The following is a 110,337-nucleotide window of genomic DNA, read 5'->3' on the forward strand; positions in this document are numbered from 1 at the left end:
CTATGCCGCAGTGCAGCGCAGATGAAAATATTGCTAACGATTGATGCGATTGTTCGGAATTTCATTGCGTGACAACGGCGCGACACAGGCCGCGCCGTCGTCACCTCACCGTCTCAGAAGAAGCCGAGCTTCTTGGGGCTGTAGCTGACCAGTAGATTCTTGGTCTGCTGGTAGTGGTCGAGCATCATCTTGTGGGTCTCGCGGCCGATGCCCGACTGCTTGTAGCCGCCGAACGCCGCATGCGCCGGATAGGCGTGGTAGCAGTTGGTCCATACGCGGCCGGCCTGGATCGCCCGCCCAAACCGGTAGCAGCGGTTGGCATCGCGGCTCCAGACCCCGGCGCCAAGGCCGTAGAGCGTGTCGTTGGCGATGGCGAGCGCCTCGTCATCGGTCTTGAACGTGGTCACGGACACAACCGGGCCGAATATCTCCTCCTGGAAGATCCGCATCCGGTTGTTGCCCTCGAATACGGTGGGCTGAACGTAGAAACCGCCTTCGAGATCGCCGCCAAGCATGGCCCGCGCACCGCCGGCCAGGAGCTTGGCTCCTTCCTTGTTGCCAATATCGATGTAGGAGAGAATTTTCTCGAGCTGCTCGTTCGACGCTTGGGCGCCGATCATGGTGGCGGGATTGCGCGGGTCGCCCTGCTCGATCGCCGCGACGCGCTTCAGCGCCTTCTCCATGAAGCGCTCATAGATCGATTCCTGCACCAACGCCCGGCTCGGACAGGTGCAGACCTCGCCCTGGTTCAGCGCGAACATCACAAAGCCCTCGACCGCCTTGTCGAGGAAATCGTCGTCTTCCGCCGCCACGTCCTTGAAGAAGATGTTCGGCGACTTGCCGCCGAGCTCGAGCGTGACCGGGATCAGGTTATGACTGGCATATTGCATGATCAGCCGGCCTGTCGTGGTTTCACCTGTGAACGCGATCTTGGCGATGCGCGGGCTCGACGCCAGCGGCTTGCCGGCCTCTAACCCGAAGCCGTTGACGATGTTGAGGACGCCGGGTGGCAGCAGGTCGGCAACGAGCTCAATCCACACCATGATCGAGGCCGGAGTCTGCTCGGCGGGCTTCAGCACCACGCAATTGCCGGCGGCAAGCGCAGGCGCGAGCTTCCAGCACGCCATCAGAAGCGGGAAGTTCCACGGGATGATCTGGCCGACCACGCCAAGCGGCTCGTGAAAATGATAGGCCACCGTGTCGTGGTCGATCTCGGCGAGACTCCCCTCCTGCGCGCGTACGACGCCGGCGAAGTAGCGGAAATGGTCGATCGCGAGCCGCTCCAGGTTCTCCTCCATGCGATCGGCGATCCGGTTGAGAATGTTGGCTCGCTCCACGACGCTGGCGCGTCCCCAAGCGTCCTTGGCGGCATGCGCAGCATCGAGCGCGAGCTCGATGTCCTGCGCTTCCGAGCGCGCGATCTTGCAGACCACCTTGCCGGTCACCGGCGAAGGGTTGTCGAAATACTTGCCCGACTGTGGCGCGATCCATTTGCCGCCAATGAAATTGTCATAGCGCTCTGCAAACGGGTTAGTCGATGTCGTGAGGAATTCAGGCTTGTTCATGCTTCACTCCCGCTGTTGTTTGATTGCTGACCGTCGCCGACTTGTTCCGGGCGATGGCGCGAAAAACATGTCGGGCGGAAGCAAGGATGTCAGCGGGGTGACATCAGAACGCGGCGCCGACCTGTCGCAGATTTGCGACACTCACAGCGCAGGACCGCAGCGTTTCTGACCCGAAGCTGACAGCGATGCTGCGATAAGTTGGCCACCGTGGTGATGGCTAGGCAACGACATCCAGCCGGAGTACATCGACAGCGCTGCCTAATCTCAATAGGGAGCCGATGGGACATGGGCTTGATTTGGCCCGGAACCGAAAGGACTAGCAATGGCAAAGAACACGATTTGCCTCTGGTACGATAAGGACGCCGAGGCTGCTGCCCGTTTCTACGCGGAGACCTTCCCCGACAGCGTAGTGGGCGCCGTCCACCGTGCACCTAGTGACTACCCATCCGGCAAAGCCGGTGATGTGCTGACGGTCGAGTTCACGGTTGCCGGCGTTCCCTGTCTCGGCCTCAACGGGGGTCCGGCATTCAAACATAACGAAGCCTTCTCGTTCCAGATCGCCACCGACGATCAGGACGAGACCGACCGCTATTGGAACGCGATCGTCGACAACGGCGGACAGGAAAGCGCGTGCGGCTGGTGCAAAGACAAATGGGGCATCTCCTGGCAAATCACGCCGCGCGTGCTGACCGAGGCGTTAGCGGCTGGCGGTGATGAAGCAAAGCGCGCATTCGAGGCGATGATGGATATGAAGAAGATAGACGTCGCCACGATCAAGGCGGCGCGGCGCGGCTGACGTTGCGCTTTCAGGCACTCCGATTCCCGTAGCGAAGACCCGTGCAGCGGCCGTATCTTGTTCGGATGCCAACTGCGCCAATTAACCTCATGCCTCCGCTGTGTAGGAGCGTCCAGGTTCGAGCGCGTAGATGGTCAGAAAACGGAGCGGGCGTTCCGCGTCACAATTGCGAAAGAGTGTGTGTGGAATATCGGCGCGATCCTGCAAGGTGTCGCCCGCTCGGTACTGTCGTGGATCATCGCTGCCATAAGCTGACTCCGCAACACCTTCGATGATGAAGACCACTCCCCCAACGGGATGTCGGTGAAGCGGAGCTGCGCCGCCGGGTGGATAGGTCACCTCGACCACGACGAGCTCCCGATCATCGCCGAGCAGTGGAAGGCGTTCGAGCACCTTACGTGTGACACCCGCAAACCCGGCTTGTGGGGCGCTTGGCCGACCGTCGATACCTTCACCCATTGGACACTCCTTCCGAGCCTTAGCCGATATGCGAGACAACGAGGCGGACGTTGCCCGCCCTCACTTTCCTCGCAGCATTTCGACGAGCTGAATGAGATTGCCGCAGGTATCATCAAAGACAGCCATTCTGACGGTGCCTGCATCCATCGGCTGTACTGTGAATTCGACACCAAGGTCGCGCAACCTCTCGAATTCCTTTTCGAGATCATCCACTTGGAAGGACGCTGCAGGAATCCCGTCATTCACGAGCGAAGATTTGTATGGCCCAACGGCAGGGTGCTCGCTCGGCTCAAGCAGGAGCTCGGTTCCTTCCGGTGCCTCCTTCGACACAACAGTCAACCAGCGATGAGCCCCAAGCGGGATATCGTGCTTGATGATGAAGCCCAGCTTCTGCGTGTAGAAATCCAAGGCTTTGGCCTGATCGTCAACAAAGACGCTCATGACATAGATCCTCATGCTCCACTCCCTTTTTTCAGATGCTTGTTGAGCCAGGCATCGACTGCCTTCCGCAGTGGCGCAGTGTCGAAGCTATGCATCTTGGTGCGCCCGCTCCAATGCGTCTGGACAAGCCCGGCCCTCTCCAGCATTTCGAGGTGCTGCGAAATCGTTTGTCGCGACAGGCTTCTGCCATCCTCTGCAACCGACGAAGCGCAGATCTCAAACAAGGACTGCCCGGGACGCTTCGCCAAGCGATCAAGGATGCGGCGACGCACGGGATCGCCGAGCGCCTTGAAGACGTTGTCGAGCTGGTCGTCGTCCATCCAAATCAAAATGCAGTAATTTTACTGCATGTCAACGGCGCGTCACCAGGGAGCAGCGCCGCATGCGGCGACCAAAAGCCGCAACGTCCGTTCCCTGCTCGATCTGCTCGCCGCCCGGCGGCTTGTGACGGCCGCCGACGAGCAGCATATTCACTTAGACCCCTGTTGTGATCGTGAAAAGAATGGGGCAACACGTCGGGGATCAATGGATAATTCGAGCGGTGTAGTGAGAAATGAACTCGTACTTTCGTTCGGTCCGTTTCGCCTGATTCCGAACCGCCAGTTGCTCATGCGCAGCGACCGACCCGTCAAACTTGGGGGAAGGTCGTTCGAGTTGCTTCATCTATTGGCGCAACGGAGCGGTCAGTTGGTGAGCAAGGACGAACTGATGGCCGCCGCCTGGCCAGACACGTTCGTTCATGACAGCAATTTGAAGGTCAACATGAGCAGTCTGCGCCGCTCCTTGGGCGACACGCAGACGCCACCGAGCTACGTGGCGACCGTCGCAGGCCGAGGCTATCGGTTCGTGGCACCTGTCGAAATAAGCACCGCTGAGTTCACCGATGGGGGCATTCCTGCGAAGTCCTCGGAGTTGCCCGGACTTCCTCTTCAACGCGACATAGTCGGCCGTGACGTCGAGATCGCGAACATTCTAGCTGGCTTGCGTAACGAACAGCACGTCACTGTGGTCGGCGCCGGCGGGATCGGCAAGACGACCGTGGCTGTCGCCGTGGCCCGAACTTTCAAATCGAATTGTCCGGACGGCGTCTGCTTTGTAGATCTTTCAACGGTTGACGATCCGGCGCAGGTTCCCTTTGCCTTGGCTGGAGCGATGGGAATACGCGGCAATCCCGGCGATACCCTCGCCGCTGTGATCGACTACCTCCGGCAGCGGCGGATGCTCGTCGTCCTTGACAACTGCGAACATGTGTTGCCGGGCGCGGCGATTTTTGCGGACAAGCTTGCGGCCGACAGGGGGAAATCGAGGCTTCTCGCCACGAGCCGCGAACCGCTCGACACATCCGCCGAGCATATTTTCTGGCTCGACTCGCTGGCCTTCCCCGATTCCGGCGAAATTCTGACCGCCACCGAGGCTTTGCGCTTTCCCGCCGCGGAGCTGTTTGCTCGCCGGGCATCGGAGTGGGCTGGGTATGATCTTGTCGATGCCGATTGCGCGGCAATTGTGCAGACATGCCGTTCACTCGACGGATTGCCTCTGGCCATCGAACTGGCCGCCGCCAAGCTGGAACATCACAAAGCACAAGACGTGCTTTCGATGCTGGATCAACATCTAAGCTTTCGAAGTCCACACTCTGGAATTGCGCCGCCACGCCAGGAGACGCTGCTGGCTACGATCGACTGGAGCTTCCAGCTTCTATCGCAGAGCGAGGCCACAGTTTTACGCCTCGTATCGGTGTTTGCCGAGGCGTTCGAACTGGAAGATGTCGTAGCCGTTGCCGCTGCGGCCGAATTGACGCCGGCCAATGTCACCACCGGACTGGGCGGCCTCGTCGCCAAATCCCTTGTGACAGCTCAAGTGAATGGAGCCGGGCTAAGGTACCGGCTTCTCGACAGCACGCGGCGCTACGCGATCAAGAGACGGCAGGAGGATCCGGTCGACACACGGGCGCTGCATTGTCACGCCCACCGGATACTCGACTTGCTCGAACAGTCCGAAGGAGAATGGGACTGGCGCGAGACGAACGATTGGTCGGGCCGATACCGAAGCCGTCTTGCCGACCTGCGAGCCGCTTTGTCATGGGCCTTCGGCGAAGGGGGTGAAACCGAGCTCGGTGTCCGGCTCACGGTGGCAGCCATCCCGCTATGGTCCGAGGTTTCGTTGATAGCGGAGGCGCAGGAACGGGTAGAATTGGCTCTAAGAATGGCCGAAACCATTCCGTGTGATGATCTGCTGAAGGCGAAGTTGGCCTGCTCCCGAGCCTGGAGCCTGTTCTACGCGCGCAAGCTTCTAAACGAGAACGAAGACGCCTGGCTCGCCGCAATCGCATTCGCCGAGCGTGCCGGCAACCTGGACTATCGGCTGCGATCGCTGGTGGGTCTTTCATTCTACCTGCTGCAGATCGGGCAAACAGCGCGGGCGATCAAATGTCTCGAGGAGGTCGGTGAATTATCCAGACGTCACCATTGGTCAGCCGCACCCGAAGGTGATCGCGCGCTGGCCTGGGCAAGGGCCCAAACGGGAGAATTGAGGGAAAGCCGGCAAGTCCTCGATCGCCTTGCGGCGACGTATTCGCGTCCCCATGGGCGGGCGCGCGTGGCAGGCCTTGAGGTCTACCGCTACATCGCTACCCGCTGTTATCTGCCCTTCGTCGCGTGGATGAACGGCCATGTGGATTACGCGGCGGCGGCGGCACAGGACGCGGTTGAGACCGCAGCCAGCGTTGGAAATCTGATCTACCAATCAAATGCGCTAGGATTGGCCGCCCTGCCAGTATCGCTATGGAATGGCGACATGGCTGCGCTTGAGCGCTACACCGCTCGATTGCGGTCCAACCTCCAGCGCGAGAATATCGCGCGCTGGGTCCCGGTTCAGCGCTACTTCGCGGCCGCACTTCGAGATTTGAAGGGCGAGCAAGACGCTGTGCGCGAACTGCGCGCTTCGACCGATGAATTGATCGAATGCCGCTACTTCATGCGCATTGGAATGTATCTCGGGCATCTCGCGAACGTGCTCGCTCTCCGCGGGCGGATCGATGAAGCCAGCGATACGATAGCCATGGCCCTGCACTATCAGACGCAACAGGAAGAACGTTGGTGTCGATCCGAACTGCAGCGGATCGAAGCCTCGATCCTGTATCTTGCCGGTCACCACAGCAGTGCGGAACGCCTGCTCCGGAGTGCGCTGGAGGAGGCACGGGCCATTGGAGCTGCCTCGTTCGAGTTGCGCATCGCCAGCGACCTGGCCGCCCATTACATCAATTCCGATCGCTATGACGACGCGGAGCGGCTGCTTCGGCCGGTCTACCAGAGTTTCAGCGAGGGCTTCACGACGAAAGACCTGGTCACGGCTTCACAACTTCTGCAACGCGCAAACGCTGCCTAGAGCATGATCCGGAAAAGTGGAGACCGGTTTTCCCGCGCGACAAACGCGAAGCGTTTGCGCGGAGATCATGCTCAAACAAGGAGCTGGAGCGGGATGACGATTCGAAGAAAAGTCATCGCGCACTAGCGGATCATCGCGGGTCGAGCAAAGCAGGCGGATTTCATTCCCCTGCCCGCTCGACCCCCAAATCGGGCTCACGCGCTTGCGAACGCGCGGTCCAACGCCTGGACCAACTTGGCTCCGACCAGGTGGTCGGACCGAGGATTCTGGCCGGTGATAAGTTCGCGATCCTCAATCACATGCGGCTCGAAGTCGATCGCCGTGATGGTCACCACACCACCCGCCGTCTGCAATGCGTCGACCACGTGAAAATACATTTCGGCATGGAGGATATTGTCCTCGATCACTTTCTCCTCGCTATTGGAGAAGATCGTCATCTTATATCCGGCATACTGCCATCCCTTCGCCAGCGCCGCCGCTTTCGCCGTGTCCCCGGCGATCAGAGCCGCGCGGAACTCGCGCGCCGCCGGCATAGCTGCTGCAAGCGCAATCGGGCCATGGCAAAGCAAGGCTGTAAGCTTGGCATGAGCGTGAAAGAAACGCAGGATCTCGCCGACGTCAGGGTCCTGCATGAGATCGACCACCGGCGCCTGCCCGCCGGGTACGAAGACCGCGGCGTAATTTTCCAATCCGTCGTCGATCACTGAACGCAGTGTGCGTACCTGGTTCATCGCGGGATCGCCGGCGAAGAATGCCTCCGCGCGATCAAATGCGGCCTGATCGCCGCCGAAATGCTCCGCCGCGCGCGAGGCCTCGTCGATATGCGGCTTGGAACCGTTGGGAGTTGCGAGCACGACATCATAGCCGGCCTCGATGACCGCCAGGACCGGGATGACGGTTTCGTTGAGGTACTGGCCCGTGTTTCCTGTCCCGCCGCCCCGCACTTCAATCTTGGTTGCGTTAGAACCGATCACCAGCACTTTTCCCTTGCTCATGAAGGCCTCCTGTCTTGTCGGCATGCGTGCGCGAACACCCGCGACGGAACGTCGTGGTTGAGCGCTTAGCCGGTTTCTGATCGAGCTTGGTTTTCTTGAGATCGACGATGAAGCCCACCGTCCCGCGTGTTCAATGAAGTTCTACCATACGTCGTGGGAAGTGGCCGGTAAAAAGATGTAAAACAACCGGCCGCTGCGCTGACAAATCCGCTGCGCGGCAAGTTGTCCTCATGCTTGCATGAGTGAACTAGCACACACACCGGTTGCGGATCGTGTAGTAAAAATACACGCGCCGTTTTTCGGCGTACGGCATGGATAACGGTTTGATCATGCCGGTGTGCCCATCGAGGCCGATGACGCAAACACTTGCAACATAGCCATCAGGTGACACGGGAGTGAAATAGACGGTCAAAGAAAGGACGACTGACCGTCTGTCAGATGAAAAAGTTTATTTGGCCCGACGCTCACGCATGATCGGGCCTCACCAGTTCATTTGTGCCGGGGAGTCGTTTTGTGGACAGTACGACGAAGCCGACTCTGCATGATACCTTGAGGCCCAATGTGGCGTCGTCTCGCTCTGAGGGCCGCAAGGTACAGGGCGCTCTGGCTGCATCGGCCAACTACTTTGTTGTGGATCCGGTTTTTCTGGCCACTGCTTCGGTGCAGCCGTATCAACGGGCGCACCACGATCCAATCTGTCGGCCGCTTAGAATCTACACACTCGATCCAACGGCAAGTCGCCTGGATGGTGCGGTGGCGACGATAAATGTCCCATTCGAACAATTGAGCTCGGGCCCGGTGGGCAGCATCCTGGAAGTGGTCGATTGGGACCAAACGACCGGGCAGTTCAATAAGCCGGTGGATTTGGACAATCCTCGCATCCTGATGGAGAGCGGCCGAGTCCCCTCGCCGTCCGACCCCATGTTCCGGCAACAAATGGTCTACGCGGTCTGCGCATCCACCTACTATGCCTTCCGCCGGGCGCTCGGCCGCGATCCGTGCTGGGGCTTCCATGCCAAGCCTGGCCAGGCTTATCCAAAGCTCAGGATTCGACCGCAGGCGTTCTGCGACCGCAACGCCTACTACGATTCATCAGCAGGTGAGCTGAAGTTCGGATACTTCAGTGCCGATGGTGACGTCCAGGGGCGAAACCGCCCCCACGGCCGGGTCTTCACCAGCCTTTCACACGACATCATCGTGCACGAAATGACGCACGCGCTGTTGGATGGCCTCCGGACGCGCTTTCGGCTGCCGACCCACCCGGATGTCCCGGCCTTCCACGAGGGATTTGCCGACCTTGTGGCAATCCTCACGCACTTCTCCCATTCGGATGTCGTTCGTGCCGCGATCGAGCGGTCGGGCGCCAAGCTTGAGACCGATGCGCTGCTCCTGTCACTCGCTTCTCAATTTGGACACACCACGGGTTCCGACGGACCGTTACGATCGGCGATCACTCTCGCCGGTCCCGGGCAGCACGAGGAAGGCAGCATCGAACTGTACGAAACGGCCGGAGACGAGCCGCACAAGCGCGGTTCGCTTCTGGTCACCGCGATGTTCGAAGCATTCGCAACGGTACTGCGGCGGAAGACGAAACGGTACCTTCGCCTGGCGCGTCTGGCTCCCGGCGAAGCTCCCGGTCCGGAGCTCACCCAGATCCTCGCGGATCAGGCGAGCACATTGGCATCGCAGTTTCTTTCAATTTGCATACGCGCCATCGACTACTGCCCGCCGTTCGACCTGCGTCTTGGCGAATATCTGCGAGCCGTGATCACTGCGGATTTCGATCTCGTTCAAGACGATCCCTTCGGCTATCGCGAGGCCATCATCGATGCGTTCGCGCGCCGCCACATCTATGCCGATGACGTGCCGGACCTCGCGGAGGATTCTCTGCTGTGGCGACCGCCGGACAAAAAGATGGAGCCGATCGAAGCCCTGCACTTCAGGGAGATGCAGTTCGCCGGCGATCCGGGACGAGCAGCCGATGAGACCGAGCTGCGACGCCAGGCCGAGGCGCTTGGAGCCTATGTCATGCGGCCGGAATACACGCATGCGTTCGGCTGTGCCTTGCCGGGCGACATCCAGTTGAATGGCGATCACGTCGATCCGGCCGTTGTTGGCTCTGTTCGATCCCTTCGACGTATCGGCCCCGACGGGCAGATCACCTTCGATACAGTCGCCGAGATCACGCAGCGGCGCTGGTGCAAGCAGAGCTCTAAAGGAATAAGTGAAGTTTTCGGCGGCTCTACCGTCATCCTGGGCCCGGATGGGCAGGTTCGCTACGTGATCCGCAAAAGCGTTACGGATCGACGCCGAATACAGGCACAAGCAGACTATCTTGACAGCAAAGGCGGCTCGAAGGGGTGGACGAAACGCGGAATGCGCCGTCACCTGCCACGATCGAGCAAGTGCCATCTCTTCCAGCAGAACGTCGACGACACCAGCAAGCAGCAACGAGGAGGAGGATAATATGTGCGACAGCGACCAGAAACTCCGCCAGGCCTTGACGAAGATCGCGGAGGTGGCTCGGGCGGCCGTGGATGGCGGTCCGTATACGGACGAAGACGATAGCAAACCGCATGGCGAGACGACGCGAGGTTCGCATACCCACGCCCACGCGGGTGGGAAAAACGCGCACTGTTCGATCAAGCAACTGCCCGATCGTCTGGTCGAGAAGGCCGCAAGAACCGCACGATCAATCAATCCCGTGAACGGAGTTGGCTTCGGCCCGATCAGCGCTGTGGCGCGCGGTCTGGTGCTCGATCCGGCAGCGATTTCAGTTCTGGTCAGCAAGTATTGGGGCCCGCAGCAGCGGCAACTCACGGTCAGCTTCCTGGATGGCGGACCAAGTGATCTGCGCCGCCGGATCATTCAGCATATGAATGCCTGGAACCAAACCGCCGGCATCTCGTTCGTGGAGACCCGCGGCGTCGGGAAGGTGCGCATCTCGCGGAATCAGGCTGGATATTGGTCCTATCTCGGCACCGACATCCTGCATATCCCCAATAATCGGCCGACGCTGAACCTTCAGGGTTTCACGATGAACACGAGCGAAAGCGAATTCCATCGTGTGGTTCGTCATGAGGCCGGCCATACGCTCGGCTTCCCGCATGAGCACATGCGCGAGGAGCTGGTTGCCCGCATAGACCCGGAGAAGGCATACGATTTCTTCCTGCGCACACAGGGTTGGTCTCGCCAGATGGTGGACCAGCAGGTGCTGACACCGCTCAGCCAGGATTCGATCATGGGCACCCCGTCGGACGAGGACTCGATCATGTGCTACCAGCTTCCGGGATCGATTACGAAATCCGGCGAGCCGATCCGGGGAGGCATAGACATCAACGCCACGGACTACGCGTTCGCCGGGCGGATCTACCCGAAGGTGTCGGCAGAGCGGGCCCCCTCGATCCAGGTTGAGATGGGCACCGCCGACGAATGGTCGCCGTCGGAAGACGTGGAAGTGGACGAGGAACCGGTGCAGTAACGCTTTGGCGCACCTTGTCGAGATCCAGGCATGCCAGGACCTTCCACCCGTGCTGCACGTGCGGGTGGGAGACATGCTGATGTTCGGGGCAACCGGCGGGCGCGTTCTGGAAGGCGGGACGACCGTCGAACTCATGGGGGTCTTCTCGCCCGGCGTGGTCTCGGATGACGGCCGTGTGCTGAGTCCGGCCGGACCGCCGACCAGCGCGTTGTTTCGCGCGCTCCAATCCGGGCAGGCCCGCATCGAGCTGATCAGAGGGGATCCATGGCAGGGCACGCCAGAAAGGCGCGAGATCGCGATTATCGTCACCGCCTGAGGATCAGCTACCGGGCGGAGCGCTGTCTAAACCCTACCGGCCCCTCGCATCACAGCGACGCAGTGCTGCAACTTGGCTCCGCCGGCAGCTCCTCGGCATTCGGGTCGCCTGGAGCTGTCGCCCAGGCCAGCTCGACGAGTGTCACGATCCTTCGACCTGCACCGTCAAGCTGGCAGACGATGAGGCCCTGATCCTCGATATATGTCAGCAGACGCTGGGCGCGGCGCAACGAGTGTGAGCCATAGGCGCGCGCAATCGCTGCATCGCTGGGGCACGGCCAGCCCTCCTTCGCCGCGCGGGCGATCATCATGAAGACGCCCTGCATGTCCTCCGGCAAAATGGAGGCGCGGAGCGAGACATCCTGCCACGCATCATCCTCTACCAGATCGGAGCCGAGTCCGGCACGGGCGCGCGTCAGCATGCGGCGGAAGTCATTCAGGTCCGGCACCGCCGAACCGAGGCCTTCGATCCGGCAGCGGACCACGAACTCCTGATAGAGAACGCCGATGGCGCGGAACCCCGCATCGGGTTCGGCCAGGACCGCACTGAGGATACGATCCACCTGCTCGCGCCGCTCGGCCAATTCCTCATCGCTGATTGGCAGCTCGATCGCCTCGGGACGGATATCTGGCGCCGCGGATTTCGCCGCCCGGAGTTGCTCGAGAAGATCCGGCGCCGGCCGGCGCTGCGGCCGGCCAGCCTCGGGCGGCGGCGCTGCCAGGATCACGGCGCGCGCGTCTTCCAGCGTCGCTTCCGGCAGCGGCAGCAGGCGCGGCGTTGCATTACGCGCGTGGGTATCTGTTGGACCAATGCGCAGCCCCAGGGGACGGCGGGACAGCGCCGGACCCAGCGCCATGAATTGTCCGCGCTCCAGGTCCCGGAAGGCCTCCGCCTGCCGCCGCTCCATGCCGAGAAGATCGGCGGCGCGCGCCATGTCGATGTCAAGGAAAGTTCGACCCATGAGGAAATTGGACGCCTCGGCCGCGACGTTCTTGGCGAGCTTTGCTAGCCGCTGGGTTGCGATGATCCCGGCAAGCCCACGCTTGCGGCCGCGGCACATCAGGTTCGTCATGGCGCCGAGCGAGAGCTTACGCGCCTCGTCCGAAACCTCCCCGGCGATCGCCGGCGCGAACAGTTGAGCCTCGTCCACCACCACAAGCATCGGGTACCAGTGGTCGCGCTCGACGTCGAAGAGTCCACCGAGGAAGGCGGCGGCGCGGCGCATCTGGTTCTCTGCGTCCAGCCCCTCGAGATTGAGCACGGTGGAGACGCGATGAATGCGCGCCCGCTCGCCGGCAACCTGCAGGCCTCGCTCGGTATGGTCCTCGGCGTCGATCACGAGGTGACCGAAACGATCGGCCAGCGTCACGAAGTCGCCTTCGGGATCGATGATGGCCTGTTGCACCCAGGCGGCACTCTGTTCAAGCAGCCGGCGCAGCAGATGGGATTTTCCGGAGCCCGAATTGCCCTGAACCAGGAGGCGGGTCGCCAGCAATTCCTCGAGGTCCAGAACAGCCGGGGCGCCGGCCGTCGTGTGCCCCATCTCGATCGCAACGGTCATGTCCCGACTCAAACTCTCCTTGCGGAGAGGGGCTTATCAACCTGATCACAGCCCGTCGAGCGCCCCACGGCCAATCAGCCAGTGTTCCACACAGCGTCCACCGCTCAGCCCGAATCGCGTTCCTGCTTAATGCCCCTTGAGGTCGAAGCGCTTCAGTTTTCGGTGCAGGGTGGCGCGGCTGACGCCGAGCGCCTTCGCCGCGGCCGAGACATTGCCCTGCGCACGGGCCAGCGCCCGCTGCAGCGCCGCGCGCTGCGCGTCGCCGAGGTGCTCGCAGCGCCCTTCCCGGCCCTCCAGCAAGTCGGCGGCCGGAAGCGGCCGGAGCACGCGGTCGGGCGGGATACCCAAGGCCAGCCGCGCTGATCGCGTCGCGCCGATCACGAGATCGTCGCTGTCGATCGCCAACAAGCCGCCGCCATGAGCCTCGGTCGGCGGTGTCAGCACGATCCGAGCATTCGCAAAGGCGCTGCGGAACAGCTCGGCCTCGATCCGCCGCGCCGCCTCACCGGCGGCGAGCGCAATCAGGCTGGCGAACGCATCGGTGCGGTCGGCGCGGCACGAGGAGACATCGAGTACGCCGACAAGCCTTGCGTGCTCGTCGTAGATCGGGGCAGCGGTGCAGCTCAGCAGCGTGTTGCGGGTGAAGAAATGCTGTTCGCGGTCAATGGTCAGGACGCGCTGCTCGACCAGGCAGGTGCCGATGCCATTGGTACCCTCATGCTCTTCGTCCCAGAGCGCACCGGTCCACAAGCCCCAGTCCTCGAAGGTGGAATCATCAGCTGCGTGGCCTCGCCGCTCCAGCGGGATACCGTCGTGGTTGGCGAGCAGCACGCAGCAGCCGGCAGCGCCCACCGCCTGGTACAGCCGGTCCATACTGGCTTGCGCCGCGCGCAACAGCGGCGCGACGTGCTCCCGCGCCTGTTGGAACTCGGCCCCGGTCAGCCGTTGCGGCGGCCGCGTTCCGGCGGGATCAAGCTGATGCAATCGGGAAGAGCGTCGCCATGACGCCACAAGCGCTGATCTCGCGGCCTGGCCGGATTCGATCGCGGCCTCGACGCGGGCCGCGTGATGAGCGAGCTTAAGCTCCTTCATCCCGCTGATACTCCCTCCCTTAACCCAATAAATAGGGCATGCGGACCATGGCTTCCTTGACCTTCGTCAAAGTCAGTCACGGTAGGAGCTGGACCGCCATCGCGGGGCTCGCCGGCGTTTGATGCGTTCTTTTTTTGGCCCAATAGGGCTACGGCGCTCGAAACGCTTCTACCCTACGGCAATTGGGACGGCTCGACAATTAATTCGATTTGCTGACCCGGACCAGGTCGCGCGGGTTGGCATAGTCGAGCTGGAAGCGGGCGCGCTCGTCCAGCATGTCGGGGTCGAGGCTCTCGGAGCGGAGCAACGAAACGCGCTTCTCGCCTTCGACGCGTTCCTTCTTCAGCCGCTGCAATTCGGAGGTCAGCGCGATGATCTCCTGGTCGAGCTCCTGTCGCGCGTTCAGGCCGTATTTGCCGGTATAGGCGTTGACGCCGAAATAGCCGATCATCAGGGCCGCCATCGTATAGAGGGCGAGCCCGGTCAGGATCGATTTGAGGCGCGTGCGGGAGACCATATCGCCAGCTTGGGACGCCGCGGTTAATGGACCCCTAAAGCCTTTGTTTTCGCACCTATTCTTTTCGCAAAACTGGCGACCACTTTTGCGGAATAGGCGCTATTTGTTGTGCTTCTCGATGTGAGCCGAGAACGCGTCGATGTACTGCTGCAGCACCTGCCGCAGCGCGTCCTTGGTGACCTCGCCATTGGCGTCGAAGGCGTCGCCGATCCCGGTCAGGTAGATCTCCGGCTGCTGCAGGATCGGACCCGCAATCCCCGGCAGGATGTTCTGCAGGTGCTTGGCAGCCGACACGCCGCCGAGCGGTCCCGGCGAATTGCTGACGATGCCGACCGGCTTGCCATTGAACGAGCTCTTGCCATAGGGGCGCGAGCCGACATCGATGGCGTTCTTCAGGGCGCCGGGGATCGAACGATTGTATTCCGGTGTCACGAACAGGATGCCGTTCGACTGCTGCAGCTTCTCCCGGAACGAGAGCCAGTCGGCCGGCGGGTTGGCCTCGAGGTCCTGGTTGAAGAAGGAAATGCCAGCGGGAGTGATGACGTCGAGCTTCAGCGAGGACGGCGCGAGCTTGGCCAGCGCGCGAGCAACCTTCAGCGAGAAGCTTTCCTTGCGCAGGCTGCCTGCGATGGTGACGACGGTATAGGCCATTTGGTTTCCCTTTGATCGACGAGTTCGACGGGCGACTTAAGCCGCCGCGCTGAAAAGAATGCAAGTGCATGAACCATGCAATTGCGGAAACACAGCGTTCGCGGAAATGAGCCCGGCGGAAAACGGTGGGCGCCCCCTCGCCCGGGTGGAGCGGAACGCGCAACCCGGGACATCTGCATCAATGTCTACGAAGGTCCCGGGTTACGCTGGCGCTTCACCCGGGCTACGGCACTACTTGTTCGGATTGATCAGGAATTTTTCGCCGGTGGCGCGCTTGGCGTAGACCGCGATGTTGGGGAGCGACAGCGCTTCCGGTAGCGACACCACCTGCGTGTAGTGGCTTGCAAAGGTGGTCTTGAGTTCGTCGACCACGCGCTGGCGCAACCTTGCGAAATCCGCCGGCGGCAACTTCTGCAGGAAGTAGGTCAGGAGCCAGCCGCCGACGCCCCAGGCCATACCGAAACTGCGCAGCAGTTCGACCGGACCGGTGTCAAGGCTGCCATAGATATAGACCTGCTTGTGCACGGCCGAGCCGTAGCGGTTGTATTCCTTGGCGGTCTTGTTGATGGCGACTTCCATCGCATTGAGGATCTGGCCGGCGAGCTTGCCGCCGCCGATCGCGTCGAAGGCGATGGTGGCGCCGGTCTCGACCAGCGCATTGGTGAGATCGTCCACGAATGTCGGCGCGGAGGAATCGACGACGTGTTTGGCGCCGATCTTGTGAAGGATGTCGGCCTGCGCCTTGCTGCGCACGATGTTGACCAGGGGAATGCCGTCCTTGAGGCAGATCTTGTTCAGCATCTGGCCGAGATTGGAGGCGGCTGCCGTATGCACCAGCGCCTTGTGGCCCTCGCGCCGCATGGTCTCGGTCATGCCAAGCGCAGTCAGCGGATTGACGAAGCAGGAAGCGCCTTCCGCAGCCGTCGCGCCCTCGGGCAGCACCAGAACGTCCCTCGCCCGCGCCACGCGATACTGCGCATACATCGCGCCGCCGAGCAGCGCGACCGTCTTGCCGAGCAGCGCCTTCGCCGCATCCGACGATCCGGTCTTCACGACGACACCGGCGCCCTCATTGCCGACCGGCATCGATTGATCGAGCCGCGCCGCAAGCCCGACAAGCGCCGCTTGCGGCACCTTGGCGGAGATGACCGGAGCTTCCTTGGTGCCGGAGGCTTTTGCGGTCGAGAGGTCCGCAGGGCCGATCAGAAGCCCGAGGTCGGACGGATTGATAGGCGTGGCCTCGACGCGGACCACGATCTCGTCCGGACCGGGTTCGGGGGTTGGCACCTCTACAAGCGAAATTTCCAGCTCGCCACTCTTCTTGATCAACGAACGGAGCTGAAGCCCAGTCTTGCCGTCGGATGCCATCGTACCCCTCCCTTACTTGTTGTCCGGCCGCCTTCAGTTAGGCGGGCTGGCTGAAACAAACAAGGGCCGAAGCTGCGTAGCCCGGGTGGAGCGCAAGCGTAACCCGGGGCCGCTGGTGAACGTTGAGGCCGCGGTCCCGGGTTGCGCTTCGCTTCACCCGGGCTACGAGACCAAGTCGACGTTCGCGAGCTGCCCTATGCCAGCGCCCTGAATGCCGCGCGGCCGGCGTACTTTGCCTGCTTGCCGAGCTGCTGCTCGATGCGCAGCAACTGGTTGTACTTCGCGGTCCGGTCGGAGCGCGCCAGCGAGCCGGTCTTGATCTGTCCGCAATTGGTGGCGACCGCGAGATCGGCGATCGTGGAGTCTTCCGTCTCGCCGGAACGGTGCGACATCACCGAGGTGTACGCAGCCTTGTTCGCCATCTCGATCGCGGCAAGCGTCTCCGTGAGCGTGCCGATCTGGTTGACCTTGATCAGGATCGAATTGGCGCGACCATTCTTGATGCCGTCGGCAAGGCGCGTCACGTTGGTGACGAACAGATCGTCGCCGACGAGCTGGCACTTGCTGCCGACCAGGTCGGTCAGTTCCTTCCAGCCTTCCATGTCGTCTTCGGACATGCCGTCCTCGATGGTGACGATCGGATAGCGCGAGACCAGATCGGCAAGATATTTCGCCTGCTCGGAGCGCGAGCGCGTCTTGTTCTCCCCGCTGTAGACGTACTTGCCGTCCTTGAAGAATTCGGTCGAGGCGCAGTCGAGGCCAAGCATGACGTCATTGCCAGCCTTGTAGCCGGCCTTGCCGATCGCGTTCATGATGAAGTCGAGTGCGGCGTCCGCAGTCGGCAGGTTCGGCGCGAAGCCGCCCTCGTCGCCGACATTGGTGTTGTGGCCGGCCTTCTTCAGTTCGCTGCGCAGCGTGTGGAAGATTTCCGAGCCGCAGCGCAGCGCTTCGGCGAAGGTTTCGGCGCCGACCGGCAGGATCATGAATTCCTGGAAGTCGATCGGGTTGTCCGCATGCACGCCGCCATTGATGATGTTCATCATCGGCACCGGCAGCGTCCGCGCCGAGGTGCCGCCGACATAGCGATAGAGCGGCATGTCGAAGGATTCGGCGGCCGCCTTGGCGCAGGCGAGCGACACGCCGAGGATGGCGTTGGCGCCGAGCCGGCTCTTGTTCGGCGTGCCGTCGAGGTCGATCATGATCTGGTCGATCCGAACCTGGTCCTCGACCGCATGATCGCTGAGCGCCTCGAAGATCTCGCCGTTGACGGCGCCGACCGCCTTCTGCACGCCCTTGCCGAGATAGCGCGCCTTGTCGCCGTCGCGCAGTTCGACGGCCTCGTGCGCGCCGGTGGAGGCGCCCGACGGCACCGCAGCGCGGCCGATCGCGCCGTCCTCCAGCACCACATCGACCTCAACCGTGGGATTGCCGCGGCTATCGAGAATTTCGCGGCCGATAATGTCGACGATGGCGGTCATGTGTGCACTTCCTCAGGTGTGGTTCTGGTTGGATGCGCTGCGTCATACACGGCATGCAGGCAAATGTGAACGCTGACGCTACGACACGCATCTGACGCGGCAATGTGGTATGTTTATGCTGATCTTCGCGTTCCAACCCATTGTTTCACAAAGCCGGGGTAACGCAATGAATCGTCGCCAGTTTCTCGCTTCGAGCGCCGCCGCAATCTTGGCCGCGCCCAGCGTGTTGCGCAGCGCCCGCGCCCGAGAGGCCCAGGCGGGCGCGTTCCCTGTGAAATATTTCCCGGTAGCCCGCGGCATGGGCTCGCGCGACGTCACGCCGGCCCCTGACGGCAGCATCTGGTTCTGCGGACAGCGCAATGGGAAGCTCGGCCGGCTCGATCCGCGGGACGGCACCTTCAAGCTGATCGACCTCGGACAGGGCGCCGCGCCTCACGGCGTTATCCTTGGCCCGGATGGCGCACCATGGATCACCGAGGGTGGGCAGAACGCGATCGCCCGCGTCGACCCAGGCGATCATAAGGTGAGGTTGTTTCCGCTGCCCGAAAAATTCGCCTACGCCAACCTCAATACCGGCGTGTTCGACAAAAGCGGAATCTACTGGTTCACCGGTCAGTCCGGCTATTACGGCCGGCTCGATCCCAAATCCGGCGAGATGAAAGTATTCGAGGCGCCGAGGGGTGTCGGCCCTTACGGCATCACGGTCACGCCGAAAGGCGATGTCTGGTACGCCTCGCTTGCAGGAAGTCACATCGCCAGGATCGATCTCGCGACGGGGCGAGCGAGCGTGGTCGAGCCGCCCACGCCGAAGCAAGGCGCGCGGCGGATCTGGTCGGATTCACGGAGCCGCCTTTGGATCAGCGAATGGAACAGCGGCCAGGTGTCGATGCACGATCCCGCCGATGGTTCCTGGAAGGCCTGGAAATTGCCGGGCGACAACCCGCGCGCTTACGCGGTTTATGTCGATGACAAGGACAAGGTCTGGCTCACCGACTTCTCGGCCAACGCGATCGTGCGTTTCGATCCGCTGACGCAGGCGTTTCGCTCGTTCCCGAGCGACAAACCCGGCGCGAATGTGCGGCAGCTTGACGGCCGGCCGGGCGAGACCTGGGGCGGCGAATCCGGCAACGATCGCCTCGTCATGATTCAGACGGCGGCGCCGGCATAGGTCCGGTGCCAGCCTGTCCGCGCTCGTCCGCTTGCGCCTTGAAGGTTGACGAACAACCCCGCTTGCGTCCATGTCAGCGATCCCCGAAGGACAGATTTCATGGCGCAAAGACCCCTGCAGCTCGGCCGTGCCGTCAAATGGCCCGACACTCCGGACAAGGCCGTGCTCGACCGTGTACCCAATCCGCAAGCAGGCACCGACTACCTGGTGCGGTTCGCGGTGCCGGAGTTCACCTCGATCTGCCCGGTGACGGGCCAGCCGGACTTCGCGCATCTCGTGATCGACTACGTGCCGGGCCGCTGGCTGCTCGAGTCCAAATCGCTGAAGCTCTACGCCGCCAGCTTCCGCAATCACGGCGCCTTCCACGAGGACTGCACGGTGATGATCGGCAAGCGGATCGCAAGCGAGATCAAGCCGAAATGGCTCCGCATCGGCGGCTATTGGTATCCACGCGGCGGCATTCCGATCGACGTGTTCTTCCAGACCGGCCGCCTGCCCAAAGGCGTTTGGGTCCCCGACCAGGGCGTCGCGCCCTACCGCGGGCGGGGCTGAACCAACTCTCTTCGCGGTCACAACTGAAGTCGTTCCCGGCCCCTCAACTGGAACTGCCATTTGCGGCCGCGCGATCAAGCAGAGAGAGAAGTCCCTGCAGGATCTTGGCGGGCGACGGCGGACAACCGGGAATATGGAGGTCCACGGGAACGACCTGGGAGACTCCCCCGACGACCGCATAGCTGCCGGCAAAGCATCCGCCATCGCGCGCACAATCGCCGACCGCGACGACCCATTTCGGATTGGGCGTCGCATGATAGGTTCGCTCCAATGCCTCGCGCATGTTCTTCGTCACCGGCCCGGTCACCATCAGCACATCCGCGTGGCGTGGCGAGGCGACGAAGCGGATCCCGAAGCGCTCGACGTCGTAATAGGCATTGCTGAGCGCGTGGATCTCGAGCTCGCAGCCGTTGCACGAGCCGGCGTCGATTTCGCGGATCGACAGGCTTCTGCCGAGCCGCTGCCGCGCCGTCCTCTGGAACGCCGCCGCCAGTTCGTCGACGGCGACTTGTTCGGGCGACGGCGGCTGCTCCGCGAGCGGGCTTCGGAACAGACTCTGGAAGAGAAGCTTGCGCATGTCTTCTCCTAAACGTCATGCCCGGAATAGGAGCAGTTGAACGATTTGTTGCAGAGTGGAAAATCCGCGACGATGTTGTTCTCGATGGCTGCTTCCAGCAGTGGCCACTGAAACCAGGATGGGTCGCGGAGATAGCCGCGGTCGATCCGGCCGTCGCTGAGCCGGAGCCACACCATGATGTCGCCCCTGAAGCCTTCGACCAATCCCATGCCCTCTCGGGGCGCGGCTTCCGATGGGACCGGCACGTGCAGCGGGCCTTCGGGAAGGCGGTCCAGGATCTGTCCCGTCAAGGACAGGCTCTGCTCGACTTCGCGAATCCGGATCCAGACGCGGGCGTTCACATCGCCGTCGTCGAGCACCGGCACCTCGAAGCGCAGCACATCATATGGAGCGTAGCCTGGACTGCGACGGGCATCGAACGTGCGTCCGGACGCGCGGCCCACATAGCCGCCCGCAGCATATTGTCTCGCCAGGGCCGCCGTGACGATCCCGGTCGCGACGGTTCGATCCTGAAGCGAGGCCGTGTTGTCATAGAGTTCGATCAATGCCGGAAAACGCCGCCTGATATCGCCGAGCGTCGCGCGGATGGCCGCCCGTCCGCTTGCGTCGAGATCGCGGACGATGCCGCCGGGAACGATGATGTCCCGCATCAGGCGGTGACCGAAGGCAATATCGGCCGCGCGAAGAATCCCTTCGCGCAGCACATTGCAATGGGCTTGCATCAGATTGAACGACGCGTCGTTGCAGATAGCGCCGATGTCGCCGAGATGATTGGCCAAACGCTCGAGCTCCGCGAGCAGCGCACGTAGCCAGACCGCGCGGGACGGCACCTTGAGCCCGAGAGCCGCCTCCACCGCTTGCGAGAACGCGAGCGCATAAGCAACCGTGCTGTCTCCGGAGACACGGCCGGCGAGCCGGACCGCCCGATCGATGTCCGCTCCCGCCATCAACCCATCGATGCCCTTGTGGACGTAGCCCAGACGCTGCTCGAGCCGGACCACGGTTTCCCCGCTTGCACTGAAGCGGAAGTGCCCGGGCTCGATGATGCCGGCATGGACCGGCCCGACCGCGATCTGATGCAGGCCCGGGCCCTCGGCGGAAAGAAACGTGTAGGCTGCCGAGTTGCAAGACGAGGCAACGGAATCGCCGAGCGGATGCCGGACTCCCCACTCGCCATGATCGAGCCATGGACGAACGTCGGGCGAGCCTTCCGCCGCAAGGCCGAACAAATCGGTGATGGTGCGCTCAGGACGAAGTGCCGGCGGGTGATGCCGTCCGATGGACGGAAAACGCCGCTCCGCACATTCGAGGCTGAGGACTGCGATCTCCGCGGCCTCCTCCTCGCGCACCGCCATATGAACCATGGCCTGCTCGCCCCACAGGCCGAGCAGGCTCCATCGGCCGGACGCCAATTCGCCGGCTACGAGAGTCCAGGCTTCGACGTCGACGATCGCTCGGCGCCAGGGAGCATGGTGCTCGGCCGGGCGGCCGGTCAGGACGAGATCAATCAGCGAGGGCATGGCCTGACCTCCTCACTCTATCCCAGAAGCCGCGCCACATGCTGGAACCAGTCGACGAGCGGGCCAGGAAGGTAGATGCCCGCGATCAGCACCAGCGCCAGATGCGCAAACATCGGCAGATAGGAAGCGTCCGCCGGCGCCTTGCTGCCGCGCGGCTCGCCGAATGCGACATTGGTCAGACGAAGGATCAGCGCGCCGAACGCGACCAGGATGCCGAACACGAGCACCAGGGCGAGCAAAGGCTGCCGTGCGAACGTCGAACTCACGACCAGGAATTCGCTCATGAAGATGCCGAGCGGCGGAAGTCCGGCAATCGCCACGACACCCACCACGAGCCCCCACCCGAGCGCCGGATGGGTCACCGTCAATCCCCGTATCCGCGCGATCCGCTGCGTGCCCTTGATCTGCGAAATATGCCCGACCGCAAAGAAGATCGCCGACTTCGTCAGGCTGTGCATCACCATGTGCAGCAGACCGGCAAAATTGGCGAGCGGTCCGCCCATTCCGAATGCGAACACGATGATGCCCATGTGCTCGATCGACGAGTATGCGAACAGGCGCTTGATGTCGCGCCGCCGGTAGAGCATGAACGCTGCGAACACGACGGAAATCAGCCCCATCGTCACCATCAGCGGGCCCGGCGCGATCGCGCCGGGGCTGGCCGCGAGCAGGATCTTGAAGCGCAACAGCGCGTAGAGCGCGACGTTGAGCAGGAGCCCTGACAAAACGGCCGAGATCGGCGTCGGGCCTTCCGCATGCGCATCGGGAAGCCACGCATGCAGCGGCGCCAGGCCCACTTTCGTGCCATAGCCGAGCAGCAGGAAGACGAAGGCAACGTTGAGCAATGCCGGATCGAACTTCGCGGTCTGCCCGACCAATACGGTCCATACCATGGCGTCCGGCCCCTCGCCCACGACCGGTCGCGCCGCCATGTAGACCAGGATCGTCCCGAACAGCGCGAATGCAATCCCGACGCTGCCGAGGATGAAATACTTCCAGGCCGCCTCGAGCGCCGCATGCGTCCGGTAGATGCCGACCATCAGCACCGTCGTCAGCGTCGCCACCTCGACGGCGACCCACATCAGCCCGATATTGTTCGACACGAACGCGAGGTTCATGCCGAGCATCATGGTCTGATACATCGCGTGGTAGAAGCGCAGATAGACCGGCGTCAGCCGCCCGGTTTCAAGTTCATGCCCGATGTAGCCCGCGCTGAAGATACTGGTCGTGAATCCGACGAAGGTGTTGAGGACGATGAAGACGATGTTGAGGTCGTCCACCAGCAGGTACGCCCCGGGCGGCGGACGATCGATCACGAACAGCGACAGCGCCGCAAGGAAGGTCGCCAGACTGGCCGCGATGTTGAGGCGCGCCGTCAGGCGGTAGTCGGGCAACGCCGCGAGCAGCAGCGCTGACGCCGCCGGGATCCACAGCACGGCCGCCGCGGGATCGAACGAGACCCCGGTCATCGCCGCTCTCCCCGGAAGTCGTCGAGCGTGGAGACATCGACGGAATCGAACCGCTCCCGGATCCGGAACAGGAATATCCCGATCACGATGAACGCGATCAGGATCGAGAATGCCACGCTGATCTCGACGACCAGCGGCATGCCCTTGGCGCCGGTGGCGGCCAGCACCAGCCCGTTCTCCAGCGACATGAAGCCGACAACCTGGCTCACGGCGTTGCGGCGCGTCACCATGACCAACAGTCCAAGCAGCACGACCGACAGCGCGAACGCCAGGTCCTCGCGCGCCAGGGGGTCGGCCTCCGGCGTGACCCGCAGCATCAGCACCATCGAGAGCGCCACCAGCCCCATCCCGGCCAGCATGGTCGGACCGATTCCGACCGCGGCCTCGATGTCGCGGTGAATCCCGAGCCGCTGCACGATGCGGTGCAGCGCCACCGGGATGATGATCGCCTTGAAGACCAGCGCGATGGCAGCCGTGACGTAGAGATGCGGCGCATCCTGGATGAAGGCCTGCCAGGCGACCGAAAGCGCGAGCACCACGGCGTGCAGCGCAAACACATTGAGCAGCGAATAGAGCCGGTCCTGGTACAGCATCAGGAAGCTGATCAGGACAAGCCCGCCGGCGAGCGTATGGGAAACGTCGAAGGCGAGACTGTGCAATTGCATCAGAAGCTCCTCGACACGAACAGCAGCAGCGTTCCAAGCAGGCCGAGCATCAGCGCGGCGCCGAGGAACTGCGGAATGCGGAACACCCGCATTTTCGCCGTCGCCGTCTCGAACAGCGCCAGCAGGAAACCTGCGACCGCAAGCTTGACGATATAGGCACCGGTGTCGATCGCGTACGCAACCGGGCCGGAGCCGAACACGGCGATCTTCCACGGCATGAACACGCAGGCGATCAGCGATATATAGAGCAGCAGCTTGAGGAAGGCGCCGAATTCGATCATCGCGAGATGGCGTCCCGAATATTCGAGAACCATCGCCTCATGCACCATGGTCAGTTCGAGATGCGTTGCCGGATTGTCGATCGGGATGCGCCCGTTCTCCGCCAGCGCGACCATGATCAGCGCAATCAGCGCCATTCCAAGCGATACCCGCAATCCGACGTAGGACGAGGCCAGGACGTTTGCGACCGTCGACAGTTGCGTCGAACCGGCCACCAGCGCCAGGCAGAACACCATCAGCAGCATCGCCGGCTCCGCCAGCGCGGCGATCATGACTTCGCGGCTGGAGCCGATGCCGCCGAAGCTGGTACCGACATCCATGCCCGCGAGCGCCAGGAAGAAGCGCGCGCTTCCAAGCAGCGCGACGATGGCGATGAGGTCCGCCGTCCAGTTGAACAGGAGGCCGGTCGCGAACGTCGGCACCAGTGCGGCGGCAACCCAGATCGCGGCAAAGGTCACATAGGGGGTTACGCGGAACAGCCACGAAGCATTGTCGGCGAGCACCACTTCCTTGCGCATCAGCCGCAGCAGGTCGCGATAAGGCTGAAAGACCGAAGCTCCCTCGCGGCGCACCAGGCGAGCCTTGATCTTGCGCACGAAGCCGGTCAGCAGCGGCGCGAGCAGCAGCACCAGCAGCATCTGCGCGCCCTGAATCATGATGTCGGAGATCACGACCATATCGCGAGCACCAGCAGCAGCGTGACGAGCGTTGCGAAAACGAGGCTGAGATAGCGGCGGATGGTCAGGAATTGCAGGCGATTGAGCCACCCGGCGGAAAAGCCGACGGCCTCTGCGATCGGCCGATAGCCTCGCTCCCAGACCAGATCATGCAATTCAATCCTGAGCCGCGCCGGCCTTGTGTCTCCCGGAGGCGGCATCGCGACGTGATCGCGGGCATGGAAGGCGAGCGTGCCGAACACGCGGCGGATCGGCTGGGCGAAGCTTTCGCCGGAATATTGCGCGGCCGGCACGGGATCGGAAAATCCGCAGCCCCAGGCCGGCCCTCGCCTTAGCGCGCGGGAGGCGAAGCGATGGATGAAGAACGCTGCCGACGAGGCGCAGATCGCGATGAACACCATCACCAGCAGTCCGTTATATGAACTGCGGCTGTCCGCGATCGGCACGATCGAAAGCCAGGCTTCGTTGGCCTGGACCGGCATGCGGCCACCGAGGATGTCAATGGTGACGGGCGAAAGCGCGTCGATCACCAGGCCCGGCAGGATGCCGGCGAACAGGCACAAGGCGGCAAGAACGAACATCGCAGTGAGCGAATAGCGGTCGACTTCGCCCGCCGCCTCGGCTGGCGCGCTGCGCGGCCGTCCGAGGAACGCGATGCCGTAAGCCTTGACGAAACAGGCCGCCGCCAGCGCTGCCGCAAGGGCCAGCGCCGCACCGACCGCGGGCACCATGATCTTCAGCGCCCATTGCGGCAGGTCCGGACTTTGCAGCACGGCCTGGAACATCAGCCATTCCGATACGAAGCCGTTGAATGGCGGAAGCGCCGAGATCGCGACGCAGCCGACCAGCATGGCGAAGCTCGTCTTTGGCATGCGGTGGATCAGGCCGCCCAATTTGTCCATGTTCCGCTCGCCGGTCGAGGTCAGCACGGCGCCGGCGCCGAAGAACAACAGGCTCTTGAACAGCGAGTGGTTGAGCACGTGAAACAGCGCCGCGGTGAGCGCAAGCGCGGCCGCCAGGCGGAAGCCGTTGGCCTGAAACGCCAGCGCAAGGCCGAGGCCGACGAAGATCACGCCGACGTTTTCGATGGTGCTGTAGGCGAGCAGGCGTTTCAGGTCCTGCTCCATCATGGCGTAGAGAATCCCCATTACGGCCGTGACGGCGCCGAGGAAAAGAACGATCACGCTCATCCACCAGGTCGGCTGTCCCAACAGATCGAAGACGACACGGATGAAGCCGTAGATCGCGACCTTGGTCATGACGCCGCTCATCAGCGCCGAGACGTGGCTCGGAGCCGCCGGATGCGCCAGCGGCAGCCAGACGTGCAAGGGCACGAGGCCTGCCTTGGAGCCGGCACCGAGCAGCATCAGGATCAGCACCAGTCCGATCGCGCCGGGCGCATGTTGCGTGGCGCGGATGGCAGCAAATCCATAGTCCCCGGCCGGTCCCGCCAGGAGGCCAAAGGCCAGCAGCAATGCCAGCGTGCCGAAGCTTGCCATCACCAGATAGACGTAACCCGCCGCGGCATTTCCGGCTTCGCGGTGATGCGCGAGCACCAGTGCCCATGACGCCAGCGACATGAACTCCCAGCAGAGCAGGAACGAAAACGCATCGTCGGCCAGGATCACGAGGTTCATGCCGGCAAGGAACGCCGGAAAGAACGGAAGCACCCGGTGCGGCTCGGTTTCGTGGTGGCCATAACCGAGACCGTAGAGGCTTGCGGCCGCGCCGCCGAAATTGACGACGACCAGGAAGAAGGAAGCGAGATGATCGAGGCGGAAATGCGCGCCGAGCCATGGCAGTCCGACCGGCAGGACGAGCGCGGACGTTTCCGGCACGCCCCTGATCAACCAGTTCATCGCAACCGCAGTCGCGACGACACAGATGGCCATCGTCATGCCGTAGATAAGGGCGGCGGCGTTCCTTGAGCGGCTCAACACGATCGACAGCACGGCAACCGCCAGGAGCGCCGCGACGCAGGACATCTGGAGAGCGACCGCCGACATCATCAGGGCATCCGACCTCCCGCCACCCTGTCGTTGGAGCGGTCACCTGGCGAGGCATTGTCTGATGCCGCTCGATCCTTCAGCCGCACCCCGCGGCCCTGCCCGCTGCTTGCCGCCCCCTCGTTGATCAGTTCGATCCCGGCTTTCTCGAGCGCGGTAATCAACTTCATCAGCGAATCGACATTGCCGCGAACCACGGTGTCGCTCGCTTCCATGCGTTGGATCGTGGGAACCGACAGTCCGGAGAGATCCGCAAGCTGCCGTTGGTCAATTCCCAACAGACCCCTTGCCGCCCGCATTTGTCCTGCAGTGATCATCAGCCTGGCCGCCGAAGCGCTTCCCAGCGCACATCAAATATCCTGCTTTGATCCTAACAAATGATGTCAGGAAATCAAGAACTGATATCTGAGATATCTTTGTCGCCATGGACGCGCAGATACCGTGAGGGTTCCGTCAGGGTTCGACGTCGGGACGACCGGCGGCGTCCGCCGGGATGCTCTGCTTCAGCAATGTTGCACAGGCCAGTCCCAGCGCGATCATGATTGCGGCCGATGTCAGCAAGGTCGGCAGCTTGCCGGCATGTGCGAGGCCAAAGCCATAGGCGATCGGGCCCACGGTCTGGCCCATGAAGAAGAAGAACGAATGCAGCGACAGCGCGGTGGCGCGCGCCTCCACCGACAGTTCGCTGGCGAACACCTGCAGGCAGCCGTGGATCATATAGAAGCCCCAGCCCATCACCAGGAGGTTCAGCGCCTGGATCTTCCAGCCGGGCCCGAAGGCAACCGCCACAAGCTGCACGCCAACGAGCGTCGCGCCCGCAATCATCATTCCCCTGACGCCGAGCAGTGGGAGAAAGCGCGACACCGTCATGGTGTAGAGCAGGCCGCCCACCGCAAACCCGGCGATGACGATGCCCGCGATCGACAGCGAGGTTTCGCCGAGATCGAACAGGAACGACGCCACGAACGGAAACAGGCCGAGCACGCAGCAGCCTTCGACGAAAACAGCGGAATAGCAGACGGGCGCGTTCGGATTTGTGAGGATGGTGCGGTAGCCATGCTTCAAGGCGGAGAGGCTCGTCTTCGGCGGATGCGCGAGCTTCGCGCCGCGGAAGCCGGCGAGCACTGCAACCGAGGCCAGTACGACCATCGCGCCGAGCACGGCGAGCACGCCGCGCCAGCCGAGGAAATCGCCGATCAGACCGGAGGCCGAAGCGCCCAGGAGGTTGCCGGTCATCGCGCCCGCGAGCGTCCGCCCGATCGCGACCTGGCGCTTGTCGGGCGCCACGAGATCGCTGGTCAGCCCGAGCGCGACAGGAAACACGCCGCCGGAGCCGATGCCGGCGAGGATCCGGCTCGCGAACAGCATCGAGAATGATGTCGACAGCGCGCCAAGAATATTGGCGAGCCCTAGCAGCACCAGACAGATGATCATCAGCCGCGCCTTGCCGAACAGGTCGGCGGCGGCGCCCAGCAGCGGCTGGACGACGGCGAAGGTGAAGGCGAACACGGCGGCAAAGCTTGCGGCGGTGGCGATGCTGACGCTGAACTCGTCGGCAACATGCGGAAGCACCGGATCGAGCGCCCGCGCTGAAAGACTAGCGGCAAAGGTTGCGATCGCAATGATGTTGAGCGCCGGCGGCAGGCGGCCAGTTGCAGTCACGACCTTCGCACCCGCCCCTTAACGCGCCGTCTTCTTGGCCAGCGCGTCGAATTCCATCAGCGTCCTGACGAGCCCTTCGAACTCGCGGAGCGGCACCATATTCGGTCCGTCGGATGGGGCGTGGTCAGGATCGGGATGAGTCTCGATGAAGACGCCGGCAACGCCGACCGCCACGGCCGCGCGCGCCAGAACGGGGACGAATTCGCGCTCGCCGCCCGACGATGCCCCCTTCCCGCCCGGCTGCTGCACCGAATGGGTAGCGTCGAAGATGACGGGCGCGCCGGTGGTGCGCGCCAGGATCGGCAGCGCGCGCATGTCGGACACCAGGGTGTTATAGCCGAAGGACACGCCCCGCTCGGTCACCAGCACGTTCGGATTGTTGGCGCCCGTCAGTTTTGCAACCACATTGGCCATGTCCCACGGCGCCAGGAACTGACCCTTCTTGACGTTGACGACCTTTCCGGTTGCGGCCGCCGCAAGCAGCAGATCGGTCTGCCGGCAAAGGAACGCCGGAATCTGCAGCACGTCGACCGCCGGCGCCACCGCCGCGCATTGCGCGAGCTCGTGCACGTCGGTCAGCACGGGCAGGCCGAGCGAGGACCGGATCTCGGCAAAGATCGGCAGCGCCTGCGCCAGTCCGATGCCGCGCGCGGCGGATGCGCTGGTGCGGTTGGCCTTGTCGAATGACGTCTTGTAGACGAGCCCAACTTTCAGGCGGCCCGCGATCTCCTTCAGCGCGCCGGCCACCTCCAGGGCATGCGCGCGGCTCTCGAGCTGGCACGGCCCGGCGATGATCGAGATCGGCAGATCATTGCCGAACTTGACCGGGCCGACGCTGACGATCGGTGCCGCCGAGAGCTTGGCGTTCAACGGTGTGTCCTTTCAATTTCGCGCGGACCATGCCGGTCCGCGACACCAGGATCAACCCCGGTTATGTCCGGAATATCGGGGGTGCGCCGAACCTCACTTCAGCGCGGAGAATGAGGTCGGCACCAGCAACTGGTTGACGATGTTGCCGACGATCTGGCCATCCTCTTCCGTCTTCGCCCGCGCCGAAATCCATTCCGGATCGGTCTGGAATGCAGTCCATTTCTTCTCGCGATCGGCAAGCGATTCCCAGGCGAGGACGTAGGTCAGATCCTGGTTGGATTCGCCGACCAGCGTCGTGAAGAACCCGACCTGCTTGATGCCGTGCTTCTCCCACAGCTTGAGCGTGATGGTGTCGAAGCGCTTGAGCAGCGCCGGCAGCCGGCCCGGCAGGCAGCGATAGACGCGGGTCTCGTAGATCATTCGGCAGTCCTCCCTATGGTTGCGCAGCGGTTATAGCGATTGCATGGAAGGCTGTCTTGAGTGGAACATCGCATGTCACCCTTGCCGCGACGCCGCACCTGATCGTATATACAAAATGTGAGTGACTTTGATCCGAATAAGGATAAGATCAATCTTGCCAAGCACGGGATATCACTCGAGCGCTGGGTGGATATGGATATCTGGGCGATCGTCAGGGCAGATCCCTTCGACTACGGCGATCCTCGCTACCGAGCGTACGGATTGATCGAAGGGGTTGCCTATTGTCTGGTCTTCACTGTGCGCAACGAACGATACCGGCCCATCAGTCTGCGCCGTGCGCACGCAAAGGAGGTGAGACGCTATGTCCAGGAAAGCTAAGCCACCTGCATTTGACAGTGACAATCCGGAATGGACCAGGGCCGATTTTGCGGCAGCGACGAGGTTTCCGAGCGGCACGCGCTTGAAGGATATGAAACCGAGCGAACTCGATCGATTAATCAGAAAGCGCGGACCGCAGAAGGCACCCACCAAAGTTCCAGTATCGATCCGACTGAGCCCCGAGGTCGTGAAACATTTCAAGGCCAAGGGTCCCGGCTGGCAGGCGCGGATCGACGATGCGCTACGCAAGATCGTCAAAAAAGCAGGCTGAACCGTACCGTTTACACGAGTTGTAAGGTGGGCAAAGCGAAGCGTGCCCACCATTCACGATCGCTGCAAGCGAAGGTGGGCACGCTTCGCTATGCCCAGCCTACGGCCTAAACCAGTCGGCTCTGTGCCATCGCCGCCTGGATGAACGAGGCGAACAGCGGGTGCGGCTCGAAGGGCCGCGATTTCAATTCGGGGTGGAATTGCACGCCGATGAACCAGGGATGGTCCTCGTACTCCACGATCTCGGGCAATATGCCGTCCGGCGACAGTCCCGAGAAGCGCAGGCCGTGCTGCTCGAGCCGGTCCTTGTAGGCGGTATTGACCTCGTAGCGGTGACGGTGGCGCTCGGAGATTTCCGTGGCGCCGCCATAGACTTCGGAGACGCGGCTGCCGCGGTTGAGGACCGCCGGGTACGCGCCGAGCCGCATGGTGCCGCCGAGATCGCCGTGCTGCGTCCGCTTTTCCAGTTCGTTGCCGCGCAGCCATTCCGTCATCAGGCCGACCAGCGGTTCGGGTGTCGGGCCGAATTCGGTGGAATTGGCCTGCTCGATGCCGACCAGATTGCGCGCGGCCTCGATCACCGCCATCTGCATGCCGAAGCAGATGCCGAAATACGGCACGTCGCGCTCGCGGGCGAATTGCGCCGCCTTGATCTTGCCTTCCGCACCGCGCTGGCCGAAGCCGCCGGGCACCAGGATGCCGTTGACGTGCTCGAGGAACGGCGCCGGGTCCTCGTTCTCGAACACCTCGCTCTCGATCCAGTCGAGATTGACCTTCACCTTGTTGGCGATGCCGCCGTGGGAGAGCGCCTCGATCAGCGACTTATAGGCGTCCTTCATCCCGGTATATTTGCCGACGATCGCGATCGTCACCGCGCCCTCGGGGTTGCGGATGCGCTCGTTGATGACGTGCCAGCTTTGCAGCGCCGGCGGAATCTTCGGCGCGAGCCCGAACGCCGCCAGCACCTCGTCGTCGAGGCCGGCGGCGTGATAGGCCTCGGGCACGGCATAGATGTTGTCGACGTCGCGCGCCTCGATGACAGCGCTTTCGCGCACGTTACAGAACAACCCGAGCTTGCGCCGCTCCTCCTTCGGGATCTCGCGGTCAGTGCGGCAGAGCAGGATATCCGGCTGGATGCCGATCGAGCGCAATTCCTTCACCGAATGCTGGGTCGGTTTTGTCTTGAGCTCGCCTGCACTTGGGATGTACGGCAAAAGCGTCAGATGAATGTAGACCGCATGGTCGCGCGGCAATTCATTCTTGAGCTGGCGGATCGCCTCGAAGAACGGCAGGCCCTCGATGTCGCCCACCGTGCCGCCGATCTCGACCAGGACGAAATCATAGCCGTCGTTGCCGTCGAGCACGAATTCCTTGATCGCGTTGGTGACGTGCGGGACCACCTGGATGGTGGCGCCCAGATAATCGCCGCGGCGTTCCTTTGAGATGATGTCCTGGTAGATGCGCCCAGTGGTGATGTTGTCGGCCTTGGTCGCCGGCCGCCCGGTGAAGCGCTCATAATGGCCGAGATCGAGATCGGTCTCGGCGCCATCGTCGGTCACGAACACTTCGCCGTGCTGGTACGGCGACATCGTTCCGGGATCGAGGTTGAGATAGGGATCGAGCTTGCGGAGGCGGACCTTGTACCCGCGTGCCTGCAGCAGGGCACCGAGTGCCGCTGAAGCCAGACCCTTGCCGAGTGAGGAAACCACGCCGCCGGTGATGAATATGTACCGCGCCATGGGGCCTAACCTTTATCTCGACGAGACCGATTCGCCAAAATGATTCGTGTCCTCCCGGCAAACTTATTGCCGGGCTGTGAGTGACGTGAATTTTACTGCTTAGTCAGGGTCTTAATGGCGCTTCCTGACACAGGATTCCAGTCCTGCACCCTGCATAGCCACCCCGCATTATTGCGAGCGTGGCGCCTGCGGCGCGGCCGGAGCCTGCGGAGCGGCGGGAGCCTGCTGGCCCTGCTGCTCGTCGACCTTCTTCAGCGAATCCAAAATACCGCCCGAGGTCGGCGGAGTGATCGGGACGCCGCCGGCAGGCTGCTGGGTCGGCGCCGGCGCGCCGGTGCCGATGATTGAGGTGGGCTGCCTGCTGAGACCGGCATGCCAGGACAGGAACAGGCTGGTCAGAAAGAACAGCGCCGCCAAGACCGACGTGGTCCGCGTCAGCAGGTTGGCCGTGCCGCGGCTCGACATGAAGCCCGCGCCTCCACCCATGCCAAGGCCGCCGCCCTCGGATTTCTGCAGCAGCACTGCGCCGATCATCACGGCGACGATCATGAGATGGATGACGATGACGACAGTCTGCATTGTGACCTTCCGTCGCAAGCGGAGAATCGCCGGGTTCCGGCGGCTCGCGCTATCAGCGGGTTTTCCTGAAGTTGCGCGGTGTTACACGATCGGGACCGGCAACGCCACCCCATAACCGCCGCAGTTTTAGCTAGGGAGCGCCCGCTGCGATCGCAAGGAAATCGGCAGCCTTCAGGCTGGCACCACCGACCAGCGCGCCGTTGACATTGGCAACGCTCAATAGCTCGGCCGCGTTCGAGGGTTTTACGGAGCCGCCGTAGAGAATACGGATATTTGCGCCCTCCCCCTTGAAGCGATCCGTCAAGACACTGCGGATAAACTTATGAACTTGCTCGACATCCTGCGCCGTCGGGGTCAGCCCGGTGCCGATCGCCCAAACCGGCTCGTAGGCGACCACCAGCTTGGCGGCAGTCGAGCCGTCCGGCAACGACCCCTTGATCTGCGCGCCGCAAACATCGAGCGCCTGCCCGGCGTCGCGTTGCCCGCGGGTCTCGCCGATGCAGACGATTGCGGTAAGGCCGGCGCGCCAGGCGGCCTCGGCCTTCTGGCGAACCAACGCATCGGTCTCGCCATGGTCGGCGCGGCGCTCGGAATGGCCCACGATGATGGCGCTGGCGCCGGCATCCGCCAGCATTTCAGCGGAGATATCGCCGGTATGGGCGCCCGACGCCTTGGGATGGCAATCCTGAGCGCCGAGCGCGACCTTCGAGCCGCGCGCCTTTTCGGCAAAGGCGGCAAGCAAGGTCGCCGGCGGGCACACCAGGAGATCGGCCTTGCCGGCCAGCGCGCCGGCACCCGCCAGCATGGCGTCGAATTCGCCTGCGGAAACTTTCAGGCCGTTCATCTTCCAGTTGCCGGCGATCAGCGGCCGGATGGCGTCGGTCATGGCAGGATTCCCGAGAAATGTCAGAGCGCCAGCGCTAGCAGAGCCCGGCCGTCACTTCCAGACCCGCCGATCCGCCGCTACAAATCGCCGCTAAGGTTTGGTTGCGACGGCGCAGTTGCCACTTTATGATGCGTTCCCAACTCGGTGACGCCCTTCAAGGAATCCGATTATCGGACTATCCCCGGGCGCGACCCGGTTCCCCTCCTTTTCAAACAAGTTGGACCCATGCTTCGAGGAATTCGGACAGCCTCATCAAACTGGCTCGGCAAGATTGTCATGGCCGTGGTGATGGGCGTTTTGATTGTCAGTTTCGGAATCTGGGGCATCGCCGACATCTTCAGGGGGTTCGGCCAGTCGACGCTCGCCAAGGTTGGCAGCACCGAAATCTCGACGGAGCAATTCCGCCAGATCTACAGCGACCGGCTGCAGCAGATCGGTCGTCAGTACGGCCGTCCGTTGACGCCGGACCAGGCGCGCGCCTTCGGCTTTGACCGGCAGGTGCTGCAGCAGACGATCGCGGAAGCAGCCCTCGACGAGGAAGCCAGGCGGATGCGGCTCGGCCAGTCCGACGCCGAGACCATGCGCGCGATCTACAACGACCCGAACTTCAAGGGGCTGAACGGCCAGTTCGAGCCGCAGCGATTCCAGTCGGTGATCCGCCAGTTCGGCTACACCGAGCAGCGTTATCTCGCCGAGCAGCGCCGCGTCGGCCTCCGTCGCCAGCTCGCCGGCACGATCGGCGCCGGCATCGAGCCGCCAAAGACATTGATCGAGGCCCTGATCCGCTATCAGAACGAGCAGCGCTCGATCGAGTACATCAAGCTCGACGCCGCGCAGGCCGGCACCATCGACCCGCCCTCGCCCGAGGCGCTGGCCGCCTATTTCGAGGATCACAAAGCCCAGTTCCGCGCACCCGAATACCGCAAGATCGCATTCGTCGTCGTGACGCCCGAGGAGATCGGCAAGTGGACCGAGGTCTCCGACGAGGATGCGAAGAAAATATTCGAACAGCGCCGTGAGCGGCTCGGCACGCCGGAGAAGCGCGAGATATCGCAGATCGTGTTTCCGAACATGGAAGAAGCCACTGCCGCACGTGCGCGGCTGACTTCGACCACCTCGTTCGATGACCTCGCCAAGGAGCGCAACCTCAATTTGGCCGACGTCGATCTCGGCATGGTCGCGAAGTCGGCGATTCTTGATCCGGCCGTGGCGGATGCGGCCTTCTCCCTGCCCTCGGGCGAAGTCAGCCAGCCGGTGCAGGGCCGCTTTGGCGTGGCGCTGGTCAAGGTCGGCAAGATCGAGCCCGGCACGACGCCGACCTATGAAAGCATGGCGGGCGAGATCAAAAAGCAGATCGCAGCCGAGCGCGCCCGCGAGAAGGTCGCCGATCTCCACAACAAGATGGAGGACGAGCGCGGCGGTGGCGCCAACCTCGCCGAGGCGGCACAGAAGCTTGGGCTCGCCGCCGTCACCATCGACGCTGTCGACCGTTCGGGACGCATGCCGAACGGCCAGCCTGTGGCGAATATTCCGACCGGGCTGGATGTGGTTTCGCAGGCCTTTGGCAGCGACGTCGGCGTCGACAATGAGCCGATCCAGTTCCGCGGCGGCTATGTCTGGTACGACGTGCTCGGCGTGACGCCGTCGCGCGAGCGCAGCCTCGACGAGGTGCGCGACCAGGTCGAGGCGAAATGGCGCGAGGACCAGATCGCGACCAAGCTGCGCGAAAAGGCGACCGAGATCGTCAAGAAGGTCGAGGCCGGCGGCAAGCTCGCCGAGGAAGCCTCCGCGCTCGGCGTGAAGCTCGATACATCGGATAAATTCCGCCGCGACGCCGCTCTGCCGGGCCTGCCCGAGAGCGTGGTCTCGGCCGCGTTCCGCACTGCCAAGGATGGCGTCGGCCAGGCCACGGGGACCGGCGGAGAACGCATTGTCTTCCGCGTCACCGACATCATCGTGCCGCCGGTCGATCTTGCCTCCGACGAGGTCAAGAAGCTGAAAGAAGCGCTGCAGCGCGGAATGACCGACGAGCAGGTCGCGCAATACGTCAACAAGATCGAAAAAGACATCGGAACCACAATCAATCAGGCCGCCTTCGCTCAGGTGACGGGCGCGAATAACAACGAGTGAGCATGATCCGGAAAAGCGGGAACCGGTTTTCCGATCAGATCATGCGTCATTGAATATCCATGAGCGGGCGATGGACGACCTGAAATCGATACTTGGAAAAGTCGCCACCGGCGCGACATTGTCGCGTGACGAAGCGGCAAGCGCCTTCGACAGCATGATGTCGGGCGAAGCCACGCCCTCGCAGATGGGCGGCCTCCTGATGGCCTTGCGCGTGCGCGGCGAGACCGTGGAGGAGATCACCGGCGCGGTGTCGGCGATGCGCAGCAAGATGCTGCGGGTGACGGCGCCTGCAGAAGCGGTCGACGTGGTCGGCACCGGCGGCGACGGCTCCGGCTCAGTGAACGTCTCGACCTGCGCCTCCTTCATTGTGGCCGGCGTCGGCGTACCGGTTGCAAAACATGGCAACCGCGCGCTGTCGTCGCGCTCGGGGGCGGCCGACGTGCTCGCCTCGCTTGGCGTGAAGATCGATCTTACGCCGGCCCAGGTCGGCCAGTGCGTCCAGGAAGCCGGGATCGGCTTCATGTTCGCCCCCGCCCATCACCCGGCCATGAAGAATGTCGGCCCGACCCGGGTCGAGCTTGCGACCCGCACTATCTTCAACCTGCTCGGCCCGCTCTCCAATCCCGCTGGCGTGAAGCGGCAGATGGTCGGGGTGTTCTCGCGGCAATGGGTGCAGCCGCTGGCGCAGGTCCTGAAGAACCTCGGCTCGGAAGCGGCCTGGGTGGTGCACGGCTCGGACGGGCTGGACGAGATCACCCTCACCGGCCCGACCTTTGTGGCGGCGCTGGAAGGCGGCGAGATCAGAACCTTCGAAGTTTCCCCTGACGACGCCGGCTTCGGCCGCGTCGGCAGCGAGGCGCTGAAGGGCGGCGATGCCGATGCCAATGCGGTAGCGCTGCTCAGCGTGCTCAATGGCAAGCCGAGCGCCTATCGGGATGTCGCGCTGCTCAACGCCGCCGCAGCGCTGATCGTCGCCGGTCGTGCCAAAGATTTGAAGGAAGGCGTCGCGCTGGGGACCAATTCGTTGGATAGCGGTGCTGCGGCCGCGAAGCTCAAACATTTGATCGCGGTTTCCAACAGCTAGAGCATGGTCCGGAAAAGTGGAGACCGGTTTTCCGAAAAGATCATGCTCCAAACAAAGAGCATGGTCCGGATCATGCTCAGATAGAGACGTTAGGATCCGCGATGTCCGATATCCTGAAGAAGATCGAAGCCTACAAGCGCGAAGAGATCGCCGCCGCCAAGCGCGCGCATCCGCGTTCCGAGATCGAGGCCCGCGCCAAGGCGGCATCGCCGCCGCGCGGATTCGTGCGCGCCATCAAGGAGAAGCACCGCCACGGCGATTACGCGCTGATCGCCGAGATCAAGAAGGCCTCGCCATCGAAGGGCCTCATCCGCGCCGACTTCGATCCGCCTGTTCTGGCCAAGGCCTATGAGGCCGGGGGCGCGGCCTGCCTGTCGGTGCTGACGGATACGCCCTCGTTCCAGGGCCATCTCGACTTCATGGTCGCGGCGCGCGCGGCAACCACTCTGCCGGTGCTGCGCAAGGATTTCATGTTCGACACCTACCAGGTGGTCGAAGCCCGCGCCCATGGCGCCGACTGCATCCTGATCATCATGGCCGCGCTCGACGACGCCGCCGCCAAGGACATCGAGGATGCCGCGCTCGCGCTTCAGATGGATGTGCTGATCGAAATCCACGAGCGCGCAGAGCTCGACCGCGGGTTAAAACTCCGCTCGCCGATGATCGGCGTCAACAACCGCAATCTCCGCACTTTCGAGACCACGCTCGCCACCAGCGAAGCGCTGGCGCCGCTGATCCCGAAGGAGCGGCTGATGGTCGGCGAAAGCGGCATCTTCACGCCGGACGATCTGGCCAGGCTCGAACGCGTGGGCATGTCGACCTTCCTGGTCGGCGAGAGCCTGATGCGCCAGGCCGACGTGACCGCGGCAACCCGCGCGCTGCTGACGCGCCAAAGCGCGCCGCGCGCCACCGGAACGCGCTAGAGCGATGGCGGAGAAGTCCAAGGGCGGCCCTGCCCTCACCCATATCGATGCCAGCGGCGAGGCACGGATGGTCGACGTCTCCGCCAAGCCCGCCACCGAACGCACCGCGGTCGCCGAGGGTCGCGTCGTCATGAGCAAGGCGACGCTCGAGCTGATCGTCTCGGGCAACGCCAAGAAGGGCGACGTGCTCGGCACCGCGCGCATTGCCGGCATCATGGCGGCGAAGCGGACCTCGGAACTGATCCCGCTCTGCCATCCGCTGGCGCTGTCGAAGGTCACGGTCGATATCGAGCCTGACGAGAAGCTGCCGGGCTGCATCGTGCAGGCGACGGTGAAGGTCACCGGCCCGACCGGGGTCGAGATGGAGGCGCTGACCGCGGTCTCGGTCGCCTGCCTCACCATCTACGACATGATCAAGGCGGTGGAGCGCGGCGTCCGCATCGAAGGAATCCACCTCGTCGAGAAGCAGGGCGGCAAGTCCGGCCACTACCGCGCCGTCGATCGCTGACGCAGCCTTGTCACGCGGCTGTGACCCGGCGGCTCGGAGTGCGTCGCCACTTGCGGTGTTACATTTGGCGTGACCTCCCGCGAAGGAGCAACGCAATGTCGTCCTTCAAGCTTCTTGGTGCCGCCGTAGCGCTCTGCGTCGTCAGCGCGCCGGCCTTGGCACAGCAGGTGATTTCGGAGCCCGGCTATTGCGCGCAATTCTACCCCAACGCCAATTGCCAGAACAAAGGTCCGGGCAACCCCTATACAGGCGGCTATCAGCGCTACATCGACCAGAGTAACGGGATGTGGGCTCAGGATCCACCGACCCGGTCGGTCGGCAAGCGGCCACGGACCCATCGTTCCGATTCATCCGCCATCCGCGCGCGCTGAACTCGACTGGATGCAGCCGAAGAAGAGGTTGTCGCTCTCAATCGGCCCGGAGCCGGGCACGATAATTGCGCGTCTTGATCCGGTTGCCGCACAAGGTCGACATGCACCAGCGCCGCGTCGCCGGTTTTGAGCGATCGAAGAAGACCCGCCGGCACTCGTCGGATGCGCACATCTTGAGCCGATCCAGCGTTCCGTTTCTGGAACCGTCGTAGAGCTGCGCCACCACTAACGAAAGCCCCGCCAACGCATCCTCGCGCACGGCGCCGAGCCCCATGGTGCCGCCGCTGCGCGCCTCGATCGTCAACGGAAACAGCCTCAGCGCCTCGTTCAGCGATCGAACGGCATCCTTGTTCCTGGCCCCCTCGGCAGGATCGCGCTGCAGGTAGTCGCGGAGGCAGGCGCGGAGCCGCAGCGCCGCCTCGAACGTTGCGCCCGTGACTTTGGCGCCGGCCGCGAGCAGCCCGCGCTGCGACATCCACGCGCCGAGCCCGGCCGCATCAGCCAGTTCATCTCCCTGCGGATGCACCACGCCGTGATGGGTGAAATGCCTGAGATCGAGCGTGTTGGCGAAATCATAGAGATCCGCCAGCTCGTCCGGAACCTTGAAGCGTCGCGACTCCTCCGACATAGACACCAGTAAAGCACATTTACTGGTTGACAGCAATAGACACCAGTATAACGATAATACTGGTGTCAATCGGATCGACGGAGCACGCCATGAATCGCGAAGCGACGCTGCCCTCTCCCGGCATTTTCTACGGTTGGTTCGTGGTGACAGCGGCATTCGCCGTGACTTTTGTCGGCTTCGGTTCGGCCTACACCTTCAGCGCCTTTGTCGAATCGCTGCAGCGGGATTTCGGCGCCTCGCGTGGCTCGGTCTCGCTGGTGTTTTCGCTGGCCGGGTTCCTGTATTTCGGGCTCGGCATCGTCAGCGGTCCGCTGGCTGACCGCTTCGGCTCACGTCCGCTCGCGGTCATCGGCATGGTGCTGACCGGTCTCGGTCTTGCCGCCGCGGGCGCGGCGCGCAACCTGATCGAAGTCTACGCCGCCTATGGGCTGGGCGTCGGCCTCGGCGTCGGTTGCGCCTATGTGCCCGCGGTCGGCGCGGTGCAGCGCTGGTTCGTGCGGCGGCGCGGCTTCGCCTCCGGGCTTGCGGTGAGCGGGATCGGCGTCGGCACGCTGGTGATGCCGCCGCTGGCCACGCTCCTCATCGAGGCCTTGGGCTGGCGCGGCGCCTATCTTGCGCTCGGCGCGTCCGCGGCCATTGCCGGCGGCGCGATGGCGCTCCTGATCGAGAACGATCCGCGCGACCGGAATCTCGGGCCCGACGGCGATCCGCCGCCGCGAGGAACGATATCGGCGCGGGCCGAAGGCTCATCCCTCAGCGAGGCGATCCGCTCGAAGCGCTTCATTGCGCTTTACGCCGCCTGCCTGATCTGCTCCTTCGGCGTGTTCGTGCCCTTCGTGCATCTCGTCCCCTATGCCGGCGATCATGGAGTGGCGCCGTCGATCGCCGTGCTGCTGCTCGGCGTGATCGGCGTCGGCAGCACTACCGGACGCTTCTTCCTCGGCGGCCTCGCCGACCGGGTCGGCCGGCAGTCCTCGCTGCTATTGATGTTCGTCGGCATGGCGGCCGCGCTCGCGATCTGGCTGGTGTCCGAGAACGCCTGGCAACTCGCCTTGTTCGCCTTTGTCTACGGCGTGTTCTATGGCGGCTGGGTTGCCGTGCTGCCGGCCGTGGTGATGGATTATTTCGGCGGCCGCAATGTCAGCGGCATCATCGGCATGCTCTACACCAGCGTCGCCTTCGGCACGCTCATCGGCCCGAGCGCCGCAGGGTTCGCGTTCGACCTCACCCACGCCTACACGCTGCCGATCCTCGCCAGCGTCGCAGCCAATATCGCTGCCGCGGCCATCGTCGTGACCGCGCTGCGAACCGCACCGGCGTCGCGATCGAAGCAAGCGTTATCGAGCGAAGTGGATGCCGGTTCGCGTGAAGAATACGCGCCAAAATGAGAATCGCGAGCTTCGGTTCTGACTCAATCAGAGCCGAAGCTCCAGCGCAGCGCTGCGGTTGCTCCCGCCAACCGGCACCACCGCGGCAAGGATTTGTTAACCAGGATTGCTAACGTCGGCTCCACCTCGCTGGTGTACCAGTGCCGTCGGCCGGGGATGCGCCAAACTGCTTCCAGGCGCGTTCCTGGTAGTGATCCCCGTGTGATGATCCCAAACGGTGTCTCATTCAAGCTCACCTCAGTCCTGCGGGGCGGACCGATCCGCTGGCTGATCCTGGGTGGCATCCTGTTGATCGTCTCGATCGCGATCGGCGCCACCGTCATGGCCAAGAACTTCCGCGAACGCGCCCTGCGCAACAGCGCGCGCGAGCTGGAAAACGCTACGCTCTTGCTGGCCCGCCATTTCGATCAGCAATTGCAGGACTTCGAGGTCGTGCAGCAGGACGTGATCCGGTTCATGCGGTCGAGCGGGATTGCCACCACCCGCGAGAATTTCAGAGCGCGGATGTCGAGCCAGGACATCCACCTGACGCTCAAGTCCAAGATCGACGCGATGTCCTATGTCGGCGGCATCAACGTGTTCGACGCCGACGGCGTGCTGATCAACTCGTCTTCGAGCTGGCCGGTGCCGTCGGTGAGCATCGCTGACCGATCCTATTTCCGGACCTTCAAGTCCGACCCGCAGTCGCCCGAGCGGTTGCTCGAACCCGTCCACAGCCGGATCACCGGCGCCTGGACCGCCTTGCTCGCCCGCAAGGTCACTGGAACCAACGGCGAATTCCTCGGCGTCGTCGGCCGCGGCATCGAGCCGCTCAACTTCGAGAAATTCTTCGCCACCGTCGCGCTCGCGCCGGGAGCGTCGATCTCCATGCATCACCGCGACGGCACCCTGCTCGCCCGGCACCCGCATGTCACGGAGCTGATCGGCCAGAACTTCAACACCGGTCCTGCGGCTCAGCAGCGGGTCTTTGAGCTCGACCACAGCACGTCGCGCTTGACGAGCCCGGTCGACGGCCAGGATCGGCTGGTCGCCTCGCAGGCGTTGACCAGGTTCCCGCTCGTCATCGTCGCCACCACGACCACCTCGGCGGCGCTGGCGGACTGGCGCGAACAGACCACGATGCTGATTACGGTGACCGCCGCCTCCGTGCTTGCGATCGCCGCGCTGCTGTTCCTCGTCGTGCGAAAACTGTCACAGCAACACCGGCTGCAGCAGCAGCGTCTGACGCTGGAAAAGCTGCGCCTCGACACCGCCGTCAACAACATGACCCAGGGTCTGCTGCTGTTTGATGCGTCGCAACGGCTCGTCGTCTGCAATAAGCGCTATATCGAGATCTATGGGTTGTCGGCCGATGTGATCAAGCCCGGCTGCACGTTCCACGACGTCATCGCCCATCGCAAGGCGACGGGATCGTTCGACGGCGATGTCGATCGCTATGTTGCGCTGGTGCTGCGCGATATCGGGCTGCGCAACATCATGGTGATCACCACCTCCGACGGCCGCTCGATCCAGGTCGTCAACGAACCACTCGCCGACGGCGGCTGGGTCGCAACCCATGAAGATATTACCGAGCGGCACCGCGCCGAGGAGCGCATCACCCACCTCGCCCACTACGACGCGCTGACCGACCTGCCGAACCGCGCGCTGTTCCGCGAGCAGCTCAAGCGCGAGTTGCCGCATGCCACACCGGCGAAACAGCTGGCGGTGCTCTATATCGACATCGACGAGTTCAAGGGCGTCAACGACTCGCTCGGCCACATGGTCGGCGACGAGCTACTGAAATCGGTGGCGAGAAGCCTCGCCGGCTGCGTCAAGGACAGCGATTTCGTCGCGCGCCTGGGAGGCGACGAATTCGCGATCGTCCAGTTCGGCCTCGCCAGCGAGGCCGACGTCATCGATCTCGTCAACCGCATTCACGAGGCGATCCGCAATCCCTATGAATGCCTCGGCCATCAGGTGACCACCGACGCCAGCATCGGGATTGCGCTGTCGCCGCAGCATGGCTCGGATATCGATGAGATCCTGAAGAACGCGGACCTTGCGATGTATGCGGCGAAATCCGCCGGACGACGCACCGCGCGCTTCTTCAAGCCGGAGATGGACGCGGAGGTACGCGCCCGCCGCGCCCTCGAAATGGATTTACGGCAGGCGATCGCCGGGGAAACCGGGCTGGAAGTGCATTATCAGCCCTGCCTCGACCTGCAGAACGACCGCATCACCGGCTGCGAAGCCTTGGTGCGCTGGCGCCATGCGGAACGCGGCATGGTCTCGCCGGCCGAATTCGTGCCGATTGCCGAGGAGACCGGCCTGATCAACCAACTCGGCGAATGGGTGCTGACCACCGCCTGCAAGGAAGCGGCCGCCTGGCCGGACAGCTTCCGCCTCGCCGTCAATGTCTCGCCGGTCCAGTTCAAGAGCGGCACGCTGGCGCTGAAGGTCATCGCCGCGCTGACGGCATCAAGTCTGCCGGCCAGCCGCCTCGAGCTTGAGATCACCGAGGCCGTGCTGATCCGCGACGACGAAGCGGCGCTTGCGATCCTGCACCAGCTCCGCACCATCGGCGTGCGGATCGCGCTCGATGATTTCGGCACCGGCTATTCGTCGCTGAGCTATCTCAAGCGCTTCCCGTTCGACAAGATCAAGATCGACCGCTGCTTCATCACCGACCTCGCCGAGCCGGAAGGATCATCCGGCATCGTGCAGGCTGTGGTGGACATTGCCGCCGAGCGGCGGATGACGACGACGGCCGAAGGCGTCGAGACCGTCGAGCAGCAGGAGATCCTGCGCGAGCTCGGCTGCTCGGAGATGCAGGGCTATCTTTTCAGCGCACCCAAGCCCGCCGAGGAGATCCGCGCCCTGCTGCGCGCCCATCACGCAAACCCGGCCGCGACTGCCCCACGCCGCAAGCGCAGGCCGGTCGCACGTAGGGCTTGATTGACTGCATCCACATCGCGTGCCGCACTCCCTCTTCCGCTTGCGGGAGAGGGTCGGGGTGAGGATGCCTCTGCGATGGGACGTTCCGTGGAGGAGAGAGCTCTCACCCGCTGCGCTTCGCGCAACGACTTCCCCCGCAAACGGGGGAGGTGAAGCCCCAAACTCGCCTCTCTATCGAAACCCTCAGTTCGGAACCGTCCGCTTCGGCGGCGCGTTCTTGGCGTCGGCATTGACGGTGACGCCGCGCAAGAGGTTGTAGGCGGCGTTGAGCGCCTTGTCGTTCTTCTCGTCGGGCGGGACGAAGGATTGCGAGCCGGTCTGCTCGGTGCCTTCGGCGGCCAGGTGTCCGCGCATCGAGGCTTCACCCTTGATTTCGGCGCGGGTCTTCAATTCGTCCGGCACATCCTGCAGGATCTCGATATCGGGCGCGATGCCCTGCGCCTGGATCGAACGGCCCGACGGCGTGAAATAACGGGCGGTGGTCAGCGCCAGCGCGCCATTGCCGGTCCCGAGCGGAATGATGGTTTGCACCGAGCCCTTGCCGAAGGTGCGGGTGCCGATCAGGGTTGCACGCTTATGGTCGTGCAGCGCACCGGCCACGATCTCGGAGGCAGACGCCGAGCCGCCGTTGATCAGGACCACCAGCGGCTTACCCTTGGTCATGTCGCCGCCGCGCGCGGTGAAGCGCTGCGTCTCTTCCGGCAGCCGGCCGCGGGTTGAGACCACTTCGCCGCGCGCCATCAGCGAACTCACCACCGACACCGCCTGGTCGAGCAGGCCGCCGGGATTGTTGCGCAGGTCGATCACATAGCCGGCAAGCTTGTCCTGCGGGATCTCCTTGGAGATATCGGCGATCGCCTTGTGCAGGCCTTCGGTGGTCTGCTCGTTGAACGAGTTGATCCTGATATAGCCGATATTGCCGCCGTCGGTGTGGAAGCGCACCGGGCGCACGCGGATGATCTCGCGGGTGATGGAAACGTCGATCGGCTTGTCGGCATCCTTGCGGATGATCTTCAGCTTCGTCTGGCTGTTGGGCGGGCCCTTCATCTTGTTGACGGCCTGATCCAGCGTCATGCCCTGGATCTGTTCGTCATCGATCTGGGTGATGATGTCGCCCGACATGATGCCGGCGCGCGAAGCCGGCGTATCATCAATGGGCGCGACGACCTTGATGAAGCCATCTTCCATCGTGACCTCGATGCCGAGGCCGCCGAACTCGCCATGGGTGGTCTCCTGCATGTCGGTCCAGCCCTTCTCGTTCATGTAACGAGAATGCGGATCGAGCGAAGAGATCATGCCATTGATGGCGCCCTCGATCAGCTTGGAGTCGTCGGGCTTCTCGACATAGTCGGTCCGGACGCGCTCGAACACGTCGCCGAACAGATTGAGCTGGGAATAGGTGTCGGAGCGGACCGCGGCCTTGGCGACCGCAACCAGATTGGCGCCCTGCGGGGCGGTGACGAGAAGGGTGAGACCAGCGCCCGTGACCGTACCGAGGAGAAAGCCAAAATTCCTACGCATTGCCTGCGATCCTTCCCGCTGTAGCAGCCACCACTGTGTTGAATCGCCGTTTCTCGCCCGGCGCGCGCAAACACACAATGTCTTTTTGGTCGGATCAAGGCCAATTGTACCGGAGAAATACCGTCGCTCACGACATCGTGCGTTGCTCGTCGCTGCTATGGAAGTCGCTCTTGCAGCCCGCTCTGCCAGGTCGACGGATTTGTTCCAAAGCCGCGCTTGGCGCGGGTGCCCAGCCAATAGCCGAACTGCGGCGGAACATTACGGAACGGCCCTTCCACGCCAAGCTTCAGCGCGGCGTCCATCGGCCAGTTCGGGTTGTTGAGGATCTCGCGCCCAACCGCGATCAGATCTGCCTGTTTTTCGCGCAGGATCTGTTCGGCCTGGTCACCATGGATGATGAGCCCGACGGCCATGGTGAGGATATCGGCGTGACGGCGGATCTGTTCCGATAGCGGCACCTGGTAGTTGTATTTGATTTCCTTGCCGAGGATCGGCGCCATGTCGGTGATGCCGCCGGACGAGCAGTCGATGACATCGACGCCTTTCACCTTGAGGATTTTGGCGAGACGCACGCTATGCTCCGGACCCCAGCCGGCATTGTCTTCCACGGACAGCCGCACGAAGAGCGGCTTGTGATCGGGCCAGTAGGTGCGCACCGCTTCGGTCACCTCGATGATGAAGCGCATGCGGTTCTCTTCCGAGCCGCCATATTCATCGGTGCGCTGGTTCGCACGCTCCGACAAGAACTCATGCACGAGATAGCCGTGCGCGCCATGCAATTCGAGCACATCGAAGCCGGCCTCATTGGCACGGCGCGCGGCTTGGCCCCACGCCAGCACGAGGTCCTTCACCTCGCTGCGCTCGAGCGCCCGCGGCACCGGCCAGCGCGCGCTATGCGCGATCGCGCTCGGCGCGACCGGGGTCCAGTCGTCCCAATCCTCGATATCAGGCGACCGCTGCAGCGGCCCGTCGCCCTCCCACGGTCGCGTCGCGCGCGCCTTGCGGCCGGAATGGCCGAGCTGGATACCGGCAAGCGCGTTCTGCTGCTTGATGAAGGCGACGAGCCGATTGAGCGGCGCGATGAACTTGTCATCCCAGATGCCAAGATCGCCCACCGTGCCGCAGCCGCGCCGCTCGACCTTGGTTGACTCGACGATGACCAGCCCCGCCCCACCGGCAGCGAACTTGCCCGCATTCATCAAGTGCCAATCGGTCGGAAATCCCTTCACCGCCGAATATTGATGCATCGGCGGCACCACGATCCGGTTCTTCAGCGTGATCCCGCGGATCGTCATCGGTGAGAACAGGAGCGTGTCGGCCATGGTTTTCCTCGCATTATCTTTGGACATCGTTATCCCGGCATTTCGGCGGGATCGGTCTCTTGCTGCGAACGATATATGCGCCCTCGATCACGGCAAAGCCGAAATGCGGGTGGCTTCCATGCCCAATCGGCGATTGCCAAAGGGCGAGCCTCGCGCTCGTCCATGACAGTTGTGCCTCGCTCGTTGCCAACGACCGCGGTCATTCCGAGGCGCCCCACCGGGTCCGCAAAGCGCGGCCCGATGACAAGCTCCACGCGAGCTATGATGTGCAATTGCCCATCAAAGAATCTATTCGGCGGCTGACTCTGCGGTTGAATGGATTCCGGGCTCGATGCTGACGCATCGCCCCGGAATGATAACCTCCGTCATTGCGAGCGTAGCGACTTGTCCGCCGTAGCTCAACGAGCGAAGGCGGAAGCAATCCATGCCTCCGCTTGCGGCGCTACGGATTACTTCGCTGCGCTCGCAATGACGATGTGGCTGCTTCGGGTGCGACCAATCAACCCGACGGGCAAATCACCAAAAGTCTGTCCAGCCCTCGCGGAAAAAACATTCCGCTTCCGTCGTCGGGCAAATCAGTGATTTAACTCCGCGCGTCTCACGGCGGATGAGGGGCGGCTCGCGATCGTCACGAACGTTGCGGTGAGATGCGGTGGACGCGATGCGTGCGACTGACGAGCGCATGTAACGCGGACGGCGAAGTCGTGTGGTCCTGGCGCCCCGACGCTGGCGCTAAGTTCGTAGAAGCAAGCTTCTACAGATGACGGTGGCAAAAGAGCCCGGTCACCGGGGAGAGCACGAAGGAAACCGTAAAACCATCGCGCAGGGAAAGCCGGAATGCTTCGGTTGAACCTGTGGTCCTACCCCCGTGCTTTTTGTTGCACGGGACCCACGGGTGCAACCAGCACCCGGCTTTCCCTGCGCCCTCTGATCTCGAAGAGGGTGGAAAGTGAAGCAAACCTCGGGCGTAGTGCGCCGCGAGAATGCGAACTCACATCCGCCGTCTGAATCCGACGTAGGATGGGTAGAGCGAAGCGAAACCCATCATTCGACCCGCTTGCTCCATCGTGATGGGTTTCGCTTCGCTCCACCCATCCTACGGGCCCGCGAACGAAGACATTGCCGCCCCCTTGGGATTTTCGTACACAACCGTCGCTATGACCCAACCGTCCCTCTCCCCCGGCTCCGCCGACGTCCTGTTGTTCGACCTCGGCCGCGTCGTGCTCGATATCGATCTCGGCAAGGCGATGACAACCTGGGCCGGCCATGCCGGCTGCGAGCCTGCCGAGCTCGCCACCCGTTTTGTCATCGACGAGAGTTACAGACATCACGAGGTCGGCAAGATCGATGATGCCGCCTTCTTCGCAAGCCTGCGGCACTCGCTCGGCATCAGCATCTCCGACGCCCAGTTCCTGGAAGGCTGGAACGCGATCTTCGCCGGCGAGATGCCGGGAATCGCCGCGCACCTGATGCGCGCCAAGACGCGCCTGCCGCTCTATGCCTTCTCGAACACCAATCCGCCCCATATCGAGCATTTCTCGGCAGCCTATTCGGACGTGCTCGGCCATTTCCGCGAGATCTTCTTTTCGTCGACGATCGGGCTACGGAAACCCGACGCGGAAGCCTATCATTACGTGGTGAAGGCGATCGGCGTGCCGGCCTCACGCATCGTGTTCTTCGACGATTCCGCCGAGAACATCCGCGGCGCACGGGCGGCCGGCCTCGCAGCCATTCACGTCACATCATCAGATGATGTGACGAACGCGCTTCTCGCGCTCGGAATTTAGGAGTTGCCCGTGGCCCTGATGCCGGTCGCCGATGCGCTAGCCGCGGTTCTCGCCGGCGCGGAACCATTGCCGGAAGAGATGGTCGCGCTCGATGCCGCCTATCACCGCACCCTTGCCCATGACGTCGCGGCAAAGCGCACGCAGCCGCCACAGGCGATGTCGGCGATGGATGGCTATGCGGTGCGATCTTCAGATGCCGCCGATCTCAGCGTGCGGCTGAAGGTGATCGGCGAAGTCGCCGCCGGCCGGCCATTCGATCGGGAACTTGGTCCGCGCGAAGCGGCGCGGATCTTCACCGGCGGTGTCATTCCCGCCGGTGCCGATGCCGTCGTGATCCAGGAGGACACCCGGATCGACGGCGATCACATTACCATCACCGAGGCTGCCGTCGCCGGGCGGCATATCCGCCCCGCCGGCGTCGATTTCCGCGAGGGCGACGTGCTGCTCAGGCACGGAAGCCGGCTGACCGACCGCGCGCTGTCGCTGGCGGCGTCGATGAACTATCCGGAACTCGCCGTGCGGCGCCGGCCAAAGGTAGCTGTGCTCGCGACCGGCGACGAACTGGTGATGCCGGGCACCTCTCCGGGTCCGGGCCAGATCGTCTATTCCAACGGCTATGCGCTGCGGGCGCTGGCGCACGCGGAAGGCGCCGAAACCATCGATCTCGGGGTCGCCGCCGACACGGTTGCCGCCACCACCGAAGGCATCCGCCGCGCGCACGCCGCGGGCGCCGACATCCTGATCACCACCGGCGGCGCCTCGGTCGGCGACCATGACCTCGTCAAGCCGTCGCTCGAGGCCGAGGGCGTCACCATGGCGTTCTGGAAGATCGCGATGCGGCCGGGCAAGCCGATGATGCATGGGCGGCTCGGCGCGATGCGCGTGATCGGCCTGCCCGGCAATCCGGTGTCGTCCTATGTCTGCGCCTACCTGTTCCTGGTGCCTTTGATTCGGGCCCTGCTCGGCAGCTCGGCGATTCATCATGTCAGGGAAAGCGCCCTGCTCGGCCGCGACCTCGCCGCCAATGATCAGCGCGAGGATTATCTTCGCGCGCTGCTCGAAGAGCGCGACGACGGTACGCTGATCGCAACGCCGGTGACCAAGCAGGACAGTTCGCTGCTTGGGAATCTCACTGCGGCGCAGGCACTTGTGATCCGTCCGCCATTTGCGCCGGCAGCGTCGAAAGGCGCGCCTTGCGACATTCTCCGATTGCCCGAATGAAGCTGCGACCAGCACGTGCCGGAGCATTTCTGATCGCGTTCACCTGAAATTAAGTGGTTGCGGAACACATATCGAACATATAGTGTCCGTTCATGATTTGTTTCGAAACTCGCTGTCTACGAATGGGAGTGCGTTACTCCCGAGATCAGCCCTTCTCAAGTCTCGGATCGAACGACGCTACCAACCGGGGGAATGCTCGCGATGCTTACGCGCAAACAATATGAACTTCTGCGTTTCATCAACGAACGGCTGAAGGAGGCTGGCGTGCCTCCTTCCTTCGACGAGATGAAGGACGCACTCGACCTGCGCTCGAAGTCCGGCATCCACCGCCTGATCACGGCGCTGGAGGAACGCGGCTTTATCCGCCGCCTGCCAAACCGCGCCCGCGCGATCGAGGTGATCAAGCTGCCCGAGCTCTCGGCCGCCGGCAACGGCCGCCGCGGCTTCACGCCAAGTGTCATTGAAGGCACGCTCGGCAAGCGCACGACCAGCGCGGCTGTGGTCGAGGACGATGGCAACCGTCCCGTCGCTGTTCCCGTGATGGGCCGGATCGCGGCGGGTACGCCGATCGAGGCGCTGCAGACCCGCAGCCACACCATCAGCGTGCCGCCCGACATGCTCGGCTCCGGCGAGCACTATGCGCTCGAGGTGCGCGGCGATTCCATGGTGGAGGCCGGCATCCTCGATGGCGACATGGCCCTGATCCAGCGCAACGAGACCGCCAACACCGGCGATATCGTGGTTGCGCTGATCGATGAGGAGGAAGCGACGCTGAAGCGCTTCCGTCGCCGCGGCGCTTCGATCGCGCTTGAGCCTGCCAATGCTGCCTACGAAGTCCGCATCCTGCCGCCGAACCGGGTGCGGATCCAGGGCAAGCTGATCGGACTTTATCGCAAGTACTGAGTCACCACCGGCGCAGCGAGCCGTCTGGTACGTGGGTGCGGTACTTTGGTCTGCAAGGACGCTGACAAGAGCGACCTAGAGTGATTAGAATAGCAGCTCCGGTCGTCGGCCGGGGCTGTTCTGCGCAAGGAGATGCGCGGCAGCGCTTCGCTATCGTGTTTGTGAACGGACCAAAGGCGTGGGCCGTACAAATGCCAAGAACGAAGCAGAGGCTTATAAGTTATCGTCCACTCTGATAGAGGCCTGCGCCTCTTCCAGGCCCGGGTCGGCTATCTCGAATGAGGAGCAATCCGATGTGTGACTATAGCCTGCATGCTGTGGCGACGCGTCCCGCCCAGGTTGGAGAGACGCTCATCACCACCACCTTCCGCGGCACCTCGACCCGCGGCTTCGCTTCTGAAAGCGATCCGACGGTCGCGGTCTGCATGCTTCCCGGGACCGAGCTCGCGTTCGCCGATAACGTCCGTTATGACAATCGCTGGATCTGGACCAAGACGACCGGCTTCCGCGTCGGCAAGTTCAACCAGATCGATCCGCATATTCGGGATCGTCATCACGACGCGATCGAATTCCCCGATGGCAGCCATGTGCTGGTGACCCAGCTCTGCGAAGGGCAGCGGGCGACCGTGCTGCAATTGCCAGTGACGCATCACGTTGCCGAGCCGGCGCAGAAGGAGGTCGAGCGGCGACCCGCGCCGAATCCGCTGTTCATCGGCTGACGGCCTCGGCAGCGTACGCCGCCGGTTTCGACCGGCGGAACGTTGCCGCGAGCGACTAGCAAAATGTTTTGAGCGGCCCCGGAGGCCATCCAGGGGCGCACGTGATTTTGTGTTGAACGAAAGCTTTATCGCCAAGGGGGGCGTGATCAGTGGTCACCAAGATCACATGGCAAAATGCCGGACGAGTGGCTGAGCCCGGCCGGTACATGTTCAGGTTCGGCTGGCTCACCGTCGCGGCGGAAGATCTCGCCATCTGGGAACGCTTTCCGGATGCGACCTTCACGCTTGTGCAGATACCGTCTTGTTCAGGCGGCTCGGACGAGTTTCGGCTCGGCGCCTTCGAGCTGCCGGCCAACGCCGGCGGAGATTGACGCCGGCGTTCAGTCTTCCGACTGCAGGTCGGATTCGGACGGGGTGGCATCGATGGCGCGCGGCGCGGGTCCCCCCTGGATCCGGATGGTGGTCTCGGGTTCGCCTTCGCCTGAAATCGCAGGCGACCACGGCCGGTCGAGGCCGGCGGGCTTGACTGCGTCGATGACGAAGCCGTTCTTGTTCCGCCGCAGCGCCAGGGAGCCCTGCCGTCGCAGGCGCTCGGCATCGATGACCGCCGCCGCGCAGCCTTGCGACACCGGCCTTGCGGTCACGACCAGCGCCGCCCGCTCGCAATCATCCGCAAGCGCCTCGGGCCGCTGCGTGAGCGCGATGAACGCGCCGCCGGCCGCAGGGGTCACGCAGCCGCCCTCGTCGCACGAGACGCCCTCCGCGAGCGAGGGATCGCTCGCGGCCCGGGCATCGGCGTCCGCGGACAGCCACTCCTTGGCGAGGAACGCGTCCTTGGCGATCCGCATCAGGTGCAGCCGCCCGTCACCACCGCGGACCGCGACATTGCGGCCATCCCCGGAAATCAGGATGTCCGGCTGCGGCGCCCTCATTGCCCACACCACCGCAATGAGAAGCACGGCCGCACCGACGAAGCGGAGCGGCGTGCGCAACAGTCCGAGCAGGATGATACCCAGGCTCGCGGCAATCAGCGGACCGATCCCGAATGCACCGATGCGGCCGACCGCGCCCGGCAGCGCGGCGACCCATTGCGCAACCACGATCATCCAATCGATGCCAGTGCCCATGATCGCCCAGAACACGCCGTCGAAACCGAACGGCATCGCCAACAGCCCGAGCAGCCCGGCCGGCATCACCAGCGCCGACACCACCGGCATCGCCGCGAGATTGGCGAGTGCTCCAAAGGGCGCCAGCCGGTGGAAGTGAAACGCGGCATAGGGCGTGGTCGCGAGCCCCGCTACCAGCGACGCGAGCAGCAGCATCGCAATCTCTCGCCCGCCCCACAACGCGATCCGCGCGGTCGTAGAATGGTCGGGCGCGGCAAACAGATGCGGCATGCCGATCTGCACCAGCGCGACCAGCCCGAGGGTCGCCGCAAACGACATCTGGAAGCTTGGTGGCTGATTCTGATATCTCTTTTGCATTCAACATCTTAGATTACCTTGCGTGCCTTACTCCGGGATTTGTTCCGGGACTCCGCGAGTTGCTGAACGGCAGCGGCAACGTCTTCGTCCAGCACATGCGCATAGCGAAGCGTGCTCTTGATGTCGCGATGGTTCAGCGCCTTCTGGACAACCTTCAGGTTCCGGCTGTCCCGCAACAGCTTGGTCCCGAAGTCGTGGCGGAAGTCGTGAAAGCGGAAGTCGATCAGGCCAGCGTTGGCGCGCATGCGCTGCCAGGCCGTCTTGGCTCCGTTATACGTTAGACGGTAGCGCTCTCCCCTGACCAGCCCCAGCCGTTTATTGCCGTATACGGCGACATAGGTGAACACGAATTCCAGGTGCTGGCCTTGCAGCGGGAATATGATCTCCCGCACCGCTGGAGTGATCGGAAACACCACGCGGCGGCCGCCCTTACCAGTCCGAACGATCTGTCGAGCGCCGAAGTCCACCTCCGACCACCGCAGCGTCACGCATTCCTTGAGCCGCATGCCGCTGGCTCGGACGAAATCGAAAAACGGCTCATAATCGCCGCGCATCGCTTCGTCGATCGCGTCTGCCTCCTGCGTCTTCAATTCGCGGACCCGCTCCTCGGGCTCGGGCAGAAGCAGTTCCTTCCATTTCGGTTCATGCTCGAATACTGCGCCTTCAGCCTTCGCGAAGGTGAAGAGCCTTTGCAGCACCTTGGTGGACGATCGGTTGACAGTAGCGTTGGAGATCAGCGGTAGCGCCTCCCTCTGCTGCTTCGTCAGCTTGCCGCGCCGTGAGACGCGGTGACCGCGGCGCCACGCTACGAGCTTCTTTGCCTCGTTGTGGCCGATATCGGTGAGCAACTTCGCCTTGCCGAAATGGTCTATGAGGCGCGCGAGGTTGGTCTCGGTGGCCTTCGAGTCCGTGTCGTATTGCGCCTGATCGTTCCAAAGCCGATCCGCGACGTCATCGATCGCGAGCGACGCCTTGGCGCGCTTCATCGCCTTTACGAGGGCCTTGGCCCTCTCTAGCTCTGCGGCCTCGAATTTTTCGGCAGATTTCCGATCCGTGCATTTCGTCGATCCATGAAACCGATGACCGGCGTGCTGGAAGTCAAATTGATAGAATGGCGATCTCTTGTCACGATAGACGGACACGATGCTTCCCTCCTCCGCCGTCGCTCTAGAAATTCCCTGATATCTTCTTCGCTGTATCGCCGGCGCGGCCGTTTGCCGTTGTGCGGCTCGATGTGGTCGCAGGCGAATGCCGGTTCGATGATGCCGGCGACCAGGCAATAGGCGCAGAGCGGGTGCTCCTGGAGTTGCTTCGCGCGGATGCGCTTCCAGCGAGCAAGGCCATACCAGGCGCGCCATTGCTCTGCTTGAGCGCTTCGCTGATCTGATTTCGCTTTCATGCTTCGACCATATCCGGATCTAGGAGAGTACGCGGAAACGTTTCCGGTCATGCTGTGAGGTCTCCCAGATCGAGATCATCAGCCGCGACCTTCCGAAGCACAGCCGCGGTGATCGCACCGATGTCGTCCTCCTGGTCATAGCGGAGGAGACCTTGCCGGATCAGCACATCGGCCAAAGCGGCCATGTTAGGCACCGGCAATGAACCGGGATCACTGCCCGCAGGCGCCAGTTTGGCCTTGTGGGCTCTCACGCGGCATGTCGACGAGCAGAACAGCGCATTGGATTTCAGGCCGCTGATGTCAGCGCCACAGTCTGGTCCGTGGCAGGAGCGCGGAGCAGCCTTCATCGCGCCAGCACCGCGTGCGTGAAATCCGCCAGGACGGCCGCCGCTGCGTCTGCGGCGTCCTGCGACGGTATTCGCGGCGACAGCCAGCACAAATCCCCGCCAGATGAGTGCCACGTCACGGTATAGGCCACGTCCTCATCGGCCATTCGTTGCCTGACCGGCGTAACCCTCACCGTGCCGCCCAAATGCGGAACGCGACGCAGTTGCTGCTGAAGGCGACGCGATCTCATCCGACCACCCTCCTCAGTCCGCTCGCCGCTATGCCGTGCTTTTCCAGGAGATGCTGAGGCGCTCGACAATCCGGAGAATCCGGAGCCGGCCCAAAATGGGTTACGTGCTTCGTCCATCTGCCGAGCTTGCTGTAGGTCGACAGGACGTCGTCCCACTCGGAATCCGCGATTGCGCGTGATGGCCCATTGAGAGCTGCAAGCTGTCGGTCAATGGCAGCAATGATGCTGCCCGGTCTGGAGCGCTGGTCGCCCAGCTTGCGGGCATCGTCGTCGATCCAGTTGCAGGCCTTGGCTTGCCAATCTCGGGATTTCGCCTGTGGACCGTCGACCTGCCGGTAGTGGTTTACAAATCGCTCGACTGATCTGCGAACTGCGTGATCGCTATCCAGGCGAACCAGGGCCCAGAGATAGTTTTCCTCTGAAAGCCTAAAATCATCAGGGATGAGGGTCGCGCGCGCGCCCTCTCTCCGGGATTCAACAAGGGATAAAGAAAGGGAAGTTTGTGCGCATGGCGGTGCGCATTTAGGTGCCTCTACGTGCGCATTTTGTTGCCCATCCGTGCGCATTTCTGGTTCTGGAAATGCGCATACAGGTGCGCGTTTCCACACCTCGGCGATTGCTTTCTCCGGGATAGAGTAAGCATTGGCATTGAAGGCACCCCGGCTGATCTCGACCGCGATATATCCTCTCTCGCGGAGCCGATCGATGCTCTGTTGGACGCCCCGACGCTTGGCTCCGACCGCGTCGGCAATGACGTCGTGTTTCCGGCGCGCTATGCCAGAACGCCGATCAAGCGCGCTATAGAGGTAATATAGAACCCGGAAATCGAGATGCGTCAGGCCGTTAGGCCGGTCGCTGACGGCCCTGTCGAGCAAGGCCAACTTCGCGGCCGTGAACTTGTCGCCTGCCATCAGCGCACCCCCCGCGGTGCCATAACGGCGTCCCAGATGGCTTGTCGGACGGCGCTCTCGAGTGCGATCCTCTCTTTGGCAATAAGATCTTCGGCGATGCCCTTGCGGCGCATGACAGTCGCCTGCAGGTCAAGCGACCGCCTAATATGCTGCTCGCCGGCCGCGGCGTTCATCCGCAAAGCCGAGCGCACGATTTTTCCGATGAGTTCCCGGCGCCGGAACGCGGGAAATGGGAGAATGGTGGCGGTCATGACCGCGTCGCCTTCCGGGCAATGGCGCGAGCCAGAGCTGCGGCAAGAGCTGTTTGTCCGTGAACGCCACGCGAACTTGCGGAAACAGTCCGGGACTTTTTCCGGGACTCTTTGCTGCCGATTTCCGATTTCTGGGGATTTTCGGGCGGTTTTTGTTCACGATGGGTCGCTTCGGCACGCCGCTCAACTGCTTGATATTCAATGTTATTTTTGGCGATTTCCAGCGCTAAGCCGGTGGCGCGCTCAGGCTCTGGAAGCTTGGATGCACCAGCGCTTCCGGCGCGATCACGAGCACGATCATGGCCGCGACCGCGAGCGTCCGGAACGTCACCGCGCGGCGGTCGACGATGACGGCGATCAGCACCACCGCGGTCATGAAGAACGAGCGCTGCGTCGCGACCTCCGCACCCGACAGCAGAAGATAGAAGGCGGCCGCAACGAGCGCCGCGGCCGCCGCCCATTTCTTGATCGGGTAGCTCACCGTGAGCGTCGGGAACAGCGCGAGCAGCGCCCGGACCGCAAAGAACACCACACCCGCGACCACGGCCATGTGGTAGCCCGAGATCGACAATACGTGGCCGAGCCCCGAGACGAACATCGCATCATTCACCGGTTCGGAGATCGCATCGCGCCGGCCGGTCAGGAGTGCGGTCGCGATCGCGCGATTGTCGCCTTCGAGCACGTTGCGGATGCGCGCATCGATCGCATCGCGCGTGCCCTGCATGAACGCCGCATAGCGTAGCGCAAATCCGCGGCTTTCAGGCGGTGCTGTCGCCTTGATCGCGCCGAGTACGAAACCGGAGGCACCGATGCCTTGGAAATACAGATCGCGGCTAAAATCGTAGCTGCCGGGCCGCAAAGGAGCGAGTGGCGGCTGCAGCCGCGCCTTCAATTCGATGAAGCTGCCGACTTCAGGAGCAGTGCCCTTCTTCACCGACAGCCTGACACGCTCGAGCTTCGGCGCGCCCCGCTGGCTTTCGATGCTCGCGACGCGCAGCACGAAGCGGTCGGTGCGCTCGCGGATGTCGCGCGTCTCGACAAATCCGGTGAGCGACACCGAAAACATCGGCCGCGCCAGCACGCCATGCGCGACCCGCGCGGTTCGCCAGGTGGCAACCGCAAAGCCCGCAGCCACGGCGGCAATGATGACGACGGCCGCAAATGCCTGCCGCCGCCTGAGCAGAAACGCGAGAGCGCAGAGCGCGATCGCGACGATCACCGCGATCGATAGCACTGGCTCATGGTCGGCGGCGAAGTTGAACGCGATGCCGCTGCCGAACGCGACCGGCACCCAGGGCAGAAGCCGTCCGGCGCCCGCTTCGGCACGGGCCCACTGACGCAATGTCTCGACGATTGGCGGCCAGGCGCCGACGCTGATCGGGGCGTACCCACCCGCCGGCGCCACCGCCTCGCGGGGCGGCCAGGTGCCGGCATAGCCGCGCCTGCTGCCCGGCGTCCTGCCCTCGTCCGACATCCTGCGCCCTGGAGTATCCCTGTTCCCGCAAAGCTACCGGAAGCAGCTATCCGCGGGATAGCGGAACAGATGCGGAATACGGAGGAAAGAACGGCCTTCAGGCCGATTGCGCCGAAAGTCTCATAAGGCAGCAATGCCATTGAGGATTAGACTATCGGTGCGCCTCCGCCCGGACAGACGGGAGAGAGGCAGTGGTGGCTCGCGGTTTGAAGACCGCTGGAGCCCTTCTCAGGTGGTTCAAGGCTTCCCTGAGACCGGCGTTGCGGACGCAACTCGCAAATCAGGCCTGTAGCGTCGCGCATCACGCGTACTCCGCGAGCGAACAGAGCGCTGAAAAACGCGAGGAGAAGCCTTTGAACCAAAGGAGCAACACATGGCAATTCAAGTACCGAGCGATTTTCGCCGCGTGATTGTTGCCGCGTCGGTCGGAAACATCATCGAATGGTATGACTTCTATATCTTTGGCAGCCTGGCCGCCGTTCTGTCGGTCAAATTCTTCGAACAATCCCACCCCGTCGCAGCTCTGCTGAGCACGATCGCCCTGTTCACCGCAGGCTTCCTGATCCGTCCGCTGGGAGCATTCCTCTTTGGATGGATGGGCGACCGGGTAGGCCGCAAATACACGTTCCTGATTACGCTCACCGGAATGGGACTGGGGACGGGTGCGATCGGCCTGATCCCGACCTACCAGTCGATCGGTCTCACCGCCGCGTTCGTGCTGTTCGGACTGCGCATGATCCAGGGCCTGTGCCTGGGTGGCGAATATGGCGGCGCCATCACCTATGTTGCCGAGCATGTGCCCGACGACAGACGAGGCTACTATACCGGCTGGCTCCAGACCTCGCCGACGCTCGGGATCGTGGTCTCGCTGGCGGTGATCATCCTCACTCGGATCTATTTCGGCGATCAGGCCTTCAATGAATGGGCATGGCGCGTTCCGTTCCTGCTTTCGTTCCTGCTGGTGGCCATCGCCATCTACATCCGCCTCCAGCTCCAGGAGACGCCGATCTTCCAGGAGATCAAGGCCCGCGGGCAGATGACCAGGAACCCATGGAAGGAAGCGTTCCTCAGCGCGAACATCAAATACATCGGAATCGCCATCATCGTCCTGATTGGACAGGGCGTGGTCTGGTACAGCGGACAGTTCTGGGCGCTTTACTTCCTGCAGCAGGTCTCCAAGGTCGACGCGCTTACCTCGGCCTATATCGTCGGAGCTGCGCTGCTACTTGCGACGCCAAGCCTGATCTTCTTTGGCTGGCTGTCGGACCTGATCGGCCGCAAGCCGGTGATCCTGGGAGGCATGCTGCTTGCCGCGATCACCTACTATCCGCTGTATCTGTGGCTGGGAACGGTCACGCAGCCCGGGAACATCAATTATCCGATCGCAATCTTCATCATCTTCATCCTCGTCTGCTACGTCGGGATGGTGTACGGGCCGGTCGGCGCTTTCCTGGCGGAATTCTTCCCCAGCAGGATCCGTTACACATCGGTGTCGGTGCCGTATCACATCGGCAACGGCTGGGGCGGCGGCCTGGTGCCGTTCATCACTTCGGCGGCTTTCGCCGCTACCGGCAGCGTCGGCTACGCGCTGATCTATCCGATCCTGGTTCCTGCGATCTGTTTTGTGCTCGCCGTTTTCCTGATGCCGGAGACGCGCAAGATCAGCATCTGGGAGCCGGTCGAACCGAGAACCGCATCGTGACGGAAAGGCCTCGCCGCGGGGCTACCATGCCCTGCGGCAAGCCCGGCCACATTTTTTGCGAGACAACACCCGTCCCCCGGCCGCTACCGCGTAGCGGTCGGGCAAATGGCTCGGCCAACCTGCCTTCTCAGCCGGCGCGGTGATGCCAGCGATCGTGCCACCAGGTGGTGAAATCACGATCCGTCAGCAACTCCCAGCCGGCCAGGAGGATCACCAGTATGCCCGACAGCACGCTGCTTACCGTCGCCGAGGTCTGCTCGTAGCCGACCGTCCAAGGTGCCAGCAACAGAGCCAGTCCCAGGAGCATCTCTCCCCATTCCTCCAGATAGGATGGAATGACAAATGCCTCGACGGCAAACAGGATGACAGCCAGCCCAAGCGCGATGGTGATCCAGACGGCCGCCCCGGTGAAGTCCAGGGCAAAGGGCGACACGACCAGCCACACACCCACCAACAGACTGGCAACGTCCTGCCAGTGTTGAATGCGCATGACGCTCACCTCCCCTCTCCCATGGATATGGTGGGGAGCCCCAAAAAAGATATCCGTCCGACCTGCGTTGTGTTGCCGCTGCCGTGTTCCGGAGCCGCTCTCCAGTCGCGGCGACCGATCGCCCGGAAGGCACCCTTGCAAGTGCGCCGCAGCAGGATGCACACTGCTGCGTTCAAGGTGTCAATGTCTATGGCTCTCGGCCCGACTGGAATTCACGGTTGCGCCCAGAACGAGAGGAGCATGGCGCCATGCGAGAAATCGAAATCCACGATTATGCGCGGCAGCTGTTGGAAGCACATGGCGCCAAGGCCATTGCGGAGGCTGCCCAGAACGCCATCGAGCTCGAGGCAAAGGGCGACGTCGAACTCGCCAAGACCTGGCGGCATATCGAAGAGGCCATGAAGCTGATGCGCGGACCGCACCAAAGCTGAAGGTGCCAGTGCGGCGACCGAGAAGCAGAATTCGTCGCAAACCGTTCCTGGTCGCGGCGCAGCGACAACGTGATCGCTAATGACCGGCCCTCCATGACGGGAGCGAAGCCATGTTTCCCAAATGTGCGACAGCCGAAGATCTCGTGAACGCGATCAAGGATGAGAAAGTGCAGATGATCGACCTGCGCTTCACCGACTTGCCGGGCGTGTGGCAACATTTTTCCGTCCCGCCGAGCGCAGCGAGCATCGATGCGCTCAGCGAGGGCATTGGATTCGACGGCTCATCGATCCGCGGCTTTCAGGAGATCCAGGAAAGCGACATGCTTGTTGTCGCGGACCCGACCACGGCCTTCCTCGACCCGTATTCTCCGGCATCGACCCTGGTCCTGATCTGCAACATCCGCGACCCCGTCACCGGTCAATCCTACAGCCGCGATGCCCGCTACATCGCGCAGAAGGCCGAGACCCATCTGACTGGCACCGGGCGCGCCGATACGAGCTACTTCGGTCCGGAGGCGGAGTTCTTCGTGTTCGACGACGTCCGGTACGGACAGGGCATCAATTACGCCTTCCACGAAATCGATTCCAGCGAAGGAAGCTGGAACACGGGCAAGGAGGAAACGCCGAATCTGGGCCACAAGCCGCGCCCGAAAGAAGGATACTTTCCCGTTCCCCCAACCGACAGCCTGCAGGATCTCCGCACCGACATGGTGCTGACGATGGAAGAGCTCGGCATCCAGATCGAAGCCCATCACCATGAAGTCGCGACCGGCGGCCAGAACGAGATCGACATGCGCTTCACCACGCTCACGCGCATGGCGGACAATTTGATGATCTACAAATACGTGGTGAAGAACACCGCCAAGCAGCATGGCATGACCGCGACCTTCATGCCCAAACCGCTGTTCGAGGACAACGCTTCAGGGATGCACGTTCACCAGTCGCTGTGGAAGGGCGAGACCAATCTGTTCTACGACAGGGGCGACTATGCCGAGCTGAGCCAGCTTGCCCGTTACTATATAGGCGGTCTGCTGACCCATGCCTGGGCGCTGTGCGGGCTTTGCGCCCCTACCACGAACTCCTATCGGCGCCTGGTGCCGGGCTACGAGGCTCCGATCAACCTGGTCTACTCCCAGCGCAACCGCTCGGCCTGCTGCCGCATTCCGATGTATTCGCCGAACCCGAAGGCCAAGCGCGTCGAGTTCCGTTCGCCGGATCCTTCCTGCAATCCCTATCTGGCCTTCTCCGCGATGCTGATGGCCGGCCTTGACGGCATCAACAACCGGATCGACCCGGGGAGCCCGATCGACAAGAATCTCTATGACCTGCCGCCCGCCGAGGCAAAGGATGTGAAGTCGACGCCCGGTTCGCTGGATCAAGCCCTCGACGCACTTGAGCGCGATCACGCCTTCCTGCTCCGTGGCGACGTCTTCACCGCCGACGTGATCGAAACCTGGCTCGACTACAAGCGGAAGAAAGAGATCGATCCCATCCGGCTACGCCCCCATCCTTACGAGTTCCACCTGTATTACGACATCTAGCGACGACTGCGCTGACGGGGTGACCGACCTACTGCTCGATCAGCGGCGCTTTCGACGAGACGTGATGGCTGGCGATTTTCCAGTCGCCGTCTTCGCGGACGATGACCCAGGTGATCTTGACCGAGAGCGGCCGTTCGCCGTCATCCAGGAAGAATGACGCCGTACCGGCCATGTTGATCGCGTCCGGACTGACATGCGCTGCGCGCACATCAGAAAACTGAACGGTCGGAGAGCGCCATCGCGGCAGGCCGTTGAAGTAGGCCGCAACCCCTTCCCTGCCACGATAGAGCGTCGGATTGGAGCCGAAGAAGAACGCGCCCTTTGAATAGAGCGAAGCGAGCGCCGCGGCATCCAGGCTGGTAAAGCCGGCGGACCATTTTGCCATGATGGCGGAAACGATCTCGTCGGCTTCGCCCTGCATCTCGCCCACCTCTAGCCCTTGCCGCCGACTTCCTTGGCGAAGGTGTCGCGGAGCCCGATGGTGCGGTTGAACACGAGCTTGTCCGCCGTCGAGTCGATGTCGCGAACGAAATAGCCCTGGCGCTCGAACTGCATCACCTCGCTCGAATTGCTCTCGGCGATCGCCGGCTCGATGCGCGCGTCCGTCAGGACTTCCAGCGACTGCGGATTGAGATCGGCGGCAAAGTTGCCGGCGTCCGGATTGGGCGTCGCGAAGAGCTGGTTGTAGATGCGGATCTCGGCCGGTTTCGACTGCGCCGCCGGCAGCCAGTGCATGGTCGCCTTCACCTTGCGGCCGTCGGGCGCATTGCCGCCCTTGGTCGCAGGATCATAGGTGCAGCGCAGCTCGATGACCTCGCCGGCGTCGTTCTTGATGACGCCGGTGCACTTGATGAAATAGGCGTAGCGCAGCCGCACTTCAGTGCCCGGAGAGAGGCGGAAGAATTTCTTCGGCGGATTCTCCATGAAGTCATCGCGCTCGATATAGAGCTCGCGGCCGAAGGCGATTTTGCGGGTACCGGCCGCGGGATCGTCGGGGTGGTTGATCGCCTCGATCTCCTCGACCTGCCCTTCGGGATAGTTCTCGATCACGACCTTGAGCGGCCGCAGCACCGCCATGCGACGGAGCGCGGTGCGGTTCAGCTCCTCGCGGATGCAGAACTCCAGCATGCCGACGTCGACGACGCTGTTGGACTTGGCCACCCCGATGCGCTTGATGAATTCGCGGATCGCCGCCGGCGGCACGCCACGTCGCTTCAAGCCTGCAATCGTCGGCATGCGCGGATCATCCCAGGCGGCGACATGGCCCTCACGCACGAGCTGGGTCAGCACGCGCTTGGAGAGCAGCGTGTAGGTCAGGTTCAGGCGCGCGAATTCGTACTGCCTGGGCTTGGATGGCACCGGCAGCTTGTCGAGCAGCCATTCATAGAGCGGCCGATGATCCTCGAACTCGAGGGTGCAGAGCGAGTGCGTGATGCCCTCCATCGCGTCCGACTGGCCGTGGGCATAGTCGTAGCTCGGATAGATCGACCACTTGTCGCCGGTGCGCGGATGGTGCGCGTGCAGGATCCGGTACAGCACCGGGTCGCGCATGTTGATGTTGCCCGAGGCCATGTCGATCTTGGCTCGCAGCACGCGCGCGCCGTTCGGGAACTCGCCGGCCTTCATGCGACGGAACAGGTCGAGGTTCTCTTCCACCGTGCGGTCGCGATAGGGCGAATTCTTGCCCGGATCGGTCAGCGTGCCGCGCGACAGGCGAATCTCTTCCTGGCTCTGGTCGTCGACATAGGCGTCGCCCTGCCTGATGAGGCTTTCGGCCCATTCGTAGAGGCGCTCGAAATAGTCGGAGGCAAAGTAGAGATTGTCGCCCCAATCGTAGCCGAGCCAGCGCACGTCGGCCTGGATCGCGTCGATATATTCCTGCTCTTCCTTGGTCGGATTGGTGTCGTCGAAGCGCAGGTTGCAGTGGCCGGGAAACTCCTGCGCGATGCCGAAGTTGAGTGCGATCGACTTGGCGTGGCCGATATGCAGGTAGCCGTTCGGCTCCGGCGGGAAGCGCGTCACGACATGGCTGTGCTTCTTTGAAGCAAGGTCGGCTTGGACGATGTCGCGAATGAAATCGCGTCCGGTCTCCGCCGCCATCGTTTCTGCCGCCACTGGTTCTGTCGTCATCGAGGGTTCCTATGCATGATCCGGAAAACTGGAAGCCGCATTTCCGAAGGAGCATGCCTAAATAAGGGATCAGCCGCCCTTCTGCCAAATTCATCCCGGCCAGCCAAGCCCGCTTTCGAGGCTGCCTTGGGACGGTCCAAGTGGACAGCCCAAGGCTTTGGTAAGGCCGAGGCTTTAGTTATGCGTTGTTCCTGCTATACACCAGCGCCGTTCAAGCCCGAGCCCGCATCCGGTCATGTCTGATACCGTCGTCACACGCTTCGCCCCCTCGCCGACCGGCTTCCTCCATATCGGGGGAGCCCGCACTGCGCTGTTCAACTGGCTCTATGCCCGGAAGCACGGCGGCAAGATGCTGCTCCGTATCGAGGATACCGACCGTGAGCGCTCCACCAAGGAGGCGATCGACGCCATCCTGGACGGCCTGACCTGGCTCGAGCTCAATTGGGACGGCGAGGTCATCTACCAGTTCAGCCGCGCCGCGCGCCACCGCGAGATCGCCGAGCAGCTGCTCGCGGCCGGACGGGCCTATCGGTGCTACGCCACGTCAGAGGAACTGGCCGCCATGCGCGAGAAGGCGCGCGCCGAGGGCCGCACCCGCCTCTACGACGGAATGTGGCGCGACCGTGATCCGGCCGACGCGCCATCCGGCTTGAAACCCACGATCCGGCTGAAGGCGCCGGAGACGGGTGAGACTGTGATCGAGGACCAGGTCCAGGGCCGCGTGGTCTGGCAGAACGAGAACCTCGACGACCTCGTCCTGCTCCGTGGCGACGGCACGCCGACTTACATGCTCGCGGTCGTGGTCGACGACCACGACATGGGCGTCACCCACGTGATCCGTGGCGACGACCACCTGATCAACGCCGCGCGCCAGAAGCAGATCTACGATGCGCTGGAATGGAACATCCCAAGCATGTCCCACATCCCGCTCATCCATGGCCCCGACGGCTCAAAGCTCTCCAAGCGCCACGGCGCGCTCGGCGTCGATGCCTATCGCGCGATGGGCTACCTGCCGGCGGCGCTGCGCAACTACCTGGTCCGGCTCGGCTGGAGCCACGGCGACCAGGAGATCTTCTCCACGCAGGAAATGATCGAGGCGTTCGACCTGCCGGCGATCGGTCGTTCGGCGGCGCGGTTCGACTTCGCCAAGCTGGAGAACCTCAATGGCCACTATATCCGGCACAGCGACGATCAAGCTCTCGTGACGCAGTTCGAGAACGTCCTGAACTACGTTCCCGACGGCGCCGCCATCAAGGCCAAGCTCAACGACAAGACGCGCGCACAATTGCTGCGGGCGATGCCGAGCCTGAAGGAGCGCGCCAAGACGCTGATCGAATTGATTGCGGGCGCCTCTTTCATTTTCGCCGACCGGCCGATCGAAATCGAACCAAAGGCCGCCGCGCTGCTTACGCCGGAAACGCGCGCGCTGATCGGAAAGCTTCGCGCGGCACTCGAAACCGTCACCGACTGGAAGCTCGAGACCACGGAAGCCGCCATGCGGAATTTCGCCGAGCAGAACAATCTCAAGCTCGGCGCTGTCGCCCAGCCGCTCCGGGTGGCATTGACGGGACGCACCACCTCGCCGGGCATTTTCGATGTCCTGGCGGTATTGGGGCGGGAGGAAAGTCTCGCCAGACTGGGCGATCAGGCGGCTGCGTAATCCCTGCCATGCCCCTCCGAGGGTCCACCTTGCAGCGCATAGGGCAATAAGCTACGCATCTGGCGAGGCCTTCTAGACAATCCGGCTTGTCCCGACATCCGCCGTAGAATGGCAACTCGGGCAGGTTCGATTTTCGCAACAAATTCATCGGGGACTACACGATGGACGCACAATCCAGCAGCAAAACAGCTACCCTCACGATCGGAAACAAGAACTACGATTTCCCGATCCTGAGTGGCACCGTCGGCCCCGATGTCATCGACATCGGCAAGCTGTACAGCCAGGCCGGCGTGTTCACCTACGACCCGGGCTTCACCTCGACGGGGAGCTGCCAGTCCAAGATCACCTATATCGACGGCGACGCCGGTATTCTCGAATACCGCGGCTATCCGATCGAGCAGCTCGCCGAGCACGGGGACTTTCTGGAGACCTGCTATCTCCTGCTCTACGGGGAGCTTCCGACTCCGGCGCAGAAGAAGGATTTCGACTACCGCGTCACCCATCATACGATGGTGCACGAACAGATGGCGCGCTTCTTCCAGGGCTTCCGCCGCGACGCCCATCCGATGGCGATCATGGTCGCAGCCGTCGGCGCACTCGCCGCTTTCTACCACGACTCCACCGACATCAATGATCCGCAGCAGCGCATGATCGCTTCCATGCGCATGATCGCGAAGATCCCGACGCTGGCGGCGATGGCCTACAAATACACCATCGGCCAGCCCTTCATGTATCCGAAGAACTCGCTGAAGTTCGCCGAGAACTTCCTCAATATGTGCTTCGGCGTGCCTTGCGAAGAGTACAAGATCAATCCGGTGCTGGCGGACGCGCTGGAGAAGATCTTCATCCTGCACGCCGACCACGAGCAGAATGCGTCGACCTCCACGGTGCGCATCGCCGGCTCCTCCGGCGCCAACCCGTTTGCCTGCATTGCGGCCGGCATCGCCTGCCTGTGGGGCCCGGCACATGGCGGCGCCAATGAAGCCGCGCTGAACATGCTCTACGGCATCGGCAAGGTCGAAAACATTCCGGACTTCATCGCCAAGGTGAAGGACAAGAACAGCGAAGTCCGCCTCATGGGCTTTGGCCACCGCGTCTACAAGAACTACGATCCGCGCGCCAAGATCATGCAGAAGATGTGCCATGCCGTGCTGAAGGAGACCGGGCACGGCGACGACCCGATGCTGAAGGTCGCGCTGGAGCTGGAGAAGATCGCGCTCAGCGACCAGTACTTCATCGAGCGCAAGCTCTATCCGAACGTAGACTTCTACTCGGGCATCACGCTGAAGGCGATGGGCTTCCCGGTCTCGATGTTCACCGTGCTGTTCGCGGTCGCCCGCACCGTCGGCTGGATCAGCCAGTGGAGCGAGATGATCGAAGATCCGCAGCAGAAGATCGGCCGCCCGCGCCAGCTCTACACCGGCGTCGCCAGCCGCGAGTACGTCCCGATCGATAAGCGGAAGTAAGCTTCAAGCTTCGCGAATTCGAGACGGCGCCATCGTTTCTGATGGCGCCGTTTTTGTTTGCCGCAGGGCGCCGCGCAAAACCGGCGCCACTTTTCCGGAGCATGCTCTCTAATACGCGATCGTGCTGCGGACGCCGATCAGCGCTCCGCTCTTCACCGGCGAACTTGGCAAGATCGGATCCGGAACGTGTCCGCCGGGATGGACGACGTATTCAAAGACCGGCTGAAGCGTCCAGCCCGGTTTGATCTGAGCCTGATAGGAGAGCTCGAACGTGAGCTCGAAATCCCTGAGCGGCTGATGGATTCCAGTCATATCGATCATGTCGCGATCGAGCGCGCGCGCCCGATCGGAGATATGCGCGCAGATCAATGAAGCACCGAGCTTGTCCTCGGGTCTGCCGGGCAGCAGTCCCGAAAAAACAATTCCGGTATCGAGGAAGAAGTCGATCAGGTTGCGATCCGATGGAGTGCCCGAGATCCGGCTGAACACGGCGATGCCGCTTGCGGCGTCCCCGCCCTCGGGGCGATAGATTTGCTGATCGATGATGCCGTAGATGCCGCTCGAACCGCGAAACAGACGGGCGTACCCGCTGCTGAACGGGCTCGCCTGCGAAAGACCGGCGTCGTCGAACCTCATGTCCGCGAACATCCCGAAATGGTGCCATCCACCGAGCCGCAACATGCCGGCCAGCCCGTGCGAGTGCTTGTCCTGATTGTAGCGATACTGCAGTTCTCCCATTAGCAGGGGCGGATCGTTCACGCGGAAATTGGTGCCGGTGCGATTGACGGTTGCTTGGCCACCCGGATCGCCGTTGAACAATCCGACCAGGGCCGTCCAGCTCGGGCTGGGATCGAATTTCAGTCGGATGCCTGGCGTGGCAAGAGGATAGGCCGGTCCGCCGCTCGGCAAGTTGCCACCGGCGATTGTCGGCCAGTCGCTGCTGATGAGCGTCTTGCTGTAGTCGCTGACGAAGAATTCGGTGTCCGCCGCAAGCTGGCCGATGCGGATGCTGAAGCGGTCGTCGAACAGCTTCTGCTCGAGCCATAACTCGGACAGCCGTGTCGACGGCACAGCCTCGATGTTGCTGATCGTGATCAGGCTCTCGAAATGCTGGTCGCGCAGCCCGGCCGTATGATGGATCTGGAAGGCGTTGCCGAAGAAGCCCAACCCCCGCCAACCCGCGAGCTTCTCCAGGTCCGCCGCGATGAAACCCTCGAGCTTGCCCTCATAGAGTCCCCCTCGCCGAACGCCTCCGGACAGGTTGCGCAGCGCTTCGCCGGTGTAGATCAGCCCAAGAGTGATCCCGCGTTCTGCGAGCCATCTTCGCGCGCCCGTGGGATCGCCGTCATCCGGCAGGCTGGTCGCGATTGATGACGGTGGGATGCCGTTCAGCGAGGCCGCGTCGCCAGCGACGGCGGGCACGGAAACAAGAGAGGCAGCCACCAGGCCCGCCACCATTGAGGTTCGCGGTCGACGACGAAACCCAAGGTGCAATTGCGACGCATTCGCAGTTCGACTGCAGACCTCTCCGAAATTGTCGATCCGACGCCTCACCCTCACGGTCGCCCCACCCCAGTTGCGAATTACTCGCAATCAGGATTGACACAGGCAGTTCCGCTAGGCAAGCTTCATGCAACTAAGTCGCAACTGCAACAGGCTAGGGAGCTTTCTCTTCAGCGAAGTATGGCTCAAGCGGGCCGATGGAGATCTGACCGCCAGTCCAAGGCTGAATGAAGCCGGGCCCGATGCGCGCGGCGTGACGGCTAGTTCGTCCGCCGGCCGTTCCGCATCGTCGCCAGCACGATGTCGGCGGCGCGAACGCTCGGCGGCTGGTCACCGGTCGACATGATCGCGTCCATCGTGGCGAAGGCCTCGACCTGGCTCCTGCGCAGCGCGGAATCCGCGAGCACCTCGCCGAGCGCCTGCGACAGCTTTTCGGGCGTCGCGTTCTCCTGCAGAAACTCGGGGATGACTTCCTCGCCGATCACGAGATTGGCGAGGATCACCGACGGCACACGGATCGCACGGCGCAGGATGAAAGCTTCGACGGCGCCGACGCGATAGGCCGTCACCATGGGAACGCCTGACAGCGCCAGCTCCAGCGTCACGGTGCCGGATTTGGCGAACGCGGCATGTGCGATCCTGAACGCGGCGCGCTTCTCGCTCTCGCCGACCACGATTTGCGGCGTGACCTGCCAGCCCTGCACGCCCTCGCGGATCACAGCTTCCAGATGCGGCATGGTCGGCAGCACCGGCTCGAATGCAACGCCGCTTGCGCGCAATCGCCCCAGCGTTTCGCCGAACAGCGCGAGGTGATGCCTGATCTCGCTGCGCCGGCTCCCGGGCAGCACCAGCAGGACCGGCGGCTGCGCATCGCGCCGCTTAGCTTCCTCGGCATTCGGACGCAGCGAGGCAAACTGCTCGGTCAGGGGATGGCCGACATAGCTGCAGGGCGGACCGCGGAGCTTGCGATATTCTTCCGGCTCGAACGGCAACAGCGCCAGCACGTGGTCGACATAACCGAGCATCGCGCGCGCCCTGCCCGGCCGCCAGGCCCAGACCGACGGCGACACATAGTCGACGATCGGAATGGCGGGATTGCGCGAGCGAACGCGGCGGGCGACGCGATGGGTGAAATCGGGGCTATCGATGATGACGAGCACATCAGGTGCCGCATCGATCACGGCATCAGTGGCGCGCTGAATCAATCGCAGGATTTTCGGCAACTGCTGCACCACCGCGGCAAGGCCGACGATCGAGAGTTCTTCGATCGGAAACAGCGACGCGAGGCCCTCGCGCGCCATCATGCGGCCGCCGACACCGGCAAATTGCACGGCATCGCCGAGCCGCTGGCGCAACACCTTCATCAGCGCAGCCCCGAGGCGATCACCGGATTCCTCCGTCGCGATCAGGAAGATCTTGCGCGTGATGTCTGGGGCGCGGCCGTGCATCAGCTTGGCAAACCGACGACGAAAAGCCGTCCTGCGTCCGCAGCCTCGATCATGGCCTGCGGTTCGGCGGCAAGCGTGTTGCCGGCAATGACGGCAATCCCGGCAAGGCCCGCTTTCGCGGCGCCCTCGACCGTGCGCGGCCCGATGGTCGGCAGATCGTAGCGCAGGTCCTGGCTGCTCTTCGGCGCCTTCACTAGCACGCCGCGGCCGCTCGGCGCACGGATGCGACCGTCGGCACGCAGCCGCGCCACGCGCGCCAGGAGCCCGTCGGTGCCCTCGATGTCCTCAACCGCCACCACGTGACCGTCGATCACGACCGCGGCCTGGCCGATGTCGAACGGGCCGAGCGCGGCAAGCACCTCGCGTCCCCGCACAATGTCGGCACTGGCATTGGCGGCCGGCGTCGCGCGCGTGATACAGCCTTCGGGCATCAATAGATCCGGGGCGACATCCTTGATCCCGACCATGCGAAATCCATCCTGTTCGAGAATGCGGCCGACGCCGGATAGCAGATGATCGTCACCGCCTCGAAACGCGCGAATGACGTTTCCGAGAACGCGGAGCGTCTTCAGATCCAGCCGGATTTCGGAGAGCGCCGGCCGCATCAAGGTACCGATGAAGATCAGGTCGCGGCAGCCCTCTTCGCGAAACAATTTGGTGGCCCGCCCGAGCTGACCGACGGAAATCCAGCGATGGCGGAAGCCCTCGACACGGACGGGATCACACGCGCCGCGCAGCGCGAACAGCACCGGCGCGATGCCGCGTTTGGCAAGCGACTCCGCGACCGCAAACGGCATGGTGCCACCGCCTGCGATGACGCCAACCGGAGAGGAAATCGCTGGAGCCGCTGACGTCATGGCTCGGGCGCCCCTCGCATCAGTGCGTGCCGTCAACAGCCGGAAGACAGAGCGGCCGCTTGCCCTTGCCGATGAAGGCGAGGATCTCGGCGATCGCCGGATCCTCGGCCGCCAGCGGCTGCACCGCGGCCAATCGCTCGGCGAAGACGCCTTCCCCGTGGAACAGCTTTTGGTAGAAGGCGCGAACGGTCACCAGCCGCTCCCTGGTGAACTTGCGGCGCTTCATGCCGATAATGTTAAGGCCTTCGAGCACGGCATACTGGCCGTTGGCGAGGCCGAACGGGATGATGTCGTCGCGCACGCCGCAGACGCCGCCGACCATCACCTGCCGCCCGATCCGCGTGAACTGGTGCACGGCCGAGAGCCCGCCGATATAGACGAAATCTCCGATCTCGCAGTGACCGCCAAGCGTGGCTGACGTGGCGAAGATCACATCATTGCCGACCGTGCAGTCATGACCGACATGGCTGTTGTTCATGAAATAGCCGCGGTCGCCGACGCGCGTCAGCCCACCGCCTTTCATCGTGCCGATGTTCATCGTCACGCCTTCGCGAATGGTGCAGCCGGTGCCGATCTCAAGTCGCGTCGGCTCTCCGCGGTAGCTCAGATCCTGCGGCGGCCCGCCAAGCACCGCAAACGGCGAAATCACGCATTCTGCGCCGATCGACGTGTGGCCGGAGACCGTCACATGCGCAACGAGCTTGCAGTTCTCGCCGATCACGACGTTGGGGCCGATAACGCAATAGGGGCCGATCGAGGTGCCCTCGCCGATCACGGCGCCATCCGCAATCCGCGCGGTGGGATCGATCATGCTCATTCCAAAGGGCCCGCTACTGGTTGATGCGCAAGCGCGCTAAACAATCGAATTTTCCGGTGGTTAGCGCGACATCGCCCGGCATGTCCAGTGACGTATCATGACGGCCTGTTGCAGGCGTCGTACACGGATCGCGTCCGGAGATCGAGGGCGTGCCGAGCCGATCAGTCCGTCAGCATCGCGCCGACATCGGCTTCGGCGACGATCTGACCGTTGACCTTGGCATCGCCGTGAAACCACCACATGGTCTTGCGGCGGCCGATCGAACGCATGTGGTACTCAATGGTGTCGCCGGGCATCACGGGCTTACGGAATTTGCACTTGTCGATGGTGAGGAAGTAGACGGCGCGCGGCTTCTCGGTGCCCTCCACCGACTTGATGCCGATCACGCCGGCGGTCTGCGCCATGGCTTCGATCATCATCACGCCGGGATAGACCGGGCGTTCAGGAAAATGCCCAAGGAACGATGGCTCGTTGTACGTGACGTTCTTGACGCCGATGCCGCTATGGTCGGCGCGGATGTTGATGACCCGGTCGATCAACAGCATCGGATAGCGGTGCGGCAGCGTCTTGAGGATGTCGTTGATATCCACAAGCTCGAACCTGACCGGTGACTCCTCCATCACTCCCTTTCCTCGCCTTTCGAATCCGGCGCACCGTCGCGCACCAGGCGCTCCACCGCAAGGATCTCCCTAAACCACTGTTTGGTCGGTTTGGCAAAGTGACCACCCCAGCGGCCCTTGGCTGGAATGTCGTCCTTCACGGCGCTCATCGCCGTGACCTGGGCGCCATCGCCAATCTTCAGGTGGTTGTTGATGCCCACCTTGGCGCCCAGCGCGACATTGTCGCCGATCGTCAGGCTGCCCGCGAGCCCGATCTGGGCTGCGAGCAGGCAGTGCCTGCCGATGGTCACGTTGTGGCCGATCTGGACCTGGTTGTCGATTTTGGTGCCCTCGCCGATCACGGTGTCGCGCAGGCTACCGCGGTCGATCGTGGAACCGGCGCCGACCTCGACATCGTTCTGGATCAGGACCCGCCCGGTCTGCGGTACCTTGAGGTGGCCGTCGGGCCCGAAGAAGATGAAGCCGTAGCCGTCCTGGCCGATATTGCAGCCGGGATGGATCAGCACGTTGTTGCCGATCAGGGCGTTCTGGATCGTCGTCTTGGCGCCGACATTGCAGTCGCGCCCGATCTTGACGTCGGCCGCGATCACCGCGCCCGCCCCGACGATGGTGCCGGACCCGATCTCGACCCTGGCCCCGATCACCGCCAGCGGGTCGACGATCACGCCGTCCTCCAGATGCGCCGAGGGGTCGATGATCGCCGACGGCGCGATGCCCTCGACGCCGAACCATGAGCCGGGCCTCAGCGCGTCGCTATGCCATTGCCGGGCCAGCTGCACGAAGGCGTGGAAGGGCTTCGCCGCGCGCAGCACAGCCACGTGAGCGGGAACCTCGGCCTCGAAGCGCGGGCTGACCAGGCAGGCGCCGGCCTTGGTGGAGGCAAGCTGGTCGACATATTTGAGGTTGTCAAAAAAAGTCAGATGCATGGGACCGGCCTCGTCGAGCGAGGCAAGCCCCCTGATCACGTGGCCGCCCCTGGAGGGGTCGACCAAATGCGCCTTCGTCAACGCGGCGATCTCAGCCAGCGTCGACGAAGGAGGACTCTTAAAGAAGATCGGCTGCGCCATTCCATCCGTCGCAGTGCGGCCGACGATCGCGGTTAGAACGACGTTCCGCCGCCAAACTTGAATTCCTGCACGCGATCGAACTGACCCTTGGTAAGCGGAACCGCATAGTCGAAGCGCAGCGGACCAAACGGCGAGGCCCAGATCAAGCCGACACCGACCGACGTGCGCACGACGTTACCATTATCATACTGCAGTCCGAGGCAGGTTCCAGGATTGGACGGGACCACCCCGTTGCCGATGGTTGGCGGAATGCAGCCCGGCAAGTTGACTTCGCCCGTCTCCGCCCACGACGTCGGTCCCTTATAGTCATACAGACCACCGGCGTCGGCATAGATCGACCCCTTGAGCCCGACTTCCTTCGGCAGGAACCAGAATGGCATCTGCAGTTCCGCCGACACGCCCCAGTACTTGGTACCGCCGAGCGCATCCATCGTACCGAACGGGTTGATGTCGCGCGGACCGATGCCGTTCGGAGCGAAACCGCGGACCAGGTTCGGGCCCATCTGGAAGTGATCGAGCATACGGAGCTGATCGTTGCCGATCTGGTTGAGAATGCCGCCCTGAGCATGGATCAGGCCGACGATATCGGCAACCAGCGGGGTGTAGTACTTCACGTCGATCGCGGTCTTGATGTAGCTGACGTCGCCACCGACGCCGGCAAAGTCCTGCTTGAAGTCGACCAGGAGGCCGTCGGTCGGGTTCTTGTTGTTGTCGAGCGTGTTGTAGTTGAGCGAGTAGCCGAGCGCCGACGTGAGCGTCTTGCCGCCCTGCAGCTCCTTGCGGACCGGCAGCGAAGCTTCGCCGTCGCTGTAGCACCACAGGCCGAGGCCGGAGGCGTCGACCGCGCCCAGCGCGTTCGCAGCAGCAGCTCCGTTCGCCTCAACCCAGGCCGGCGACGGGTTGAAGGCAAGCAGGCCGTTGTTGGGATTGTTGTTACAGTTCGCGAGCTGGAACGGCAGGCTGATCTTCTGCTGATAGATCGAGTAGCGGAGCTGCAACGCGAGGTCTTCACGCAGGCTGAAGCCTAGCCGCGGGCTGAAGCCGAGCGTTTCGGTACCGTACGAAATATAGCTGTTTGCGAGTTGCTGGCGCTGATACAGGTCGAGGCCGAGCGCCACGCGATAGTCGAGCAGGTACGGCTCGACAAACGACAGCGAGTAGCCGCGCGCATATTGTCCGTAGGTCACGGACGCCTTCGCGAACAGGCCCCGCCCCAGGAAGTTGCGCTCCGAGATACTGACTTCGGCGAGCGCACCGTCCGTGGTCGAATAGCCGCCCGAGACCGAGAAGTCGCCGGTCGACTTCTCCTCGAGATCGACGACCAGGATCACGCGGTCGCTGGAGGAGCCAGGCTCGGTGGTGATCTTCACGCTCTTGAAGAAGTCGAGGTTCTTGAGCCGCCGCTCGGCGCGGTCGACCAGGGCGCGGTTGTAGGCGTCACCCTCGGAAAGATCGAACTCGCGGCGGATCACGTAGTCGCGGGTGCGGGTATTGCCGCGAATATTGATGCGCTCGATATAGGTCCGCGGGCCTTCGTCCACAGCGAACACGATCGAGACCGTGTGATTCTCGAAATTGCGATCGCCGCGCGGCCGCACCACGGCGAAGGCGTAGCCGCGCCGCGAGGCTTCGATCTGCATTTCCTCAACCGATTTCTCCAGCGCCTCGGCGTTGTACAGCGAGCCGACATCGACGCGCGAGAACGATCTCAGCGAGTTCGGATCCAGCGTCGCGATCGAGGACTGGTAGCTGACGGATGCCACCCGATATTGCTGCCCCTCCTCGATCTTGAAGGTGACGAGGAAGCCCTTCTTATCGGGATCGTATTCAGTCAGCGCGGCCACCACCTGCACGTCGGCGAAGCCATGCTTGAGGTAGAAGCGGCGAATCAGGTCGCGGTCGGCCTCGACACGATCGGGATCGTAAGTGTCGGCGCCGCCGAGGAAGCTCAGCAGGTTTGATTCGCGAGTCTTGATGACGTCGCGCAGGCGATAAGCGGAATAGTAGTTGTTGCCGATGAATTCGATCGACCGGACACCGGTCTTCTGGCCTTCGGTGATGGTGAAGATCAGGTCGACGCGATTATTCGGCTGCTCGATGATTTCCGGGTTGACGCGCACGTCATAGCGGCCCGAGCGACGGTAGATTTCGGCGATGCGCTGCGCATCGGACTGCACCATCGGACGCGAGAAGGTGCCGCGCGGCTTGGACTGGATTTCCGCCGAAAGCTGATCGTCCTTGACCTTCTTGTTACCCTCGAAGGCGATGCGGCCGATCACGGGGTTTTCCACCACGGTGACGATGACGCGGCCGCCCGCCGTGCGGATTTGGACGTCCTGGAACAGACCGGTCTCGATCAGCGCCTTCAGGCCGTCATCCATGTCGGCCTGACTCAGGCGCCCACCCGCGCTGGGCTTGAAATAGGAGCGGATGGTCTCGATCTCGACACGGCGGTTCCCCTCCACCGTGATCGAATCCACCGTCTGGGCAGCAGCAGGCGCAGACACAAGCATAGCCGCCAGCGAGGCAGCCACTGGCACAGCGAACATGATCAGAGCGGCAAGCAAGCCCCCCCGCACTCGCATTCCAACAATCATGCGCACCGCGCCCTTATCATTCCACGGCCAGCCCGTTCCCCAACGGACCGGCAGATTCCCAACCTTGCTGCACAGCTTGTAGCCAATTTTGTTACGTCGGCAACCGACTGACGGCTGTGCAATTCCATTTTCATTCCAAGACGTTGCCGTTAGGCAACGCCACAAAAAAGCCGTTTCACGATGCCGCGAGATGCAAGATGTCGTTGTAGGTCGCGAACACCATCAGCATTAGCACTAGAGCCAGCCCGATTCGGAACCCCACTTCTTGCGCGCGTTCCGATAAAGGCCGGCCACGGATCGCCTCGACCGCATAGAACAAAAGGTGGCCGCCATCGAGCAGCGGTACCGGGAACAGGTTGAGGAGGCCGATCGAGATCGAGAGCACGGCGGCAAGGTGAATCAGCGCGGCGATGCCGATGCTGGCGACCTGACCCGAGATTCGCGCAATCCCGAGCGGTCCGCCGACCTGGTTGGCCGCCTCGCGGCCAGTGAAGACACCGCCGATGTAGGACAGCGTCCGGTCGACCACGAACCAGGTCTCCTTCACTCCAAGCCAGAGCGCGGTGGCGGGATCGACCCGCTCGGTCACGGCCTCACCCGGCGCGGTGGCGCGGGTGATTCCCAGAATGCCCTGCCGGTGGCTGTTCCCGAACGGATCCTTGACGTCGCGAATCTCAGGCGTCGCCTGCAACTGGATCGTGGAACCGCTGCGCTTGATGGTGAAGGTGAGCCGGTCGCCGCCATGGATGCTGACGATGCGCTGCATGTCGGAGAAGCTGTCGATCGCGGTACCGTCGATCGCCGTGATGACGTCGCCGACCTGGAAACCGGCGGTCGCCGCGGCACTCGCCGGCTCGATCTTATCGACCTGGGCCGTGGTGCTCGGCTTGCCGAAGAAGGTGAACAGACAGGTGAAGATCACGATCGCCAGGATGAAATTGGCGATCGGTCCGGCGGCGACGATGGCCGCGCGCGGCGCGACCTTCTTGTGGTGGAAGCTGCCCTTGCGCTCGTCGGCGGTCATGGCCGAGAGGCTCTCGGTCGAAGGCGTCGAAGCTTCGCTGTCGTCGCCGAAAAATTTCACATAGCCGCCGAGCGGGATGGCGGAAACCTTCCAGCGCGTGCCATGGCGGTCGTTGAAGCCGAACAGTTCCGGACCGAAGCCGAGCGAGAAGGTCAGCACTTTGACGCCGACCCAGCGAGCCACCAGGAAATGGCCCAGTTCGTGAAAGAAAACGACAATGGTCAGGACGAACAGGAAGGGAACCACATAACCAAGAATCCCGTGGCTCAACGCATTGAAACTATGTAGGAAAAACTCGGTCATTCAGGTCCCCTCGACCAGGGCCAAAGGCCCGGTTCCAACCCTCTAAGATGCCTTTCGGGCAATTTGAGGCAATAGGGAGGCAGCCCTATTTCTCGCGTTATGGTCAACGGAAATCGCATCATCCGCCGACGTCAGAGGCGCCAGATTGCCGGACCTGATCCAGTCGTTCAAGGTCGCCTCCACCAGCCGCGCGATCGCGCCGAACCTGATTTTGCCGGCAATGAAGGCGGCAACAGCCACCTCATTTGCTGCATTATATACCGTGGTCGCGCCCCGACCGGTCCTTAAGGATTCGTAAGCCAGCCGGAGCCCCGGAAACCGTTCGAAATCCGGCGCCTCGAAGGTCAATTGGCCGATCTTGGCCAGGTCGAGCTTTGCCGACGGCCCGACGATGCGATCAGGCCAGCCGAGGCAATGCGCGATCGGGATTCGCATGTCGGGCGTGCCGAGTTGAGCGACCACCGAGCGGTCCGAGAATTCCACCATGCCATGGATGATCGACTGCGGATGCACGAGCACGTCGATCTGGTCCGGCGTCAGCGCGAACAGATAGGAGGCCTCGATCACTTCGAGCCCCTTGTTCATCATCGAGGCCGAGTCGATCGTGATCTTCTGGCCCATGCTCCAGTTCGGATGCTTCAGCGCCTGCTCCAGAGTAGCCTGCTCGATGTCAGCAGGAGCCCAGGTGCGGAACGGACCGCCGGAAGCGGTGATGATCACCCGCACAAGTTCCTCGCGGTTGCCGGAGCTCAGCGCCTGAAACAGCGCGTTATGCTCGGAATCAGCCGGCAAGATGCGGGCGCCTGCCGTTTGCGCGCGCTGCATGAAGAAATCGCCGGCGCAGACCAGACACTCCTTGTTGGCGAGCGCGACCGATGCGCCGCGATCGACCGCCGCGAGCGCCGGCTTCAAGCCCGCCGCGCCACTGACCGCCGCCATGACCCAATCGGCCGGCCGGGCAGCCGCCTCGATGATCGCGCTTTCGCCAGCGGCGCATTCGATCCGGGTGCCCGCCAGCGCCTCCTTCAGTTCCGACAGCTTGCTGGGGTCGGCCACGGCCGCGAAGCGCGCGTTGAACTCCCGGGCGAGCTTGGCCAGCGCCTGCGCATTGCCATTGGCGGTCAGCGCCTCGACCCGGAAACGATCGCGCGCACCGCGCAGCAGGTCCATGGTGCTATCGCCGATCGAGCCGGTGGCGCCCAGCACGGTCACGGTGCGGATCGCAGATGCCGCGGCCTTGTTATTTCGCAATGGGACAGCGCTCATTTGCTCACCAAACCATAAGACCGCGGCCGACGCCATCCGCGCCGCCCCGCAAGAAGCCGAAAATTGCAGCAAGAGCAACCGCGGCGACGAAGCCGTCCAGCCGGTCCATCAGCCCGCCATGGCCGGGAATGAGATGGCTGGAATCCTTCACGCCGAACCGCCGCTTCACCGCGGACTCGAAGAGATCGCCGAACTGGGAAACCACTGACAGCACCGCGCCCAAAATAAGCAGCGGCACAACTGCGCCGAGGTCGAACACCGCGAAACCCGCCGCGACGACGAGACTACCGACGAAGCTGCCGACCGCGCCCGCCCAGGTCTTCTTCGGGCTGACCCGCGGCCAGAGTTTGGGGCCGCCGATGCTGCGGCCGGCGAAATAGCCGCCGATGTCGGTCGCCCACACGACCAACAGTACGAACATCAGCGCCACGAAGCCTTCTTCCGGATCCTGCCGCAACAGGACCGAGGCAACTTCCGCGACGGCGGCATAGCAAAATCCGGCCATCGTCCAGGGACGTTGCTCGGGTGAACTCACCGCGACCACGATCAGCCCGATCGCCAGCACCAATAGTGCGGCGTCAAGCCTCCCTGCCCCGAGACAGAGTCCTGCCGCCGCCAGCGCAAGTGCACCGGCCACGATCACGCGCAGCCTGCTGCCGACGCCGATGATCATCAGCCATTCGACATAGAGGCCGATCGCGGCGAGCATGACCAGGACATTCCAGAGAAAACCGCCGGCGTAGGCGATCGCAATCGCAACCGGCGCCAATACCAGCGCCGCGACGACGCGCATCAGCAGATTACGCGATGGTGGCTCACTCGTTGCCGCCGGTGCGGCTTTATCTTGGGTCACGATGCGGTTTTCGCAGCCAGACCGCCGAAGCGGCGCTCGCGCCTGGCGTATTCGGCGATCGCGCTTTCCAGCGCCGCCTTGTCGAAATCCGGCCAGTGGATCGGCACGAACACCAGCTCGCTATAGGCCGCCTGCCACATCAGGAAATTCGACAGCCGCTGCTCGCCGCTGGTGCGGATGATCAGATCGGGATCGGGAATGTCGGGGGCGTTGAGATATTGCCCGAGCGTGTCGGCATCGATCGATGCGGGATCGCGCTTTCCTTCCGCGACCTCCTGCGCCAGCCGCCGCGCGGCGCCGGCGATCTCCTGGCGCGAGCCATAGTTGAAGGCGACGACGAGATTGAGCTTGGTGTTTTCCTTCGTGAGCTCTTCGGCTTCGTTGAGCAACGCGCAGATATCCGGCTCCAGTCCTTCGCGCTCGCCGATGACCCGCACCCTCACCCCGTCCCGGTGCAGCGTCGCCAGATCATTGCGGATGAAGCGGCGCAAGAGGCCGAACAGATCGCCGATCTCGGTCGCCGGACGCGACCAGTTCTCCGACGAGAACGAGAAGATGGTGAGATAGAGGATGCCAAGTTCGTGGGAGGCGCGCACCACCCGGCGCAGCGCTTCCACGCCGCGCCGATGTCCCTCCGCGCGCGGCAGGCCGCGTGCCGCCGCCCAGCGTCCGTTGCCGTCCATGATGATGGCCACATGCAGCGGACTGCCGGTTCGATCCGGTCCGGCAGTTGCAGGTGCGGGGGCGTTCGACATCGGCGCTGTCCAAGTCAAACGGTCAGGATTTCCTTTTCCTTGGCCGCCAGCAACTGATCGATCTCGGCGATCATGCCATCGGTCGCTTTCTGCACTTCGGTGGCGAGCCGCTCCTGATCGTCCTCGGAGATCTCGTGGTTCTTCTCGAGCTTCTTGACGACATCGAGCCCGTCGCGGCGGACGTGGCGGACCGCCACCTTGGCCGCTTCGGCATATTTGTGCGCGACCTTGACGAGCTCCTTGCGACGCTCCGCGTTGAGTTCGGGAATGCGCAGCCGTAGCACCTGGCCTTCCGTCGCAGGCGAGAGACCGAGATTGGAATCGACGATCGCCTTCTCCACCGCCTTGACCATCGACTTGTCCCAGACCTGCACCGAGAGCAGCCTCGGTTCGGGCACCGTGACAGTGGCGAGCTGGTTGAGCGGCATGTGCGAGCCATAGGCCTCGACCTGCACCGGCTCCAGCATCGAAGCCGCGGCACGGCCGGTACGCAGACCGCCCAATTCGTGCTTGAGGGACTGGGTCGCACCTTGCATGCGGCGCTTCAATTCGTTGATGTCAAAACCAGGCGTGGGCATGACGCTCTCCCTTCCTCTGGATCATTGTCCGACCAGGTCGGATCACGATCTCATCTCTTCGCTTTGGCATGATCTGTCGGAAAACCGGTTTCCACTTTTCCGGATCATGCTCGATAAACCAACCGCCGTGCCGCAACGCCCAAGCGTCAGCCGGCGACGACCGTACCGTGGCCCGTGCCGCGCAGGATGGCGCCGATCGAGCCAGGCTCGGCGATCGAAAACACGATGATAGGCAGCGACGTCTCGCGGGCAAGCGCGAATGCGGTCGCATCCATGACCTTGTAGCCGCCTTCGATGGCCTGCGAATGCGTCAGGCGATCGAAACGTTTGGCCGACGGGTCCTTCTTGGGATCGGCGCTGTAGACGCCGTCGACATTGGTGGCCTTCAGGACCGCATTCGCGCCGATCTCGGCCGCGCGCAGCACCGCGGTGGTATCCGTGGTGAAGAACGGATTGCCGGTTCCGCCGCCGAGCAGGATGATCTTGCCCTCGGCGAGGTATTTGTGCGCCGCACTGCGGGTGAACAATTCGGAGATTTCCGGCATCACGAAGGCCGAGAGGGTCCGCGCCGGCGTACCCTTGCGCTCGATCGCCGATTCCAGCGCGAGGCAGTTCATCACGGTCGCCAGCATGCCCATGGTGTCGCCGGTGGTACGGGATACGCCCTGGGACGACACCTGCACGCCGCGCACCATGTTGCCGCCACCGACCACGACGGCGACCTCGGTGCCGAGATGGCGCGCCGCGATGAGGTCGTCGGCGATGCGGTCGATGGTGGGCTGGTCGATGCCGAAGGATTGGCTGCCGGCGAGGTATTCGCCTGAAAGCTTGATCACCACGCGACGATAGACCGGCTCAGCCATGATCGCTTCCTCAAATCCCCGCGCAAGCAGGTTCCGGCACGCTGGCGCCGGAACCGTCCAATCCCCGCGGTTACTTCTTGCCGCTGGCCGCCGCGACTTCGGCTGCGAAATCGGATTCCTGCTTCTCGATTCCCTCGCCGAGAGCATAGCGCACAAAACCAGCGATCTTCACCGGCGCGCCGACCTTACCCTCAGCTTCCTTGAGCGCCTGCGCCACGGACTTTCCGCTATCGTGGATGAAGGCCTGCTCCAAGAGGCAGACTTCCTTGTAGAAGGTCTTCAGGCCGGACTCGACGATCTTCTCGATCACATTCTCCGGCTTGCCCTGCTGACGGTATTTGTCAGCCAGCACGTCCTTCTCGCGCCTGACGACGTCGGGATCGAGCCCGGCGGGATCGATGGCCTGCGGGTTGGCGGCAGCGACGTGCATGGCGAGCTGGCGGCCGAGCACGGCGAGTTCGTCGGTCTTGCCGGCCGATTCCAGCGCCACGATCACGCCCATCTTGCCGGCGCCCTCGGTGACGGCGTTGTGGACGTAGCTCGACACCACGCCCTTGCCGACCTCGAGCGAAGCTGCGCGGCGCAGCGTCATGTTCTCGCCGATGGTCGCGATCGCGTCGTTGATCGCAGCCTCGACCGTGACGTCGCCGACCTTGGCCGCCTTGATCTTCTCGACATCGGCGCCGACCTCGAGCGCGACCTGGGCGACCATCTTGACCAGGCCCTGGAATTGATCGTTGCGCGCAACGAAGTCGGTCTCGGAATTGACCTCGACCACGACGCCCTTGGTGTTCTTGGTCAGGGCGCCGATGAGACCTTCGGCGGCAACGCGGCCGGCCTTCTTGGCGGCCTTGGACAGCCCCTTCTTGCGCAGCCAGTCCTGCGCGGCCCGCATGTCGCCGGCGCTCTCGGTCAGCGCTGCCTTGCAATCCATCATTCCCGCGCCGGTCGACTCGCGCAGGTCCTTGACCATCGCTGCTGTGATCGTTGCCATCATTGAATTCCTTCTTGCCTGTGAAGCGCGGCGGCGCCTTTGGGGCGCCGCCGTCAGCGACAGGGAATGCCTTGATCTGGGAATTGAAGCGCTGGCCGGAAAGGTCCGGCCAGGCGGCCGTTTGCGTTATTCCGCTTCCGCGGTGAGCGCCTTGGCCTGAGCGACCCAGGCGTCGGCACGGCTCGGCAGACCGACTTCTTCGCCGATCTTGTGCGCAGTATCGTGATCGAGCTCGGCGAGCTGCCAGTAGTGGAAGATGCCGAGATCGTTGAGCTTCTTCTCGATCGCACCCGACACGCCGGTGAGCTTCTTGAGGTTGTCGGCAGTGCCGCGCGGCCCCGGCAGCCCCTGGAAGCCGGTCGCCGCCGACGGCGCCGGGAGCTCTTCCTGTTGCGGCTGGACGGAGGCGCCGACATCGATGCCGGAATCGCCCTGCGCGCGCGAGATGCCGTCGATCGCAGCCCGCGCGACCAGGTCGCAATAGAGCGAAATCGCCCGACCCGCGTCGTCATTGCCCGGCACCACATAGGTGATGCCCTTGGGGTCCGAATTGGTGTCGACGATCGCGGCGACCGGGATGTTGAGCCGCTGCGCTTCCTGGATCGCGATGTCTTCCTTGTTGGTGTCGATCACGAAGATCATGTCGGGCAGGCCGCCCATGTCCTTGATGCCGCCGAGCGAACGATCGAGCTTGTCGCGCTCGCGCTGCAGCGTCAGCCGTTCCTTCTTGGTGTAGGAATTGGCTTCGCCGGACGAGAGCACCTCGTCCAGGTGCCGCAGCCGCTTGATCGAGGCCGAGATCGTCTTCCAGTTGGTCAGCGTGCCGCCGAGCCAGCGCGAATTGACGAAATACTGCGCCGAGCGCTTGGCCGCTTCCGCGACCCCGTCCTGCGCCTGCCGCTTGGTGCCGACGAACAGGATGCGGCCGCCCTTGGCGACGGTATCGCTGACAGCCAGCAACGCACGATGCAGCATCGGCACGGTCTGGGCGAGATCGATGATATGGATGTTGTTGCGGGCGCCGAAAATGTACTCTGCCATTTTCGGGTTCCAGCGGTGGGCCTGGTGGCCAAAGTGCACGCCAGCTTCCAAAAGCTGACGCATGGTGAAATCGGGTAGCGCCATAGTTCTGATTCTCCGGTTGGTTCCTCCGGAAACGTGTGAGCAAACGGACCTTCTCGGCCCGGCTGCCACCGGACGGCCTTCTAGAGCCATGTTTCCGTGTGAGATGGCGCGCTATATACCGCGATTTCCGCCAGAAGCAAGGAAATATAGGCGGTTTTGGGGGACTTGGCCCCCTAAAGGGTCTCGGGCCACCGCCGAGCGCCATGAAATACGCGTAAGACCTGGACGGTCTGGCCCGCCACACGATAGGGCACGATATACGGCGTCTTCGGAATCACCAGTTCTCGCGTTCCCGGAACCCGGCCGGGCCTTCCCATTTCGGGATTATCGGATAGCAGCATCTCCACATTGTGCATGACGTGGAGCACGATACGCTTGGCCGCCGCGGGGCTGCTCTGCTCAATATAGGCTCGTATCGCGATCAGGTCCTCGACAGCTTCAGGAGACCAAACGGCGCTCATGTCCGCTTGGGGAACGGTTTTTCTTTGCCGCTACCCCACGATGTCACCCAGTCTTTGACCTCTTCGTGCGAAATTCCCTCGCCACGATCGAGTGAGGCGATCGCGCGCTTTATACCCGCAATCTGCCATTCGTTGACGTCGAGGTACTCGTTGATCGCCTCGGCGGCGAGAAAGGAACGGCTGCGCCCGGTGCTCTTGGCCAGCTTTTCCAGCCGTTTCTTTGCCGCGGAATCTACGCGCACTGAGAATGTGGTGGAGGCCATATCTCACCCAATGTACCAATCTGTGTACAAATAAGCACAGCCCGCCTGATCCGCAATCCGGCGCTCATAGCGTCTCCACCATCTCGACGCCGCTGACTGCCTTGATCGCCCCGGCGATCTGCGGGGACACCTGGAAGCGGCCTTCGAGCTTGAATTCGACCTCGGTCTCCAGATCGAGGCGCAGCACCAGCGCGATATCGCCGCCGGTGCCATTGCCGGGCTGAAGCCGTTTGGCGATCGAGTCCAGCGGCTTGGTGTCGCGCAGGAAGATGCGCAGGCCCTTTTGCGTCTTGGCCGCGGCGGCATCGAGCGGCTCGGCGTGCAGCACGCGGGCGCGGACGTCCTCGCCCTGCAGCTCGGCGCCGAGCTGCAGGAGCACGGCGGCGCCCGGCTCCAGCACGTCACGGTATTGCGCCAATCCTTCCGAGAACAGCACGGCCTCGAAATGGCCGGTGGGATCGGACAGGCCCATGATGCCCATCTTGTTGCCGGTCTTGGTGCGCCGCTCCATGCGCGACACCACGGTTGCCGCGACCTTGCCGGCGGTCGCGCCTGTCTTCACCGCTCGCGAGAACTCGGCCCAGGACTGCACGCGTAGCCGTTTCAAGGCTGTGGCGTAGTCGTCGAGCGGGTGGCCCGACAGGAAGAAGCCGATGGCGTCATATTCGCGTCGCAGCCGATCCGCCGGCAGCCACGGCTCGATCTGAGGCAGAACGATGCTCGGCGCGTCCGAAAGCCCGCCGAACATATCGTTCTGGCCCGATGTCGCAGCCTCATGGCTGCGCTGGCAGGCGGCGAGGATCGCGTCCGCACCGGCGAAGACGCGGGTCCGATTCGGCTCGAGCCTGTCAAAGGCACCGGCGGCGGCGAGGCTTTCGATGATGCGCTTGTTGATCGCGCGCGGGCTCACGCGCGCCGCGAAGTCGGCCAGCGAGGTGAAGGCGGTCTTGCGCCGCTCCTCCACGATCTGCTCGACCGCCTGCAGACCGACGCCTTTCAGCGCGGCCAATGCGTAATAGATGGTGTTTTCGCCGACTTCGAAGGTTGCGCCGGAGCGGTTGATGTCGGGCGGCTCGACCTTGATGCCGAGCCGCTGCGCCTCGGAACGGAATTCGGAGAGCTTATCCGTGTTGTTGAGTTCGAGCGTCATCGACGCTGCCAGGAACTCCACCGGGTAATGCGCCTTCATGTAGGCGGTCTGATAGGACACCAGCGCATAGGCCGCAGCGTGGCTCTTGTTGAAGCCGTAGTCGGCGAACTTGGCGAGCAATTCGAAGATCGTGTCCGCCTGCCCTTTCGGCACGCCATTCTTGACCGCGCCGGCGACGAAGACCTCGCGCTGCTTCTCCATCTCGGCGCGGATCTTCTTGCCCATCGCGCGGCGCAGCAGGTCGGCTTGGCCGAGCGTGTAGCCCGCCATCTGCTGCGCGATCTGCATCACCTGCTCCTGGTAGATGATGACGCCGAACGTCTCCTTCAGGATCGGCTCCAGGATCGGATGCAGATATTCCGGCTCTTCATCGCCGTGCTTGCGCGCGCAGTAGGTCGGGATGTTGGCCATCGGGCCGGGGCGATAGAGCGCGACCAGTGCGATGATGTCCTCGAAACGGTCCGGCCGCATGTCGATCAGCGCCCGCCGCATGCCCTGGCTTTCAACCTGGAACACGCCGACCACATCGCCTCGCGCCAGCATCTGATAGCTGTCGGCATCGTCGATCGGCAGCGTCGCCAGATCGACATGCACATCGCGCTGCTTGAGCAGCCTCACGGCGACGTCGAGTACCGTCAGCGTCTTCAGGCCGAGGAAGTCGAACTTCACGAGCCCCGCCGGCTCGACCCATTTCATGTTGAACTGGGTCACCGGCATGTCGGATTTGGGGTCGCGGTAGAGCGGCACGAGCTCGCTCAACGGGCGGTCGCCGATCACGATGCCGGCGGCATGGGTCGAAGCGTGGCGCGTCAAACCTTCCAGGCGTTGCGCAATGTCGAAGGCGCGCGCGATCACCGGATCCTCGTCGCGGAAAGCCTGCAGCTTGGGCTCGCCCTCGATCGCCTGCGCCAGCGTCACGGGCGCGGCCGGGTTCTGCGGCACCAGCTTGGTCAGCTTGTCGACCTGGCCATAGGGCATCTGCAGCACGCGGCCGACGTCGCGCAGCACGCCGCGCGCCTGCAGCGTACCGAAGGTGATGATCTGCGCCACCTGATCGCGGCCGTAGCGTTCCTGCACATAGGAGATCACCTCGCCGCGGCGATCCTGGCAGAAGTCGATGTCGAAGTCCGGCATCGAGACGCGTTCCGGATTGAGGAAGCGCTCGAACAGCAGCCCGAACCGGATCGGATCGAGATCGGTAATAGTCAGCGCCCAGGCAACCAGCGAGCCTGCACCGGAACCACGGCCCGGCCCGACCGGAATGTCGTGGGCCTTCGCCCATTTGATGAAGTCGGAAACGATCAGGAAGTAGCCCGCATAGTTCATGCGGTTGATGACATCGATCTCGAAGGCGAGACGCTTCTGATAGTCCTCGTCCGTGATGCCCGGCGACAGACCATGGATTTGAAGACGCCTCGCGAGCCCCTGCTCGGCCTGACGCTTCAGCTCCGCGGCCTCCTCGCTCACCGCATCGGAGGCCGATCCGGCACCGACCGTGAAACGCGGCAGGATCGGCTTGCGCGTCTTCGGCCGGAACGAGCAGCGCTCGGCGATCTCGACCGTCGACGCCAGGGCTTCCGGAATATCCGCGAACAGCACCGCCATCTCGGCGCGCGTCTTGAAGCGGTGGTCGGGCGTGAGCTGCTCCCGATCCGTCTCCGCGATCAGCCGGCCGCCGGCAATGCACAGCAGCGCATCGTGGGCCTCGTAGTCGTCGGTGCTCGCGAAATAGGGCTCGTTGGTCGCGACCAGCGGCAACCCCTTCGCATAGGCAAGATCGATCAGGCCGGCCTCGGTGCGGCGCTCCTTGTCGATGCCGTGGCGCTGCAGCTCGATGTAGAGGCGGTCACCGAACAGGCTTGCCAGGCGGTCGCAACGCGTGGCGGCAAGGCTCGCGTGATCGGCCGCGAACGCAAGCGCGATCGGTCCGTCCGGGCCGCCGGTCAGTGCGATCAGGTCCTCGGCATCGTCCTTCAGCCAGTCGAACTTGATATGCGGCAACTGATGGACGGGCGTCTCCAGGAACGCCCGCGAGTTCAACCGCATCAGGCTGCGATAGCCGCGCTCGCGCGCGGCGAGCAGCACCATTCGGGTTGGAGCGCCGGCCAGCACGCTGCGCGAATTCGGATCGACGTCGCCGAAATCGACCGCGAGCTCACAGCCGACGATCGGCTGGATGCCATAGCCGGCCATCTTGTCGGAGAATTCCAACGCACCGAACATGTTGTCGGTGTCGGTTAGCGCGAGCGCCGGCTGGCGGTCCGCCTTGGCGAGCTCGCCAAGCTTGGCGATCTTGATCGAACCCTTCAGCAGCGAATAGGCCGAATGAACGTGAAGATGAACGAATCCGGCACTGGGCATGGGTGCTTCGAAGGGCCTTGGTTTCGCGGAGGGACGGAGCCGCCGGGTTCGGGCACAAGGCCGCCAATCCCGACTCGCCGCTCAATGGTGATGCCTCCGGTCCCCGAAGTCCACGCCGAACGCGGCATCGTGATGCGACGTCCGGCTTTTCCCCAGGGATGGCGGCCGACGAAATCGGCACGCCCCTCCTGCCCGCTCAGAACTGCGGAATCAGCTGCGCCCAGATCGCGATCATTCCAATGAACAGCGTGATCGATGCCAGCGCCGCCGCCTCTTCGACGAAAATCTTCAACATCGCCTGTCTCCTTGATATGAGAACATACAAGGAACACTGTTCCTCATTTGTTCATGAGTCAAGGCCGAGCGCCGGGCCCGCTCGGAGAATCGAAGTCGAATGAAGGGAGTGGTTAATGCGCGGCCGCAGCCGGCGAGGTCATCCGAATACTTTTTCAGGCTGGACCGTCAGCCTGTGAGCGACGTAGGGCGTCCCGGTGTAGCGCTCGAGGATTTCGTTGCAGACCAGGCAGCGGAATTCCCCCGGCTGGCCGGGAAGCGAATCGACCTGGATACGCCGATAGCCGGCTTCGCATCTCGGACATTGCACGTCGGATTTCAGCATGGCGCTGACGATGGGCCGCGATCGCGGCAATTTCGCGCCGATCGGGGACAATGACCGGGGCCGACCAACAAAAAGCCCCGGGCAAACTGCCCGGGGCTGATTGTGCCGCGTTAGTTCTCGCGAAGATCAGTACTTCGCGACGAGCGGAAGGCCGCCGAAGCCGAACTTGTAGTTCAGGCGAACGGTGACGAGGTCGGCGTCCTGCTTGATGTCGTCGATACGCGTCACGCCGAGAATCGGGCTGGTGAAGGTGTGGCTCTCGGTGTCGAGGAACAGATGGTTGTATTCGACGCCAGCCGACCAGCCGGGAGCGAAGGCGAATTCGACGCCAGCGCCGACGGTGCCACCCCAACGGGTCTTTTCGACGCTATCAAGGGTCACGCCGAGGATCTGGCCCTCGTACTTGCTGTCGGTGACCGCAGCACCGCCCTTCACGTAGACCAGCACGGTGTTCCAGGCGTAGCCGACCTGGCCGGTGATCAGGCCGAAGGCGTCGATCTTGGAGCGGTTGCTGACAGCAGGTGCAATGAGGCTGACGTTCGAGCCGCTGAAGTCTGCCCAGTTGCCTTGGCCTTCAACGCCGAACACCCAGTTGCCGGCCTGCCAGCGATAGCCGAGCTGACCACCGACCGTGCCGCCGGTCGCGTCGTGGGAACCTTCACCGACGCCGAAACCGAAGACCGACGTGTTGGTCCAGGTGTTGTGGCTCGAGCCCCAGCCGCCGTTGACGCCGATGTAGAAGCCGCTCCAGTCATAGATGGTGGCGACCATCGGCGGAGCCTTGGTGTATGGACGCGCAGCGAGATCCGCAGCGACCGCCGGCGCAGCGGCGCCCAGGGCGACCAAGCTCGCCGTAACAAGCAAAACCTTCTTCATTTTTATTTCCCGTTCCAGATGTGATGACCCCAAGGTCGTCGGGCGCCTCAGTAAACAGGGTTCCTCAAAATTGCTGTAACTTGGCTGCAACAGCCGAGGCGAAACGACTATGACGAAAACGTGAGTTAATGTTGTATTACTTATACTTAGCCCCGAAGATCCCACCGTTCCCGCGCCACAAATAATTCACACTTCGGTGTTCGCCACACTCCTCGTGTTGCATATTTGTTTGACGTCCCCTCGGTTGTAGGTCTTGGATCGTGTGACCAGCGACGAGCTGCGATCAAGGAGAAGAGATGCGTAACGTGATCCTGGTTTTGTCCGCGGCCGCCGCGATCGGCATCCTTGGAACCGCGCCGGCCGCAGCGGTCGGTACGCGCTATCCTTTCTGCATTCAGGGAAATGAACAGCCCGGGCTCAGCAACTGCACCTTCACCAGCTATGAGCAGTGCCAGGCCACGGCGTCCGGACGCTTCCTGTGGTGCATTCCCAATCCCTTCTATGCCGGCAATGGCAATGGTCCGCGGGCTTCGCGCCGGCCCCCTCCGCCTCAGCCCTCGATCCCCTTCTTCGAGCCTTTCAACGATTGAGTCGGAACACGCCCTATGCTGCGCGAGACGAAGTGATCGGCGCAGGAACGTGACTTGACGGTCACGCGCGCGAATACTCTGTTGAGGGCGGGGTTAGCGATTGGAGGACCGAACAGTCGTCCGAACGCGGGAGGAACTGATGCGCATTCCGATGTTGGCGATCATAGCGCTTGCCACGGTCGCGGCGGGATCATCCGCCCGAGCGCAGACTTACGATCCGAATTATCCGGTCTGTCTGCACGTCTACGGCCCCGTCACTTATTACGATTGCGGCTACACCTCGCTGCCCCAATGCGCGATGTCTGCATCCGGCCGGGCGGCTCAGTGTGTGGTTAATCCTTACGCCGCCAACTTCTACCCTTACGCGGCCAACGCTTATGCCGACCCGTCACCGCGGCGTCACAGACGATATCGCCAGATCTACTGAGAATTAATCAAGCTCGACCACCTGCCCGTTCGCCAGCGACACGCGGCGGTCCATCCGGGCGGCCAAGTCCATGTTGTGGGTTGCGATCAGCATCGCGACCCGCGTTGCCTTCACCAATTGCATCAGCGCGTTGAAGACATGGTCAGCAGTCTGCGGATCGAGGTTGCCGGTCGGCTCGTCGGCCAATAGCGCCCGTGGCGCGTTCGCGACCGCGCGCGCAATCGCGACCCGCTGCTGCTCACCGCCGGAGAGTTCGGCCGGCCGATGCTTGATGCGGTCGCTGAGGCCGAGATAGGACAGGATCTCGGTCGAGCGTTTCACAGTCTCAGAACGTTTGAGGCCACGGATCATCTGCGGCAGCATCACGTTCTCCAGCGCGGAGAATTCCGGCAACAGCCGGTGCGACTGATAGACGAAACCGATATCGGTGCGGCGGATCTGGGTGCGGTCGATATCCGACATTTGCGAGGTCGCCGTGCCCCCGACATAGACCTCGCCGTCGTCGGGCGTCTCGAGCAGGCCTGCGATGTGCAGGAGCGTCGATTTGCCCGAGCCGGACGGGGCCACCAGCGCAACCGATTGTCCCGGCCACAGCGCGAGCTTGGCGCCGTCCAGAATCGTCAGCGTCGCCTCGCCCTGCCGGTACTGGCGCTTGATTTCGTGGAGATAGATGACCGGCACATCTTGCGCCCCCTCCGCCATCTCAGCCCTCACTCGTACCGCAGCGCGTCGACGGGATCGAGCCGCGCGGCTCGCCACGACGGATAAAGAGTCGCCAAAAACGACAGCGTCAGCGCCATGATGACGACGGCCGTGGTTTCGCCGAAATCGATCTCGGCCGGCAGCTTCGACAGGAAATAGAGCGTCGGGTCGAACAATTCGGTGTTGGTGAGCCAGGACAGGAACTGCCGGATCGATTCGATGTTCACGCAGATCAGCATGCCCACGAGAAAGCCGACGATGGTGCCGACGACGCCGATCGAGGCGCCCGTGATCAGGAAGATGCGCATGATCGATCCTTGCGAGGCCCCCATCGTGCGCAGGATCGCGATGTCCTGCCCCTTGTCCTTCACCAGCATGATCAGGCCGGACACGATGTTGAGCGCCGCGACCAGCACGATCATGGTCAGGATCAGGAACATCACGTTGCGCTCGACCTGGAGCGCGTTGAAGAAGGTCGAGTTGCGCTGGCGCCAGTCGACCAGAAACACGGGCCGTCCCGCGGCTTCCGTCACGGTCTTGCGGAACGTGTCGATGCGATCGGGATTGGTGGTGAATATCTCGATCGCGGTGACGTCATTGTTGCGGTTGAAATAGGCCTGCGATTCCGCAAGCGGCATGAACACGAAACCCGAGTCATATTCGGACATGCCGATCTCGAACACCGCCGCGATCTTGTAAGGCTTGATGCGCGGCGTCGTTCCCATCGGCGTCACCGCACCACGCGGAGCCACCAGAGTGATGCTGTCACCGGCATGCAGCGACAATTGATCGGCAAGGCGGCGGCCGATCGCGACCCCCTGCCCTTCGTCGAAATTCTCGAGACTGCCCTGCTTGATGTTCCGCGCGATCGAGAACAGGTTGTTCAGGTCTTCCGCCCGCATGCCACGCACGAGCACGCCGGAGGCATTGAAGGCGGAGGACGCCAGCGCCTGGCCGTCCACCACCGGCGCCGCAAGCCGGACGCCCTGCACCTGGCTGATGCGCTCGGCGACATCCTTCCAGTCGGTCAATGGCGATTCCAGCGGCTGCACCAGGAGGTGGCCATTGAGGCCGAGGATCTTGTCGAGCAATTCCTTGCGGAAGCCGTTCATCACAGCCATCACCACGATCAGCGTGGCGACGCCGAGCATGATGCCGAGAAAGGAAAAGCCGGCGATGACGGAAATGAAACCTTCCCTGCGACGCGCCCGCAGGTAACGTCCGGACAGCAGCCATTCGAAGGGCGCAAAAGGCGGGGTGCGGACTTTGTCGGTCATGGCCTCATCCATGTGTCGATAATCCCATGATTCGGGCCAAATGTGGCCGGACTGGCCAACCGCACGTCGGTGCGGTGGATAAACGCTATCCCGCGATCCTCACAAGCGCATCGTCGAGCGCGAAGTTTTCGCGCGTGCCGTCGCTGCGCCGCTTGATCTCGACCTTGCCTTCGGCAAGCCCTTTCGGTCCGACCAGGATCTGCCAGGGGATGCCGATCAGGTCGGCTGCAGCAAATTTCGCGCCGGCGCGCTGGTCGGTATCGTCATAGACCACGTCGACGCCCTTGGCTTTCAGATCCGCGTAGAGCTTTTCGCAGGCTGCATCGACGGCGGCATCGCCCTGCTTCAGGTTCAGGATCGCCGCCTTGAACGGCGCAACCGCTTCCGGCCATTTGATGCCGGCATCATCGTGGCAGGCCTCGATGATGGCGCCGACCAGCCGCGAGACGCCGACGCCATAGGAGCCGCCATGGATCGGCACTTCCGCGCCATCGGGACCTGCGACCAGCGCCTTCATCGCATCGGAATATTTGGTGCCGAAATAGAAGATCTGGCCGACCTCGATGCCGCGGGTGTTCACCCGCTTGTCATCAGGCACCTCGCGCTCGAAACGCGCGGCGTCATGGACGTCCTCGGTCGCGGCATAGAGCGAGGTCCACTGCTTGATGATCGGAGTAAGATCGCCGTCGTAGTCGACGTCATCGGGCGGAATCGGCAAATCGAGCACGTCTCTGTTGCAGAAGACGCCGGACTCGCCGGTTTCCGCCAGCACGATGAATTCGTGGCTCAAGTCGCCGCCGATCGGCCCGGTCTCGGCGCGCATCGGGATCGCCTTCAGTCCCATCCGCGCGAACGTGCGCAGGTAAGCGACGAACATCTTGTTGTAGGCACGTCGCGCGCCGGCCTCGTCGAGATCGAAGGAATAGGCATCCTTCATCAGGAATTCGCGGCCGCGCATCACGCCGAAGCGCGGACGCTGCTCGTCGCGGAACTTCCACTGGATGTGGTAGAGATTGAGCGGCAGGCTTTTGTACGATTTCACATAGGCACGGAAGATTTCCGTGATCATTTCCTCGTTGGTCGGCCCGTACAGCAGCTCGCGCTTGTGGCGGTCGGTGATGCGCAGCATTTCCGGGCCATAGGCATCGTAGCGGCCGCTCTCGCGCCAGAGGTCGGCGAGTTGCAGGGTCGGCATCATGAGTTCCAGCGCTCCGGCGCGGTCCTGCTCCTCGCGCACGATCTGCTCGATCTTCTGCAGCACCTTGAAGCCGAGCGGCAGCCAAGCATAGATGCCCGCGGCCTCCTGCCGGATCATGCCGGCGCGCAGCATCAGGCGATGCGAGACGATCTCCGCCTCTTTCGGGTTTTCTTTCAGGATCGGCAGGAAAAACCGCGACAATCGCATGGGCGCACTCAGGAATCAGTTGAGGAAGCAAGAGGAACGCAGTGAAACCGGATCGGATGCGAAAACACAAGGCCGACAATTGCGAAAAAGCCGCCAAATAAGCCGATTTGCGGGCATTGCGCAGATTTGTAACGAGATCACCGGGGATGGGCAAAGCAAACCTTACCGGCCTGTCACGTCAGCTTGCTGTTTGAGCCCTATAGGGTGGGAAAAGCGGAGCGTGCCTACCTCACAACGTATCAGCGGACGTCAAAATCATCCTCCAGCGTCACTTTCTGGAAATCGCTGACCAGCGCGTCGATCCGCATGTGCCAGCGGCCGGGAAGCGGAAGCGGCACGTCGCGCAGGTGCCAATAGCCGTCAGGTCCGAGCGTACCGTTGCGCTCGATCGGCTCGATGCCGCGCTCGGGCAGGCTCAGCGTCAGCGTCGCCTCCTTTGCAGCAAGGGGGCTCGCATCGCCTTTCATCAGTTGCAACACGAAATCGTCCGTTCCTGCGCGGCCGGGCGAGATCAGGACCTGGAACATCGCGGCATCGCTATGGATGTGAACCGCGAGCGGCGCCTCAATTGCGGCTGCGAGCGCACGGGGCGGCGGCGTGAAGCGCCAGCCGGCTACGACCGCCAGGATGCCGATGACCAGTGCGCCTTCGGCCAGGATCGAGCGCAGCAGCGGCCGCGTATCCCCGTGATCGCCGACGACGGCCGGCGTCAGGCGGAATTTGTTCAGCGCGGCCAACGCCATCAGGCCGGCCACGAGCATGAGTTTCACAGAAAGGATGATGCCGTACCTGGTTTCGATCAGCGCCCTGAAGCTCTCGAGCTGGATGATGGCGAGCACCAGTCCTGCCAGCGCCAGCATTCCGACGACCCACACGGCCGCCGACGAGAAGCCCTTCAAGGCGTGCGGCAGCCCGTCGTTTCGCTGCCACGCCATCGCCGCAAGCGGCATCAACGCGCCGGCCCAGAACGCCACGCCGACGCCGTGCAGGAACAGCGACGGCCGCGTCAACCATTGCGGCGACGCCGTGGCGGCATGCCCGCTTGTCGCCAGCGATAGTCCGACGCCCGCCATCGCGAGGCCCGTGAGCACGCGCGCGACGGTCGGCGGCAGCCCCCGCCAGGCGAACCGCGCGACCATCATCGCCGCGATCGCGATCAGGAGCGACGGCCCAAGGCTCGTCGACAGCGCGCTCGTCCATGGAGCGGCGGTCACAATGCCGCTCAACGGCAAACCAAGAAGATCCAGCCCTTGCAGGCCAAGCGATGCCGCTGCGCTCACCAGCCCGATATAAAGCGCGGCAAGGATCGCCGTTGCGCCGCCCGGCCCCCGCCCGATCCAGATGGCAAAGAACACGCCGCCGACGCCTGCGAACAAGCCGATGTAGACACCGATCCGCGCCAGCCAGATCAGTGGCGAGACCAGGCTGTCGTTCGAAGGCGTCGCTGCACCGGTGACGGCGCCGATCGAAAACACCAGGGATCCGCCGATCGGATGTCCGTCCTGAGAGACAACGCGATAGCTCACCACCTGCGTGCCGCGCGGCAAATCGTCCGGCAGCGTGATGACGAGTGACTGATCGACAGCGGCAACGGTCAGGCCGCGCACCCTGCCGTTGGCATCGATCAGTTTCACCAGGGCGGGCGCGACAGGTTCGCTGAAGCGCAACTGTGCCGTCTTGGGCGGCTGCGCCACCACGCTGCCGTCACCGGGCTCGGTCCCGATCAGAGAGGCGTGAGCGAACGCCGCGGTCGCAAGGCAGAGAGCCAGCAATAACGCAACGAGGCCTGCGAGCAGGCGCCCCATCGCCTAGCCTTGAGGCTTTGCAATCAGTTTGACGCCGGGCGCCGGAGACTTGCTGCCATGGTCCTGGCCATCCGGGCCACCGGCCGGAATGTCGATCCAGCGGCTCACGCCCTGCTCGCATTCCTGCACCAGGGGAAAATACAGCGTGGTGTTTGGCTGCAACGTATCCGTGAGGAAGGTGCTGATGACGAACTCATCGTAATTGTGGTCCAGCAGCTTCCCGCCGCTCCACACCACTTCCTTCGCGCCCTCCGCGACCTTGGTGCCCTGATAGTCGTACTCCCTGGCGTATTTGCCCTTGATCACCTCGACGTTCCAGCCGGCTTTCGGCATCGGTTTCGCCGCCAGTACACCTTCAGGGATCTGCACCCGGATCTTCGTCGTCGCCGAGCCGGCACAGCCGTGCGGCACGGCGAAGACCGCCTTGTAGTACGAGCCGACTGCCGCCTGCTTGCTCTCCAGCGTCACATGCGCGCTCGCCGGCCCGGCGATGGAGGCCGCAAGCGCAACGACTGGAAGCAGCCTCCTCATGCCCGGCCTCACATCTTGCCGCCGGAATGATCAGGCGACTTCTTCATCTCCATGTGACCTCCATGATCGCCACCCGGCGCCTGGGCTCCGACGGCCTGCACGTCAAGCGACAGCGTCACCTTGCCAGCCTTCTCGAATTCGAGCGTGACCGGCACCTTGTCGCCCTGCTTCAATGGATTCTTCAGGTCGAACATCATCAGATGATAACCGCCGGGCGCGAGCTTGACAGTCTTGCCGGGCTCGATCACGAGGCCCTGCTCCAGTGAGCGCATTTTCATCACGCCGTTCTCTGTCGTCATCTCATGCACCTCGAGCTTTCCGGCGACGTCGCCGGAGCCACCGACCAGCCGGTCTGGCGACGAGCCCTTGTTCTCGATCGTGAGATAGCCGCCAGCGACCTTCGCGCCGCTTGGCGTCGCCCGGCTCCAGGCCTGGCTGATGACGAGATCGCCGGCCTTGATGTCTTCGGCCTGCGCCGGGACTGCAAACAAGGCGATCAGCAAAGGTGCGAACGTAATGATGGAGGAGAGTTTCTTCATGTTATTCTTCCCTGTATTCCAGATTGACTTGTTATCTTGATCCCGTCGTCCCGGCCTGTCCCTGTGCCCATTTGTCGAGCTCCGACATCTCGGCCGATCCTTCGACCGTAGTGACTGCGCCGTCGCGCGCGACCAGCATCGTGCGCGGAATGTCGCCCTGCCATGCCGGATCGATTTCAAACCGCAGCCGATCGGCAAAGCCATCGCTGAACATCCAGTTCTCGGCCGAAGCGAGCCCCGCTTTCTGCAGCATCGATTGCGTCGCCTCGGGGAGATTGGGCACCAGGTCCGCGCTGATCGTGACTATATCGATTCCAGGATGGTCCTTCATGAACTTGCCGAGTTGGGGTAACTCGACCTTGCACGGACCACAGGTCACGCCCCAGAAGTGAACCAGGGTAGGACGACCGGCGTGTGAACGCAGAATCTGCTGCCAGCTTCCGCGTTCGAATGGCCTCAGCTCGGCATCCTCGGCGGCGGCTGCGACGGACAGCGTCCCCAACAGAAATACTGCGGCAAGCAGTTCGCGTTTCATGGCTCACCCTCGATTGGTTGGAAGCGGTATCCATCGGCTTTCGTCATCCAGGAGAGATAGACTCGCCGGCTGTCCGAGACGAGCAGTGGATGGTCGGAATTATCCGCCGTGCTGGCGATGGCCCTCGGTGTCGACCAGGTCGCTCCATCATCCTGTGACGTCATCAGCTTCACCTCGGTCTTCTCGCCGTCGAACTCCTTCCAGACCATCACAAGCCCACTCGGTCCGGCGATGACCTGGGGCCGCGACGGGCTTCGGCCAGGCTCGCCGATCGGCAGTGGATCCGAGAAGGTTTTTCCGCCATCGCTCGAGCGCGCATAGAACAACCCCTTACGCGCCTTGCCGTTCGTGTACCAGGCGACATGATAGGTTCCGTTCGGCGAGATAGATAGGCTCGGTCCGTGGTGCGGGCAGGCCGCGATCTGCCAGTCGTCCCGGCTGACGCGGTGGATTTCCCCTGGCGATGCAGCATCCGTGAAGGTGACGACGGCATGATCGCGGACGCCGCCCTCGAAGATGTTTCTGAACACGACGACCGGGCGGCCGCTGCCATCGAGGGCCAGGCCGAGGCGACAGCATTCGCAGGTGTTGTCGGCCACGAGCTGCGCGTCGGAGTAAGTCGAGCCGCCATCCTTCGATGTCGCGAAGAACAGGCCCGCGCCATCGTAGGGCTTGCCGTTCTGCCGCGCCGGCACGCGGTTGCGCTTGTCGAGCCAGGCCGCGAACACGGTGCCGTCAGGTTCGAACGCGATGGCCTCGAAGCGCTGGCTCTCGTTATCAGCAGTGATCGGGCGCAACGGAGCAAAGCTCTTGCCGCCATCGGTCGATTGCGTCGTGAGCACCTGACCGTTGAAGGCCTTGTCCCTGAAGATCGAGAACGCCAGCGCCATCCGCCCCTTGCCATCGATGGCGATCTTCGGACGCGCGTCCGGTCCCCAGTCCAGATTCAGGTCCTCGCGCGTGACCCGCACCGGCGAAGAGAAGGTCTTTCCTTCGTCCTTCGAACTTGCAACGGATATCTGACCGCCGGCCATCCACGCCAGCCAAAGCGTGCCGTCGGGACCGAACGCCGGCGTGACCTTGCTCGCGCAGCGCAGGACCGTCTCCTCGCACGCGGCTTCCGACGCATGCTGATGGTTCATCTGCGCGAATGCGCCGCAGTGCCAAAGCGAGAAGACGGTCGCCATGGCGGCGGCACCGAGAATAGATCTGAGGTCCCTCATGACAATGCACCTCATTTGAACGCGAGTTTCATTCCGGCCACAAACGTTCTTGGCGCTCCGGCATAGATCGAGCCGGTGGTGTTCGCCAGCACGCTCGCGGGGTTTTGAATGCCCGCCGCCGTCACCGTGTCCGCAATGTTGTTGGCGGAAGCCACATACGTCCGGTCAAAGACGTTCCGGACCTCGAAATAAAGGTTGATCGCCTTGAAGTAGTCCGAGGCCAGTTCGGTGCCGTAGTGGACATTGAGATTGACCAACTCATAGCCCGGCGCCTTCAGGAGGTTGGCGTTGTCCATGTAGAAGGAATCCTTCCACTGAACTTCCACGAAAGCGCCGAGACCGCGAAGCGGCCCGGACAACTGGTCGTAGGAAACGCGTGCAGTCAATTCGTTCGGCGAGATGCCGGGGATCTTGTTGCCCGCACGGTTGAAGCCGAACACCGCACCATTGGTGATGTTCTCGATGTATTCGGTATAGATCTCGTCGAGATAGGTGTAGGCGGCTGTCAGCCGCCAGCCCGGGGAGAACCGCCAGTCGGTGGCAAGCTCCATGCCGCGATGCTCGGATCGCGGCGCATTGAATGTATAGCTCGTATTGGGCGCTCCGACCGGCGTGGCCTGCGTCACCAGCTCGTCCTTGAAGAACTCGTAGAAGCCGGTAGCGCTCAGCCTGAGCGCGCTGTTCGGCGTCCAGTCGAAGCCCAGATCATAGCCAAGGTTTTTCTGCGCTTGCAGTTGCGTATTGTTGCCGTTCTGGCCGTTTGAAAGCACGAAGAGGTTGCTGACCTGCGGCGTCCCGTACCCGGTAGCCACCCTGCCGCGGAATTGCCACTCGCTGTTCAGCCTGTAGAGAAGCGCAAGCTCCGGCGCGGTGTTCTGGAACTGCCGATCGGCGGTCGTCACCGTCGTCGTCGTGACTGGCGTCGGCCCCGTATAGGTGAACGCCGTGTTCCGTCCCTTGAGGTTGGTTGTTTCCCAGCCGATGCCCGCAATCGCTGTGAGCCACGGGTTGAGCTTGAGTTCCTCGCGCGCGCGAACGCCGTAATTTGATGTGTCGCTAAACAGATTGCTGGATAGCGCTCCGAGCGTGGCGTTGCCGCCCGGCATGACATTACGCGTGTCGCTGGAGGCGACGAGCGTGTTGTACCAGCCGCCGAAATAGGTGGTCGAGTCCATCCCGAGGATCTCGCCGCGGCGCGTGATATCGCTCATGTAGTTGTAGGACGGGAAGTCGCCGATCGCGCTGGTCGCTCCGGTGGGCTGGTTGATGTCGCGGTCGTCGAACACGAACTGGTTGCGCCAGGTGGTCTGGTTGTCGAAATCATGCTCCCAGCGGCCGCCGACGATGGTGCGACGATCGTTGCGACCGAGCCCCGCCTGCAGCGCGGTTTCCCTGTCGATTCCCGCCGCTGCGTTGAAGCCGTTGTTGAACAGCGGCACCGTCGCGCAGCCGAGCGCCGCGGTGGCGCCGGTCACGCAGCCGCTCTGGAACGGGTTCTGGTTGTACTGGTTCAGCGACAGGCGGATCGGCAGCCGCGCGCTCAGGTCATTGTTGATGAACTTGACGGTGAAGCGGTCATCGGGCGTGGCCTGCAACGTGCCGAGGAAATTCACCGTCTGGGTGTTGAACCAGCTATTGCTGATATAACCATCGCCCCGCACATCGCTCGCGAACAACGAGCCCTCGAAATTGCCGACCTTCTTGCCTGCGGCCAGATAGTTGTTCAGGTAACCGAAGCTGCCGCCGTCGACCCCGTATTCGACACCGTCGATCGTGCGGCCCGGCCGCGTCCGGAAATTCAGCGCACCGCCGGTCGCGTAGTTTCCATAGAGCGCCGAGGACGGGCCGCGGATCACATCGATGGCGCCATAGGCATGCGGATCGATCAGGTCGCTGCGCGACAGTCCGTCCGGCTGGGTGACCGGAAAACCGTCCTCGAAGATGACGAGGTTGCGAATCCCGAAGCCGTTGCGGGCGTTCGATCCTCGGATCGAAATGCCGACGTCGCGCGGCCCGTTGCCCTGCTTGATCGAGATGCCGGGGCTCTCCCTCAGCACGTCTCCGACCGAAAACGCCGGCCGATTGTCGAACTGGCTGCGGTCGACGGTGGTCTGGGTTTGGCCACTGGGAGCCTGGTTGAGCCCGTCGCGCAGAACCGAAGGCGTGACGTCGCGCTGCATGACGACGGTCGGGATCGTGGTGGTCCTCGGCGGCGTCACCCGCGGCCGGGCCGCCAGCGTGCGTCCCGCGGGCTTCGGTTTCGCCGGCTTGGCGCGGGCTTCGCGCGGCGCATCCACGGTGACCGGCGGCAAAGCGGTTTGGGCTGTTGCCGGGGGTGGATCGGTGGCGAGCATGGCACCAAGCACCAGTGTGCCGGCACCGCTCAGGAAAGCGAGGCGTAACATTGAAATTCCTGACACCGGCTCTGCGGCCGGCTTGATCGAAGACGTCAACCGGCGCAGCCAAGGCGCACCGGCAGCGAACGGCTGTCAGGAAATCGACGGAGGGGCGCGCGCCTGCGCGTGGAAGCGTGCCCGCACATCCTCCAGGCGGGACACGAAATCGAGCCATGCCACCTGTTCGGGCGACCGCTCGATCATGCCGGCAATCATCTCGGGCGGATCCACCGGAGCGCCGGCCTGCAGCACATTGCAGACCGAGCAGCAGCCGTCTCGGACGTGCGGCCCGCTTTGGTCCGTTTCGCCGGAACCGGCGGTGTTGTCATGGCAGATGACGGCGGCGGCCAGCGGATCGGAAGCGGCGATTCCGGCCGCCCAGCAGGCTGCGATCGGCGCAAAGATTTGCACCAGCAGCGCAATCAGGAAAACGGGCAGAAAATTCTTCAGCCGCCGGCGCATCGCAAAACCCATCCGATGCCGGAACTAATCACTGCGTCCGGCCGGAGTCGAGAGCGGAAACGCCGCCTTTTTGTTCCCGCGCAAGGAATAATCCGTTCGGATCAATGCATCCATCGCGCCCTACCCCTTTACCCCGCGGCGGGTCCTGATCGCGTCTCTACAACCGATAGCGGCGAAATCCCAATCATTTCGCAAATTGCTCGAATTTTGAACAATCGTTGCCGAAATTGATGACAAAACAAAAAAGATAGTCTACCAATTCGGGCTCAGGCCAGCCACAGGGCGGACGGTCTGGTGGTCCAAGTCTCGGGAGGAGCCCGGCGCGCACAAGCAGCGTCACCCCATCAAGCAAGATCAAATCCGAATTTTTGGGGAAATAGGGTCGACACAATTTCTCGAGCAGGGCTTGGTGCCCTGCTCTTTTTTCTTTGGGCCATAGCGGTCGCTGATCATGTCATCGGCAAATCCGATCGAGCGCAGCTTCGAACTTGCCGCAGCGCGCTGTGATGATCTGACGCCGCTGGTCTATCGCCGGTTGTTCGAAGCGCATCCCGAAGCCGCTGCAATGTTTCGCACCGAAGGCAGCGCGCTCATCAAAGGCTCGATGCTCGCACTGACGATCGAAGCGATTCTCGATTTCGCCAGCGAGCGACGCGGCAACTTCCGCATGATCGAATGCGAGGTCGCTTCGCACGATGCTTATGGCACCTCGCGAGATTTGTTCGTCGCATTCTTCACCGTCATTGCAGGCACGCTCCACGAAATTCTCGGCGCGGAGTGGACATTCGAGATCGATGCTGCGTGGCAAAAATTGCTGCGCGACATCGAGCATATCGTCATGCGGGATGGCGGCTAGCGCAACCGCGGAATCGGAACCGTTGGCATGAACGCTCCGATTGTGACAGACTTTCCCTGATCCGCGGCGCGCGCAACAGACGCCGACGGCGCCAAGAACAGACATCAGGGAGCGTGCGATGCCAGGGAAGGACACATCCTCAAGGACCAGGCGCGATCTTCTTCAGACAGCGGCCGCCGGCGGCGCAGCAGCCGCGCTGCTCGGCGGGATCGGCGTGAGCCCCGCGCTCGCGGCCGAAGTCGGACGTTCCGAAAAACCGCTGAAGGCTGCGTTCTCCAACGCAGGTCTGCAAGCCACCTGGTGCGCGCAAGGCAAACAGGCGGCTGAATATTGGGGCAAGCTCTTCAACGTCGACGTCACCTGGTTCGACGGCCAGCTCGATGCTGTGAAGCAGCGCGCCGCGATCGACAACATGGCATCGCAGAAATGGGACTTCGTCGCCATCCAGGCGTTCGGCATCGGCACGCTGACCCAGCCGGTGCAGAAGATGATCGACGCCGGCATTCCGGTCATCGACATGGATACGCTGATCGCTCCGCTCGATCAGATCAACGTCCATTCCTTCCTCGCCCCCGACAACGAATTCATGGGCTCCTCGGTGACGCAGGCGCTCGTCAACGCGATGGGCGGCAAGGGCAAGATCATCATGACGCAAGGCGCGCTCGGCCACACCGGGGCACAGGGCCGCGCCAAGGGCTTCAATGCGGTGGTGAAGCAGTATCCGAACATCGAGGTGCTCGACACCCAGCCGGCCGATTGGGATGTCTCCAAGACCGCGCGTCTGTGGGAGACCTATCTCACCAAATATCCGCAGATCGACGCCGCGTTCTTCCACAATGACGACATGGCGCTCGCCGCCTACAACATCATGAAGGCGCGCAACCGCACCAACATCCTGATCGGCGGGGTCGACGCCATGCCGCCGGCGATCCAGGCGGTGAGCGAAGGCCGCATGTTCGCAACCGTCCGCAATCCATCCTGCCGCATCCACGGCGGCGCCATCATCGCCGGCGTCGCCGCGGTGACCGCGGGCGAGAAGAGCGGACAGGGCATTCCAAAGAGCGTGGTGACCGACGGCCCTGTCGTAACCAAGGCCAACGCCGCGGGCATGCAATGGATGGAGGATCATTTCCTGATCTGAGCCGCCCGCATGCCACAGGGACGCTCACCCATCCTCGAGTTGAACGATATCACGAAGGCTTTCGGCGGGGTCGAAGCGCTTCGGGGGGTCGACTTCGCGCTCTACGCCGGCGAGATCCACGGTCTCGTCGGCGAGAACGGCGCGGGGAAAAGCACGCTGATGAAGATCATCGCCGGCGTGCATCCGGAATTCTCCGGCCGCTTCGCAATCGACGGGCGCGAGACCCGTTTCCGCTCGGCGCGCGATGCGCATGCGGCTGGTGTCGCCATGGTGCATCAGGAACTCAGCGTCGCGCCCGATCTTTCCGTCGCCGAAAACGTCTTTCTCGGGGCACAGCCGACCAACCGCTTCGGCCTGGTTCAGTGGCGGCGAATGGCGCGCGAAGCGGGCGAGCAGCTTGCGCGCTTCGGCATCGACGTCGATCCGATGACGCGGCTCGGCGATCTGCCGATCGGCCTGCAGCAGCTGATCGAGATCGCCCGCGTGCTGTTTTCCGGCGCCCGCATCATCATCCTGGACGAGCCGACCTCCGCGCTCTCCCCGCCCGAAGTCGAGCGGTTGTTCGCAACCTTGCGACAGCTGCGCGACGAGGGCACCGGCATCGTCTTCATCTCCCATTTCATCGAGGACATCCTGCGCATCTCCGACACCGTCACCGTGTTCCGCAACGGACGGAAGGTCCACGAAACGGACGCCGCCGCAACCAGCAAGGCCGCCCTGATCGAGGCGATGATCGGCAAGGGCCGCGAGGCGCTGGAAGAGACCTATGCGCACGACATCAGGCTGCCGACGCGCGGTGACCGCCCCGTGGTCCTGAAGGCGGACGCGCTGTCGCTCGCCCGCAGTGTTCAGGACGTCTCGTTCGAGGTGCGCGCTGGCGAAGTGCTCGGCATCTACGGCTTCATGGGATGCGGCCAGTTGGAACTGGCGCGAGTCCTGTTCGGCAAGATCAAGCCCGACAGCGGCACGGTGGTGATCGACGGCGACCCCAAAGCCTTCTCCAGCACGGCCGCGGCCCGGCGCGCCGGGGTAGCCTTCGTCCCCGAGAGCCGACGCGCGATGCTGTTCCACCAGGAGCCGGTCTACAAGAACATCTCGATCAGCGTGCTCGATCGGATATCCGCGCTTCTGCTGAAGCCGTCGCGTGAGCGGTCGATTGCCGTCCGCCAGGTCGATCAATTGCAGATCCGCCCGGCGGCGGTCGAGCTCGATCTCGGCATGCTCTCGGGCGGCAATCAGCAGAAGGTCGCGCTCGCCAAATGGCTGAGCTATCCGCCACGGGTGCTGGTGCTGTGCGAGCCGACCCGCGGCATGGATGTCGGCGCCAAGAACGATGTCATCAACATCGTCCGCGAACTGAGCGCCAAAGGGCTCGCCATCATCGTGCTCTCGACCGAACCTGAGACGGTGTTGTCGCTTTCCGACCGCATCATCGTCATGAAGCGTGGCGCGGTGGTACGCGAATTTGCGGGTGAGGTGGTCAGCAAGGACCGGCTGCTCGAGGCGGCCTGACGGAGAATGGCATGGCGACCAGTGAAGGGGTGACTGCAACAGTGCATCGCGGTGGACAGCGCAGCGCGGCCGCGATCCTGCGCTCGCAGATGCGCAACATAGCGCCATTCCTGACGCTGATCTGCCTGAGCGGATTCTTCGCGATCGCGAGCCCCTCCTTCGCCACCCTCGACAATCTCGGCAACATCCTGACGCAAGTCTCCGTCACCGGCATCATCGCCGTCGGCCTGACCTTCGTGATCCTGTGTGCGGAGATTGATCTCTCAATTGCAGCGATCGCCAACGTCACCGGCATCGCCGTTGCCTATTTCACGCTGCAAGAGTCGTATGTGAACATCGCCAATGTCCCGCTGCCGGGCTGGGCCGCGATCCTGTTGTCATTAGCGCTCTGCGCGCTGCTCGGCCTCGTCAACGCGCTGGGGCTCACGGTGATCGGCATCCCCTCCTTCATCATGACGCTGGCGATGATGCAGATCGCGGCCGGCATCTCGGCGCTGCTGGTGCGCGGCCAGATCGCCTACAAGGTGCCCGACCTAGTCACGACGCTCGGTTCCGGCTCGATCGGCGGCATTCCGTGGATCGTGATCGTCGCCGCGGTGATGCTGCTCGCCGGCCACCTGGTGCTCACCTACACCCGCTTCGGCCGCTACGTCTACATGGTCGGCGGCAATCGCGAAGCCGCGGAATATTCCGGGCTCAACGTCAAGCTGATCCTTGGCAGCGTGATGGTGATCTCCGCAGTCTGCTCCGGCATCGCCGGCATGCTCGGCGTGGCGCATTTCGGCAGCGCGCAGCAGAATGAGTTCGATACCTACCTGCTCGATTCGATTGCCGCTGTCGTGGTCGGCGGCACCAGCCTGTTCGGTGGCCGCGGCGGCATCGGCAACACCATTGTCGGACTGTTCGTGCTGGGCGTACTCAACAACGGCCTCGACCACGTCAATATCGACAGTTTCCTGAAGATCCTGATCCGCGGCCTGATCCTGCTCGCCGCGCTCGTCATCAACGTCTATGCGCAGCGGCTGCGGGCACGGGCGGCGGAGTAGCCCCTGTATCCTTGAAAGGAGACAGATAGGGCGGCAGCGGCGACCGCTCCGCCTTCGAGAAAATCTCGAAGCGCTCGAGCCAGCGTGTCGCCGCCGAGCCCAGGTGCTCGCGCAGCGAACTGGCGGCCTTGCGAACATTGTCCCGACGAAGCTGCTCGATGATCGCGAGATGCTCTTCGAGGGCGTCGTGCATGGTCCCCTGCGGAACGCTCAGGCTGGAGTCGAGCAGATAGAGGCTCGGCACAAACAGGATATGCGTCCTCTGCAGCGCCTTGACGATCTCGCGGTTGGGACAATGGTCCAGCAGATTGATATGCAGATCAGTTTCGAGCTGTCCGACCGGTCCGATTTCGACCGGACCATTTGATATCGCGCGCCGCAGCTCCGCATGCATGCGCTCGATCTCCGCGGCGGGCGCTAGCGGCGCGGCGCGCACCAGCGCCTCCGGCTCGAGGATCGCGCGCATCTCGAACAGTTCGCGGATCTTGTCCGCCGACACGTGCGGCGCAATCCAATGGCCGAGCCCGTCCTTGCCGACCATCCCCACGCTGTGCATGCGCGCCAGGACGTCACGGGCGACGGTGCGGCTGACATTGAAGTATTCCGCCAGTGCAGCCTCGGTGATCCTGAGCGATCCGAACAGCACGCGAATCCAGAGTTCCTGCTCGACCTTCTTGTAAACCCGTTCCCATTGCGGCAACGGAGCGATCCGCAATTCGCCAAGCGAGGCGATCTGCCCGACATGCTCGGCTTTCGGACGGCCGGCGACCTGATAGCCCCGCCCCTCCAATGGGCGGACGATCTTCGCCTCGCACAGCGCCCGCAGCGCATGTCGGGCCGGCGAACGGCTGATGCCGAACGCCTTCGCGACCTGCACTTCGAGCAATTTCTCACCGGGCCTGATCCGCCCCTGTTCGATCATGTCCTTGAGCAACAGAAACGCGTCCCGTTGCATCGACGTCTTCTCGAACGCTTCGGCAGCAGTGGCGGCTTGCGGTGACGCTTTCATTTTCCCAACGTCTGGTTGCACGATTCGACGGAACTTAGCCCGCGAACAATCCATCGCGAAGATATACCTTCATCGCAGGAAGGCAGCTATCCGGCGGTTCAGCTCGGAAGCGGCGGCCGGATCCGTTGCGCTCGCGACCTGGTGGCCGGCATCCGACAACAGCTCGACCAATTCGCAATCGGCGATGTGCTGCGCTGCCCAGCGTCCGGCCTCCGCCGGATTGTAGAGGTCGAGCGGCGGGATCGCGATCAGCGTCCGTGCCCGGATCGATTGCAGCGCCGCGATCGTATCGCCCTGAAAGCCGGGCGTATCGCCGACATCGTGCCCGTCATACGCCCAGGACTGATAGATCCAATCAAGGGGATCGAACCCCTGCTCCAGCCAAAGCCGTGTACGATCCGACAACCAGCGCCTGATCTCGTCCGGACCGTTGAACTGCCTGTCGATATGCTGCGGCGTCCGCGCACCGAGAAGCTGCATGATCGCGCTCCAGCTTTCCCAGCGGTTCGGAAGCTGGTCCGGATATGTGTTCGGATCGGCCGCATGGCTTTGCAGGGCAAGCCGCGCGGCATGATTGATGGCGCCCGACCACGCAGTCGTCTTCGCCATCGGCGTCATGGCCACGACGCGCCGCACAATATCCGGATGGGAAACCGCCCATTGCAGCGCCTGCATGCCCCCCATCGATGCGCCGATCACGAGATCGACGGTTTCGATGCCGAGATGCTGCATCAGCAGTTTCTGGCTGTTCACCATGTCGCGGATGGTGAAGCGGGGAAAGCTCAGCCGAGGCTGCCGGCGCAACAGCGATGGTGAACTGCTCAGGCCGTTGCCGATCGCATCGATCGCAAATATCCTGAAACGGCCAGGATCGAGCGCCCGGCCCTCCCCGATCAGGAAATCAAGCCGATGGTGGCTGCTTCCGATGGCGCAGAGGGCCACGACCACCGGAAGCGAGCGATCATCGATGTCGCCATGGACGGCATAGGAGAGCTCGAAGTCCTCGATCGCTTCGCCGCTCTCCAGCACAAGACGCGACAGGTTCAGCCGGCCATGCGGCGCATCGATCCAGCCGGGCTGCATCGGAGGGTGCATGTTCTTCAGTGATCGTTGCCTGAGCGCCGCCTCTATGCCGGCACCTTTACGCCCTTATAGAGGATCTTTACCGAACGTTCGTGCTGCTTGCGATGAAACTCGACGGCCACCGGATCCATGTCGCGGCTTGGAATCGGCTCATGCTCGAAAGTCCGATAGGTATCGACGCCCCGCACCAGTGAGGCGCTGTCGTCCCCTTCAAGCTGGCGCACCGATGTCGGCATGTAGCGGATCGCAAAGCCGATGCGGCGGCGCTTCGAGGGATTGGGCGCCGAGCCATGGATCAGGCGTACGTGGTGCAACGACATTTCGCCCGGTTCCAGTTCGAGCATGACGGCCGATTTCGGATCGACCTCCACCGCGACCTCCTGTCCGCGTGTCAGCATGTTGTTCTTGGAGAATGTATCGCGATGCGGAATCTGATCCTGCAGATGTGTGCCGGGCACGACTTCCAGGGCGCCGTTCGCCTTGTTGCTCTCCGACAGCGCAACCCATGCGGTGACGACATCCGGGCTCGACAGGCCCCAATAGGTGGAATCCTGGTGCCATGAGACGAATGACGGGTCTTCCGCTTCCTTGATGAAGAAGCTGCTGGCCCAGCACAGGATGTTCTCGCCGTAGAGATCCTCGATCGCGTCGACGACCCGCTCCTCGCGGATCAGGTCGTTGAGCCAGGTGAACAGCAGATGGCTCCGCCCGCGCAGCGAGCCGCTGAGCGGACCACCGATGGTTCGCTCGAACGCTTCCAGCTTTGCCCGGATCGAAGCCGCTTGCTCGGTCGATATCGCGCGGACGGGAGCGACATATCCATCCTTCCAGAAGCCCTCGATTTGCGCAGGCGACAACACCTTCGGCATCTTCTTCTCCCTTATCGTTCTTATGATGTACATTGCATTCAATGTACATTGATGGCAGGATACTGCGTCAGGTTCGGACCGGTCAACCCTCCAGCATGGCGGTCCGGCCGGACCGATCCAATGAGGCCGCGCAAAGAAAGCGGCCCGCACAAGCTAGGGAGAGTTCCAATGTCATTCGGCCATACTGTCCGGCGGGTGTTCTTGGCGGCCGTCGCTATTTTTGCCGCAACCTGCACGGCCTCGGCGCAGAAGAAATACGACGTCGGCGCCACCGATACCGAGATCAAGATCGGCAACATCATGCCTTATAGCGGGCCGCTGTCCGCCTATGGCGTCATCGGCGAGACCGAGGCGGCGTACTTCAGGATGATCAACGAGCAGGGCGGCATCAACGGCCGCAAGATCAATTTCATCTCATACGACGACGCCTACTCACCGCCGAAGACGGTCGAGCAGGCCCGCAAGCTGGTCGAGAGCGACGAGGTGCTCCTGATCTTCCACGCACTGGGAACGCCGACCAACAGCGCCATCCACAAATACATGAACATGAAGAAGGTGCCCCATCTCTTCGTTTCCAGCGGCGCCACCAAGTGGAATGACCCGAAGCACTTCCCGTGGACCACGGGCTGGCAGCCGAATTACCAGAGCGAAGCCCGCATCTTCGCGAAATACGTTCTGCAAGAGAAGCCCGACGCCAGGATCGGCGTCTTCTACCAGAACGATGACTCCGGCGTCGACTTCATGAAAGGCTTCAGGGATGGGCTGGGCGACAAGGCTCGCTCCATGATCGTCGCCGAGGAGAGCTACGAGACGTCGGAGCCGACGATCGACTCGCACATCGTGAAGATGAAGTCGGCCAATGTCGACGTCATCGTCAACTTCGCAACGCCGAAGTTCGCAGCGCAGGCCATCAAGAAGATTGCGGAAATCGGCTGGAAGCCCATGCATGTCATGACCAGCGTCTCGATTTCAGTGGCGAGCGTGATGAAGCCGGCCGGCCTGGAGAATGGCCAGGGCATCGTATCCGCCACCTATCTGAAGGATGCGACCGACGCCCAGTGGAAGGACGATCCCGGCATCCAGCGGTTCGACGCGTTTCTCGCGAAGTACTACCCGAGGGGCAATCGCGCCGACGTGCTGGTGCTGACGGGATATTCGGCCGCCCAATCGCTGGTCCACGTCCTGAAAGCCTGCGGCGACAACCTGACACGCGAGAACGTCATGAAGCAGGCGGCGTCGATGAAGGACGTCGAGCTTGACGGGCTGCTGCCGGGTATCAAGATGAACACAAGCGCCAACGATTTCGGCCCGATCCAGGACCTGCAGCTCATCCGCTTCAAGGGCGAAAGCTGGGAGCGGTTCGGCGACGTCATCTCCGGACGCCGCTCCGCGAGCGAGACGAACTAGGCTGTGTGGACTCTTGGGATTCTCAAATCAGATGGAACGTGATTCAAGGCTTTCTTTTAGGAGGAAGCCTTGGGCGTTACGGATCGGCTCGTTCTGAGCGACAGGCAATGGGACCGTATCTCCGGCTTGATCATCGGTCGGCCGGACCAGCGTGGTTCGACAGGCCGCGACAACCGGATGTTTGTCGAGGGCGTGTTATGGATCGTGCGAACCGGTTCGCCGTGGCGTGATCTGCCCGAAGCGTTCGGCGAATGGAACAGCGTCTTCCGACGTTTCAGCCGGTGGAGCGCCAAGGGGGTCTGGCTAGGTATGTTCGAAGCGCTGGCGGATGATCCGGACTTCGAAT

The 110,337-nt window shown here is 63.2% G+C and carries 105 protein-coding genes and 2 pseudogenes (1 of these 107 running past the window's edge); 35 read left to right on the forward strand and 72 right to left on the reverse strand.

Annotated elements, in window-relative coordinates:
* On the forward strand, nt 1–72 hold the 3' portion of the coding sequence (locus K288_RS53555) for a hypothetical protein (protein ID WP_160168950.1). 90 nt of this gene lie to the left of the window's left edge; 72 of the gene's 162 nt are visible here — the last part of the coding sequence; its start codon lies beyond the left edge, outside the window; the stop codon is at nt 70–72.
* Between the two features lie 41 nt (nt 73–113).
* Here the strand turns inward: K288_RS53555 and adh are convergent, their stop codons facing one another.
* Nucleotides 114–1,565 carry an aldehyde dehydrogenase gene (gene adh / locus K288_RS0108255; RefSeq protein WP_027579105.1) on the reverse strand — a complete coding sequence of 484 codons (1,452 nt, stop codon included), beginning with the start codon at nt 1,563–1,565 and terminating at the stop codon, nt 114–116.
* A gap of 322 nt (nt 1,566–1,887) precedes the next feature.
* Here adh and K288_RS0108260 point away from each other — a divergent pair, with 322 nt between their 5' ends.
* Complete coding sequence (locus K288_RS0108260) at nt 1,888–2,361, forward strand: VOC family protein (protein ID WP_027579106.1); 474 nt, start codon at nt 1,888–1,890, stop codon at nt 2,359–2,361.
* Between the two features lie 87 nt (nt 2,362–2,448).
* Here K288_RS0108260 and K288_RS0108265 read toward each other — a convergent pair whose 3' ends face one another.
* The 4 genes from K288_RS0108265 to K288_RS55505 are packed head-to-tail and all read right to left on the reverse strand — an operon-like array spanning nt 2,449 to nt 3,735.
* On the reverse strand, nt 2,449–2,820 hold the full coding sequence (locus K288_RS0108265) for a cupin domain-containing protein (RefSeq protein WP_027579107.1): 372 nt from the start codon (nt 2,818–2,820) through the stop codon (nt 2,449–2,451).
* Nucleotides 2,821–2,880: 60 nt separating this feature from the next.
* Nucleotides 2,881–3,276 (reverse strand): VOC family protein, encoded by a 396-nt coding sequence (locus K288_RS0108270; RefSeq protein WP_027579108.1) that lies wholly within the window; start codon nt 3,274–3,276, stop codon nt 2,881–2,883.
* Nucleotides 3,273–3,581 carry a helix-turn-helix domain-containing protein gene (locus K288_RS0108275; protein ID WP_027579109.1) on the reverse strand — a complete coding sequence of 103 codons (309 nt, stop codon included), beginning with the start codon at nt 3,579–3,581 and terminating at the stop codon, nt 3,273–3,275. The genes K288_RS0108270 and K288_RS0108275 overlap by 4 nt, the downstream gene beginning before the upstream one ends.
* 31 nt (nt 3,582–3,612) lie before the next feature.
* A complete protein-coding gene (locus tag K288_RS55505) occupies nt 3,613–3,735 on the reverse strand; it encodes a hypothetical protein (RefSeq protein ID WP_256378816.1) in 123 nt (40 codons plus the stop codon).
* 51 nt (nt 3,736–3,786) lie between these two features.
* Between K288_RS55505 and K288_RS0108285 the strand changes: the two genes are divergently transcribed.
* Nucleotides 3,787–6,645 carry a winged helix-turn-helix domain-containing protein gene (locus tag K288_RS0108285; protein ID WP_027579110.1) on the forward strand — a complete coding sequence of 953 codons (2,859 nt, stop codon included), beginning with the start codon at nt 3,787–3,789 and terminating at the stop codon, nt 6,643–6,645.
* A gap of 194 nt (nt 6,646–6,839) precedes the next feature.
* Here K288_RS0108285 and K288_RS0108290 read toward each other — a convergent pair whose 3' ends face one another.
* Nucleotides 6,840–7,640 carry a type 1 glutamine amidotransferase domain-containing protein gene (locus tag K288_RS0108290; protein WP_027579111.1) on the reverse strand — a complete coding sequence of 267 codons (801 nt, stop codon included), beginning with the start codon at nt 7,638–7,640 and terminating at the stop codon, nt 6,840–6,842.
* 513 nt (nt 7,641–8,153) lie between these two features.
* On the opposite strand from K288_RS0108290, the gene K288_RS45025 reads away from it, so the two are divergent.
* Genes K288_RS45025 through K288_RS0108305 form a run of 3 tightly spaced genes read left to right on the forward strand, consistent with a single transcriptional unit; the run spans nt 8,154 to nt 11,437 of the window.
* Nucleotides 8,154–10,106: a peptidase M4 gene (locus K288_RS45025; RefSeq protein ID WP_152535436.1), complete on the forward strand. Its 1,953-nt coding sequence runs from the start codon at nt 8,154–8,156 to the stop codon at nt 10,104–10,106.
* Nucleotide 10,107: 1 nt separating this feature from the next.
* On the forward strand, nt 10,108–11,121 hold the full coding sequence (locus tag K288_RS0108300; protein WP_027579112.1) for a M12 family metallopeptidase: 1,014 nt from the start codon (nt 10,108–10,110) through the stop codon (nt 11,119–11,121).
* A gap of 4 nt (nt 11,122–11,125) precedes the next feature.
* The gene (locus tag K288_RS0108305) at nt 11,126–11,437 is read left to right on the forward strand and encodes a hypothetical protein (protein ID WP_027579113.1); all 312 of its coding nucleotides are present in this window, start codon (nt 11,126–11,128) and stop codon (nt 11,435–11,437) included.
* A gap of 49 nt (nt 11,438–11,486) precedes the next feature.
* Here K288_RS0108305 and K288_RS0108310 read toward each other — a convergent pair whose 3' ends face one another.
* The 6 genes from K288_RS0108310 to eno all read right to left on the reverse strand — a co-directional run bounded on the left by K288_RS0108310 (nt 11,487) and on the right by eno (nt 18,104).
* A complete protein-coding gene (locus K288_RS0108310; RefSeq protein WP_027579114.1) occupies nt 11,487–12,998 on the reverse strand; it encodes an ATP-binding protein in 1,512 nt (503 codons plus the stop codon).
* 126 nt (nt 12,999–13,124) lie between these two features.
* Nucleotides 13,125–14,090, reverse strand: a complete 966-nt coding sequence (locus tag K288_RS0108315) for a GAF domain-containing protein (protein ID WP_027579115.1) — start codon at nt 14,088–14,090, stop codon at nt 13,125–13,127.
* Nucleotides 14,091–14,289: 199 nt separating this feature from the next.
* The gene (locus K288_RS0108320) at nt 14,290–14,607 is read right to left on the reverse strand and encodes a septum formation initiator family protein (protein WP_027579116.1); all 318 of its coding nucleotides are present in this window, start codon (nt 14,605–14,607) and stop codon (nt 14,290–14,292) included.
* Nucleotides 14,608–14,706: 99 nt separating this feature from the next.
* Nucleotides 14,707–15,258, reverse strand: a complete 552-nt coding sequence (locus tag K288_RS0108325) for an NADPH-dependent FMN reductase (RefSeq protein WP_027579117.1) — start codon at nt 15,256–15,258, stop codon at nt 14,707–14,709.
* Nucleotides 15,259–15,489: 231 nt separating this feature from the next.
* A complete protein-coding gene (locus K288_RS0108330; protein ID WP_027579118.1) occupies nt 15,490–16,626 on the reverse strand; it encodes a zinc-binding dehydrogenase in 1,137 nt (378 codons plus the stop codon).
* Between the two features lie 194 nt (nt 16,627–16,820).
* Nucleotides 16,821–18,104 carry a phosphopyruvate hydratase gene (gene eno / locus K288_RS0108335; protein WP_027579119.1) on the reverse strand — a complete coding sequence of 428 codons (1,284 nt, stop codon included), beginning with the start codon at nt 18,102–18,104 and terminating at the stop codon, nt 16,821–16,823.
* A gap of 166 nt (nt 18,105–18,270) precedes the next feature.
* On the opposite strand from eno, the gene K288_RS0108340 reads away from it, so the two are divergent.
* Both K288_RS0108340 and queF read left to right on the forward strand, forming a co-directional pair.
* Nucleotides 18,271–19,272: a lyase gene (locus tag K288_RS0108340; RefSeq protein ID WP_027579120.1), complete on the forward strand. Its 1,002-nt coding sequence runs from the start codon at nt 18,271–18,273 to the stop codon at nt 19,270–19,272.
* Between the two features lie 99 nt (nt 19,273–19,371).
* Complete coding sequence (gene queF, locus K288_RS0108345) at nt 19,372–19,824, forward strand: preQ(1) synthase (protein WP_027579121.1); 453 nt, start codon at nt 19,372–19,374, stop codon at nt 19,822–19,824.
* Between the two features lie 43 nt (nt 19,825–19,867).
* On the opposite strand, the gene K288_RS0108350 is transcribed toward queF, so the two are convergent.
* The 10 genes from K288_RS0108350 to K288_RS0108395 form a co-directional block, all read right to left on the reverse strand.
* Nucleotides 19,868–20,401 (reverse strand): NADH-quinone oxidoreductase subunit B family protein, encoded by a 534-nt coding sequence (locus K288_RS0108350; protein ID WP_027579122.1) that lies wholly within the window; start codon nt 20,399–20,401, stop codon nt 19,868–19,870.
* An 8-nt stretch (nt 20,402–20,409) separates the two neighbouring features.
* The gene (locus K288_RS0108355; protein WP_027579123.1) at nt 20,410–21,921 is read right to left on the reverse strand and encodes an NADH-quinone oxidoreductase subunit C; all 1,512 of its coding nucleotides are present in this window, start codon (nt 21,919–21,921) and stop codon (nt 20,410–20,412) included.
* 17 nt (nt 21,922–21,938) lie between these two features.
* Nucleotides 21,939–23,390, reverse strand: coding sequence for a hydrogenase 4 subunit F (locus K288_RS0108360; RefSeq protein WP_027579124.1), 1,452 nt, complete (start codon nt 23,388–23,390; stop codon nt 21,939–21,941).
* On the reverse strand, nt 23,387–24,055 hold the full coding sequence (locus K288_RS0108365; protein ID WP_130580437.1) for a hydrogenase-4 component E: 669 nt from the start codon (nt 24,053–24,055) through the stop codon (nt 23,387–23,389). Before K288_RS0108365 ends, K288_RS0108360 begins: the two co-directional genes overlap by 4 nt.
* On the reverse strand, nt 24,055–25,011 hold the full coding sequence (locus tag K288_RS0108370; RefSeq protein WP_027579126.1) for an NADH-quinone oxidoreductase subunit H: 957 nt from the start codon (nt 25,009–25,011) through the stop codon (nt 24,055–24,057). The genes K288_RS0108365 and K288_RS0108370 overlap by 1 nt, the downstream gene beginning before the upstream one ends.
* Complete coding sequence (gene hyfB, locus K288_RS0108375; RefSeq protein ID WP_027579127.1) at nt 25,002–27,017, reverse strand: hydrogenase 4 subunit B; 2,016 nt, start codon at nt 27,015–27,017, stop codon at nt 25,002–25,004. Before hyfB ends, K288_RS0108370 begins: the two co-directional genes overlap by 10 nt.
* A gap of 2 nt (nt 27,018–27,019) precedes the next feature.
* Nucleotides 27,020–27,334, reverse strand: coding sequence for a helix-turn-helix transcriptional regulator (locus tag K288_RS0108380; RefSeq protein ID WP_027579128.1), 315 nt, complete (start codon nt 27,332–27,334; stop codon nt 27,020–27,022).
* A 136-nt stretch (nt 27,335–27,470) separates the two neighbouring features.
* A complete protein-coding gene (locus tag K288_RS0108385; RefSeq protein WP_027579129.1) occupies nt 27,471–28,679 on the reverse strand; it encodes an MFS transporter in 1,209 nt (402 codons plus the stop codon).
* Between the two features lie 18 nt (nt 28,680–28,697).
* Nucleotides 28,698–29,549 carry a 3-deoxy-8-phosphooctulonate synthase gene (gene kdsA / locus K288_RS0108390; RefSeq protein WP_027579130.1) on the reverse strand — a complete coding sequence of 284 codons (852 nt, stop codon included), beginning with the start codon at nt 29,547–29,549 and terminating at the stop codon, nt 28,698–28,700.
* A 93-nt stretch (nt 29,550–29,642) separates the two neighbouring features.
* Nucleotides 29,643–29,969: an NIPSNAP family protein gene (locus tag K288_RS0108395; RefSeq protein WP_027579131.1), complete on the reverse strand. Its 327-nt coding sequence runs from the start codon at nt 29,967–29,969 to the stop codon at nt 29,643–29,645.
* A gap of 117 nt (nt 29,970–30,086) precedes the next feature.
* Between K288_RS0108395 and K288_RS0108400 the strand changes: the two genes are divergently transcribed.
* The gene (locus tag K288_RS0108400; protein ID WP_027579132.1) at nt 30,087–30,347 is read left to right on the forward strand and encodes a BrnT family toxin; all 261 of its coding nucleotides are present in this window, start codon (nt 30,087–30,089) and stop codon (nt 30,345–30,347) included.
* Nucleotides 30,331–30,618, forward strand: coding sequence for a BrnA antitoxin family protein (locus K288_RS0108405; protein WP_027579133.1), 288 nt, complete (start codon nt 30,331–30,333; stop codon nt 30,616–30,618). The genes K288_RS0108400 and K288_RS0108405 overlap by 17 nt, the downstream gene beginning before the upstream one ends.
* Nucleotides 30,619–30,724: 106 nt before the next feature.
* Here K288_RS0108405 and K288_RS0108410 read toward each other — a convergent pair whose 3' ends face one another.
* The 3 genes from K288_RS0108410 to tpiA form a co-directional block, all read right to left on the reverse strand.
* Complete coding sequence (locus tag K288_RS0108410) at nt 30,725–32,356, reverse strand: CTP synthase (RefSeq protein ID WP_027579134.1); 1,632 nt, start codon at nt 32,354–32,356, stop codon at nt 30,725–30,727.
* A 168-nt stretch (nt 32,357–32,524) separates the two neighbouring features.
* Nucleotides 32,525–32,935, reverse strand: coding sequence for a preprotein translocase subunit SecG (secG, locus tag K288_RS0108415; RefSeq protein WP_027579135.1), 411 nt, complete (start codon nt 32,933–32,935; stop codon nt 32,525–32,527).
* A 130-nt stretch (nt 32,936–33,065) separates the two neighbouring features.
* Entirely contained in the window at nt 33,066–33,821 is a 756-nt protein-coding gene (gene tpiA, locus K288_RS0108420; protein WP_027579136.1) for a triose-phosphate isomerase, read from the reverse strand.
* 225 nt (nt 33,822–34,046) lie between these two features.
* Here tpiA and K288_RS0108425 point away from each other — a divergent pair, with 225 nt between their 5' ends.
* From K288_RS0108425 to K288_RS45030, 5 genes are all read left to right on the forward strand, one after another.
* Nucleotides 34,047–35,951, forward strand: a complete 1,905-nt coding sequence (locus K288_RS0108425) for a peptidylprolyl isomerase (RefSeq protein ID WP_027579137.1) — start codon at nt 34,047–34,049, stop codon at nt 35,949–35,951.
* 70 nt (nt 35,952–36,021) lie between these two features.
* Nucleotides 36,022–37,035, forward strand: coding sequence for an anthranilate phosphoribosyltransferase (trpD, locus tag K288_RS0108430; RefSeq protein ID WP_027579138.1), 1,014 nt, complete (start codon nt 36,022–36,024; stop codon nt 37,033–37,035).
* A gap of 101 nt (nt 37,036–37,136) precedes the next feature.
* Entirely contained in the window at nt 37,137–37,958 is an 822-nt protein-coding gene (gene trpC, locus K288_RS0108435) for an indole-3-glycerol phosphate synthase TrpC (protein WP_027579139.1), read from the forward strand.
* 4 nt (nt 37,959–37,962) lie between these two features.
* Nucleotides 37,963–38,466 carry a cyclic pyranopterin monophosphate synthase MoaC gene (gene moaC / locus K288_RS0108440; RefSeq protein ID WP_027579140.1) on the forward strand — a complete coding sequence of 168 codons (504 nt, stop codon included), beginning with the start codon at nt 37,963–37,965 and terminating at the stop codon, nt 38,464–38,466.
* Between the two features lie 95 nt (nt 38,467–38,561).
* Entirely contained in the window at nt 38,562–38,837 is a 276-nt protein-coding gene (locus tag K288_RS45030) for a hypothetical protein (RefSeq protein ID WP_051334433.1), read from the forward strand.
* Between the two features lie 37 nt (nt 38,838–38,874).
* On the opposite strand, the gene K288_RS0108450 is transcribed toward K288_RS45030, so the two are convergent.
* Nucleotides 38,875–39,465 (reverse strand): CGNR zinc finger domain-containing protein, encoded by a 591-nt coding sequence (locus K288_RS0108450; protein WP_027579141.1) that lies wholly within the window; start codon nt 39,463–39,465, stop codon nt 38,875–38,877.
* Nucleotides 39,466–39,554: 89 nt separating this feature from the next.
* Between K288_RS0108450 and K288_RS45035 the strand changes: the two genes are divergently transcribed.
* Complete coding sequence (locus K288_RS45035; protein ID WP_051334434.1) at nt 39,555–40,853, forward strand: MFS transporter; 1,299 nt, start codon at nt 39,555–39,557, stop codon at nt 40,851–40,853.
* Nucleotides 40,854–41,057: 204 nt separating this feature from the next.
* Entirely contained in the window at nt 41,058–43,787 is a 2,730-nt protein-coding gene (locus K288_RS0108460) for an EAL domain-containing protein (RefSeq protein ID WP_027579142.1), read from the forward strand.
* Between the two features lie 183 nt (nt 43,788–43,970).
* On the opposite strand, the gene K288_RS0108465 is transcribed toward K288_RS0108460, so the two are convergent.
* Complete coding sequence (locus K288_RS0108465) at nt 43,971–45,308, reverse strand: S41 family peptidase (protein WP_027579143.1); 1,338 nt, start codon at nt 45,306–45,308, stop codon at nt 43,971–43,973.
* Between the two features lie 155 nt (nt 45,309–45,463).
* Entirely contained in the window at nt 45,464–46,630 is a 1,167-nt protein-coding gene (locus K288_RS0108470) for an NADH:flavin oxidoreductase/NADH oxidase (protein ID WP_027579144.1), read from the reverse strand.
* 1,157 nt (nt 46,631–47,787) lie between these two features.
* On the opposite strand from K288_RS0108470, the gene K288_RS0108475 reads away from it, so the two are divergent.
* From K288_RS0108475 to K288_RS0108495, 5 genes are all read left to right on the forward strand, one after another.
* On the forward strand, nt 47,788–48,417 hold the full coding sequence (locus tag K288_RS0108475; protein WP_027579145.1) for an HAD-IA family hydrolase: 630 nt from the start codon (nt 47,788–47,790) through the stop codon (nt 48,415–48,417).
* Nucleotides 48,418–48,426: 9 nt separating this feature from the next.
* Nucleotides 48,427–49,638: a gephyrin-like molybdotransferase Glp gene (gene glp, locus K288_RS0108480; RefSeq protein ID WP_027579146.1), complete on the forward strand. Its 1,212-nt coding sequence runs from the start codon at nt 48,427–48,429 to the stop codon at nt 49,636–49,638.
* Nucleotides 49,639–49,839: 201 nt separating this feature from the next.
* The gene (gene lexA / locus K288_RS0108485; protein ID WP_027579147.1) at nt 49,840–50,541 is read left to right on the forward strand and encodes a transcriptional repressor LexA; all 702 of its coding nucleotides are present in this window, start codon (nt 49,840–49,842) and stop codon (nt 50,539–50,541) included.
* Between the two features lie 293 nt (nt 50,542–50,834).
* On the forward strand, nt 50,835–51,260 hold the full coding sequence (locus K288_RS0108490; RefSeq protein ID WP_027579148.1) for a hypothetical protein: 426 nt from the start codon (nt 50,835–50,837) through the stop codon (nt 51,258–51,260).
* A gap of 149 nt (nt 51,261–51,409) precedes the next feature.
* On the forward strand, nt 51,410–51,631 hold the full coding sequence (locus tag K288_RS0108495; protein ID WP_027579149.1) for a hypothetical protein: 222 nt from the start codon (nt 51,410–51,412) through the stop codon (nt 51,629–51,631).
* A gap of 9 nt (nt 51,632–51,640) precedes the next feature.
* Here the strand turns inward: K288_RS0108495 and K288_RS45045 are convergent.
* The 8 genes and pseudogenes from K288_RS45045 to K288_RS45055 all read right to left on the reverse strand — a co-directional run.
* Nucleotides 51,641–52,717, reverse strand: a pseudogene (locus K288_RS45045) (ComEC/Rec2 family competence protein); the annotation flags it as partial.
* A gap of 35 nt (nt 52,718–52,752) precedes the next feature.
* Entirely contained in the window at nt 52,753–53,730 is a 978-nt protein-coding gene (locus K288_RS0108505) for a site-specific integrase (protein WP_244443104.1), read from the reverse strand.
* A 26-nt stretch (nt 53,731–53,756) separates the two neighbouring features.
* Nucleotides 53,757–54,143 carry a hypothetical protein gene (locus tag K288_RS54650; RefSeq protein WP_244443105.1) on the reverse strand — a complete coding sequence of 129 codons (387 nt, stop codon included), beginning with the start codon at nt 54,141–54,143 and terminating at the stop codon, nt 53,757–53,759.
* Nucleotides 54,144–54,190: 47 nt separating this feature from the next.
* The gene (locus K288_RS54485) at nt 54,191–54,490 is read right to left on the reverse strand and encodes a hypothetical protein (RefSeq protein WP_027579151.1); all 300 of its coding nucleotides are present in this window, start codon (nt 54,488–54,490) and stop codon (nt 54,191–54,193) included.
* Nucleotides 54,487–54,720 (reverse strand): hypothetical protein, encoded by a 234-nt coding sequence (locus tag K288_RS52220; RefSeq protein ID WP_152535437.1) that lies wholly within the window; start codon nt 54,718–54,720, stop codon nt 54,487–54,489. Before K288_RS52220 ends, K288_RS54485 begins: the two co-directional genes overlap by 4 nt.
* Nucleotides 54,717–55,631, reverse strand: a complete 915-nt coding sequence (locus tag K288_RS0108520) for a MarR family transcriptional regulator (RefSeq protein ID WP_027579152.1) — start codon at nt 55,629–55,631, stop codon at nt 54,717–54,719. Before K288_RS0108520 ends, K288_RS52220 begins: the two co-directional genes overlap by 4 nt.
* Entirely contained in the window at nt 55,631–55,882 is a 252-nt protein-coding gene (locus K288_RS0108525; RefSeq protein ID WP_027579153.1) for a DUF6074 family protein, read from the reverse strand. Before K288_RS0108525 ends, K288_RS0108520 begins: the two co-directional genes overlap by 1 nt.
* A 250-nt stretch (nt 55,883–56,132) precedes the next feature.
* A pseudogene (locus K288_RS45055) lies at nt 56,133–57,356 on the reverse strand (ComEC family competence protein); the annotation flags it as partial.
* Nucleotides 57,357–57,729: 373 nt separating this feature from the next.
* On the opposite strand from K288_RS45055, the gene K288_RS0108535 reads away from it, so the two are divergent.
* A complete protein-coding gene (locus tag K288_RS0108535) occupies nt 57,730–59,058 on the forward strand; it encodes an MFS transporter (protein ID WP_027579154.1) in 1,329 nt (442 codons plus the stop codon).
* 127 nt (nt 59,059–59,185) lie between these two features.
* Here K288_RS0108535 and K288_RS0108540 read toward each other — a convergent pair whose 3' ends face one another.
* Nucleotides 59,186–59,548: an SPW repeat protein gene (locus K288_RS0108540; protein WP_043159507.1), complete on the reverse strand. Its 363-nt coding sequence runs from the start codon at nt 59,546–59,548 to the stop codon at nt 59,186–59,188.
* Nucleotides 59,549–59,796: 248 nt separating this feature from the next.
* Between K288_RS0108540 and K288_RS0108545 the strand changes: the two genes are divergently transcribed.
* Together K288_RS0108545 and glnA are read left to right on the forward strand one after the other, a co-directional pair.
* Nucleotides 59,797–59,979, forward strand: a complete 183-nt coding sequence (locus K288_RS0108545; RefSeq protein ID WP_027579156.1) for a hypothetical protein — start codon at nt 59,797–59,799, stop codon at nt 59,977–59,979.
* Between the two features lie 110 nt (nt 59,980–60,089).
* Nucleotides 60,090–61,520, forward strand: coding sequence for a type I glutamate--ammonia ligase (gene glnA / locus K288_RS0108550; protein WP_027579157.1), 1,431 nt, complete (start codon nt 60,090–60,092; stop codon nt 61,518–61,520).
* A gap of 28 nt (nt 61,521–61,548) precedes the next feature.
* Here the strand turns inward: glnA and K288_RS0108555 are convergent, their stop codons facing one another.
* Complete coding sequence (locus K288_RS0108555; protein ID WP_027579158.1) at nt 61,549–61,941, reverse strand: SgcJ/EcaC family oxidoreductase; 393 nt, start codon at nt 61,939–61,941, stop codon at nt 61,549–61,551.
* Nucleotides 61,942–61,952: 11 nt separating this feature from the next.
* On the reverse strand, nt 61,953–63,620 hold the full coding sequence (locus tag K288_RS0108560) for a glutamine--tRNA ligase/YqeY domain fusion protein (protein ID WP_152535442.1): 1,668 nt from the start codon (nt 63,618–63,620) through the stop codon (nt 61,953–61,955).
* 265 nt (nt 63,621–63,885) lie between these two features.
* Between K288_RS0108560 and gltX the strand changes: the two genes are divergently transcribed.
* Nucleotides 63,886–65,310 carry a glutamate--tRNA ligase gene (gene gltX / locus K288_RS0108565; protein ID WP_027579160.1) on the forward strand — a complete coding sequence of 475 codons (1,425 nt, stop codon included), beginning with the start codon at nt 63,886–63,888 and terminating at the stop codon, nt 65,308–65,310.
* 161 nt (nt 65,311–65,471) lie between these two features.
* The gene (gene gltA, locus K288_RS0108570; RefSeq protein ID WP_027579161.1) at nt 65,472–66,776 is read left to right on the forward strand and encodes a citrate synthase; all 1,305 of its coding nucleotides are present in this window, start codon (nt 65,472–65,474) and stop codon (nt 66,774–66,776) included.
* A 108-nt stretch (nt 66,777–66,884) separates the two neighbouring features.
* Here the strand turns inward: gltA and K288_RS0108575 are convergent, their stop codons facing one another.
* From K288_RS0108575 to K288_RS0108675, 20 genes are all read right to left on the reverse strand, one after another.
* The gene (locus tag K288_RS0108575; protein WP_244443106.1) at nt 66,885–68,219 is read right to left on the reverse strand and encodes a carbohydrate porin; all 1,335 of its coding nucleotides are present in this window, start codon (nt 68,217–68,219) and stop codon (nt 66,885–66,887) included.
* A 320-nt stretch (nt 68,220–68,539) separates the two neighbouring features.
* A complete protein-coding gene (lpxB, locus tag K288_RS0108580) occupies nt 68,540–69,730 on the reverse strand; it encodes a lipid-A-disaccharide synthase (protein WP_152535439.1) in 1,191 nt (396 codons plus the stop codon).
* On the reverse strand, nt 69,727–70,584 hold the full coding sequence (gene lpxI, locus K288_RS0108585; RefSeq protein ID WP_027579164.1) for a UDP-2,3-diacylglucosamine diphosphatase LpxI: 858 nt from the start codon (nt 70,582–70,584) through the stop codon (nt 69,727–69,729). The genes lpxB and lpxI overlap by 4 nt, the downstream gene beginning before the upstream one ends.
* 19 nt (nt 70,585–70,603) lie before the next feature.
* Nucleotides 70,604–71,401, reverse strand: coding sequence for an acyl-ACP--UDP-N-acetylglucosamine O-acyltransferase (gene lpxA, locus K288_RS0108590; protein WP_027579165.1), 798 nt, complete (start codon nt 71,399–71,401; stop codon nt 70,604–70,606).
* 161 nt (nt 71,402–71,562) lie between these two features.
* Nucleotides 71,563–72,021: a 3-hydroxyacyl-ACP dehydratase FabZ gene (gene fabZ, locus K288_RS0108595; protein ID WP_027579166.1), complete on the reverse strand. Its 459-nt coding sequence runs from the start codon at nt 72,019–72,021 to the stop codon at nt 71,563–71,565.
* Nucleotides 72,021–73,088, reverse strand: coding sequence for a UDP-3-O-(3-hydroxymyristoyl)glucosamine N-acyltransferase (gene lpxD / locus K288_RS0108600; protein WP_027579167.1), 1,068 nt, complete (start codon nt 73,086–73,088; stop codon nt 72,021–72,023). The genes fabZ and lpxD overlap by 1 nt, the downstream gene beginning before the upstream one ends.
* A gap of 32 nt (nt 73,089–73,120) precedes the next feature.
* A complete protein-coding gene (gene bamA, locus K288_RS0108605; protein WP_027579168.1) occupies nt 73,121–75,685 on the reverse strand; it encodes an outer membrane protein assembly factor BamA in 2,565 nt (854 codons plus the stop codon).
* 175 nt (nt 75,686–75,860) lie between these two features.
* Complete coding sequence (gene rseP, locus K288_RS0108610; protein WP_027579169.1) at nt 75,861–77,012, reverse strand: RIP metalloprotease RseP; 1,152 nt, start codon at nt 77,010–77,012, stop codon at nt 75,861–75,863.
* 42 nt (nt 77,013–77,054) lie between these two features.
* On the reverse strand, nt 77,055–78,278 hold the full coding sequence (gene dxr, locus K288_RS0108615) for a 1-deoxy-D-xylulose-5-phosphate reductoisomerase (protein WP_027579170.1): 1,224 nt from the start codon (nt 78,276–78,278) through the stop codon (nt 77,055–77,057).
* A 4-nt stretch (nt 78,279–78,282) separates the two neighbouring features.
* On the reverse strand, nt 78,283–79,131 hold the full coding sequence (locus K288_RS0108620; RefSeq protein WP_027579171.1) for a phosphatidate cytidylyltransferase: 849 nt from the start codon (nt 79,129–79,131) through the stop codon (nt 78,283–78,285).
* Nucleotides 79,128–79,886 (reverse strand): isoprenyl transferase, encoded by a 759-nt coding sequence (locus K288_RS0108625; RefSeq protein ID WP_027579172.1) that lies wholly within the window; start codon nt 79,884–79,886, stop codon nt 79,128–79,130. The genes K288_RS0108620 and K288_RS0108625 overlap by 4 nt, the downstream gene beginning before the upstream one ends.
* A gap of 14 nt (nt 79,887–79,900) precedes the next feature.
* Nucleotides 79,901–80,464 carry a ribosome recycling factor gene (gene frr / locus K288_RS0108630; protein WP_027579173.1) on the reverse strand — a complete coding sequence of 188 codons (564 nt, stop codon included), beginning with the start codon at nt 80,462–80,464 and terminating at the stop codon, nt 79,901–79,903.
* Nucleotides 80,465–80,610: 146 nt separating this feature from the next.
* Nucleotides 80,611–81,327: a UMP kinase gene (gene pyrH / locus K288_RS0108635; protein WP_027579174.1), complete on the reverse strand. Its 717-nt coding sequence runs from the start codon at nt 81,325–81,327 to the stop codon at nt 80,611–80,613.
* Nucleotides 81,328–81,397: 70 nt separating this feature from the next.
* Nucleotides 81,398–82,321 (reverse strand): translation elongation factor Ts, encoded by a 924-nt coding sequence (tsf, locus tag K288_RS0108640; RefSeq protein WP_027579175.1) that lies wholly within the window; start codon nt 82,319–82,321, stop codon nt 81,398–81,400.
* Between the two features lie 126 nt (nt 82,322–82,447).
* Nucleotides 82,448–83,446: a 30S ribosomal protein S2 gene (locus K288_RS0108645; protein WP_027579176.1), complete on the reverse strand. Its 999-nt coding sequence runs from the start codon at nt 83,444–83,446 to the stop codon at nt 82,448–82,450.
* Between the two features lie 173 nt (nt 83,447–83,619).
* Nucleotides 83,620–83,907 (reverse strand): type II toxin-antitoxin system RelE/ParE family toxin, encoded by a 288-nt coding sequence (locus K288_RS0108650; RefSeq protein ID WP_027579177.1) that lies wholly within the window; start codon nt 83,905–83,907, stop codon nt 83,620–83,622.
* On the reverse strand, nt 83,904–84,170 hold the full coding sequence (locus K288_RS45060) for a CopG family ribbon-helix-helix protein (protein ID WP_027579178.1): 267 nt from the start codon (nt 84,168–84,170) through the stop codon (nt 83,904–83,906). Before K288_RS45060 ends, K288_RS0108650 begins: the two co-directional genes overlap by 4 nt.
* A 64-nt stretch (nt 84,171–84,234) precedes the next feature.
* A complete protein-coding gene (gene dnaE / locus K288_RS0108660; RefSeq protein ID WP_027579179.1) occupies nt 84,235–87,681 on the reverse strand; it encodes a DNA polymerase III subunit alpha in 3,447 nt (1,148 codons plus the stop codon).
* A gap of 433 nt (nt 87,682–88,114) precedes the next feature.
* Complete coding sequence (locus K288_RS0108670) at nt 88,115–88,300, reverse strand: hypothetical protein (protein WP_027579180.1); 186 nt, start codon at nt 88,298–88,300, stop codon at nt 88,115–88,117.
* A 126-nt stretch (nt 88,301–88,426) separates the two neighbouring features.
* Nucleotides 88,427–89,176: an outer membrane beta-barrel protein gene (locus K288_RS0108675; protein ID WP_027579181.1), complete on the reverse strand. Its 750-nt coding sequence runs from the start codon at nt 89,174–89,176 to the stop codon at nt 88,427–88,429.
* A gap of 296 nt (nt 89,177–89,472) precedes the next feature.
* Here K288_RS0108675 and K288_RS45065 point away from each other — a divergent pair, with 296 nt between their 5' ends.
* The gene (locus tag K288_RS45065; RefSeq protein WP_051334435.1) at nt 89,473–89,766 is read left to right on the forward strand and encodes a DUF3551 domain-containing protein; all 294 of its coding nucleotides are present in this window, start codon (nt 89,473–89,475) and stop codon (nt 89,764–89,766) included.
* A 139-nt stretch (nt 89,767–89,905) separates the two neighbouring features.
* Complete coding sequence (locus K288_RS50425; protein ID WP_084799523.1) at nt 89,906–90,193, forward strand: DUF3551 domain-containing protein; 288 nt, start codon at nt 89,906–89,908, stop codon at nt 90,191–90,193.
* Between the two features lie 3 nt (nt 90,194–90,196).
* Here the strand turns inward: K288_RS50425 and K288_RS0108685 are convergent, their stop codons facing one another.
* From K288_RS0108685 to K288_RS0108730, 10 genes are all read right to left on the reverse strand, one after another.
* Nucleotides 90,197–90,895 carry an ABC transporter ATP-binding protein gene (locus K288_RS0108685; protein WP_027579182.1) on the reverse strand — a complete coding sequence of 233 codons (699 nt, stop codon included), beginning with the start codon at nt 90,893–90,895 and terminating at the stop codon, nt 90,197–90,199.
* A gap of 8 nt (nt 90,896–90,903) precedes the next feature.
* Nucleotides 90,904–92,184: a lipoprotein-releasing ABC transporter permease subunit gene (locus K288_RS0108690; RefSeq protein WP_027579183.1), complete on the reverse strand. Its 1,281-nt coding sequence runs from the start codon at nt 92,182–92,184 to the stop codon at nt 90,904–90,906.
* 73 nt (nt 92,185–92,257) lie between these two features.
* Complete coding sequence (proS, locus tag K288_RS0108695) at nt 92,258–93,577, reverse strand: proline--tRNA ligase (protein ID WP_027579184.1); 1,320 nt, start codon at nt 93,575–93,577, stop codon at nt 92,258–92,260.
* 239 nt (nt 93,578–93,816) lie between these two features.
* Nucleotides 93,817–95,382: a copper resistance protein CopC gene (locus tag K288_RS0108700; RefSeq protein WP_027579185.1), complete on the reverse strand. Its 1,566-nt coding sequence runs from the start codon at nt 95,380–95,382 to the stop codon at nt 93,817–93,819.
* Nucleotides 95,383–95,385: 3 nt separating this feature from the next.
* Nucleotides 95,386–95,913 carry a DUF1775 domain-containing protein gene (locus K288_RS0108705; RefSeq protein ID WP_027579186.1) on the reverse strand — a complete coding sequence of 176 codons (528 nt, stop codon included), beginning with the start codon at nt 95,911–95,913 and terminating at the stop codon, nt 95,386–95,388.
* Nucleotides 95,914–95,921: 8 nt separating this feature from the next.
* Entirely contained in the window at nt 95,922–96,452 is a 531-nt protein-coding gene (locus tag K288_RS0108710) for a copper chaperone PCu(A)C (RefSeq protein ID WP_027579187.1), read from the reverse strand.
* A gap of 31 nt (nt 96,453–96,483) precedes the next feature.
* A complete protein-coding gene (locus K288_RS0108715) occupies nt 96,484–96,987 on the reverse strand; it encodes a TlpA disulfide reductase family protein (RefSeq protein WP_027579188.1) in 504 nt (167 codons plus the stop codon).
* On the reverse strand, nt 96,984–98,174 hold the full coding sequence (locus K288_RS0108720; protein ID WP_152535443.1) for a sialidase family protein: 1,191 nt from the start codon (nt 98,172–98,174) through the stop codon (nt 96,984–96,986). The genes K288_RS0108715 and K288_RS0108720 overlap by 4 nt, the downstream gene beginning before the upstream one ends.
* Nucleotides 98,175–98,221: 47 nt before the next feature.
* Complete coding sequence (locus K288_RS0108725; protein WP_244443108.1) at nt 98,222–100,564, reverse strand: TonB-dependent receptor; 2,343 nt, start codon at nt 100,562–100,564, stop codon at nt 98,222–98,224.
* Between the two features lie 135 nt (nt 100,565–100,699).
* On the reverse strand, nt 100,700–101,068 hold the full coding sequence (locus tag K288_RS0108730) for a DUF2946 domain-containing protein (RefSeq protein ID WP_027579191.1): 369 nt from the start codon (nt 101,066–101,068) through the stop codon (nt 100,700–100,702).
* A 448-nt stretch (nt 101,069–101,516) separates the two neighbouring features.
* Between K288_RS0108730 and K288_RS0108735 the strand changes: the two genes are divergently transcribed.
* From K288_RS0108735 to K288_RS0108750, 4 genes are all read left to right on the forward strand, one after another.
* Complete coding sequence (locus K288_RS0108735; protein ID WP_027579192.1) at nt 101,517–101,924, forward strand: globin; 408 nt, start codon at nt 101,517–101,519, stop codon at nt 101,922–101,924.
* 118 nt (nt 101,925–102,042) lie between these two features.
* Nucleotides 102,043–103,065 carry a sugar ABC transporter substrate-binding protein gene (locus K288_RS0108740; RefSeq protein WP_027579193.1) on the forward strand — a complete coding sequence of 341 codons (1,023 nt, stop codon included), beginning with the start codon at nt 102,043–102,045 and terminating at the stop codon, nt 103,063–103,065.
* Between the two features lie 9 nt (nt 103,066–103,074).
* On the forward strand, nt 103,075–104,577 hold the full coding sequence (locus K288_RS0108745) for a sugar ABC transporter ATP-binding protein (RefSeq protein WP_027579194.1): 1,503 nt from the start codon (nt 103,075–103,077) through the stop codon (nt 104,575–104,577).
* An 11-nt stretch (nt 104,578–104,588) separates the two neighbouring features.
* Nucleotides 104,589–105,623: an ABC transporter permease gene (locus K288_RS0108750; protein ID WP_027579195.1), complete on the forward strand. Its 1,035-nt coding sequence runs from the start codon at nt 104,589–104,591 to the stop codon at nt 105,621–105,623.
* Here K288_RS0108750 and K288_RS45070 read toward each other — a convergent pair.
* The 3 genes from K288_RS45070 to K288_RS0108765 all read right to left on the reverse strand — a co-directional run bounded on the left by K288_RS45070 (nt 105,580) and on the right by K288_RS0108765 (nt 108,584).
* A complete protein-coding gene (locus tag K288_RS45070; protein WP_051334436.1) occupies nt 105,580–106,632 on the reverse strand; it encodes a GntR family transcriptional regulator in 1,053 nt (350 codons plus the stop codon). The two genes, K288_RS0108750 and K288_RS45070, sit on opposite strands and share 44 nt — an antisense overlap.
* 69 nt (nt 106,633–106,701) lie before the next feature.
* Nucleotides 106,702–107,727 carry an alpha/beta fold hydrolase gene (locus K288_RS0108760; RefSeq protein WP_027579196.1) on the reverse strand — a complete coding sequence of 342 codons (1,026 nt, stop codon included), beginning with the start codon at nt 107,725–107,727 and terminating at the stop codon, nt 106,702–106,704.
* Nucleotides 107,728–107,759: 32 nt separating this feature from the next.
* Entirely contained in the window at nt 107,760–108,584 is an 825-nt protein-coding gene (locus tag K288_RS0108765) for a phytanoyl-CoA dioxygenase family protein (protein ID WP_027579197.1), read from the reverse strand.
* Nucleotides 108,585–108,752: 168 nt separating this feature from the next.
* Here K288_RS0108765 and K288_RS0108770 point away from each other — a divergent pair, with 168 nt between their 5' ends.
* Entirely contained in the window at nt 108,753–109,991 is a 1,239-nt protein-coding gene (locus K288_RS0108770) for an ABC transporter substrate-binding protein (RefSeq protein ID WP_027579198.1), read from the forward strand.
* 69 nt (nt 109,992–110,060) lie between these two features.
* On the forward strand, nt 110,061–110,337 hold a 277-nt coding region (locus K288_RS0108775; protein WP_027579199.1), incomplete at its 3' end, for an IS5 family transposase.

The organism is Bradyrhizobium sp. Ai1a-2 (genome assembly GCF_000426245.1).
In the GTDB taxonomy this organism is placed as follows: Bacteria; Pseudomonadota; Alphaproteobacteria; order Rhizobiales; family Xanthobacteraceae; genus Bradyrhizobium.

Excerpts from the sequence above, each read along its gene's own strand:
- lpxA (WP_027579165.1), bottom strand. The coding sequence starts at position 71,401 with ATGAGCATGATCGATCCCACCGCGCGGATTGCGGATGGCGCCGTGATC.
- hyfB (WP_027579127.1), bottom strand. The coding sequence starts at position 27,017 with ATGTCGGCGGTCGCTCTCCAGATGTCCTGCGTCGCGGCGCTCCTGGCG.
- K288_RS0108460 (WP_027579142.1), top strand. The coding sequence starts at position 41,058 with ATGATCCCAAACGGTGTCTCATTCAAGCTCACCTCAGTCCTGCGGGGC.
- K288_RS0108560 (WP_152535442.1), bottom strand. The coding sequence starts at position 63,620 with ATGGCGGCGGAGACCGGACGCGATTTCATTCGCGACATCGTCCAAGCC.
- K288_RS0108285 (WP_027579110.1), top strand. The coding sequence starts at position 3,787 with ATGGATAATTCGAGCGGTGTAGTGAGAAATGAACTCGTACTTTCGTTC.
- fabZ (WP_027579166.1), bottom strand. The coding sequence starts at position 72,021 with ATGGAGGAGTCACCGGTCAGGTTCGAGCTTGTGGATATCAACGACATC.
- K288_RS0108535 (WP_027579154.1), top strand. The coding sequence starts at position 57,730 with ATGGCAATTCAAGTACCGAGCGATTTTCGCCGCGTGATTGTTGCCGCG.
- secG (WP_027579135.1), bottom strand. The coding sequence starts at position 32,935 with ATGCAGACTGTCGTCATCGTCATCCATCTCATGATCGTCGCCGTGATG.
- K288_RS50425 (WP_084799523.1), top strand. The coding sequence starts at position 89,906 with ATGCGCATTCCGATGTTGGCGATCATAGCGCTTGCCACGGTCGCGGCG.
- K288_RS0108265 (WP_027579107.1), bottom strand. The coding sequence starts at position 2,820 with ATGGGTGAAGGTATCGACGGTCGGCCAAGCGCCCCACAAGCCGGGTTT.
- tpiA (WP_027579136.1), bottom strand. The coding sequence starts at position 33,821 with ATGACCGACGCCATCCGGCCGCTGATCGCCGGCAACTGGAAGATGAAC.
- K288_RS0108490 (WP_027579148.1), top strand. The coding sequence starts at position 50,835 with ATGTGTGACTATAGCCTGCATGCTGTGGCGACGCGTCCCGCCCAGGTT.
- K288_RS0108715 (WP_027579188.1), bottom strand. The coding sequence starts at position 96,987 with ATGAAACGCGAACTGCTTGCCGCAGTATTTCTGTTGGGGACGCTGTCC.
- gltX (WP_027579160.1), top strand. The coding sequence starts at position 63,886 with ATGTCTGATACCGTCGTCACACGCTTCGCCCCCTCGCCGACCGGCTTC.
- K288_RS0108410 (WP_027579134.1), bottom strand. The coding sequence starts at position 32,356 with ATGGCGCGGTACATATTCATCACCGGCGGCGTGGTTTCCTCACTCGGC.
- K288_RS0108275 (WP_027579109.1), bottom strand. The coding sequence starts at position 3,581 with ATGGACGACGACCAGCTCGACAACGTCTTCAAGGCGCTCGGCGATCCC.
- K288_RS0108765 (WP_027579197.1), bottom strand. The coding sequence starts at position 108,584 with ATGCCGAAGGTGTTGTCGCCTGCGCAAATCGAGGGCTTCTGGAAGGAT.
- K288_RS0108770 (WP_027579198.1), top strand. The coding sequence starts at position 108,753 with ATGTCATTCGGCCATACTGTCCGGCGGGTGTTCTTGGCGGCCGTCGCT.
- frr (WP_027579173.1), bottom strand. The coding sequence starts at position 80,464 with ATGCCCACGCCTGGTTTTGACATCAACGAATTGAAGCGCCGCATGCAA.
- K288_RS0108475 (WP_027579145.1), top strand. The coding sequence starts at position 47,788 with ATGACCCAACCGTCCCTCTCCCCCGGCTCCGCCGACGTCCTGTTGTTC.
- K288_RS0108465 (WP_027579143.1), bottom strand. The coding sequence starts at position 45,308 with ATGCGTAGGAATTTTGGCTTTCTCCTCGGTACGGTCACGGGCGCTGGT.
- glnA (WP_027579157.1), top strand. The coding sequence starts at position 60,090 with ATGTTTCCCAAATGTGCGACAGCCGAAGATCTCGTGAACGCGATCAAG.
- rseP (WP_027579169.1), bottom strand. The coding sequence starts at position 77,012 with ATGACCGAGTTTTTCCTACATAGTTTCAATGCGTTGAGCCACGGGATT.
- K288_RS45060 (WP_027579178.1), bottom strand. The coding sequence starts at position 84,170 with ATGGCCTCCACCACATTCTCAGTGCGCGTAGATTCCGCGGCAAAGAAA.
- lpxD (WP_027579167.1), bottom strand. The coding sequence starts at position 73,088 with ATGGCGCAGCCGATCTTCTTTAAGAGTCCTCCTTCGTCGACGCTGGCT.
- K288_RS0108360 (WP_027579124.1), bottom strand. The coding sequence starts at position 23,390 with ATGACCGGGGTCTCGTTCGATCCCGCGGCGGCCGTGCTGTGGATCCCG.
- queF (WP_027579121.1), top strand. The coding sequence starts at position 19,372 with ATGGCGCAAAGACCCCTGCAGCTCGGCCGTGCCGTCAAATGGCCCGAC.
- lpxI (WP_027579164.1), bottom strand. The coding sequence starts at position 70,584 with ATGACGTCAGCGGCTCCAGCGATTTCCTCTCCGGTTGGCGTCATCGCA.
- K288_RS0108760 (WP_027579196.1), bottom strand. The coding sequence starts at position 107,727 with ATGCACCCTCCGATGCAGCCCGGCTGGATCGATGCGCCGCATGGCCGG.
- K288_RS0108705 (WP_027579186.1), bottom strand. The coding sequence starts at position 95,913 with ATGAGGAGGCTGCTTCCAGTCGTTGCGCTTGCGGCCTCCATCGCCGGG.
- K288_RS0108355 (WP_027579123.1), bottom strand. The coding sequence starts at position 21,921 with ATGCCCTCGCTGATTGATCTCGTCCTGACCGGCCGCCCGGCCGAGCAC.
- bamA (WP_027579168.1), bottom strand. The coding sequence starts at position 75,685 with ATGATTGTTGGAATGCGAGTGCGGGGGGGCTTGCTTGCCGCTCTGATC.
- K288_RS0108300 (WP_027579112.1), top strand. The coding sequence starts at position 10,108 with ATGTGCGACAGCGACCAGAAACTCCGCCAGGCCTTGACGAAGATCGCG.
- K288_RS0108710 (WP_027579187.1), bottom strand. The coding sequence starts at position 96,452 with ATGAAGAAACTCTCCTCCATCATTACGTTCGCACCTTTGCTGATCGCC.
- dxr (WP_027579170.1), bottom strand. The coding sequence starts at position 78,278 with ATGAGCGCTGTCCCATTGCGAAATAACAAGGCCGCGGCATCTGCGATC.
- K288_RS0108315 (WP_027579115.1), bottom strand. The coding sequence starts at position 14,090 with ATGAAGGAGCTTAAGCTCGCTCATCACGCGGCCCGCGTCGAGGCCGCG.
- K288_RS0108370 (WP_027579126.1), bottom strand. The coding sequence starts at position 25,011 with ATGGTCGTGATCTCCGACATCATGATTCAGGGCGCGCAGATGCTGCTG.
- K288_RS45030 (WP_051334433.1), top strand. The coding sequence starts at position 38,562 with ATGTCGTCCTTCAAGCTTCTTGGTGCCGCCGTAGCGCTCTGCGTCGTC.
- K288_RS0108740 (WP_027579193.1), top strand. The coding sequence starts at position 102,043 with ATGCCAGGGAAGGACACATCCTCAAGGACCAGGCGCGATCTTCTTCAG.
- K288_RS0108720 (WP_152535443.1), bottom strand. The coding sequence starts at position 98,174 with ATGGCGACCGTCTTCTCGCTTTGGCACTGCGGCGCATTCGCGCAGATG.
- K288_RS0108425 (WP_027579137.1), top strand. The coding sequence starts at position 34,047 with ATGCTTCGAGGAATTCGGACAGCCTCATCAAACTGGCTCGGCAAGATT.
- K288_RS0108675 (WP_027579181.1), bottom strand. The coding sequence starts at position 89,176 with ATGAAGAAGGTTTTGCTTGTTACGGCGAGCTTGGTCGCCCTGGGCGCC.
- lexA (WP_027579147.1), top strand. The coding sequence starts at position 49,840 with ATGCTTACGCGCAAACAATATGAACTTCTGCGTTTCATCAACGAACGG.
- K288_RS0108650 (WP_027579177.1), bottom strand. The coding sequence starts at position 83,907 with ATGAGCGCCGTTTGGTCTCCTGAAGCTGTCGAGGACCTGATCGCGATA.
- K288_RS54650 (WP_244443105.1), bottom strand. The coding sequence starts at position 54,143 with ATGAAAGCGAAATCAGATCAGCGAAGCGCTCAAGCAGAGCAATGGCGC.
- K288_RS0108525 (WP_027579153.1), bottom strand. The coding sequence starts at position 55,882 with ATGACCGCCACCATTCTCCCATTTCCCGCGTTCCGGCGCCGGGAACTC.
- K288_RS0108750 (WP_027579195.1), top strand. The coding sequence starts at position 104,589 with ATGGCGACCAGTGAAGGGGTGACTGCAACAGTGCATCGCGGTGGACAG.
- moaC (WP_027579140.1), top strand. The coding sequence starts at position 37,963 with ATGGCGGAGAAGTCCAAGGGCGGCCCTGCCCTCACCCATATCGATGCC.
- K288_RS0108625 (WP_027579172.1), bottom strand. The coding sequence starts at position 79,886 with ATGTCGAACGCCCCCGCACCTGCAACTGCCGGACCGGATCGAACCGGC.
- K288_RS45035 (WP_051334434.1), top strand. The coding sequence starts at position 39,555 with ATGAATCGCGAAGCGACGCTGCCCTCTCCCGGCATTTTCTACGGTTGG.
- K288_RS0108545 (WP_027579156.1), top strand. The coding sequence starts at position 59,797 with ATGCGAGAAATCGAAATCCACGATTATGCGCGGCAGCTGTTGGAAGCA.
- K288_RS0108690 (WP_027579183.1), bottom strand. The coding sequence starts at position 92,184 with ATGGATGAGGCCATGACCGACAAAGTCCGCACCCCGCCTTTTGCGCCC.
- adh (WP_027579105.1), bottom strand. The coding sequence starts at position 1,565 with ATGAACAAGCCTGAATTCCTCACGACATCGACTAACCCGTTTGCAGAG.
- K288_RS52220 (WP_152535437.1), bottom strand. The coding sequence starts at position 54,720 with ATGAGATCGCGTCGCCTTCAGCAGCAACTGCGTCGCGTTCCGCATTTG.
- K288_RS54485 (WP_027579151.1), bottom strand. The coding sequence starts at position 54,490 with ATGAAGGCTGCTCCGCGCTCCTGCCACGGACCAGACTGTGGCGCTGAC.
- dnaE (WP_027579179.1), bottom strand. The coding sequence starts at position 87,681 with ATGCCCAGTGCCGGATTCGTTCATCTTCACGTTCATTCGGCCTATTCG.
- K288_RS0108405 (WP_027579133.1), top strand. The coding sequence starts at position 30,331 with ATGTCCAGGAAAGCTAAGCCACCTGCATTTGACAGTGACAATCCGGAA.
- K288_RS0108540 (WP_043159507.1), bottom strand. The coding sequence starts at position 59,548 with ATGCGCATTCAACACTGGCAGGACGTTGCCAGTCTGTTGGTGGGTGTG.
- K288_RS0108450 (WP_027579141.1), bottom strand. The coding sequence starts at position 39,465 with ATGTCGGAGGAGTCGCGACGCTTCAAGGTTCCGGACGAGCTGGCGGAT.
- gltA (WP_027579161.1), top strand. The coding sequence starts at position 65,472 with ATGGACGCACAATCCAGCAGCAAAACAGCTACCCTCACGATCGGAAAC.
- trpD (WP_027579138.1), top strand. The coding sequence starts at position 36,022 with ATGGACGACCTGAAATCGATACTTGGAAAAGTCGCCACCGGCGCGACA.
- K288_RS0108700 (WP_027579185.1), bottom strand. The coding sequence starts at position 95,382 with ATGGGGCGCCTGCTCGCAGGCCTCGTTGCGTTATTGCTGGCTCTCTGC.
- K288_RS0108320 (WP_027579116.1), bottom strand. The coding sequence starts at position 14,607 with ATGGTCTCCCGCACGCGCCTCAAATCGATCCTGACCGGGCTCGCCCTC.
- K288_RS0108505 (WP_244443104.1), bottom strand. The coding sequence starts at position 53,730 with ATGAAGCGCGCCAAGGCGTCGCTCGCGATCGATGACGTCGCGGATCGG.
- K288_RS0108310 (WP_027579114.1), bottom strand. The coding sequence starts at position 12,998 with ATGACCGTTGCGATCGAGATGGGGCACACGACGGCCGGCGCCCCGGCT.
- pyrH (WP_027579174.1), bottom strand. The coding sequence starts at position 81,327 with ATGGCTGAGCCGGTCTATCGTCGCGTGGTGATCAAGCTTTCAGGCGAA.
- K288_RS0108470 (WP_027579144.1), bottom strand. The coding sequence starts at position 46,630 with ATGGCCGACACGCTCCTGTTCTCACCGATGACGATCCGCGGGATCACG.
- K288_RS0108730 (WP_027579191.1), bottom strand. The coding sequence starts at position 101,068 with ATGCGCCGGCGGCTGAAGAATTTTCTGCCCGTTTTCCTGATTGCGCTG.
- K288_RS0108395 (WP_027579131.1), bottom strand. The coding sequence starts at position 29,969 with ATGATCTACGAGACCCGCGTCTATCGCTGCCTGCCGGGCCGGCTGCCG.
- K288_RS0108330 (WP_027579118.1), bottom strand. The coding sequence starts at position 16,626 with ATGGCATCCGACGGCAAGACTGGGCTTCAGCTCCGTTCGTTGATCAAG.
- K288_RS0108340 (WP_027579120.1), top strand. The coding sequence starts at position 18,271 with ATGAATCGTCGCCAGTTTCTCGCTTCGAGCGCCGCCGCAATCTTGGCC.
- K288_RS0108520 (WP_027579152.1), bottom strand. The coding sequence starts at position 55,631 with ATGGCAGGCGACAAGTTCACGGCCGCGAAGTTGGCCTTGCTCGACAGG.
- K288_RS45070 (WP_051334436.1), bottom strand. The coding sequence starts at position 106,632 with ATGAAAGCGTCACCGCAAGCCGCCACTGCTGCCGAAGCGTTCGAGAAG.
- K288_RS45065 (WP_051334435.1), top strand. The coding sequence starts at position 89,473 with ATGCGTAACGTGATCCTGGTTTTGTCCGCGGCCGCCGCGATCGGCATC.
- K288_RS0108350 (WP_027579122.1), bottom strand. The coding sequence starts at position 20,401 with ATGCGCAAGCTTCTCTTCCAGAGTCTGTTCCGAAGCCCGCTCGCGGAG.
- K288_RS0108270 (WP_027579108.1), bottom strand. The coding sequence starts at position 3,276 with ATGAGGATCTATGTCATGAGCGTCTTTGTTGACGATCAGGCCAAAGCC.
- eno (WP_027579119.1), bottom strand. The coding sequence starts at position 18,104 with ATGACCGCCATCGTCGACATTATCGGCCGCGAAATTCTCGATAGCCGC.
- K288_RS0108745 (WP_027579194.1), top strand. The coding sequence starts at position 103,075 with ATGCCACAGGGACGCTCACCCATCCTCGAGTTGAACGATATCACGAAG.
- K288_RS0108670 (WP_027579180.1), bottom strand. The coding sequence starts at position 88,300 with ATGCTGAAATCCGACGTGCAATGTCCGAGATGCGAAGCCGGCTATCGG.
- K288_RS0108725 (WP_244443108.1), bottom strand. The coding sequence starts at position 100,564 with ATGCTCGCCACCGATCCACCCCCGGCAACAGCCCAAACCGCTTTGCCG.
- K288_RS0108290 (WP_027579111.1), bottom strand. The coding sequence starts at position 7,640 with ATGAGCAAGGGAAAAGTGCTGGTGATCGGTTCTAACGCAACCAAGATT.
- K288_RS0108365 (WP_130580437.1), bottom strand. The coding sequence starts at position 24,055 with ATGCAATTGCACAGTCTCGCCTTCGACGTTTCCCATACGCTCGCCGGC.
- proS (WP_027579184.1), bottom strand. The coding sequence starts at position 93,577 with ATGCGATTGTCGCGGTTTTTCCTGCCGATCCTGAAAGAAAACCCGAAA.
- trpC (WP_027579139.1), top strand. The coding sequence starts at position 37,137 with ATGTCCGATATCCTGAAGAAGATCGAAGCCTACAAGCGCGAAGAGATC.
- K288_RS0108645 (WP_027579176.1), bottom strand. The coding sequence starts at position 83,446 with ATGGCGCTACCCGATTTCACCATGCGTCAGCTTTTGGAAGCTGGCGTG.
- K288_RS0108555 (WP_027579158.1), bottom strand. The coding sequence starts at position 61,941 with ATGCAGGGCGAAGCCGACGAGATCGTTTCCGCCATCATGGCAAAATGG.
- K288_RS0108685 (WP_027579182.1), bottom strand. The coding sequence starts at position 90,895 with ATGGCGGAGGGGGCGCAAGATGTGCCGGTCATCTATCTCCACGAAATC.
- tsf (WP_027579175.1), bottom strand. The coding sequence starts at position 82,321 with ATGGCAACGATCACAGCAGCGATGGTCAAGGACCTGCGCGAGTCGACC.
- K288_RS0108260 (WP_027579106.1), top strand. The coding sequence starts at position 1,888 with ATGGCAAAGAACACGATTTGCCTCTGGTACGATAAGGACGCCGAGGCT.
- K288_RS0108380 (WP_027579128.1), bottom strand. The coding sequence starts at position 27,334 with ATGATCACTGCAGGACAAATGCGGGCGGCAAGGGGTCTGTTGGGAATT.
- K288_RS0108325 (WP_027579117.1), bottom strand. The coding sequence starts at position 15,258 with ATGGCCTATACCGTCGTCACCATCGCAGGCAGCCTGCGCAAGGAAAGC.